Source organism: Vibrio sp. 16, from assembly GCF_963681195.1.
In the GTDB taxonomy this organism is placed as follows: Bacteria; Pseudomonadota; Gammaproteobacteria; order Enterobacterales; family Vibrionaceae; genus Vibrio; species Vibrio sinaloensis_D.
On the sequence record NZ_OY808998.1, the window covers coordinates 173,014 to 288,356 of the forward strand.

Sequence of the window (115,343 nt, forward strand, 5' to 3'; positions counted from 1 at the left end):
CCTTATATGGTGGAACCAGTCATGAGTTGGTCAACACGCACGTGGTCTCATCAATCAAACCCTGTGTTATCTTGACCATCGTTTTAGACGGTACGCTCACTTTTGGCTACGACGATCTAGAGTTTAAATTGGATGGTGCGCGATGCGCTGAAGTCGTCATGGTCAACCTAACACATCCAGTAAGCTTTCATCGCAGTATTGAAAAAGACAATCAACTCACCAAAGTGAATATCGTTATCTCACCCTCTTGGCTTAAGTCTCGTCTTAATCAAAATGGGAGCCCAAGCCAATTTGTTCAAACTCATCTCAATTACCTAAGACAACCCATTAATGGCGATACGCTCAATCTCATTAATCGGATTCTCAGTTGCGAGCAACCTACCGAATTATTGGGCAGTCTAAAGCTTGAATCGCTATCTTTGCAGCTAATTCAAAAAATGTTTACGCTGGTTGATCAAAGCGAGTCAAGACACATTGCGTCAAAAGAGGCACCACAATCTGAACGCATTAAACGGATTCTACATTTTATTGAAACCCACCTCGAAGCGCCGATGAGCTTAGATGTCTTGGCTGCACGTTTCTCAATGAGTACATCCAACTTGCAGCGCGTTTTTAAAGATGAGTTAGGCGTTACCGTGAAAAGCTACATTCGCCAAAGACGGCTTCACGTCGCCAAAACTGGATTAGAACGCGGTGTGCTGACGGTGACAGAAGCCGCATACGAGGCAGGCTACAACCACCCTGCGAACTTTACCAATGCGTTTAAAAAAGAGTTTGGCGTTCCACCAGCAAAAGTAGTAAAACATCTTTAACGACAAACGGAGATAACACTCAGATATTAGGAGTGAGGAAAACATGAACATAGGTGCGGTCGCTAAACTGACAAATTTGTCGAGCAAATCTATTCGCTTATACGAGGAAAAAGGCTTAATCACGCCGCCTTGTCGCAGCGATGCAGGATACCGAGAGTACAGCGATCAGCATGTTCAAGAGCTAAACCTAATCTCGCGGGCTAAGAACGCCGGATTTTCCCTAATCGAATGCAAAGAGTTTGTCGAACTCGCGCAAAATCCAAACAGAAAGAGCCGCGAAGTCAAAGCGAAAGCACAAGAAAAACTCCTTGAAGTTGAAATCAAACTTCGCGAACTCAAAGAGATTGAAAAGCAATTGAAGCAATGGGTGTCAACTTGCCCAGGTGATGAAGGGAGCAAATGCCCTATCATCGAGGATCTCACAAAGTAAACGCTGTAGTGAGTGAAGCCATCCAGTGGGGCTTCACTCAATTCTGGATGCTAGTAGTAGGTACACATGCGCTTTCCATCCACTTCAACGATGTTAAACGGCGTTTCGTAGATACTCTCAAGAATATCCGCTTGAATCACTGCTTCAACACTGCCTTGCGCGACCACTTTTCCCTTTTTCAACGCGATGATCTTATCCGAATAACAAGCCGCGAAGTTGATGTCATGGATAACAACCACAACAGCTTTGTTCATTTCATGGGCGAGCTTGCCGACATTTCGCATAATCTGTAACGAGTGTTTGATGTCTAGATTGTTCAATGGCTCGTCTAAAAAAACGTAGTCGGTATCTTGTGCCATCACCATCGCAATAAAAGCAAGTTGACGCTGTCCGCCGCTCAATTCATCCAGGTATTTGTGTTGAATAGAGTCGAGATCCAAATAGCGGATCGCCTTATCGATCACCGATTGGTCGTTGTCATCTAGGTTGCCCTGTGAATAAGGGAAGCGACCAAATGAGACCATTTCACGCACGGTAAAACGCATCGTAATGGTGTTAGCTTGGCGAAGCACTGCAAGTCGTTTAGCTAACTCTTTGTTATCCCAATCAGAAAGCTCTTTGCAATCAATGTAGACTTCCCCTGAGTCACGAGAAACTAGGCGGCTTGCCATAGAAAGAAGCGTACTCTTCCCCGCTCCATTTGGCCCAATGATTGCGGTCACTTTGCCTTTCTCAAACTCGGCGCTCGCATTATCAACAACCGCAGATTGGCCAAATACCTTGTTAAGGCTTTTTAAAGTAATCATATTCAACCTAAATAATCTTATTGCGCAGCAGCATCGACAAGAAGTACATACCACCGACAAAGTTAATCACGACACTGAGCGTCGTCGTAAAACCAAACAGATTCTCAACAATCCATTGCCCAGCGAGCAGCGAAGCAATAGATAACAGCGACACCGCACCAAACAGAACTTTGTGGCGATAACTGGTAAACATTTCTCTGGTTAAGTTCGTCACGAGCAAGCCAAAGAATAGCAAAGGCCCGATCAATGCCGTCGAGATCGAGATCAAAACCGCAGACAGCAGCAAGATCTGCAAGGTCACGCTCTTCACATCGACCCCTAAGCTGATGGCGTTGTCTTTATCAAGCCAGAAGACGTCCAGCAGTCGATGAAGAGTGTAAAGTCGCCACGAAATGAAACACAGTAACGGCGCGCTCAAATAGACCAAATCAACATTGATGTTGTTGAAGCTCGCAAACATGTTTGCCTGAACGGTCGCAAAGTCGTTCGGGTCCATGAGCATAATCAAAAATGATGAACCACTATCAAAAACCTGCCCCAAGATGACGCCGAGCAACAACAGCACAAGCAAGTTTTGTCGCGCGCCACGGAAGTAGAAGCCAAACAGCAGCACAGAAAAGCCCAACATAGCCGTCACTGACACAGCAAAGTTGAAGTAGCTGTTCATCGCAATACCGCTTAACCCACCAAACATCACCACCATCAGAACCTTGGTGAACAAGTAGAGCGAGTCAAAGCCCATGATACTTGGTGTTAATATCCGGTTGTGGGTAATGGTCTGGAATGAAAGCGAAGACAAACCAATCGCGACGCCCGCTATAACCATCGCAAGAACTTTTGGTACGCGGCGAGACAAGAAGTACTCGTAGTTATCCGCGTTAAGCCCAATACCGATGAAGAGACCAGCAAAGACGACAGACACCAACGCCAAACAAAACAACTTATGACGATCGTGCATTTTTCTCACCTTGTAGAATGAAGTAAATGAACACTGCACCACCCAGTAAGCTGATGATGTTTGAAATCGGCAGCTCATACGGGAAGATAATTAAACGTCCTGCCAGGTCGCAGACTAAAACGATGAGCGCCCCAAGAAGCGCGGTAAGGGGGATGTTGCGCCTTAAGTTGTCGCCATAAAAACGACTCACGAGGTTAGGAACAATCAATCCTAAAAAAGGGAGCTTACCAACAATCATCACAACAGATGCTGACATGACCGAAACCAGCAACACCCCAACAACCAACACTTGCTGGTAGTTTAAGCCCAAGTTGACCGCAAAATCTTTTCCCAATCCCACGGCTGAAATACGTGTTGCGTACAATAAGCTGAAAATGGCAAACGGAATCGCGACATAGAGCAGTTCGTAATCGCCTTGCAACAAGTTAGCGAAATTGGCCACAGCCCAGCTCGACAAGTTTTGGATTGCATCGTATTTGTAAGCGAAGAACGTCGCGACCGATTGCACCACATTGCCAAAAATGATCCCAACCAGAGGGACAAACACCGCGTTTTTAAACTGAATACGATTGATAAACTGAACGAACGCCAGCGTGCCTAGCATAGAAACTGAAAATATCAGCCAAAGTTGGTTGCCGTTGCCAAACAAAACCAAACTCAAAACGTAGCCTAACATCGCGCACTCAATCGTTCCCGATGTCGATGGAGAAGCAAATCGGTTTTGGCTGATTTGCTGCATGATAAGACCAGCGATACTAAGGCCTGCTCCTGCTAAGAGCACGGCCGCTAAACGGGGAATTCGACTGGTAAACAACAGATCCCAACTTTGCGGATCGCCAGCCAACAGTTGTGCGACATTAAGCTGACCAATACCAACAAATAGAGACAAGACACTCAAGACCAAGAGCGTCCAAGATAACATCTTCAAAAGTCTATAACCTCTTGAACCTAAAAAACCTCAAGCGTGAACTTGAGGTTCTTCATACTTACTCAATAATTAGTTAAGGCCTGTAGCCGACTTAACGTCACTCAACATTTGTTCAGTCGCACGCATGCCCGCGATAGACAGGTACCAAGCGTTGATGTCTAAATAGGCCATTTTTTTATTTTGGTAAGCACTGGTCGCCTTCACCAAATCGTTCTCAAAATCGCGCTGAACCGTGCTGCCTTTGCCTTTATTGATCAAGATATCTTTATCAACGATCAGCAAGGTTGATGGGTTATGTTCGCGAATAAACTCATAAGAAATTAGATCACCATGTCGACTCTCTTTGATGCCTTTCACCGTTTCGGAGAACCCGAAATCTTTGTAAATTGAGCCAAAACGTGACTTGGCACCAAACGTTGTAATGTTGCCACCGGCACTCATCACTGTCAGCGCATCAACATTGTTTGTTTGGTTGTAGCTTTGAACTTGTTTGAAGTCTTTATCTACCTGCGCGATTTTCTCTTCAACAAAATCTTGCTTCTCGAATACTTCGCCTAACTTGCGCCACTCCTCCTGAGTCGCTTCCCAGTACCCTTTGCTCTTATCTAGCGCATATACAATGGTTGGAGCAATTTCTGAAAGCTCTTTGTATTTCTCGGCGCCACGAGGGCCTACGATGATCAAATCAGGTTTTTGGCTGTAGATAGTCTCAAAATCTGGTTCAAATAAGCTGCCTGCAGAGACAAATTCACCGCTTCGGTATTGTGACAGATAGTCAGGGAACATACTTACTGTCGAGACTGCAACCGGCTCAATGCCAAGCGCCTTAACGGTATCCAAAGGCCCCAATCCAATGACCACAACACGCTCGGGCTTGCTCTCTAACGCTGTTTTCCCTTGTGCATGTTCAATTTCGATGATTTTTGCATTCGCATTAAGAGCGGTCATCGCCAGTGCTAGTGCCACAACTTTACGTTTCATTTTGTCCATCCTTAATATTTTAATGCAACGCATTATCATTTAGATTTGTATTATTGTCACTATTCAAATCATAGAAATGTGGCTAAGTGATGGTCTTGTAATCAGTTGAAGCGGAGGAAGTTGGCGTTTGTATTAAGAGGATAGGAAGAAAAGTGAGAAGAGAAAAAGAGCGCTGGGACCATAGCCCCAGCTTTTAGTTAGAAGAAATCGATAGAAGATCGGCCGTTGTTTTTTTTGCCTTGCGATGGTTTAGATTCCTTACCCTTCGCTTCACTACTCTTTTTCGACTTGCCCTTTTTAGACGACGAAGAACGCTTGTCGCGCTTAGGTTGCTTGGCGTTTGAGCGCTCTTTGGCCTTTGATTTTACCGCTTTCTCTTCTAGCTCTGTCACTGGCGCATCACAAACGACAACGTAATATTCCTGATTGAACTCAAAAAAGTCACCATCATACATTTTGCGACGTTTTCGTGTTTCCAATTCACCGTTAACAGCGACATATCCTTCGGCAATGAGGTGTTTTGCTTCTCCACCACCGCCAACCAAGTTAGCGATTTTGAATACCTTATATAACTCAATGGGATGAGAAGACACTTCGATACCAATCGCTTCAATCTCGATCTCTTCGCCTTCTTGGTACTCTTCAGTCATAACGAACTCTGTAGTGTGTTTTGTCAATTCGGAGAGTCTAATGCCAATAAGTATAGAAATAAACTAAAGTTACTAATAAGTGTTCTAACTCCAAAGGTATCAATGTGTTTCGATGGCTAATCGCCGCTATTGCCCTATGGTCAAGCTATGCCAATGCATACGAGCCACCTACACCTGTCACTGTGTATGCGGACGACTCCTACCCGCCATACAGCTACGCGATCAATGGAGAAGCAAAGGGCATCTACACCGAAATACTCCAAACCATTTTCGCCCAAATGGAGGCTTACGACGTCAAAATCAAACCTCTCCCTTGGAAGCGGGGGTTAAAAATGTTGGAATTAGGCAAAGGCTTTGCGCTTTATCCGCCCTATTACTACGCTAATCAAAGATTCTATATATCGCCCTACTCAGAGCCGATTCTCGATGAGCAAGTCGTCGTGTTTTGCCGCCCTGATAAGGTGGCGGATCGTCAACTTACTAACTGGCCTGACGATTATCTGGGGTTAACGATTGGTATTAACGAGGGTTTTGCATTGGGTGGGCAAGCATTCTGGGATGCGGTGTCTCAAGAGAAGTTGACACTGCGGCCGTCGAAAGGAAATGAAGCCAGCTTGCTAAATCTGTACAAACGACGCACCGATTGTTACATCAATGACCGAATCTCTATTCGATGGTACATCAATCAAATGATCAAAGATGGCCAGATTGACCGAGATTGGCAATTAAAACTCGGCTCTGTCGTGAGTACCGAGCAAGGTTACTTAGGGTTTACCAACCAACAGCCTGAGCTCTACCCCTATAAGCAAGACTTCATTACGCAGTTCAACCGACATTTAAAACGGTTAAAGCAAGATGGCACGATTGACAGACTTGTTGTCGACTATTTAGACGCTTACAAATAACATGCGCGAAACAACGAACGTCCAAAATTAACAAATAACAATTCATTTTGTTAGCATAACACCCAGTAAAGTAAGCATTTCATTTTCTCAGGCTTCCTAACTGTGGTTAAGAATTGGGTCAGACGTTTGATAGCCCTCCAACTATTGATCACCGTTTAACGACAAACCTCACAATAAGCATTAATTACGTTTGAAATGTCCGACGTAATTTCGTTTAGTAGTTGGCAGCACATTAACAAGCAGCACGAATTGTCGTAATAATTGAGATGAATAATAGACCTACCGATTGTTGTTAAGGTATGTCCCAATCTTATGTCGCAAACTATTAAAAGTATCGTCCCTCGCCCTAAAATCACTTTGGTCTCAGAGTGTGGTGTAGCGGTCGAATCAGTATCGCAAGACCTTACTCACTCTCTGACTGGCGCAGAGTTAGATGAGCTCATGGATGACCATTTTAAGCATATGATCGATGTGCTTAACGATGGCATTTTTTATATGTCTGATACAGAGCATGTTTGCTTCTACAACCCGAGCTTTTATCAAAGATTCGGCATCCAATCCGGTCATACCTGTCTAGAAACATGGCTTGATCTCGTTCACCCGATGGATCGTTTTATGCTGCAAAGCAAAGTAGACGAGCATATCGCGGAAGACGATTTCAAAATGGCGACTCAATATCGTGTACGTTGCACTAATGGACAATATGTTTGGCTAGAAGGAACGGCGATAACCAAAACTGTTAACGGTAAACGGTTTATGATTGGTTGCCACAAAGATATTTCCGACAAAAAGCTGATGGAGGCGTTTGTACAGCAAACCTCTTTCAAAGATGGGGCGTCTGGGCTTTCCAATGAGCACAGATTAGTCATGGATATTGACAACATTGACCCACTTCGTGAACCGCATAGCTTGCTTTACATCCAAGTCGCGAATATTCGTTCCTACTTATCACTCTATGGTCCTCAAATCATGCGTGATGTGCTTAATCACATCATTCAAGCGCTTAATCATTTCCCGGAAGACTTGGTTGACTTCTATCGTATTCGCTCAGATGACTTCGCTATCTTGGTTAAAGGGGATTACAGTGACGAGCAACTGACGCAACTTGGTGAGCGCATCTCCGAGAAGTATAACGAAGCGGTAAAAACGTTCGGCTACCTGTATGGCACCGAAATCAGTATCGGTATCTACCCTTCGATTCCAGCAGAGCTTGATGCCGAAGAAGCGATCAAAATCGCTAGCCGTACCAGCCAGTTTGCCAGCGAGCAAAAAGATTGCCATATCAGCGTTTATGCCAGTAAAACCAAATCACGCGTAGACCGACATTTTTATATCGAACGCGAGTTGGGCAATGCCATTAAACAAGGTCTACTCTCGATCAAGTTTCAGCCGATTATTTGCACCAAACTAAACGCCATTGCGAGCTTTGAAGCGCTGGTACGCTGGAAGTGCAAAGACATGGGGGAAATATTCCCGGACGAGTTTATCTCTGTTGCGGAAAAGAAAGGACTTATTGTTGATTTAGGTTATCTGGTGCTATCCAAAGCATGTCATTTTATCCAGCAGTATCAAGCCACGCATAACAACTCGGTTCGCGTTAACGTCAATGTATCTGTGCTGCAACTGCTCAATCACTCCTTTCCAGAACGAGTGAAAAAGGTCGCGGACGAATACCTAATTGATCCAAAACACATCGTACTCGAGCTAACCGAAACCATGATTTTGGATGGCAATAAGAACGCGGCCGACCAACTTAACAAGCTCAGCGCGCTCGGTTTTCAGCTTTCTTTGGATGACTTTGGCGCGGGTTACAGCTCGTTAAACAGCTTTTTTGATTTTCCGCTACAACAAATTAAAATCGACAAATCCATCGCTTGGCGATCTTTCACCAATCCAGCAACCTTTGAGTACCTCTCTTTCGTGATTAAGTTATGCCAAGCCTACGATGTTGATATTGTCATCGAAGGCATTGAAAACGCGCAAATGGCTCAAGCATTCACTGACCTCGGAGCCTCCTATTTACAAGGGTATTGGTTCTCTAAACCCCTTTCATTCGCAAGTGCTAGCCACTATACTGCGATCTAACCCTCTCAAAAATAAGACATATTTAACATATAAATATTTAGTGATTGACTATGTCACTTAAGTTGTAGAAAATTTGCACGATTTTTGAGGCATGACACGCATTCAAAATGTCTCGTCCAAGGTCTCAAAATAACGCAATCAAGGATTCGATTCGTTATCGCCTGTCAGATCACACACCGTCATCAACAGAGCTTAGAACAAGGAAAGTCATAATAAACTTGTTTTAGGAGAACTTTGTGTCTAAACCATTACGTCAAATCGTCACTGCAACCCTTTCAGCGAGCTTACTGCTTTCCCCTTTTTTCTCCCTATCAGTAAGTGCAGAACAAAATCAATTTAACTGGTTTGAACAAAGCGACATCACGCTACCTAAAGGCACGAAAGCAGGTAAAATTGGTAATGCCATGCGCTACGTGTTGTTACCGACTAGCCGCAATACACAAGCGCTTTCTATCCGCGTTCGTTTAACTGATCTTCCAATTAAATATGCGTCTGTCGCTCAGACGTTAACGCAAGACTATGGTTGGGAGTTGGTCGAATTTAATGGCAAAAGTGTGCTCAAACGCGACTTCGCTGACAATAAAGAAGAGACCTTAGCAGAGGCAATCTCGCAGCTCGCAGCGCTATTTAAGAGCGAAGAAGCCAAAGGGGTTTTCTTGCCGTCACAAACCGATTTGGTTATTGCTGGTAACTTTAAAAACCGTACTGCGGCAGAGTTAATTAGCGACAATCTTTCTGACTGGAAATCAAGCGAAGCGTTTTCTGCACCTGCTGAGCTAAGCCTAATGCCGAAAAGTGTTTCTGACGCTCCTAAACAGGAAAAGCCAACTGTGGCATACACGGCCCATACCTCACTTGACGATACGGCAAACAGTAAGCAACAACGAAAAAAGCTACTTACTGTGACCATCGCAAACAAAATTCTAGAGAAACGCTTGGAAGAAGCGTTTGCTAATCAAGATGTTAAAGTCGAGGTTTCAAACCAGATTTTGGCGCAATCTAGCTTGGTTTCTCAAGTTTCACTTACCAGTGAAGACAGCGAGCAGGCGAAAGCCGCACAGCAGATCATCGAAAAAGAGATCAACCGTGCGCGTGCAAGCGGGTTTAACCAAGTAGAGTACGAAATGGTGGTGTCGCAACTTCGCAAAAAGCTTGAGGGGCAAACTCGCCCACATGATGAAGCATACACCGCTCACCAAGCTGATCAGTTGATTAAAGCGATCGATGAAGGCCGAGTCTACACCTCTCCTTCTTACGACTTAGATCTGATGAACTTCCATGTCGCTCATATGAACGAGTACGACATCAGCAATGAGTTTGAGAGCGTGTGGAAAAGCCCTATGGAGCTGATCATCATCCCAAACAGCTAATTGGCATTGATTGAATCGATAACGCCGTCTACTTAGACGGCGTTTCTTTTTCTATAAACTCGACAGTGTGACAAGCTCTTTGGTATAGGGGTGCCGAGGATGAGTAAACAGCTCTTTCGTTTCGCCTTGCTCCACAATTTCTCCTTGCTTGAGCACAATGGTGTAGTGACACAAAGACTTAACGACATTCAGGTCATGGCTAATGAATAGATAACTTAGCCCGTACTTCTGTTGCAGCGATTTAAGCAAATCGAGCACTTGCGCTTGAACCGTTCGATCCAAGGATGAGGTTGGCTCATCGAGTAATATGAACTCAGGCTTTAGGATAAGTGCCCGTGCAATCGCGATACGTTGTCTCTGACCTCCGGAGAACTCATTTGGATAGCGATGGCGGGAGTCCGGATCTAAGTCCACTTCTCGCATCACTTTAACAATCATATCATCGATCTCTTCATCGCTAAGCTGCTCATGAACACGCAATCCCTCCCCTATCACTTGCGCAACGGACATCCTAGGGTTAAGTGCTGAAAACGGGTCTTGAAACACCACTTGCATGCGACGCCTATATGGCAGCATCGCCGTGCGGTCAAGCCCTTGAAGTTCATTCCCTTGATAGCGAATAGACCCTTCGGAGTTGACCAACTTGAGAATCGCCATACCTGTTGTCGACTTACCAGAACCACTTTCTCCGACTAACCCGATAGATTGACCACGAGACAAACTGATTTGCATATCGGTGACCGCTTTAATGTGCGAAACCACCCGTTTGAACACGCCGCCAGTGATTGGAAACCAAACCCTAAGTTGCTCAACATCCAGTATTGGTTCGCTCGGTTCACTGACAACAACCGGCGTCCCCCTAGGGTCTGAATTAATGAGTAACTGGGTATAAGCGTGATTAGGTGACTGGAAGACTTGTTGACACTCACCCACTTCAACAAGATGCCCCTCTTGCATTACGGCAACGCGATCAGCGATTCGGCGGACAATGCTTAAGTCATGGGTAATAAACAGCATTGCCATACCGAGCTCTTGCTGCAATTGTTTGAGCAAGTCGAGGATTTGCGCCTGAACTGACACATCGAGCGCTGTTGTTGGTTCATCGGCAATCAGAAGCTCTGGTTCATTAATCAACGCCATCGCAATCATTACGCGCTGCCGCTCGCCTCCTGACAACTCGTGAGGATAGGCGTTGATTTTGACGCTTGGGTGGCGAATACCTACTTTTTCCAACCATTCGATGGCGATGGTTTCCGCTTTGCTTTGTCTAACGCCACGGTGAATGGAGAGAGTTTCCACCAGCTGCTTACCAATTTTATGCAGCGGGTTTAGAGAGACCATGGGCTCTTGGAAGATCATTCCGATTCTTCCCCCTCTGATGCCTCTCAGCTGCCGCTCAGAACATTGAAGTATGTCGATATCATCAAATGTAATTTTACCTTCCAAGTAGTGCGCGGAGCCTTTGGGTAATAGCTTTAGAATCGAGTTTGCAGTCACCGACTTTCCAGAGCCACTCTCGCCGACAAGCGCTAGTGTTTCCCCCTTACAAATCGACAACGAGACCTGATGGGTCACCTGTTCTATGTTCGCCTGTCGGCCAAAGCCAACAGACAGATTTTCCATGGTTAGTATCGGATGAGTCATGGCTATCTCCCTTGATGATGCGGGTCGAAAGCATCGCGCACGGCTTCACCGATAAACACGAGCAGTGTCAGCATAAGTGACAAGACAATAAATGCCGAAAACCCTAGCCACGGCGCCTGTAAGTTTGCTTTTCCTTGTGCCAAGAGTTCACCTAACGACGGTGAACCCGCGGGTAGACCAAAGCCAAGAAAGTCCAATGAGGTTAAGGTCGTCACCGAACCTGACAAGATAAACGGCATCATGGTAAGTGACGCTACCATCGCATTGGGCAACATGTGCCTTAACATAATGCGATTGTCACTGACGCCCATTGCCAGAGCGGCTCGTACGTAATCGAAGTTACGGCAACGAAGAAACTCAGCGCGAACAACCCCCACCAGGCTCATCCAGCTAAATGCGACCATAATACCCAGTAGCCACCAGAAATTGGGCTCAACGAAGCTGGAAAGGATAATCAACAAAAACAAGGTAGGCATGCCAGACCACACTTCGATAAAACGCTGACCAAGCAGATCAAGCCAACCTCCGTAGTAGCCCTGTGTCGCCCCCACAACCACGCCAATGACGCTTGAGATAATGGTCAATACAAAACCAAACAACACCGAAATTCTAAAGCCGTAAATAATTCGCGCCAAGACGTCTCTTCCTTTGTCGTCTGTGCCGAGCCAGTTCACCGCATCAGGCGCCGATGGAACCGAGCCCTGAATATCAAAGTTAATCGTGTCGTAACTAAACGGAATAAGCGGCCAAACAATGCTCCCTTTTTCTTCGATAAGCTCAACCACAAACGGGTCTTTGTAATCGGCTTCTGTTTCAAACTCTCCGCCAAACTCGGTTTCTGCATACTGCGAAACGATTGGGAAATACCATTGACTGTCGTACGTTATCCATAACGGTTTGTCGTTGGCGATCAGCTCTGCAAATAGGCTGACGAAGAAGAGCAAAGCAAAGACCCAAAGCGACCAAAAGCCGCGGCGATTGGCTTTAAATCGTAACCAACGAGCTTCATTGAGTGGGTTGCGTCTTTTTTCAATCACAGTTAACGAGCCTCAAAATCAATGCGTGGATCCACCCAGGTGTAGGTCAAGTCGGAGATGATACTGAGCAGCAATCCAAGTAAAGTCATGATGTACAACGAACTGAATACGACAGGGTAATCACGCTGGATGGTCGACTCAAAGCCGAGCAGCCCAATCCCTTCGAGTGAGAACATCACTTCGATGAGCATTGACCCGGTAAAAAAGATACTGATAAAAGCGGCGGGAAAGCCTGCGATTATAATCAACATGGCGTTGCGAAACACATGCTTGTAGAGAATGCTGCGCTCATCGAGCCCTTTCGCTCTTGCGGTCACCACATACTGTTTGTTGATCTCATCCAGAAAGGAGTTTTTGGTCAGCATGCTTAAGGTCGCAAACCCACCAATCACCATCGCCAATATCGGCAAGGTTAAATGCCAAAAGTAGTCCATCACCTGTTCATACCAGACCAACTGCTCAAAGTTACTCGACACCAAACCTCTTAGCGGAAACCAACTGAAATAGTTACCACTGGCGAATAGAATGATCAAAATGATGGCGAAGAGAAACCCTGGTATGGCGTACCCCACGATCACGACCGCACTCGACCAGACATCAAATCGAGAGCCATGATGGATTGCTTTTAAAATGCCAAGAGGGATGGAGATCAAATAGATAATCAGTGTACTCCACAAGCCAAGGGAGATGGAGACTGGGAGGCGCTCAACGATCAAGTCAATGACATTGCCGCCTTTGAACAAGCTTTCACCAAAATTGAATGTAGCGTAATTTTTGAGCATCTCCACATAGCGCTCAAGCAGTGGCTTATCAAAACCAAACTGCTTTTTTATCGCCTCAACCACTTCTGGGTCCAAACCTCTCGAGCCTTTATAGCCAGCGGCACTATTTTGGTCGTCCGCGAGTTCAACTTCGGCACCACCCCCAGTAAAACGCTCCATAATGCCAGAGGTGTGCCCCTCCATCTGGGCGATCGCTTGCTCTACCGGTCCACCGGGCGCAATCTGAATGATAAAGAAGTTGATGGTGATAATCGCCCACAAGGTGGGAATCACCAAAAGTAGTCGGCGAAATATATAGGCAGCCATGTTTCCCTCTGCGTATTTCAGAGCCGCGAATCAATGCGCTCTGGTCTCTTAGCGATTACTACTGTAACGCGTCACCTTCTGATTCGCATCTTGTGATAGCGCTACAGCATAGTAGCCATGTGAACTAGACAATCACTATTGACGTTTCTCAGGCAGTTTTTGCGCTTTCTCTTTAGAAACCCACCAAGTGTCTTGGCCAAGGTCATACTTCGGCATAATCGCCGGGCGCTCAAACTTATCCCACATCGCGACGCGGTATTTGCTTAAGTGCCACTGTGGAATCACGTAGTAGTTCCATTGCAATACACGGTCAAGCGCTTTACCAAGCGTAAGCAGTTTGTCTGGATTCTGTTGGCTTTTCGCGATTTGATCAGTCAATTCATCGACAATCGGATCCATCACCCCTGCCGTGTTGTAGGTCGAATCGATGTAATTGGAGTTCCAAACGATCAACAAGTTTGGTCCTGGGTATGGATTCGCGCCATAGGATGAAGAGACCATATCAAAATCACGATCGCGGAGACGTTTGATGTATTGAGTCGTATCCACCGTTCGGATCTTCATCTCAATACCCATTCGCTTTAAGTTTTTCTGTACGGGTATCGCAATCCGCTCTGTGGTCGGGCTATAAATCAGCAGCTCAAAGCTAAACGGTTCACCGGTTGCGGTGTTGGTCATCACCTTGTCTTTTAGCTCCCACCCCGCTTCTTTGAGCAGTTTGAACGCACTTCTCATCTGACTGCGAATACGACCCGAGCCATCGGTAACTGGCGGCTGGAACTCTTCAGTAAATAAGCGTGGAGGCAGTTGATCTTTGTACTTAGTCAGTAGGGCAAGTTCGTCGCCTTGTGGCGTGCCTTTGGCCTCATATTCCGTGTTCTGGAAATAGCTCCGAGTACGGGTATATTGGTTGTAGAACAGGTTGTTGTTCATCCACTCGAAGTCCATCGCGTAGTTTAGCGCCTGACGAACTTTTGGGTCTTTAAAAATAGCTTTTTGAGTATTAAACACAAACGCTTGTGCATTAGCTGGACGCTCGTGAGCGATCTCTTCTTTGACGATGAATCCTTTGTCAAAATTGACGCCTGTGTAGGAGTTGGCCCAAAACTTGGCTACGTTTTCAATCCGAAAATCAAACTCGCCCGCTTTGAACGCTTCAAGCATGACGGTTTCGTCTCGATAGTAATCGTAGGTGATGGTTTTGAAATTATCCCGCCCTACATTCACCGGGAGATCTTTGGCCCAATAATCGTCAACAAGTTGGTAAGTGACGCTTTGCCCAGACTTATAATCCACCACTTTGTAGGCCGCGCTTCCCACTGGCGGAGTCGATAGCGGCTCTGCGAGGTTTTTATCTTGCCAATAGTGCTTGGGTAAAACTTGAGTGTTCTGCGCAAAGCGGAACATTTTCTCTCGGTTCGGCTTAACCATGTCTACGCGAACCGTACGATCATTTTTAGCCGTGACGGCTTTTATATCTTGATAATAGACTTTGTACTGCGGGACACCTTCTTTGACAAACTTGTCGAAAGTGAACGCGACATCGTGCGCGGTAATAGGTTTACCATCATGGAACTTGGCTTTAGGATTGATATCGATTTCAATCCACTGATAGTCGTCTGAGTAGCGGACTCGCTCCGCGATAAGGGGATAGTAAGCGTCTATTTCGTCACTTGGGGAAAACATTAAGGTATCGTAGATTTCACCAATGCCTGCCGCAGAAACACCTCGAGACCCAAATCGGTTGAAGCTGTCATAGGTTCCAACCTGACCAAAGGTCACCGAGCCGTATTTTGGTGCATCTGGATTAACGTAATCAAAGTGCGCGAAATCCGACGCGTATTTTGCCTCGCCAAACCCGACAAGAACTCGCGTTTCAATCACATCAGCGAAACTCATTTGAGCAGACAACAGCAGTGAGCAACCCACCGCGAAATGACGTACTTTCCCCATATACTCATCCTTTAATAATCTGGTTTATACGCTCTACAGTACGAATAATTAATATTAATAATTCAATTACTTGGATCAGTATAGAAGCGGAACAATGTTTATGTAAACGATTTCGTTAGGACTGGGGGATCATTGTGAAGAAAAACCGTTCTTGAAGGAAAGTGCACGCGGAGCCGCTGAAAGTGTTCCTAGAACAAGTGGAGTTGGGATAAAAAAGAGTCCGCATTTTGCGGACTCACTGTTAGAGCATTTCTTTGGCGACTAAATGGAGCAAAAAGGTTTCTCGCTCTATGCTCATGCCTTTTTTAGGGCTCTCTGCCATTGTTTTTTCATTATGAGCAATCGCGTCATGGATATTCATCCATACGGCTTTCATGCCGTTTTTTATCTCATAATCCTCGTATGAGGTTTCACCCAACTGGCGGTCAATTTTACAGGTATAGCAATAAGAGATCATATGGACAATGTCTGCATCGTCTTTGTACCAAGGGCGAAACTCTTCATAGATTCCGTAAGGCTTGATAGAGTGAATGTTCTGCGCTCCGGTCTCTTCCTCTAGCTCTCTAACCATACCTGCGATGACGTCTTCACCATCATCCAAGCCGCCACCTGGAATCGTGTAGTCGTGATAGCGCTCCGTGTAGAGCAGTAAGATGTCTTCTCCATCAACCACAATGGCACGAGCCGCGTTTCGTTTATAGATGACTTTATCGTCTAGATGGTCGATGTCAGGGTGAACGGTGGTGTTTAAATGTCTCATTTACAGCTCAGCAAAAAAATTTGCGCCGATTCTACCACATCACCCTGTCTCCTCAAGTTACGCCAATTTGAAGCGATTGATCATCGACATCAGATTTTCCGACACATTGCGCAGCTCTTTACTGGCGCTCGCCATCTGTGCTGATTCCTCGGAAACACTCGATGCCATGTCATTTAAGCTCACCACATTTCGATTGATGTCGTTGACCGTGACCGTTTGTTCCTCAGCGGCGGTCGCGATGTGTTGATTCATCTCTTCAATCGTGTGAACTTCTTTGTTGATGCGGGTTAATGCCTCACCGGCTTGCGAAGACAAACTCGACGCATTGACGGCTTTGGCAGCGCCCTGCTCCATAACCGTAACGATATTGCCAGCGCCATTTTGCAGCTTTTCAACAATATTTTGAATTTCCAGCGTCGATTCGTGAGTGCGTAACGACAGGCTTCTCACTTCATCAGCCACCACCGCGAATCCACGTCCTTGCTCACCCGCCCGTGCCGCTTCAATGGCAGCGTTTAGTGCGAGTAAGTTAGTTTGCTCTGCTACCCCGCGAATCACTTCCAGTACAGTGTCGACATTTTTTGCGTCACTCGCCAACTGCTCAACCACATGACTGGCCGAATCCATTTGCTGCGCTAGTTGATTCGCTTCATTGACGTTTTGGCTTATGATCTGATGGCTGCTATTGGTTTCACTGGCCGCTAGACGGCTGGCATCATTCGCCTCAACTGTCCGACTCGCCACTTCCTCTACCGTTGCTAGCATTTGTGTCATCGCGGTGGCCAGCATATCCACATCAGACTGCTGCTGATTTAAACTGTCGTCAATATGGTGAACAGACGTCGACAACTGATTTGCCGCGCTTGATACCTGGCTACCCGCATCGCTAATGTTCAGCATAATAGACTGTACAGAAGCGACGAATTGGTTGAAGTAGCGCGCAAGTTGAATCAGCTCAGAGCTGCCCTCTTCGGGTAACCGCTGAGTAAGATCTCCCTCGCCCTTCGACAACGCCTGCATCGCGCGCACAGAGCGTTTTAGAGGGGATGTAATGGTTTTAATGAAGAACGCAATCATCAGAGAGAGAACTGACAAAATTGCCACCGCGTAACCGAGTGACGCCATTTCTGAACGCTCAGTCGCCGCTTGCAACGCAACCATGTTCATTCCTGAACCTATCATCCATTGCCAAGGCTGAAACATCAGCGCATAACTCGTTTTAGGGTCTGTTGTCCCTTTGTCTGGATTGCGCCAAGTATAGTCAACAAACCCTCCTCCATTGCGCGCAGTTTGATAGAGTCTCTGAACAAAGTAATCCCCAGAACTGTCTTGCAATCCCATGATGTTTTTGCCCAACAACGAGCTCACACCCGTCGCGAGTTGGATACCCGTATTGTCACCAACAAAGACGTAGTTATCACCGTCAAAGCGCATAGCGGAAACTGCTTTTAGGGCGCTCGCTTGCGCCTCTTTCTCGCTCATTTCACCGGCACGATAAAGATCGTAATAGTGCTCCACAACACCGTGCGCAGACTCTACTATCGTCATGACGCCACGCTCGTAGTTTTCACGCATGTGCTCACGCGATTTGTCGATATTCAAATAGGTGTTCAACAACAATCCTATTGCGAACAACGCTAATATTGACCACGCCCGTGTCGCAATGGACACCTTCGATAATCTTTCTATATTCATAATTCCGATCCCTAGCTCTAAACATTGTTCAAGCGCCAAGACCTTCTTAAGAAAGCATTCAGCACTTTTATAAATTTGATAGTTTTAATAAATAAAAATGTAGCAGCTAATAGTGACGAACTTTATGAATCTAGGAGAAAAAATCGATGAAATTTCGTTAATAACAAAAAGGTTATTTTAACTTATTGAGTAGATACACAGTGGAGCTTTACCACAGGACTTGCTCAGTTCACAAAACTCACTTTTATTCGTGAGCAGGTACAAAAAAAGGGCGCCGAGCGCCCTTTTAATCAACAAACGTAACCTTAATTTTGGTACTTCTCTGTGCGCATGCCCATTAGCAAGCTGACACACATCAGCAACAAGACGATGGTAAACGGTAGTGCGGTAGAGATAGCACCCGCTTGTAGCGCTTGAATCGCTTCTGTACCACCAATCCAAAGTAGAGCAACCGCAATAGCCCCTTCCATAAACGCCCAGAAAACACGTTGTAGGACAGGTGCATCGACTTTACCACCTGCGGTAATGCTATCGATAACCAGTGAACCTGAATCCGAAGAGGTGATAAAGAACACCAGTACCAATACAACAGCAATAACAGAGAGCAAGGTGCCCATTGGCAGAACATCGAACATTTGGAACATCGCCAGAGAAACGTCAGTCAGACCGTTCGCACCCAGCTCACCAATATTATTAACGACCTGATCAATCGCAATACCGCCAAACACCGACATCCAAAGAAGTGTCACTGCCGTTGGGACTAGCAGTACTGCAGTCATAAATTCTCTGACTGTTCGACCTTTAGACACGCGCGCAATAAACATACCCACGAATGGTGACCAAGAAATCCACCACGCCCAGTAGAACACAGTCCAACCTTGGAACCATGCTTCATCTTCGCGACCGTGCGGGTTACTCAAAGGAATGATGTTTTCAACATATGCCATCAAGGTAGTGCCGATATTGCCAAAAGTCACAGCGTAACCAATCAACGCAACTAGGATCAGCAGAACGAATGCGACCACCATGTTGATGTTACTGATGACCTTAACGCCACCATCAATACCACGAATAACAGAGACTACCGCAAGCAAAGTTACGACCGTAATCACAACCACTTGCAGACCTAAGCCTGCATCGATGCCAAACACATGTTGAATACCACTCGCCGCTTGTTGCGCGCCTAAACCTAGAGACGTCGCAAGACCAAACAGGGTTGCGACCACAGCCAAGATATCAACGATGTGTCCAGCCCAGCCCCAAGCGCGATCGCCTAGTAGCGGATAGAAAATGGAACGGATAGATAAAGGCAAACCTTTGTTGTATGCAAAAAACGCGAGCGATAACGCCACAACACCGTAAATAGCCCAAGGGTGAAGACCCCAGTGGAACATCGTCGCACCCATGGCCAGTTTCGCCGCTTCTGCGGTATTGGCTTCAACGCCGAGCGGAGTCTCATACCAACCAGTAAAGTAAGCGACAGGTTCAGCCACACTCCAGAACATCAAGCCGATACCCATACCGGCAGCAAAAAGCATAGAGAGCCAAGAGATGAATGAGTAATCTGCGGTAGCATCTTGACCGCCAAGGCGAATTTTACCCAAAGGCGATACGATAAGCGCCAAGCAGAAGACAACAAAGATGTTGCCAGACCAGATAAACAGCCAATCGAAGCTTCCAATGATTTGCCACTTCAGGCCATCTAACGCGGATTTAGCCGTTTCCGCATCCATAACTAGAGCGCCAAATAGGAACAGGGCGATAAATAGGAACAGGGCGATAAATCCTGCACTGACGCCAAAGACAGGGTTATGAACATCGAACCCCCACTTTTGTACGTTATCTTGACCGATGGTGTAATCGGTACTGTCGATACTGTACTTATCGATACCTTTCGTCATTTTTCCTCTCTCGATAATTATCTTTCCCTAATCAAAGCCTAAAACTAAAATTCATTAGTGATGAAAGTAATTTTATCTTATTTCAAGACTTGATCGAACCGACATTATTGTACGCCTTCCAGTGTAAGTTGCCAGTCAAACGCGCTTAACCGCTCACAAATCCACCACAAAAAGGCCATTTTGTTTAAACAGTAACTGTGATCTCGCTCAACCCAAACCACCATTAACTTTGAATTCTAAACATTAGATGTGCAATTATTCACCCGTCTTCTAACATAATTAAACAACCCGCATCTCTAAATGAGATTGTTATTGATTTTTGCTCTTCAATTAGGCGTCAATATCATGTATTTTCACGCCTTAAAACGCTTGCTGACTAAGGATGAACATTGGAAAAGCACGAAGAAGTCCTCGTTTCAATTCGCCAAATAATTCGCGCGATCGATTTACACTCCAAACGCTTGAGCAAAGAGTCTGGTTTAACAGGCCCTCAGCTTATTCTAATGCGTTCAATCAAAGAGTTAGGTGAAGTGACCATACGAGAGTTGTCGAATCATACCAATATGAGTCAAGCAACTGCGACCACAATCCTTGACCGCTTAGAAAGAAACGAGCTTGTTAAGCGTGTGCGCAGTAATCAAGACAAACGTAAAGTTCATGCGTACATCACTGATAAAGGTTTAGAGGTACTGAGCCAAGCCCCGATGCCTCTGCAACAGAACTTCATCAATAAGTTTCAAAGGCTCGAAGAGTGGGAACAATCTCTGCTGCTATCGTCGGTGCAACGTATTTCATCGATGATGAACGCTGAAGATATTGAAGTGGCGCCAGTGCTTGAACTGGGCAGCATCACTAAACCGGAATAGCCTTATCTGAATTGAACTATCCGGGCATTGGTCTAAAGTTGTAATAAGTGAAACAACGCGTCTTAGTAGCTTTTCGTCACGCAAAAGCTACTTTGATTAACCAGTGCAAAGGTGTCGGATGGTTAAAAAGACAAGTTTTGAACTCCACGCAGACGATACCATCCTAGACGTCAATCAAAAGAAGCGCGTCCTCAAACTTATCGCCATCATCACGCTGGTTGTTTTCGTTCCACTTGCGGTTAAAAACATCCTCATTGGTGAAACTGTCCTCGCCATCGTCCTACTTGCTTTCGAAATCACCTTACTGCTTGAAGTTGCAGCCATCATTTACAATGAACAACGAGTAATCGGCAATTTGATCCCACTGACATTGCTCGGCGCCTCGATTATTATGGCGATCGACATTTTCGGTACACTCGCAACCTACTGGGTGTTCCCTATCGTGATAGCAATTGTCTTCTTGTTTTCAGAGCGGGTGGCTCTTTTGTCAAACCTGCTCATCATTATCGGTGTGACGGCTGCGATTTACCCTCAGCAAGATCCGGAAGTGACCGCTCGATACACGTTTTCCCTTGTTGCAACCCTTACGATTGTCCATGTGGTGGTCAAGGAAGTGCATAAATTGCAAAGTGAACTAAGGCACCTGCTAGAAAGAGACGCGATGACGGGGGCATTGAATCGCCATCAACTGCATAGTTACCTCGACAGGGCCATTGAGCAGTATGGCTACTCAACCATTGTGATGATCGATGTGGATAATTTTAAGACCATTAATGACAACTATGGCCATGACACGGGCGACACGGTTCTTAAACAAGCGGTTGCAACCATCAACAGCAATACCAGAGCGAATGACTTGCTCTTTAGAGTCGGAGGAGACGAGTTTTTGTTGCTGTTTCACGGTGTCGATAAGTATGCGGTAGAAACCATCATGAATCTGATCGGAAGGAATATCTCAGAGCAAACCTACCCGCATGATGTCAAAGTCACACTCAGTTGTGGCGTCGCTGAATCGGTACCCTTTGAAACCAGCCAAGCTTGGATAAAGCGCGCCGATTTAGCCTTGTATCAAGCCAAATCTCTTGGTCGAAATCGGGTTTCTGTCTACTGCGACTCGACGCTTTCTCAATATGAAGATGTTGATTATCAACAGGAGTCTGGCAAACAAACCGTTAAGTGAAAACAGGCAGCTCACTCGACTCTTTCACTTGACGGATTGCAAGGTGGGTATGAATGTCTTTGACATTATCCAACCTCTGTAACTTTCGCGTAAACGATTCATATCCCGTGAGATCTTGGCTGACAACCTCCAACAAGTAGTCATAGGCACCTGATACAACGTGGCAGTTTGTCACCTCGCCCATTTCCAAAATCGCCTGCTCAAATGCATCAATAGACGCCGCTTGGTGGTTATTTAAACTCACTTCAACAAAAACCGTCATCCCGACTCCAATCGCAGGTTTGCTCAATTTGGCTTGGTATCCTGCGATCACACCTTCTTCTTCCAGTTTTTTGATTCGCCGCGCGCACGGTGAAGCCGAAAGTCCAACCCTATCCGCAATGTCCGCAGTGGATAACCTTGCATCCTTCTGCAGTAGCGACAGAATATGCTTATCAATTCTATCCATACTCATCCTTAACTGCTTCTACCAATTATTACGACAAATTTGATGTTTTCCATCAAGTAATGAGAAAAACTTAGCGAAGTTTGCCATATAACGCCAACGGTTACGACTCATAATTAACGCAAACAAATACAACTTGATAACATCATTATGATTTCAGGATATTTGGCAATGATTGCCACGTTACTGCTCTGGTCTGGTTTTTTTCTATCGCTGAGAAGCGGTGCGCATTCCGATCTCACCACCGCGGATATCGCGTTGACACGCTTTGTCATCCCGTGTCTGATTTTACTTCCACTCGTGATTCGTTCTCGGCTGAGCATTAAAGCAGTACCGCCACGCTATTTACTTGGCATGTTCATTGGCTGCGGTCTGCCTTATTTGCTGGTTGCAGGCTCAGGGATGCAGTTTGCACCGGTCTCTGATGGTAGCGCCTTGATACCAGGCACCCTGCCCCTGTTTGTCTCTGGGATTGCTGTTTTACTGTTTAAGCAGCCGTTAAGCCAGCACCGGATTGCAGGTTTGGTATTGGTCATCATTGGTATTGCCGCTTTTATGTCGCACAACTTGATGGAGCTCAACGGTGAGCGTATGCAAGGGCACCTGCTGTTTCTAACGGGAAGTATCATGTGGGCAATGTTCACCATCTGTGCTCGCGTATCGAGCCTAAATCCGTTGGTAACGGCGGGCTTTATATCACTCCTCTCGACATTCACACTCGCACTTTCGATTCATCTTGGCTGGTTGCCTAGTCACTTAGCCACCACAGCGGTAAATGAATGGCCATGGAAAGAACTAATTGGTCACATCATGCTACAAGGGATTGGTGCAGGCGTGATTGCCGCCTTTACTTATCTACATGCTATTTCCGTTCTGGGCGCAGAAAGAACAGCAGCATTTGGCGCAGCAACGCCAGCAATTGCGACATTTTTAGCCATCCCAATCTTCAATGAGCAGCCTTCACTTCTTGGTTGGGTGGCTCTGTCGCTGATTTGTATTGGTAGCCTAATCGCGAGCAATATTTTTATGAAGCAAGATAGCTCCATGCTCTACCAACCACCAAAGTTCAAATAAATCAGTAGAGAACTGGCAACGATAGCAGCGCGGAATAGTGGTTTTGCATAAGGCTTGCATTTAATGATGAAGGGAGCCAACACAAAAAGTGCGATAAGTAACGAGACCGCACCGTGTGAAAGCCATGTTTCGAGCACAACTAACCAGATAAGCCATAAGAGCAGTTCAACGTTTTGTAAATGGATCTTCTTACCCAACGCGGCAATAAAGACTCCGGCAGCAAGAGAAGGAATCATTGTAAACATTATTTTTTTATTCAACTGCAAATTATATTAATGATAATGATTGTCATTTGCAATTAATGGCAAGAAATTTGTGTGTTTTCTTTACTATGGTGGTTCTCTGCTAAAACCTTTATAGTCATCTGCCCTAAATCATTCTTGGAATAAGTTTGTGAAAACACCGTGTATCGCTGCATGTAAAAATGAAGGTGGAATCTGCCTTGGGTGTCATCGCACTGTTGAAGAGATCGCAACGTGGCGAATGATGACCGATGAGCAAAGAGAGTCTGTAATGGACCGTTTACGTGGCAAAACATCAAGCCATCAGTGTCCTCAATGCGGTAAACCAGCAAGCTGCGATCTTAGTGAAGGCAAGGCCACATGTTGGTGTTTTAGTTTGGAAAGACGCGATACAAGCTCACTACAGAGTAACGATTCTTGCCTATGCCGTTCTTGCCTAACAAACTTACCCATCGCATAAAAATTCTTGTTTTCATGGATTGAATTTTGGATTAGTTTTTCTAATCCAAATCATAGATTTTTATCTTGCTTGAGATCACACTTTTTCGTTGCTCGCTTTTCTAACTCGCTCTAATATCTCGCGCCTGAAAGTTCCCTTTCTCGTTATTTAAATTAGCTTAGCTACGGCAAAGCTAGTGGTTTCTTGCGTTTTGAATTTAGGTAAAATAGGAAATGTCCGCGTCTTCACAAGTTATTAAACTCACGTTTTTGATTGCGATTTTGACCGCTGTTGGCCAAATGACTCAAACCATGTACGTACCGTCAATCGGTCACATGGCGAATGAGTTCTTAGTCTCACCGGCAGCATTGCAGGCGGTCATGGCTTGTTACTTAATCCCCTATGGTTTTTCTCAATTCATTTATGGGCCTCTTTCCGATCGCTTAGGACGTAAACCCATCATCATTGTTGGATTGGTGATTTATATCCTAGGCACAATCATGGCGTTGTTTGCCCATCAATATGAATGGTTCTTAGCGGGAAGCTTTATTCAAGGTCTTGGTATAGGCTGTGGTGGCGCTATGTCACGCACCTTAACGAGAGACGTGTTCTCGGGCGCAGAGCTCCATAAGGTAAATAGCTTAATCAGCATGTGTGTGATTTTTTCGCCTCTTATCGCACCTGTTTTAGGAGGCTATCTCACAGAAGTGTTCGGTTGGCGTTCTAGCTACATGTTTCTCGCGCTATTTGGTATCGCAGTCGTTATTACCATGATGACAAGCTTTATGGAAACACTGCCAAAAGAGAAACGTCGCTATGAGAAAGTCACCGACAGCTATCGCTACGTATTATCGGACCGACGCTTCCAAGGCTACCTAATTTGCTTGGTGGCAACGTTTTCTGGTGTCGCTATTTTTGAAGCGGCGGCAGGTGTGCTGCTCGGTGGGGTGTTACAACTTCCTGCAACCACCGTCAGTTTACTTTTTGTAATGCCGATTCCGGGTTACCTAGTCGGTGCCGCACTTTCAAGCATTATTGCTGCGAAGAAGAACGAAAAAAGTGCGCTGATGTTCGGTTTATTTGCCATTATGGCTGGCTCTTTGATTGTATTGATTCCTGGCTTGATGGGGCAAACTACAGCGTTGACATTAGTCGGCGGAGCAACCATTTATTTCTTGGGTGCGGGCATTCTTTTCCCTGCGGCCACGACAGGTGCGCTCTCTCCACTGCCCTATCATGCAGGGACTGGCGGTGCGGTTCTTGGGGGCATGCAAAACCTCGGTGCTGGCTTAGCAACCTTAGGAGCATCCATGATTCCAACCACTAATCAGATGCCTTTAGGTGCATTGATGTTGATCATGTCATTACTCGCGCTGATTGGTCTTATTCGCGTTTACCGTAAACACGACCAATCTAATGATCAAATGCCATTGGCTATCTAAAAAAGGAGCTCATTGAGCTCTTTTTCTTTATTTTTCCACTACCATTTTTTCATGATTCGTCCCATCAGGTTGGGATGATAAGACCAGCAGTGATCGAACATTGTCATTAACTCAGGATTGCCATATTTAGACAGGCTGATGGCATGAAAGCGGTTTTTATGCTCTTTCAGTTCATCAACCTTGGCGATCATCTCTTCTGACTGTTTAGGCGCAATAAAGTCCGAGATCACCACCATATCCGCGTTTCGGTATTTGTCTCCGGTCATTAAGTCGATTGACTTCATAAGCACGGGCTCTAAATCTGTACCACCGTGGAAGCTGTAGGTGAGAAAATCACTCGCTTCTCTTAAGCCATCTTGCTTCGTCAGCTCATAGGTAATTTGCTCTGAAGAAAAGAGAATGACATAACAATCACGATCTTCAGCCAGCGCAATTTGCATCAGCGCATACGCCATCGCTTTGGCACACTGCTCAGGAAAGCCACTCATTGAGCCAGAAGCATCAACACAAATGATAAATGGCCCTTTCTCTACATCAACTTGGGCATTGTCTGGTTTTTGCGCGCGTACTTTGCGCAAAGTGCGGGACTTACCTTGCATTTTGTAGTTCATGAGACGCTTATCAACTAGGTGCTTGTAGAACACTACTTCTAGCTCAGGGTAAGCCAAGAACATGGTTTCGTTGGGTAACAGCTTATTGAGATCGTCACCTTCATGAATACCAACGATATCGTCGGTGGCTTTGTCAGATTTCTCTTCAACAATTTGAGGCTCTTCCAAAGGCGCTTTGTTCAAATCAGGATCGTCAACTTGACTCGCCATTCGACCAAGCTTCTCTGCGATCTCTTGAAGGCCTTGGTTCTTTTTCAAAAACTCTGCATGACGCTTCATCACGGTAAGATCAGTTTTGCTCAATCGAGCCGACGCCATGTCCCACAGACGGCCAACACTGCCTTCATCACCCTCTTCCGTCACTTTATCCATGTTCTTCATGGTTTCCATGCGTTGGTAAAGATCTTTGAGCACTTTCTCTTTGTTGGCTTCAAGCTCGGTCAATTGCGCTTGTCGAATGGCGTCGGAAAGGCTCTCATACCATTGATCACAGAAATAGTGCGGGAACATTGGGTTGTTTACCCCTTTGTTCTTCTCCATTAAGCGACGGGCCTGCAAGTAAAACGCAGAGTGCCATTCTAGCTTTTTGATGACTTCTGGTATCTGTTCAAAAAACTGCGCTTCATCCCAATAGATCACCTCTTGGTAGAGCGCAAGTTCTTGTTGAAAACGTTCCGTCTCACACACCTTAGTTATGCGCTTCTTAACGCTTCCACGCCATTTCAATAGATGGTTTTTTACCGAGGACTTAACGCCGCGGTTTTCCGCTACCGCCATCATTTGAGAGCGAGCCATTAAGTCGTTCACGGCCGTGTCTATGATGCCAGAATCGGCAATCATCAGTGCGAGGTTTAATCCATCTGCGCCTAACATTCATTTCTCCTATTCAAAGAATTGATTTAAGGTCTTGAAACGGAAAACCGTACGTTCACACTCGGTTTTGGTCGATTCCAGTACTTGTTGAAGGTGTTGTAAGCTCGCTTCCATTGCCCTTGGGATTTCTTGTTCGACAAAGCTATGTGGCAAGGCTCCGTGGAAATTCGAACGCACTCGTAGCAAGTGGTGTTCAGCATGTTCTAGCTGCGCCATTGCTTTCTCAGCTTTGGCAAACCACTCTTGGTAAAGTGTTTGATCTAAGCCTTTGTTGGTCACGATGGAAACTAAGACGGCACGATTAGCGATGTCTTTAATCACCAAGTTGTTCGCGCCATCGACATCAAAACGCAATCTAACCAGATTTGTATTGGTATTCACGTATCCATAAACGTCACCGTGACCTTCTTTGATCACTCGCTCTAGTTCGTTCTTAGGGACGTAAACCCAGCGACTGTCACCTTTTTCAGACTCAGTGACTGACATGTTACTTTGGAGTAAGACCAATTTAACGAGGTCGTAAGCGCTGCCCACCTGATAGCTTTTCGCATCGGAGATGTCGTAGCTGTGGATCTGCTTCTTGAGTAGACCCGTTGTTGATTCCATTGAAAGCATCACGCCAAACTCAGATTCGAGTTCTTCTTGAATCTCTGCAAGTTCTTCACGGCACAAGGTAATTTGCTGCTCAACGTCTTGCTGATCAAACGCTCGCATCAAGGCAAACTCTTTGATGACCTTACGAACCACCTCACGTGAATCTGGACTGTTCCACAAACAGTCTTGTAGCAGTAACAGATCGAGCGGATTGATTTCATCACGGCCATTGAAAAATGCGCTCGCTTTTAGCAATCGGACGGCTTTCTTCCAGCGACGGTCAGAGACATACATGTCGGTATCAGCAATGTCGACGCCCGTCGACTCTTGCGCTGCGTTTTCCAACATGGTTTTGAGTTCGTAGAGTTTTTCAAACACAGAATCAGACAGCTCAAGCGTATCTAGCTCCGATTGCCACTGGTGATACTCTTCATCCGTAATGGCTAAACCCTCAGGGAGTTTTGCTTCTTGTGGCGTTCCCACCGTGAGCATAGACTTAAAGTTCTGCTTGTTTTGAATACGATTGACGAACACACGAACCAACATTCGGTCATAGAGCGCTTCCAAGCCGCTGTCTTCATCTGGCAACTCATTAGATGCAGAAACCAACAAGCGCATCGGGACGCGCTCAATTTCATTACCGTTCTTAAAGGTTTTTTCATTCACCACAGTGAGAAGCGTGTTGAGTATCGCAGGTCCAGCCTTCCAAATTTCATCGAGGAAGACGACTTGTGCTGTTGGCAAATACCCTTCTGTTAGACGGACGTAGCGGCCGTTATCTTTCAGTTCTTGGATACTAAGCGGACCAAACACTTCTTCAGGTGTTGAGAAGCGAGTCATCAGGTATTCGAAATAAGAGGAATTGTCAAATGCCTGGATCAGGCGCTTGGCGATTAAACTTTTTGCAATACCAGGAGGGCCAAGTAGAAAAACGCTCTCTCCAGACAGGGCGGCTAGCAGGCAAAGTTTAATAGTTTCTTCTCGCTCGTAAACCCCGTCAGATAAGGCTTGAGCGAGCTTATTGATCCTTTCAGAGAGTAATGCTTTTTGTGAGTGGGAGGCTCTTGTTGGGTTTATCATGCTTACCTCTGATTATGAGCAGACTTATGTATAAGTTTATACATTTGTTATCACTTTGTTACAAGTGCATTTTGTAGATAGGGCAAATCTTTATATCAAATCAGGGTTGTCTGTAAGCCATTGAAATCAATGTTTGCATTAATGTAGCTTGAGTCGCAAAAATGCTTCAGCGAGACGCAAACGATAACAGGTTAATTCTTTCATTCGCGAGAAGAAGCGGATAAGGTAACGTCAGCGTTAGTTGTAAAGAAAATAATCATGATACCTTCCGATACAAGTAAAACCCTCCATAGCTGGAAACGAATCTCTTTGGTCGAAGAGTCCGTCACCCTCCCAAATGGCAAAAATATTCAACACACAACGATTGTTCACCCCGGAGCGACGGTGATCTTACCGATAACTCAAGATGGTCATATCATTCTTATCAATCAGTTTCGTCCTTCACTAAAGAAGTGGTTATTAGAGCTTCCAGCAGGCACCATTGAAAACGCGGAAGAGATCGAAGAATGTGCCAGAAGAGAGTTAGAAGAAGAGACGGGATACAGCGCAAAACAAATGATCTCGCTCGGCCAAGTGACGCCTTTAGCTGGATTTTGTGATGAAATACAGTACCTGTTTGTCGCAAAAGAGTTGGACAAAACCTGCCGATACGAATGTGACGACGATGAAGTGATCGAAGTCATTACCCTAACCATTGAAGAATTAGAACAAAAGATCATTCGTGGCGAAGTGAGCGATGCGAAAACCATAGCGTGTCTTAGCAAAGCGAAATTATGTGGATACCTTTAGGAGATAATCAAATGGATTTTCGTTCAGATACCGTGACTAAACCAACTCCCGCGATGCGAAAAGCGATGGCGGAAGCCCCTGTGGGAGATGACGTCTACGGTGATGACCCGACCGTCAATGACCTTGAGCAATGGGTCGCACAACGCCATGGTTTTGAGGCGGCACTGTTTACCACATCAGGAACGCAAGCCAATTTGCTGGGGCTAATGGCCCATTGCCAGCGCGGAGATGAGTACTTATGCGGTCAGCAAGCCCACAACTATAAATATGAAGCCGGTGGCGCTGCGGTTTTGGGCTCGATTCAACCTCAGCCTATCGAAAACAATCCAGACGGTACACTCGATTTCGCCAAACTTAAGGCTGCTATTAAGCCAGATGATTCACACTTTGCCAGAACGAAACTGCTGAGCTTGGAAAACACCATCAATGGCAAAGTGCTACCGATGGCGTATCTTAAGCAAGCTCGTGAGTTTGTTGACCAAAACGGTCTGCTACTGCACCTTGATGGCGCCCGTGTCTACAACGCAGCGGTGGCACTTGAGATTGACGTCAAAGAGATCGCTCAATACTTTGACTCGATGACAATTTGTTTGTCAAAAGGGCTCGCAGCCCCTATTGGCTCTTTACTCCTTGGTGACCAAGCCTTTATCGACAGAGCGCGTCGTCTGCGTAAAATGGTTGGCGGTGGTATGCGTCAGGCCGGGATTCTTGCTGCTGCTGGCAAACTGGCACTAACAGAGCAAGTAGAACAATTGAAAGTCGACCACCAAAACGCGAAGCATCTGGCTGAAAAGTTGAATAAGTTAGATGGATTTACTGTGGCCACAGAATTTGTACAGACCAATATCGTATTCGCGAAATTGGATGAGAGCGTTGATATTCATGGTATTGCCAAGCAACTCGCTCAAGACGGCATTACGATTACGCCCGGAAATCCGATTCGCTTCGTGACACACAAAGATATCACCAAGCAAGATATCGATACTTTGATCGAGAAAATCAACGCGTATCTGTAACGCCTCACGATTTGTTGATCTGAACCATTGAGCTTCCCCTTAGGGGAAGCTTTATTCTTTAGGCTAATTTCAACAACTCAAATCCACGCGATGAAGCCAATACTTACCTTATTTGCCCTGCTTTTTGCCTCACACTTACATGCGACCCAGTTTGGCGATGCCGAACTGGGTAAGATCAAATCACCAAGCTGTGTGTTTTGCCATGGTGCAACCGGCGTTGCGGTCAATAAGAGCTATCCCAACCTCAACGGCCAAAACGCACAATATCTGTATCAATCGATGCTGGATTACAAAAGTGGTAATCGCTCTGGTCCACTTGCTGAAATGATGGCCGCGCAGCTATCTCGACTCAATGAGCAAGATTTAAAAGATGTTGCCGCATACTACGCTCAGCAAAACACGCAAGCTCATTAAAAGAACACCTTATGGGCTAGGTACGGTACAGTACTTTCACAACGTGCCAACCAAACTTGGTTTTTACGAGATGTGGTACGAGGGTCTCGCCAGAGAAACAGACCTTGTCAAACTGAGGCACCATTTGACCACGACGGAATTCACCTAAATCACCGCCCTTTTTACCCGAAGGGCACGTCGAATATTTCTTCGCTAACGTTTGGAATTTCGCCCCTTTCTTGAGCTGTTTAATAATGTCTTCTGCTTGCTCTTTATGCTTAACCAAAATGTGCAGAGCAGCTGCGGTGTTTGCCATAGTGTGAACCTCAAAACCTGAATTTGACGGGATTGTAGCCGAAACACCCTCATTGTTCATCCCAGCAATTGATCTAATCGATATTGACTGACGATTATCTAGGCTATTAACGGTAGATTTGGACTATCCTAATTGAACAACACGCTAATTTCGTTACTATAAAAATAACCCTTAAGTTTATGTGCAGTTGGATACCCCATGGCAAAAATCGCAAGCAAAGCTAATCAATCGCAAGGCATGTTGATGTTTACGTTAACAGCAAAGCAACAGCTGTTTGCTATCGGAACCTTAAAAGTTCGCGAAATCGTACCCTTCATGCCCACCACCCAGATTCCCTATTCGCATCATCACGTCGTAGGTACGGTGACGATACGAAATATGACCATACCCGTAATCAACATGCCGGCCGCGATTGGCTTTAGACCAATCCAGCCAGAAGAGTACGACTCTTGCTACTTGATCGTGACAGACTGCTTGAGAACGGTTGTCGCCTTTATGGTGCGTTCGATAGAGAAAATCATCGAGTGTGACTGGAAAGCGATCGAATCGGCGCCTCGTTCCGCGGGCAACAATGTGTTTGTAACGGGCATTACTCGCTTCCAAGACAAAATTGTGCAAATGCTGGATGTAGAATTGCTGCTATCTAAGATTTATCCGCAATACGAATCTACAAACATCCCAATGCTGACCGACATCGAACGGGAAAAGCTTAAGGCACTGAACATTCTCTTGGTTGACGATTCGTCCATCGCTCGTAAACAACTCTCTGACGCATTAGACAGCATCAACATCCCCTATCAGATTCGCAACAATGGGCTCGATGCCTTACAAGCGATGCGAGAGCAAGCCGATAACAATACGCCTATTGACTTGCTAGTGAGTGACATCGAGATGCCCGGTCTAGACGGCTATGAGCTCGCTTTTGAAACTCAAAGTGACAGTCGATTGAGCAACGCCTACATCATTTTGCATACCTCCTTATCGAGTGAGATATGTGTAGACCGTGCGCAGCAAGTCGGTGCCCATGAAGCACTCGAAAAATTCAACGCTGGTGACCTAATCAAAGCAATGTTGAGGGGAGCAAGTAAACTTGAAGAAGGTACGAATATCACAGAGCGAATAGAAGTTGATGTTTAGCTTAAAGCAGACTCAAAACAATACGGAGTCACCGGTTACAAGCCTAAACTTTAGACTTAGTATGAATAATTGCTACTTAATTGTTCAATTAATCGCTTAAGCACATAATAATCATCAATAATTCGTATTTAATTGATATTAACTCAAGCATCTCGTTAGCAAATCCGCTAATCTTAAGTTAATTGGTAAGTACATTAAGATCCTAATAACGAATGACCGACGACGATTACAAAAGATCGACGGCAAATTTAAAAAAAGCCGTCCCTCTAATGATGAAAAATCACGTAGCGGCCACACCTGCAAACTATGCGCTATGGTACACCTACGTTGATAACGCGATCCCGCAGCTTAATAGGGAGCTCGACACTGTGCTGGAAAGCTATGGTGTCTGTCCACCAGCTTCGGGAGAGCAGTTGTATAAAAACTACGTTGCCTCACGCGCAGAAACCAACATCAGCGATCTTCGAGCAAACATCGAACTGTTGGTTGGCCAAGTTGCTGCATCGGTTACCGATACGCTCGCCGATACCTCCACTTTCTCAAGCATGATTGACAAGAGCTTCTCTAGTTTAGAGAAAGTAAAAGACGACAACATGTCGTTGGAAGAGGTGATGACAGTTGTGCGCCAGCTTGTCGACGAATCAAAAGAAATTCGCCATTCCACCAAGTTCTTAAACAACCAGTTGGAATCCGCGAGTGAAGAAATTCAGCGCCTAAAAACTGAGCTCGCTGAAGTTCAACAAGACGCGCTGTTTGATAGCCTGACCAGTTTGTATAACCGCCGATCTTTCGACAACGATATTAAAACGCTCTGCCAAACAGGACAAAAAATCTGCCTAGTATTGGCAGACATTGATCACTTCAAGAGCTACAACGATAACTATGGCCACCTATTTGGTGATGCAGTTATCAAAGGGATTGCCAAACGACTCCATATTAACGCACGTGATGGCGTTCATGCTTACCGTTTTGGTGGAGAAGAATTTGCCCTAATCGTACCAAACAAGCAGTTACGAATTGCTCGCCAGTACGCTGATAGCTTGCGTCGTTCTATTGAGAAACTGTCGATAAAAGATAAACGTTCTGGAAGCTTGGTCGCAAATATTACGGCGTCATTTGGAGTGGCTGAGCTTGAAGAAAATGAAAGTGCAGAATCTTTGATCGAGAGAGCAGATAAACTGCTCTACGAAGCCAAGCAACTCGGCAGAAATAGAGTTATGCCGTTATAGCGCTCATTCGATCTAAAAAGCCCTAGCACAAAATGCTAGGGCTTTTACTTTGAATATAATGCCATCGCTTATTAGCCATCAGCTGTAATGGTTGCAATAAGCTCCTGCTGTACTTGCTCTGCTTTGTCATTATCAATTTGACAGGTTCCAGCAGCTTTGTGGCCACCACCACCGTACTTGAGCATCAGTTCACCAACGTTCGTTTTAGAGCTACGGTCAAAAATGGATTTGCCGGTTGCAAATACAGTGTTCTGTTTTTGGAAACCCCACATCTTATGAATAGAGATGTTGCATTGAGGGAACAACGCATAAATCATAAAACGGTTGCCCGCATAAATGGTTTCTTCGTTGGTTAAATCGAGCAGTACCAGATTACCATGAACCGTTGCACAACGTTGAATCTGGTCTTTGAACAACACTTCATGCTCTCGGTATAAATCGATGCGTTCTTTGACGTCATCAAGCTGAAGGATTTCATCGATTGTGTGGTTTTTGCAGTACTCAATCAAATCCATCATTAAGTTGTAGTTCGAAATGCGGAAGTTACGGAAACGCCCCAACCCAGTGCGCGCGTCCATCAAGAAGTTCAGCAAGTTCCAACCGTCAGAATCCAATACTTCATCACGGGTGAACTGCGCTGAATCTCCCTTATCCACCGCTTCCATCATATCAAGCCATTGAGATGGGAACGTCGCTTCACCACCATAATGCTCCCAAACGACGCGTGCAGCTGATGGTGCATTCGGATCGATGATATGATTCTCACGATCGCCTTCATTGCGAATCGTCTCTGAAAGGTGGTGGTCAAATACAAGATGCGCATCCGCCACATAAGGAAGGTTGGTGACAATATCTCTAGAAGTAATCTCGACAACACCATCTTGCATGTCTTTCGGGTGAACAAACTTAATGTCATCAATAAGGTTTAGTTGTTTGAGTAACACGGCACAAACGAGGCCATCAAAATCACTGCGGGTTACAAGTCGATGTTTTTGCTCCGACATCTTGCACGTCCTATGCTAATACACGTTTGGTTATACTGATTACCCTACCATAACCAGTACTAATCATTCATCAATAAAACAATCGGTAAGTATGATCGGTCTCTTATTATTTTAGTATTAGTCTTTGTTTTAACAAACTTAAGACAATGTTTTTTCACGCTTATCCTATACTCCAAATCGAGTTGTTGTTCCCATTGGAGAATTAGAATGAATAAAACACCACTCTTATGCGCAATCGCAGGTTCGTTATTGTTGGCTGGTTGTGCAAGTGAACCTGATGAATATGAAGTAAAAGAGTACACGTCGTTGGCGAATCCAGCAGCGGTGTATTGCGTTCAACAAGGCGGAGAGCTAGAAACCGTCAGTGAAAATGATCAACGCGTGACCTACTGTCTACTTCCAAACAAGGATCGCGTCGAACAGTGGGAGTACTATCGCAACAACCACACTAATGAGAGCGATTCATAGTCGCTATTGAGGGCTCTCAGGATCGTACTTTCGATTCAAACCCGTCAATATTTGATGAAACCGAGCAAGTTGAGTGCGTACAGTTTCCACTGGGCATTGCTCGGTCGTCGAGTCCACAATTTCAGATAGCTCGTTGACCAGCGCTAGGTCATGTTTGCATTCGAGTGATTGTGCCAGCTTTTCAAGCGCACGTTTCGCAATGCAATAAGGCTCGGCTCTTACCTCTGCTAACGAACGATTAAACGCGCCCTGCACTACCCCCTCTAAGTAGACTCTGTAAACCGTGAGCTCATCAATCGCCAGAAACCGCATTCCGGCATCATTCTTATGAGGGTATGGCACTAAGCCGTGCTTAAACAGATCTGGCGAAATATTTAAACATAGCCCAGCCTTTAGACAGCGATCGCGCAACACCTTTAGTAGCCCCTGCTCATCCATCAATGTTTGGATTTGGAAAATTCGCTCTAGGTGATAATCATTGCTCACGAAAAAGACCTTTAAGCACTCGTCAAGGTTGAATCTATTCGAATCAATCATTTTCAGTGCGGCGTTCTCAACGTTTTCTACCGTGTTCGTTGAATCAGGCTCGAGCATCACCAAAGCAGGCTTTGCGTCTATCGGGAGCTGCTGAAATCGCGTGTACATTGCTTTGGCTTCAGCATCCGTTTGCCCGCTCGTTACTCCACCACAAAAAATCAATGCCGTTTGCGCCAATTCGAAACGCTGTAAGTAATCGGCGAGATAATCGACTCGGCTTTGTCCTTCTAAAGTCAACTGATTACATACCAATCTTTTACCAAGGACAATGATCACACTATGAATGCTCTTACTTTGCCGAGTTATCACTTATTAACCTCTATTTAAACTGTGTCTGTACAAAACTAAATTTTGTCGGTAACTTACCAAGTTAAAATTATGTTAACTATTATTAAAAAGCCTGATTAACAGGTTCAGTCAGCAATTCTCTATACAGGAATCAAGTTTATGCTGTCGATTTTCGATATCTTTAAAGTGGGTGTGGGCCCTTCAAGCTCACACACAAATGGGCCGATGCTCGCAGGTTACCACTTTACCAGACAACTCGCTCACTCGATCACGAAAACTCACCGTGTTCAGGTCGACTTATTTGGTTCATTGTCTCTAACAGGCAAAGGACACCACACCGACCGGGCGGTCATTCTGGGATTGCTTGGCAATAAACCTGACACCATCAAAATGACCAGCGCAAAAACGGCACTCTCGCAAGCCATTGAGGGCGGTAAACTGTCGCTTGCGTCAGCCCATACCATCAGTTTTAGCTATGAGAGTGATATTTTGTTTCATAGTGACAACTTACCACTCCACGAAAACGGTATGTCGATCACTGCCTATGATGCGCTTGGCGCTCAATTGTTCACTGAAACCTACTATTCCATTGGTGGAGGGTTTATCGCCACCGCCGATGAGATGCAAAATGGAAAGCAGCAAGACGACGTAGAGGTTCGCTACCCCTTCTCGAGCGCCGATGAAATGCTCAAGCAGGCCGAGCAAAATGGTCTCAGCTTAGGAGGAATGATTTTGCGCAATGAGCAGAGTTTTTGGTCAGAAGAAGAGATTGACCGCAAAGCAGAGCAGATCTGGAAAGTGATGTCCTTGTGTATGCAGCGCGGATTCGAAACCGAAGGGATTCTAGAAGGCGGACTGAATGTGACCCGACGCGCGCCTAACCTACTTAAAAAACTCGAAGCCAATGCCGCGATTGAAAACGATCCGATGGAAATCATGGATTGGATCAATCTGTTCGCGTTTGCCGTCAGTGAGGAAAATGCCGCGGGCGGTCAAGTTGTCACCTCTCCGACCAATGGTGCGGCAGGGGTAATTCCCGCTGTGCTTATGTATTACCATCGCTTTATCAAAGAGCTCGATTTAAAGCAGATTAAGGACTTTATCGCCGTCGCAGGCGCTATAGGTATCTTGTATAAAACCAATGCGTCTATTTCAGGCGCAGAGGTAGGCTGTCAGGGTGAAGTTGGCGTCTCATCTTCGATGGCAGCAGCAGGGCTTACCGCACTGCGCGGAGGAAGTAACGAGCAAATTTGCATAGCGGCTGAGATCGCGATGGAGCATTCATTAGGCATGACCTGCGATCCAATCGGCGGGTTAGTTCAAGTCCCATGTATTGAACGTAACGCCATGGGCGCAATGAAAGCGATCAATGCCTCTCGTATGGCGCTCAAGCGCACCAGTAAGTGTCTTATCTCGCTCGACAAAGTCATCGCTACCATGTATCAAACCGGCAAAGACATGAACCGGAAATACAGGGAAACGTCATTAGGAGGACTGGCCGTCATCCATATGGCTCCGCCTTGCGAATAATGATTAAAAAACCCAGCGACATCGCTGGGTTTTTCTTATCATTTCGACGTTAGATTTTATCCGATACCGCCCATACTGCAGCTAAAGTATCATGACCAAACTTAATGCTTCGCTCTGGTGACCAGCCATACAGTGGGTCCGGATAATCGTTGTTATCTTTAAATGGCATCTCTACCGTGTAAGAGAGACACTTAAACTGCTCCCCCACCCAGTTTGAGCCAACCGTCAAGTTGGCTTTGCCCGGCTCATCTTTGTCGTAACCGTGCTCATCTTGAAACTCAGGTGTCACGGCGTGCAATGCGTGTTTAAATGCCAATTCTAAGCCCGCTAGACGCTCATCGTAAGATGGAATGCCTTCAGATCCCGCAACAAAGTTATAAGGGATCGCCTCATCACCATGAATATCTAGGAACATATCAACGCCTGTTTCGAGCATCTTCTCGCGCACTAAGAATACCTCAGGGCTGCGCTCCATTGACGGCGTTTGCCATTCACGATTCAAGTTCACGCCAATCGCATTGCAACGAAGATGGCCTCGAATCGCGCCATCTGGGTTCATGTTTGGAACCACGTAAAGAACGGCTTTTTCAAGCAATGCGCGCGCTGTCGTGTCATCTTCATCCAGTAAACGCTGTACTAGCCCTTCCATAAACCATTCAGCCATCGTCTCGCCTGGATGTTGACGAGCAATCAACCAAATCTTTTTCTTACCTTCTTCTGGTTCACCAAAGGTAAGCAAGCTCATGTCATTGCCATCAAGGGTTTGACCAAGCGTTTCCAACTGGCAATGGTGCGCACTTTGCGCCATATGCAGTAAATCTAAATGACGGTCATAGCTGTATGGGGCAAAGTAAGCAAAATAAAGTGAGCCGCGCTCTGGGTAGATAGAGAACGTGAGTGTATCACCATCAAACTCAGCAGGAACTCTAAACCACTCTTCTCGATCATAAGATGCGACCACATCGTAACCTTGCCATCCTTCAGGGTAAGCCGAGCCTTTTAAGTCAAGCAGTTTGATGGTGTGTTTTTGCTCAGCTTCCGTTTCTAAACGAAAATGGAACCACTGATAAAACTCAGACTGGTTATCATTAGGAATTTTAAGTTGAATGTCTTCCTTATTCTCTAGGCTAACGATTTCGATGCTACCACTATCGAAGTTGCTGAAGATCTTCATAAAGTTACGTTCCTTTTACATTTGAGGTCAACACGGGCAGGCTATCACAAAGCTCATCAACAAAACATTGAATTCCCATGCCGTTAACCAGCCCAACTGAATAACAAATATCCAACGCAAACGATTTGGATCAATTTCATTATAAAAATTTATGCGAAATAGACAAAAAATCGTGCATCAATAGGGTTTTCTGCGATAATTGTTTCAATTTATAACATACCACGGAATTATAACATTACAGTTGTTAACTCTGTGTCATACCAATTAAAAGAGAATATTATGTGGAATAAATTGAACAAATCAATGATGTTCTGCCAAGCTATGTTTGGCTTATCATTCTACGGTGTCATGGTGATTCTAACTCGCTTTTTCCTAGAGGATTTAGGATACAGCGAGGCAGATACAATGATGGTAGTTGGTGCGTTTTCGTCGATAGGTCCACTGTTCGCCATCGCGGGCGGTTTTATAGCAGATAAATTCCTTGGCGCATACCGTTCGTTGACGATTGCTTATGGCACATTTGCGACCGGATACACCTTGCTCGTCCTTGGTGCGTCAGCAACTAATGTTCCGCTGGCCTTGGTGGGCATTGCACTGGCAAGCTACGCTCGAGGTTTGATGTCTCCTTCTTACCCAAGTCTTTACAAACGTACCTTTGCTTCAGAAGAAGACTTTGAAAACGGCTACCCAGTCAACTACTCCGTAAACAACGTTGGTGCGCTGCTGGGCCAATACCTGTTCCCAATGTTTGTCTTGGTGATCGGCTTCCACGGCAGTTTCACTCTATCTGCGGTAATGGCTGCATTTGCGTTTGCGGTACTCATCATCTTCAATAAGCAGCTAGTGAACGTTGCCGCCGACATCGACCAAAAACCTGTCAGCACCAAAAACTGGATTGCCTTTCTTGGCCTTTCAGCAGCAATGGTTGGCTTAGTATTCTTCATGTTCTCGAACATGGATATCGGCCAAAACATTGTCTACGCTATCGGCGCAGCCGCGATTTTGTATTTCATCTCGCTGATGTTTAAGTCTGGCAAGTCCGACGCGTTGAAAATGGGCACGATTCTAATCATGACGGTGCTGACGACCTGTTTCTTTGTTTACTATGGCCAAATGATGACCTCAATGACCATGGTAACGATAAACACTATGCGCGGTGATCTGTTCAATATTATTCCAATTGCTCCAGAAGCCTCGATGGCAATGAACCCATTGTGGTGTATTGTTGCGGGTCCAGTTATCTCAATGACCTTTTCAAGCCTTGAGAAAAAAGGCATCACTTTTTCTACCGCCACTAAGATCGGTTTTGCGTTCATCTTCACAGCTATCGCGTTTGGTATTTTAACGATGGCGGTTATGAACATTGGCGAAGATGTGATCATTCGCCCTGAAGTGTTCCTAGCCATTCACTTCTTCCAAGCGTTTGCAGAGGTGATTGTAGGTAGCTTAGTTGTTGCGTTTATTCTCTCTGTTGCGCCAAAACACATCGAAGGCTTCTCAGTGTCGCTGTTTTCGGTAGCAATGGCGTTGAGTGGTATTGTCGGTGCAGTTTTCTCTACGTCTATTGCGCTAGAGAAGGGGCAAGAGATCACCCAAGAAATCGTTCAAAACGTCTATGGCGATTACTTCCAACTACTTACTGTTTTAGCTGTTGTGATGGTCGCGATCGCTCTGATCTGTTCATTCGTGATTCGCAAGATGCTTGTCGTCGCACGCGCAGAGCAACAACCAGAACTCGTTGAAGCAGAGCAGTAATCTGCGCTAAAACCAATAAGCCCCTGAATCAATCAGGGGCTTCGTCAACCTACATCCACTGCCACTCAGCGGGTAATCGTACTCTCTATACTGACCGCATCATGACGCCAATACTCAATTGACGTATCCACTATCCTTCCCTGCTCATCGTAGTTAGTACACTCAATCATCAGTGCTGGTGTCCCTACCGTCGCGTTTAGAGCATGGGCAATGTCACCTTGCAGGCCTGTGGTCGTAATGCGTTGCTGCGTCTTTCCATAAGAGAGGCCGTAGGTTTCGCGATAAACCTGAGTCAACGACATTGAAAAATCCACTTCAAGCAGGTTTGGGACAATTGCAGGCTGAACGTAATGGACGACATAGCAAACAGGGCGCCCTTCGAGATAACGTACTCGTTCAATCTGATAGATATCAGAAAACGGCGCTAGTGCCATCATTGCTGATGCGTACTTGTTCGCTAACGTCGATTTCGACACTAAGACTTGAGTTTTACCTTGACGGTTTTGCTGGTTCGTAAGTTCTCGAAAACTAATCGATACTGAAGGATCAAGCTTTAACGTCGGCCGAGAGATAAACCAACCTCTACGATCCTCACGATAAATGCGCCCTTCTGATTCTAGTAATGACAAGGCTTCACGCAAAGTAACGCGCGTCGTATCAAACGCTTCTGCGAGTTTTCTCTCTGACGGTAGCTTCTCGCCTGCTGCGAGCATTCCGGTTTCGATTTGCTCAACAATCGCGTCTTTAATTTTTACGTATTGCACAGTCTGCCCTTTGGTTAACCATTACTTTGTTTGGCAAGCAATTATACACGCAAAATAGAGCAATGAGTGGCAGGAAGTTGCTTCACGTGCAAGTGGATTTATGTGGCTCACCTAACCAAGAGACGGCCATCTTTGTGTAGGCGACATCGCCTTTGTAAAAGCACTCCCCTTCAGGTTGTAAGCCAAACTTCGCGTAGATGCCAGTAGCACTGATGCGCGCGTCGCACCAAAAGTGCTCAACACCACTAGCTTTAAGATCGGACATTATGCGAGTCAACATGGCTTTACCGATACCTTGCCCTTGAAACTCGGAGCGAGTTGCAAACTTTCGTAACCGACTCACCTTACCCGACGTAAAAATTGAAGCCACTGACACCAACTCGCCGTGTAGATAAGCACCATAGTGAAGACCTTTATCGTCATCGCTCACGCGGCAAAAATTGATACTTTTGGTCGGCCACAGCACAGCATGCCGAATTGGCAAGGTCTCTTCAGCAGAAATAAGACGTATATCCAACGCATCCTCCTTCGTTAATTCGTCCCTAGTTTTGCTACAGGTTAGGGAAGATGTAAAGGGAAAGAGCAACGCATCTACTATTGAGACGAGGGAAAAGTATTGAGGCGAGGGAAAAAGCGGCCCTAACATAAGGCCACTTTCAGATCAGAAAGACGCAATAAAGACTTGGAGTTGGCTAATTATGCTTGCCAGAGCCATGCTCCCTTCATAGGTCAGCGTCCAACAATAAAAACCGATGTTGAGCGTTATCGACGCCCAAAATAGAAAACGAAACTCCACATTGGTGTATTTGTGGTGCAAGATCGACTGAGCAAGCAGAGCACCGGGCCAGCCACCAAACAGGTTAAGTAAATAGAAGACCATATCCGGTACTTGGCTGCCACCAGTGTGCTGCGCTTGTTTATCGACGGAATAGATGAGGTAGGTGACCGTTGAGAGGGCAATCGCACCAACAAGAACAACGGGGGGGAAGTTGAGTAAAAACACGCTCGCAACCATGGTCGAAACAAACCAAATCGCGACTGCCAACGGGAAACTGAAGACAAATTGCCGCTCAACATGAACCGCTTTTAAGGCTCCTTGCTCATCTTCGGCAAGACGAAACTGTACTCTGTCTCTTAACCGAGGTGGGTGCCCGAATGCTTCAAAATCAAATAAGTCAAACCTTACTTGTGCCTCTTGATCATCAACTGAGATATAGCCGTAACCCTTGTGATGATTCCACTCACTGATCGTTCCTTGAATAGCCATTGTCATTTACCCTATCGCGCCACACGCATCACCATGCAGCACTGTTGCCTAACGTAACGTTTAATTGATTTATATGTATGCGCGTTAAATATAGACAAGTAAGAAACAATAGGCATAGCAGCCATCACAGTTTCATAACGAAATAGTTATATAACAATCAATAGGTGGATAGAGCCGTGTAAAAGACGGTTGAAGAGAACAAACTATTATCTCGTTTAATAAGCAAAGGCGCTGTAGGTAGCGCCTTGAAGATTCATAAATAATAGGGAGATTATCGAACAGGCATAATGTGCAAAGCCAATGCGCACCCGTTCATATCGCGCTCAGCGTCGAAAGCCACGCGTTCAGAAATGTACGGTGGTTGAGCCCCTAAATCCATGTCACGTACATGAAAGAACAGCGTCTCGTCTGACATATCTGCTCTAATGAGGCCAATTCCATGTTTTGAGTCCCAGTTTACAACTCTACCTACCATCGCCATTGTTGAATCTCCTTTGCGTTCTTACCCCTTGTACTGAGCAAAAGAAAAGAACGATCACTTGGCATCACGCGAGTAGAATACTTTTTAACTCATGCAGCGATTCAACCTGATAGTTTGGCCCAATCCCCGGAATATTGGCTGCTCCAGAATGGTTTAACCAGCACGTCTCAATGCCAAAATTGATCCCGCCCAGAATGTCTGAGTGAGGGTTGTCACCCACCATGAGTATTTTTGATTTGCATGGTGAGCCTATTTTCTCATGCGCATACTGGAAGATACCCACATCAGGTTTAGCCACTCCAACCTCTTCAGAGATGATCACGTGATCGAAATAGTGCGTCATCCCCGTACGCTCAAGACGAACAGCCTGGAGTTCGGTAAATCCGTTTGTAATGATGCCAAGCCTTGCTTTACCGTGCAGAGATTCAATCAATTCTTGCGCGCCCGGTAGCATGGTACAAATATCGGCCATTGCATCAAGAAATGCGCTGTTTAGCTCGCTGGTCGTCGTACCTAGTTTGTTTGCCCACTCGTTAAAGCGGGTATGTTTTAGCTCATCCGCGGTAATCTTTCCATCTTGGTAGTCAACCCATAGAGGCTTGTTAACCGTTTGATAGTGCGCAAAGTCTTGCTCTGTAAAATCAACCCCTTTGCGAGAAAACATCAATTGCATTCCCTTAAACGCATCAAAGTGGAATAAGGTTTCATCGGCATCGAACAGAATCCAATCGTACTTCATTTGTCTCTCCTAACGTTAAGCAACCAGTTTAATCCTTTTCAATCCAGTTGGAAACGAAGGGATGCAGTGATTAGCGACCGTTTTTCCTGTCACCTTCACTCACATATGCGAGCATGACGATGTGATGCATAGCCCAGAACGTAAGATTGACGTGATTAGTCAGCCAACAAGTGACGCAAAGCAAATTCATCCGCAACCAGAAAATGCACTATTGGCTTAAGAAAGAAAACCATTGGAGTCTGATATGAAACGTTTTTTCCCATCCAGTGTAATGCTTACTCCCTTTGTCGTTAAATACTATTCAGACGACGAACGAGACGACGATGAACTTGACCCCGTAGAAGACGTCGAGCAACCGCCCACAAGCGATGAATAGCCCGCTTTTATCGAGTAAACAATCATCCCCATCTAAACTCTTCATTTCATCGGGCTTGCCATTTATGAAACCCAAGCAAGCCCTGTCTACGACTTATCTATGAAACTGCGAGCTCGTTATTAGCGCACTCGCCTAAATTCAACTAGCCTAATGACGACAAATAGATAAGGAAAATCCCATGAAAAATGTTGCGGTCATACTCAGTGGCTCAGGTGTCTTTGACGGAGCGGAAATCCACGAAGCGGTGTTGGTGCTTTATGCGATTGAAAAAGAAGGGGCAAGCTGGCATTGCTTTGCTCCAAATATCGAACAGCTTCATGTCATCAACCACAAAACAGGCGAAGAAATGAGCGAAAGCCGAAACGTACTGGTTGAATCTGCGCGCATCGCACGGGGTAAAATCGAAGATGTCGCAAAACTCAACGTCGACGACTTTGATGCGCTTTTGTTGCCCGGCGGATTTGGAGCCGCGAAAAACCTCACCGATTTTGCCGTTAAAGGTGCAGAATGCAGTATCAATACTCATGTCGCCTCAGCATGTCGCGCCTTTGCCAACGCAGGTAAACCTGCCGGATATTTATGTATTGCTCCCGTTATCATACCGATGATTTATAAAGACCAAGTAAAAGGCACGATTGGAGCAGATGAAGCAACGGGTGTCGCGTTCAGCGCATTAGGTGGAGAACACATTGAATGTGCGGTGAATGACTATGTCTATGACCATGAGCGCAAGGTGCTTTCTACCCCCGCCTACATGTTGGCAGAAAACATTTCTCAAGCCGCGTCTGGGATTGAAAAGCTGGTCAGCAAGCTGGTAGAAATCGCATAAAACCACGTCAAATTATAAACGCCCATTAAGGTCACAATCTTAATGGGCGTTTTTTCGCTCAATTCACAACCAATTGTAATTATTGATAAAAATAGCAAATCTGTTGGTAAAACGATTGCATCAACGCACGAAATTTTAACAATATTATCAACGATAAATATGCAACAAGAGTTACATCACAGTTTTAGTCTCAAGCTACCACTTTTGGGTGAGAGATTTGCTCAAGATCAATTCTGCATCGTGAAATTTTATGCGAATCTAACTGCAACTCTTAAATCCTATAATAATGGAGTCATCCAATGACAAGTGCATTTTTCATCCCTACAGTAAACCTAATGGGTGCTGGTTGCCTAAAAGACGCAACTGACAGCATTCAATCTCAAGGCTTCAAAAAAGGTCTTATCGTTACAGACAAAATCTTGAACCAAATCGGTGTGGTAAAACAGGTGCAAGATCTACTAACTGAGCGAGCAGTTGAGACTGTAGTATTTGATGGCACACAACCAAACCCTACTATCGGCAACGTTAATGCTGGTTTGGCACTTCTAAAAGAACATCAATGTGATTTTGTTATTTCTCTTGGCGGTGGTTCTCCACACGATTGTGCGAAAGGCATTGCGCTTGTTGCCTCTAACGGCGGACAAATCGCAGATTACGAAGGCGTTGACCAATCAGCAAAACCAATGCTGCCACTTATCGCTATCAATACGACAGCGGGTACCGCTTCTGAAATGACACGTTTCTGCATCATCACAGATGAAGAGCGTCACATTAAGATGGCGATCGTAGACAAACACACAACACCATTGATTTCGGTAAACGATCCAGAATTAATGCTTGCAAAACCAGCGTCATTAACCGCTGCAACAGGTATGGACGCTCTAACTCACGCTGTGGAAGCGTACGTTTCTATTGCTGCGACACCAATCACTGATGCGGTTGCGATTAAAGCAATTGAGCTGATTCAAGCCCACCTACGTACAGCGGTTGAAAACGGCGATGACATCGAAGCTCGCGAGCAAATGGCTTACGCTCAGTTCATGGCAGGTATGGCATTCAACAATGCGTCACTGGGTTATGTTCACGCAATGGCGCACCAATTGGGTGGCTTCTACGACCTTCCACACGGCGTTTGTAACGCGATTCTTCTGCCTCATGTACAGCGCTACAATGCGCAAGTTTGCCCAGAACGTCTACGTGATGTCGCAAAAGCGATGGGTGTTGAAGTTGAAGGCATGACCGCTGAGCAAGGTGCAGAAGCCGCGATTGATGCGATTGTTGCTCTTGCGAAAGACGTGGGTATTCCTGCTGGTATCCAAGAGCTAGGTGCAAAAGCGGAAGACATCCCAACGCTTGCTGATAACGCGCTAAAAGACGCATGTGGCTTTACTAACCCTAAACAAGCGACTCACGAAGAAATCTCTGCCATCTTTACTGCAGCGATGTAACGCACTCTTTCTTTCCTTTACTCCAGTTCAACCTCCCTTCGGGGAGGTTTTTTTGTACTATCGTCTCCTTTAAACCGTACTACACTTTCTGAAACCACAGGAGGTGACCGATGAAACAACTGATTTTCCTTTTCTTTACGCTTATCAGCGCGGCAAGCATTGCTGGCGAAAATAAAATTTACAATGTAAATGGCAACGATTACGAAGGCTACTGGATGAAAGCTGGGGATGATGCCCCGTTGGTTTTGCTTGTTCACGACTGGGACGGACTCACTGACTACGAGATGAAACGGGCGAAAATGCTTTCCGATATGGGCTACAACGTATTCGCGGCTGATCTTTTCGGTAAAGGTGTGAGACCTACTGAAGTAAAAGACAAAAGACAACACACTGGCGAACTCTATAAAGATAGAGAGAAGCTCAGGGCTCTCATGCAAGGCAGTTTGGATTACGCGGCGTCTTTAGGTGGGAATGCTGATAATGTGGTTGTTATGGGGTACTGCTTCGGTGGAGCCGCTGTTTTAGAGTCTGCTCGCGCGGGGATGAAGGCTAAAGGCTTTGTCACCTTTCATGGCGGTTTAAGCACACCGGAAGGACAAAATTACCAATCAACTACCGCCCCTATCTTAGTTCTTCACGGTACTGCGGACTCAGCGATTCCAATGTCGCAATTTGCTCAGCTCGCGACCGAATTGGAAACACAAAAAATCGCCCATGAAATGATCACTTACAGTGGCGCCCCTCATGCCTTTACCGTGTTTGGTAGCGATCGCTATCGTGCCGATGCGGATAAGAAATCTTGGCAGCGATTTGGTGAGTTTTTACAGCAAAACACCCAATAAAAAAGAAGGCTAGAGATCGCTCTCTAGCCTTTGGTTAGTGCAATTTACCCTTTTTTAACGCCCACCTAAGGCGCAGAATCTACTTCAACCGGAAGATAATGTTTTGGCTCCAGTTTTAGCCATTCTGGCAGCACAGTACCAATTGAAATGGAAGACCACGTACCCGAAAGAATACCAATAAACATCGCCACAGCGAACCCTTCCAACGCATTGCCGCCCATTAACCACAATGCAGAGACCGTCATCAAGGTCGTGCCTGACGTCACCATAGTTCGGGAAAAGGTGGCGATAACCGCTTGATCATTGATGGTCTCGGTTGGCGTTGACTGTTTCGCTACCAGCAGCTCGCGAATTCGGTCAGCGATGATGATCGAGTCATTCAGTGAGTAGCCTAAAATCGCGAGTATGGCGGCGAACACCGTCAAGTTAAACTCCATTTGAGTCGCAGCGAAGAAGCCTAACACCAAAACCACATCATGAATCAACGCCAAGAGTGAACCACTCGCCAATCGCCATTCAAAGCGGAAGCAGAGATAGCCCAAGATACACATCATCGAGATAAGCAGCGCAAGTCCACCTTGATCAACAAGATCATCACCAACTTGAGAGCCAACCATACTGCTGCTGACCACCGACACGTGATGTGATACTTTACTCAGCACCTGATTAATATCAGGGATAGTTTGCCCCGCTTCTGGGATTGGATAGCGGATAACCCAGCGCCCTGCGTCATCAGAGTGGGTCACTGACGTAAATTCTCCGAGCTCTGGTTTGAGCGTGTTCAACAAATCATGGCTTGTTAAGCTCTTGTCCACTTGGACTTCTGTCACCATGCCGCCTGTGAAATCCAACCCCATATTGAGACCACGTGCGCCCAATGCGACAAGCGATACGATCATCAAGGCGACAGACACAATACTGGTGACGTAACGAATCTTACGGATGTTTTGTTTTAGAAATTCGACCATGATTAAACCCTCACATCGCGACGACTGTCACGTCCCCAAACTAAGTTGATAATTGCGCGAGATGCGAACACACCGCTAAACATACTGGTCAACAGACCTAGCCCCAAAGTCAGCGCAAAGCCTTGAATTGGACCATTACCAATTGAATAAAGCACGACTGCGGTAATCATGGTGGTGATATTGGCATCTAAGATGGTGCTTAACGCACTACCAAATCCCAAGTCTATGGATTGGGCAAATGTACGCCCTTCTGCGAGCTTGTCTTTGATTCGCTCAAAGATCAAAACGTTGGTGTCTACCGCCATACCTACTGTCAATACCAAGCCAGCGATACCAGGCAAGGTCAGTACTGCGCCAGGTAGCAGAGCGATAAGGCCGAGTAGACTCACCATATTGATCAACAGCGCGACGTTTGCCACCCAGCCTAGACGGCGATACCAAAGCGCCATAAAGGTTAAAGTCATCGCAAGGCCGAGCCCTAGAGCAGCAAAACCATTTTGAATGTTTTCTGCACCCAATGATGCGCCGATGGTTCTTTCCTCAACAATCGTGACTGGCGCAGTCAATGAACCCGCACGAAGTAGCAGAGCAAGATTCTGTGCATCTTCCATCGAGCCGGCGCCGGTAATTCGGAATTGGCTGCCTAGCTGCGATTGAATCGTCGCAACACTGATAACACGTTCACTGCGCTCGGTCTCACCTTTCGCATTGGTCGTGTACTCGCTGTAGACGGTCGCCATCGGTTTACCAATATGGCTACCAGAGAAATCACTCATGATCTTGCCACCAGCATGATCCAATGAGATGTTAACTTCTGAAAAACCCATCTTATCGATACCAGCACGCGCGTTCACAATGTGTTCACCCGTTAAGACGGCACGCTTGGCAAGCACCACATCGCGGCCATCATTATCTTGCAGCACAATGTCTCCGTAGCTCACCCCTTCCGATGGCGATTTTGCTTCGTGAAACGCCAAGGTCGCCGTGGCACCAATCACGTTCTTCGCTTGAGACGGGTCTTGAACGCCGGGTAGCTCAATTCGAATGCTGTGTTCACCTTGACGCTGCACCGCAGCTTCTGTGATACCCAACTCCTCTATACGATCACGCATGATTTTTAGGTTTTGCGTAATGGTAATGGTTTGGAATTCTGTCTTGTTCTGCTGGGTTGGTTTTACCGCCAGATAGTCGGAATGGCGTTTAACATCCCAGCCTGGATAATTCTGCTTGAGATAAGTTGCCACGCGAGAGAGTGACTCTCCAGCTTCACTCTTGACATCAAAACCGTCGACGCCAACCTGAGCAAATTTCACACCGCGAATACGCTCTTGACGAAGCATGTCTCGCATTTCGTCCATCAAAACGTTGCGCTGCTCTTCAAACGCTTTGTCGATATCAACATTCAGCAGAAATTGCACACCACCGCGCAAATCCAAACCCAGTTTGATCGGACTAAAGCCAAGCTCTCCCAACCACTCTGGTGCCACCGAAACGTAGGAGAAAGAGATCGAATCTTCTTTTCCAATCAAGGTATTTAGCACTTCACGTGCATGAGTTTGCTGAGTTTCATCTTCAAACACCAAGGTCGTGCTGTTGCCCTGCTGCACAATGCGATCGGCTTTGATATTGTGCTGATCTAAATAACGGTTTAGCTCCGCAGGGTTGTTGAGCACACCACCATCTTGTGACGTTGTCACCTGAATTGAGGGCTGTTCGCCATACCACGTAGGTATAGCACTCAGTGCTAACAGTACAATCGTGACGACAAGCACCACATATTTCCACGCAGAGTAACGATTCATCACTCGCGCACTTTTCGCCTTATTGGCCATATTTCGCTTCATAATTTTTCTTAGTATGTGTTCGCCCCTCCAACTTGCGTAAAGGGCGAAAATCGGCAATAGGTCGCCATTGACTTCTGCGTGAGAACGTCACGGAAGCATCAAAAACGACAAACTTGGAATGTCGCTAATAACATTAACGACTGGCTAGAATGGATTAAGCGAATTGGCTGTTTAGCGCGACGTAGAGGGCGTTAGACTCTTTCCAACCAGAAATGCGATGGCTGGATGTCAAGGCATCATCAACCCAGTACTCATTGGCTGGTAACGGGTGACAATAGGGTTTATAAGGGGAAGATGGATTGAGGTCAGCGAGACTAGACTCTGCTTGATTTGAGTCCGATTCGTCAGCAATGCGGCCAGACATCCCCCATCGGTTGAGGTTGATGATGGCAACAACATCAATCGTACCTTCCGACTGAGAAACAGGACTAGAACTGGAGTCTTGTGCTTTTCGAGATGCGTCAAAAAGAGCCTGAGCATCATTTTTTGATAGCGGTGCAAATTGGCTTGAAGAAGGGTCAAGTCGGGCGCCGATATCACTTTCAGTTTGGCTTAAATATGCCACTGCATGCGCTGGTAAAACCATCGCAAACAAAGCAAGCCAAAGAAGTGTTATCACCCGTTGGTACATTCACGTAACCTATCAAATCAATTACGTGGATAGTAGGCCCTCGAAAGCGCCGCGACAACTAAAATTATCTAAAACTTAAGCTTTCAGTTTTGATATAGCCTGCTAGCGGTAGAAAATCTCACCACTGCGTATGTCCAAGTAAATCTTATTTGCTTGTTTTAGACCTCCGCAATAAACGAAGTAAACATCACGCTCGTTAAAGGTGAGTGAGCGCATCCAGCCTTTAGTTTCTTCGAAGTCTTCTGGTGTGCACGTTTTGTCTTTGAGTAACTGATCGGTTTTCTTCACAAACATTTCAAAATGCGCTTTGAAATCATCGGAGTCTTCAATGTAACTGCTAACTGTTTCTCTGCGCTCGTCTTTGGTGATGGTAGGTGCTACCTCTAGTAGTTCGTCCATTGGAACCCACTCAGCCACTTCTGGACCGCCCTCTTCATACACATAGTACGCTGAGATTCTTCCCCAACCATCTTTCTTTTCAAGCACATGCAGTTTGTCACCACGGTAAACGACACTCTCAACAAACGCGCTATGGTCTGGCGACTCGCGCACACCTAACCTTTCGGGACTAACGTAGTAATCGGTAACAGGCGGCTTTGGCGGTTGAGGTTTTTCTTTGACGATGTTGAGCGGCTTTGTTGGCTCCTCGGCAGTTTCCATCTGACTTGCCAGTTCCGCATCTTGCTTGGGTTTAAGATAGAAAATGTAATATCCCCCTCCCGCACACGCAATACCGACCAGCAGCAAAACAACCATAATTATCTTTTTCATAGTGATGCCGATTCTTTTCCTATACTTATTACATCCTAACTTACGCTCACATTCAGATGAAATGGCTCTCGTTTACTTCTACTATAACGGCAGCTTGGCTCTGCACTTTACCCTTTCATGGCACTGCGGCACACTGCGATGCAAAGGCGTGGGATCAACTTGTCAAAATACAGCAGAAGATTGACGCCAGTTACAACCAACATGCCGAGAGATTTAACCGCCTTCTCCAATACCATCAACAGCAGCCCTTTTTGCACCAAGCATTCTCTTCACAAGAGCTCAATACACTTTGGGTCACAGGAACGCCAAGTGCAAAACAGAAATTTGAGCTGCAAATGGATTCTTCTCGACATCTAATTCAGGCGATCGACGAAGAGAGCCAACTCATATCTAGACTGGAGCAAAACGTGAAAGAGACGCGAACTCAATGGCGCGAACTTGGTGCCCACTGCCATGATGCACGCTACGCCACAAACAGCGTTATTAGTGATAACTACGTTAAAAGCAATGACGCCCTACTCGCAAGTTTAAGCGAATTACTGTCCAAATTAGCCACCATCCAGCATCGATACCGTCTAGAACTCTCTACGTTGACGGCGGTTTCTAAGCCACCACCCAACCGTTAGATACGCAGGAAAGTTTGTAACTTTCTGTGTCTTTTTTGATAAAAAACCACGCTTCCGACAAACCATCTCTATTTATTGTCATTTTCATCAATAGTTTATAAAAAATTCACATGATATTAATTATCATTTGCATAAATGTCATTTATCATTACCATTTATGGCACACCAACCATCCATATCTATCGCTTTGAAATTATCACTGTCTATTAAACACGTTGCCTTCATCTGGCTAGCTGGCATCTTACTTGCCATCACAAGTGTCGCGACCGTTTACTATTACGAATCCAAACAGATGGAAGCACAACTCGAACGACGCTTAGAGACGAAGATTCATGCTCTTGGCCAAACACTCGATTCGACGCGACATTTGATGTTTCTGACTCGTGCTTTTCTAGAAAACAGTAATCAGGCATCGCAACGGCAGTTTGAACAATTTCTCAGTGGTCAAACAGGAACAGATCGCGGTGTTCACTCGATTGTTTGGGCGCCTAAAACGGCCATCGAAGAGATTCCTCAGTTAGAAAAAGCCGCCGCAACGCATGGATTTCTTGGTTATCGAGTCGAGCCACCGATTGATCCGCAAACCCACTTGCCGACGTTTTTGCAAGGTTCTACCCTCCCTATCTACTACGTCTCGTCGATATTCGAAGCCAGCGATGACTTGGGAATGCGGCTCGAAAGCCGAACAGAGAACCTCTATGCAATCACACAATCGTTTAACCACAACAGAATTGGCGTGGCTCACTATGAACACGACAACCAGACAGGCATTCGACTGTTTCTACCGCTGTATACGGCCAACCAACAACTCAAAGGATGTTTGGTTGCCAATATCGTCCTACACGAACTCTTAGGCCTAACCTGGAAAGAGGACATTAATTCAGCCGACAGCCACATTTCGGTCTATTCAGAAGCCGCAGATAAAGTCATTTTCCAATCACATATCAATACGTCACTCAGTGATAAGAAGCTGTCCGAACGTACCGTCACACTTGAAAAGCCTTACTACAATGCGCTTTTTGACCAGCACTGGATAGTGTCCGTGTCAATGGTCGATAGGACGGGAAGTACCGCCATGTATGGCGCCACTCTGGTTGCACTGATTCTTGCTCTAACAGTAAGCGCGACACTGTCCGCCAACTTTTATGCGACGCGCCTAAAAGTCTCTGATCGCGTCATCGCAGAAAAAACCCAGTCACTCGCCATTCAAGCGGTTAAGGATAGCTTGACCGGTTTATCCAACCGAAGTGCCCTCGCGCAAGAGGTGGAACTGCGGCTAGCTCAACTCAAATTAGGACAAACCAAAGGATTTTCTATCCTGTTTATCGACCTAGATCGTTTTAAAGTCATCAATGACTCGATGGGCCACCTGCATGGCGATAGGTTGCTTCAACTTGTCGCCCAACGCTTAACCGCAAATTGTCGTAACCACGATGTAAGTTTTCGATTTGGCGGGGATGAATTTGTGATCTGTTTACCTGAGCTAACCGATAAGCAGAGAGTGAGTCAGATTTGCAAACGCTACGCCCAACTGCTCAGCCAACCATACATATTGGACGGTCAACGCTGTTACATAGGTGCCAGTATCGGCATTTCGATCGTTACTGATTACAATCGAAGCCTAACGGAGATTCTGCGCGAAGCCGATACCGCAATGTATCAAGCAAAGAGCTCCAGTCATGACAAAGTGGTTTTCTTTCACGAAACCATGTTTCAAAAAGCCAAGCAGAGATTCACGCTCGAACAAGAGCTGACCAACGCGCTGGCCTTGAAGCAGCTCTCGCTGGTTTACCAGCCTATCTACGAAACACAATCGGATGACATTGTTGGTTTTGAATCACTGCTCCGTTGGAATCATCCTAAGTTTGGCCACGTATCACCTGATGAGTTTATCCCGATCGCCGAAGAGACAGGGCTCATCATCTCGATTGGGGACTGGGTAGCGAAGGAATGCTGTAAAACTCTGCAACGCTTGTGGCACGACCCAGCCATTAAAGTGATGCCACGGATTAACATCAATGTCTCCGCCAAGCAGTTTGAGTCAGAACACATCTATAAAACGCTATCACGCTTATTAAATCATTGTGACTTTCCTGCTCACTTCATTGGCGTTGAGATCACAGAATCCATGCTTTTGAGTGACGACTGCAGCGCACAGCAACTGCAGCGAATCAAGGATCTTGGGATCACCCTCTATCTCGATGATTTCGGTACGGGTTATTCGTCACTTTCAGTCATCAATGACTATCCAGTAGACGTGATCAAGGTTGACCGCAGTTTTGTCAGCCGCATCGCACTTGGCCAAACCAACGCAGATAGCCTTTGCCAAGCCATCATCAACCTCGCCCATACCATAGATTTAAAAGTGGTCGCAGAAGGGGTCGAGACGCCACAACAACTGGCTATCTTGACTCAATATCAGTGTCACTATGTGCAGGGCTACCTAAAATCTAAACCAGTGAGCGTCTGTAAGCTTGAACAATGCTTAAATCAACAAAATCGACAAAGCGCATAAAAAAACCTGCATGAAGCAGGCTTTGGAAAGGGTAATCCGTGACTTAACCTAAGCGGTCACATTTGGCTGCACAGATAAAATCATTTTGGTGTAAGCCTTTAATCGAGTGACTCCACCAAGTTACCGTGACTTTGCCCCACTCAAGTAAAATGGATGGGTGATGGAACTCCTCTTCTGCCAGCTCAGACACTAAGTTCGCAAATGCCCACGCCAACTTGTAGTTCTTAAAGGTATAGACTTTTTCGAGTTGTGGAATGCCATCGCGTTCTAGCATCGTCCAGCCATCGAGTTCCGTTAAGAGCAGTCGTCGTTCTTCTTCACCTAATGCTACTGCACTGCTTGTGCACGCTTCGCATCGTAATTCATTAAGCATGTGTCACTTCCTTTGGTTCAAATAGTGGCGGCAAAAGCCCTGCCTTCATCGCTTGTTTAACATGGAACATCAAATCCATTTTGCTGAGTTTGTATAACTGTTCAATATCGTCGAGTACAAAGTATTCTGGCTGCATAATATCGATTCGATATGGCGTTCTTAACACCGTGTGTATATCAAATGATTCTCGCAGCGGCTTAGAATCTCTCAGGGCGTAATTAGTTTCTCCCGGAGAAGAAAGGATGCCCCCGCCATAAATCTTAAGTTGACCATTTTCACGCACCAAACCAAACTCGACCGTAAACCAATACAAGCGAGCGAGATAGACTCTCTCCTTTGCACTGGCCTCTTTGCCCAACATGCCGTAAGTCTGAGTAAACTCAGCAAACTGCGGATTGGTTAACATGGCACAGTGACCGAAGATTTCATGAAAAAAATCCGGCTCTTGTAAGTAGTCGAACTCTTCTCGGCTTCGCAAAAACGTCGCAACAGGAAATTTGCGATCCGCGAGTAACGCAAAAAAGCGGTCAAAGTTGATCAGTGCAGGCACAGGTTCGACTTGCCAACCTGTCTCCCTCAAAAGCACTTGGTTAATTTCTGGCAGCTGAGGAACACGCTCGATCGGTAAATCAAGCATTTGCAATCCATCCAAATACGCTTTACACGCGCTCTGTTCTATTAACGCCAGTTGCCGCGTAACGAGGTCATGCCAAATGGTATCTTCTTCTTGCGTCCATTCAACAAATCCTTGCTCATTCACTGGCTTAGATACGTACTGCGTCATTGCTATTTCCTTTAACAATTTCGTTACATAAAGCCTATCGCGATGAGTGATTGGTGACAATTTAACCCCCTACATCTGGGTCAAATTGCGTGTAACAATAATTTTACATTTGACATTTTTTCTCTTATTTATCAGCACTCTGAATATGGTCCATTTGTTTGACTTTGTATAAATTTCCAACAAGACTTAAACAACAACAAGGAAATCATCGACGAGGATGTCATGTCGCAGTGTGAAGTCAGTAACAACGAGCCGATCTGGGCTCCAAGCCCACAAAGAATTGAGTCTTCTAATCTTCAACAATTCATCAACCACGTTAAGATTCAAGGCCACAACATCAATAATTACAGAGATTTACATCAGTGGTCGGTCAAACAAAAGAAAGATTTTTGGTTGGAAATTTGGCAGTTTTGCGATGTCATTGGTTTTAAAGGCGACTGCATTCATGGCGAAGGATTGGCCCGCTGGGGGGAGTTTCAACCCAGCCGCGATACCATTTGGTTTCCTCAAGCGCAGCTAAACTACGCCGAAAATTTACTTGCTCAGGCCTTCCAAGCGCCTGACGATATCGCCATCTGGTTTAAGAACGAACGGGGCGAATCGCAAAAAACCACGTGGCAAGAACTGTGCGATCAAGTGTCGATTTTACAGCAATGGCTTATTCACAATGGCGTTGGCCAAGGCGATGTGGTTGCGGGTTACCTGCCGCACATGACGGAAACAGTTATCGCTATGTTGGCAACCACCAGCCTTGGGGCGATATGGACCTCTACCTCACCCGATTTTGGCGTCGAAAGTGTGACAGAACGTTTTGGTCAAGTGCAACCCAAGGTTCTGTTTTGCTGCAATGGCTATCAGTTCAACGGTAAAACCTTCAATATGGAGCACAAAAACCGAGAAATTGTCGCCTCATTGCCAAGCATCACCAATACCTGCCAAATTGATTACCTTCGTCAAGGCTTCACCGATTCCATGAGTAACGAAACGTTTTCTGATTGGGAAGCGATATTGGCAAGCTTTCTCCCTCGTGGCACCCATTATCAACGCATCGGGTTTAACGACCCTCTGTTTGTGCTCTACTCTTCGGGCACAACAGGGAAACCCAAATGTATCGTCCACTCTGTAGGCGGTACCATACTCAACCACTTAAAAGAGCATCAACTCCACTGCGATATTCAGCCAAAGGATAGGGTTTTCTATTACACCACCTGTGGATGGATGATGTGGAATTGGCATGTCTCTGCGTTGGCGAGTGGCGCAACCCTAGTGATCTTTGATGGCAGCCCGATGTACCCCAACCCAGATGTGCTTTGGCAACTGGCGGATGAAGCTAAAGTCAGCTTGTTTGGTACTTCTGCAAAATACTTAGAAGCATTAGAAAAAACAGCATTTAGACCCGCAGAGAGCTATGATCTATCGGCCCTTAAAACCCTCTGCTCCACCGGCTCGGTGCTTTACCCAAATCAATATGATTTCGTCTACTCCGACATCAAAGTCGACGTGCATTTGGCGTCTATCTCTGGCGGAACCGACATCTGCGGATGTTTTGTTTTGGGTAACCCCATTTCGCCCGTCTACCGTGGTGAGTGCCAAGGTCCGGGCTTAGGTATGGACGTCGCTGTCTACGATGAACACGGTATCGAAATTACGGGTAAACGAGGAGAGTTAGTCTGTAGAAACAGCTTCCCAAATCAGCCACTCGGTTTTTGGGGTGATACCGGAGAACGTTACCATGACGCGTACTGGAACAAGTTCGACAATACATGGCATCACGGGGATGACGTGGCACTGACCCAAAGCGGTGGCATGGTGTTTTACGGTCGAAGTGACACCACCCTAAACCCCGGCGGTGTGCGGATCGGGACGGCGGAAATCTATCAGCAAGTGAATGGACTCACCGAAATTAAAGATTCAATTGCCGTGTCACGACATGTGGATGGCGATGAAAAGATCGTGTTATTTGTTCAAATGGAGCCATCCCACGTTTTTGATGACGCTTTGCTTGAGCAGATATGTACCACGCTAAAGCAAAAATGCTCGCCAAGACATGTACCCAGTGAGATTTATCCGCTGAGCGAGATCCCTAAAACGAAATCTGGGAAGCTGGTGGAACTTGCCGTCAAGCAAGTACTGCATGGTCAAGAGGTTAAGAACAAAGGCGCGATCGCCAACCCAGCCGTACTGGAGGAAATCATTCAATACGCCAATTGATCAAAAAGCCCGGCTGAAAACGCCGGGCTTTGTGAGTAAATGCTGGTTTATTTTTTGGCAACAGCCATCAACACCTTGAGTGTACCTTGCGGAGTCTCTATCTCAAATGGGGTCGTTACGGTGACTTCTTCGAAGCCGACACTGGTCAGCACTTGCTCGACGTGTTCGTAAGTCATGCCGCCCACTTCATCTTGCTCTGACAACCAATCCCAATGCACAAAGTGATTTCCTTGGTCCAACAAGCTATAGATGATATCCGCAACGTCTGCGTAGTTAGGAAGAAAGCTACACACCGAAGACGCCACCACAAGGTCAAACTGATCACGAAACGCAGGGTGCATTGCAACCAGTCCACGGCTAAGAATATCCACCACTGGCTCGACGTTTTCTAGCTCTTTCCTATCGAGCTGCTCGATCATCGCTTCTGAGCTATCAAGCGCGACAATCTCTTTAGCCAATGGTGATAACTTTTGGCAAAGCAATCCCGTCCCACAACCAAAATCCAGAACGCGAGCGCCTTGAATATTAATGATATCTGACAACGATTCGAACGCTTTATTTGCGTATTCGCCGGTCGATTTTTCTTTGTCCCAATCTGCCGCGATATCATCCCAACTAGTAGCCATCATGATCTCCCTATAACTTCATTCATTTGGCATCGCCCAAGAGTATCAAAACTGCATGAAATTCCTAGCGTTTCGTTCCGCAAAACGGACAATCTGCGATTATTGTTATACTATCTGGCAAAAGATCTTTCATATCGACTAAACAATGAACTTATCTCAAATCGAAGCATTTTGTAGCGTCGCGGACACAGGTTCCGTATCGGAAGCCGCTCGTCAACTTGAGTGCAATCGCACCAAGCTCAGTATGGCAATCAAAGCGTTAGAGAAAGATTTGAGCATTGAACTGTTCGTCCGTAGCGGTAATCACTTGGCGCTGTCCGAAGCAGGAAAAGCAATCTACAAAGACTGTCAGAATCTACTGGTTACCGCGGCACGTATTCGCCAAACTTGCGCTCAAGTGTCCGGGGAGTTCAACGCCGAAGTATGGATAGCGCGTGATGATTCCCTACCTGACGAAATGTGGCATGAGCTCTCTCATAAACTTAATAACCGCTTTCCGGCAACCGCATTCAACATTGTGCTTGCATCCAGTGGTGACCTTGCCAACCTTGTTGCCACCCAACAGGTCGACTTTGCATTCGGAGTCGATTATGAACGAATCGATGATCCCCACATCACCTATCAGCCACTAGGGAAAATCCGCATGATGTCGGTGTGTCGCGCCGATCACCCCCTAAGTAAAATGCGCCGCGTGTCCGATGACGAGCTGCGTAACGCCATGCAAGCTGTCATGGTTTACCTAAATGAAAAAGACAACCCAGAACTTCAGCCGTTTTCTCTCAGACACATTGGGTTTTCCAGCTTTGATTACATGCTCAACACTATCTTGGAAGAAGAAGCATGGGGCGTGTTACCTGAGCCTTTGATTCGTCATTTGTTGAGAAAACAAAAGTTAGCGGTGATCAAACACACCTACGGTTTAACCCAAGAAGACTACTGCATGTTTACCGCGGCAGGCATGACTGAACACCCGGGTATGAGCTGGCTTGCGGACAAATTGAACGAATATTTGTTCGATTTCTAAACGGTCATTCTTCATTTTAAAAATATTTTGACGGTCAAAATCACTGACCGCCAAAATATTTGACACCAAATAAAACGCTTAACTCATTGAAACGTAAACACTTAGTTGAAACCACCTTTATCAATAACGAGCACTCATACCGATTGGGTTTGTTAAATGGTCAGAAATTCAGAAAACTATAGAGGTACTTTCCATTGAGATAATTTTATGTGTGCTAGGACAAGCTTAAACGAAAAACGAATACTGACCTTTTCAGCCCTTTTGGCCTCTGGCTTCGCGGGTGGTGGCTTGGTGCTTGGTTTGCTTGTCGGCTCGCTAGTGATTGTTTTTGATGGCGTCTATTCCTTAGTGAGTTTGCTGTTAACTTTATTGTCACTCGCTGTTTCTCGCTACATTGAGCGTCCATCCCTTAGCCAGTTTCCGTTTGGTAAAGCCATTCTTGAACCAGTGGTGATCGCCATTAAAGGCAGCGTGATTCTGTTGGTTGTGGGTTACTCACTTTACTCGGCTATTCAGTCCATGTTTACAGGCGGCCGTGAAGTCGACACCTCAATCGCGACCCTCTTTGGTTTGGTCAATGTCATCGGCTGTGGTTACGGTTGGTACTACATTGCCAACAAATCAAAACGTTTCTCTTCAGGATTGATTGAAGCAGAAGCAACCCAGTGGCAAATGGATACGCTCTTGAGTGTTGCGGTTACATTAGGCTTTATCGCAGCATGGCTCGTCTCGTTGTCATCGTACGCAGAATACGCCGTATATGCAGACCCAATGATGATGATTTTGATGTCTTTCTACTTCATTAAGGTGCCGTTTGATATGCTCAGAGAAGCGATGCGTGAGCTGCTGATGATGAAACCCAGTGACGATATCATTACCACTGTCGACGCCGAAGTCTCAGCATTAGACCAACAGGTTGAGCAACATCTGGAAGTCGCGGCTGTGACCAAAGTAGGACGAGAGCTTCGTGTCAATCTTGATGTTCACGCCAAAGGCTCACAAGTACCTGTGGCGGAGCTTGAGAAAACCCGCCGAGTGCTGAAAGACAAACTGTCTAAGCTCTCTTTGGATCTAAATCTGACGATGAACATTGCTAGTTAAGCCGCTTTATGCGGCTTTACTCTTTTAGGTTAAGAGCCATCGATAGAAACGCTTCGTCTTGCTCCACCACTTGATAACCCAATTTTTGATAAAGCGACGTCGCGCCACTGTTGATTACAAAGCTCGATAAGGTCACTTTCTCGCGGCCAGCACCTTTCGCCATTTGTTCGATCTGTGCCATGACTTGCTGACCAATGCATTTTCGTTGCTTATCAGGAAACACAATCAAAAAGTGTAAGTGAACCGCGTTTTCGTATGGCTTAAAACAGACCAAAGCGACTTGTTCTTCGTCTTTGACTACCCAATGAAACCAAGATGATTGGTAGTTGTTTTTCAATCGTTCGCGCTGAAAATCATCATCCCAGCCGAAGACCTTATCAACGTGAGTAAACAACCCTTGTTTCACTACATCAAACAGTCGCTCAAATTCATTCGTTTCGACCGTAACAAACTCTAACTTCATCCAAGTTCCTTCTTGTCTGCCCAAGATTAAGAAAACTTAATGTTTCATAAATCCTACCTCAATGGCAAGGAGCAGATAATAAAAGCCTCTAATATTATTAGAGTTTTTCGGTTTACCCCCTAGACCGTTATGGCTCGCATTAGTCACGCGAGCCTTCTTTTTATTCCCCCCAATCGCTGGCGAATCGGATATGATATGACACGCGTAAACAAGGAGTGAATGTGAAACTGCTGATTATAGAAGATGACCAAACAACGCGAGAATTTGTTGCTAAGGGACTGCAAGAGCATGGCTACACGGTTGATCAAGCAGAAGATGGCAACAGTGGGCTGATGATGGCACTAAGTGGCGAGTATGACTTGGTGGTATTGGACAGAATGTTGCCCTATTTGGACGGCATGAAAGTCCTATCTGCAATCAAGGCGACTTTAGAGCATTTGCCCGTCCTTATTCTGAGCGCCATGGACAGCGTCGAAGACCGCGTCGATGGGCTTCAAGCAGGCAGCGACGATTACCTCATCAAACCCTTCGCGTTGGCAGAACTTATTGCCCGTGTTGATATCATCATTCACCGTAACCAACGTCAAACTAAGCCGCATTCTACTCTCAGCTATGACTGCTTAACGGTCGATCTCCGTGCGCATCGGGTCACCTGCAACAATACCGAGTTGCAACTTCAGCCCAAAGAGTTCCAGTTGATTCAGCACTTTATTGAGCACAGTGAACAGGTTGTCTCACGAATGCGTTTATTTGAGAGTATCTGGAGCTATCACTTTGATCCAAAAACCAATGTCATTGATGTTCACGTAGCCAACCTGCGCCGTAAACTTGAAGAAGCGGGATGTCGTGATCTACTGCACACGGTTCGGGGAGCGGGTTATGTCCTTCGTAGATGATTATACCCTCACACGATCATCTGTTTTTAAAACCTTAATCGGGCTTTTTCTGGTTATCACTATCATCAACATCATGGTTGTGCGGCAAGTCTACATCGACTCTGACAGCTTTCATCGCGAGCAACTCACCAAACAACTGAATGACGAAATCATGGAATTCAGTTACCTCGCTGAACAGAGTCGGGAAGAGGTTGAAAAACTACTCCAAGCGAAGAAAGCGTCCAATACCCCTTTCTATTATCGCTTAATTGAACACATAGAGCCGACTTACACTACTCAGTTCTATCCGATTAGCTCACTGCCCAATGACACGACCAATATTGCGATTGGAGATAACGTTAAACTCGAAATTGGCGTCAATCCCCAAGTAGTCGAAGCGTATCGAAACGCGCTGGTGCCCATCGTCCTTTCTAGTATTGTGTTACCCATTGCGGTTATGTTGGTCGCGGCTCTGTTTTTCACCATTTTGATCTTGCGCCGACTCGAAAACGTCAACAAAGCGATGAACCGAGTCCTGTGCGGCGAGCGCGATGTGAAGTTAGAGGTATCACAACAAGACGATGAGTTCGACATTCTCGCCATACACCTCAATTACATGATTGAACAAATGGCGAAAAAAGAGCAAACATTGAAATCTCTCACGGTTGGCATGGCCCACGATATGCGAACACCCATGGCGCGCCTTAAGCTGAGGCTGGAAGATGTTTTGTCACATCAGCAGTTGAGCCCAGCTCAGCAAGCTCAAATTTCTGCGTGTCATGACGAGTTGGAGCTCATCTTATCGTTGTTTAATAGCATGCTAGAAATTGCGAAAATCAACAGTGGTCAAGTTACCTTACAGGCCGAGCCCGTTGATTTAGCCAAAATCAGCCAAGATGCAATCGAATTTATCTCGCCTATTGCCGAACAAAAACAGCTTTCGCTCACCTTTCGGCAAGACCAAACCTGCCAAGTCAAAGGTGATCCGTCGCTTCTGTTCCGAGCGATTTTTAATCTGGTTGAAAACGCCGTTAAGTACACCCCAGAAAATGGTCAAATCAATGTGGTTGTTGATAGGTTAGGTGTTGTGGTTGCCGACAGTGGAATCGGCATTGCTGATAAAGACAAACCCAACGTGTGCCGACCGATGTATCGCGCTGACAAAAGTCGCAGTGAGCATGGCAATGGCTTAGGGCTCTCGTTGGTTGATGCGGTCGTTCATCAGCACGGCGCTGAGTTAATTTTCAAAGATAATCACCCAGGTTTGCGCGCGCGCATTTTATTCACCTAAACCCTAAAAATTAAGTGGAAATTTCACCTCCTAGCGTCAAGACTTGAAGTAAAAGGAGGTGACTATGCAACAATTCAACAACATACTCTTTCTCAGTCAAGGAGTGATGGACAATCGAGAGTCCCTTGCACAATCAATTCGTTTAGCATGGCGGAATAAAGCCAAACTAAAAGGGCTTGTTGTTTGCCCTCACCTACCCAACGACATGAATGACTATGAGGATCAGTACGAGACTTGGCTAATGGAGTCAATGCAAAGTCTTGTACAAGAAAGCCTCGTCGAACAAGACATGTCGCGCGAAGACCTGCAGTTTCCTGTTGAACTGATTGTCGCAGATAAGCCGACGGTCCAAGCCATTCGGTATGTTCAAGATCACGGGATCGACTTGGTGATTAAAGATGCGGAGCCAAATCAATCTCGCAGCCGCGGTCTACGTGCTATTGATATGAGCCTGCTAAGAAAATGCCCCTGCCCTGTTTGGCTAAATCGTCCGTCAGACAAACCACGAAGCAAACAACGTGTTGCGGTAGCGGTTAATCCAAATGCCACCACAGACGAAGAGAAAACGCTCTCTATCCAGCTCCTTCAGCTTGGTCGTTCTATTGCCGATAGCTGTGACAGCCGCCTTCACATCATCTCTTGTTGGGAATATGTGCTCGAACATTATCTAGACGATCATATTTGGATAAAAGTGTCGCAAGACGAGCTCCAGCAACAGATTGAACTGGCGAAACAGCAACACTACGAAGCCCTTCAAACGTTGGTCGAAGCCTCTGAAATAGGGGGCGATTTAGTGATGCATCGCTTACATGGCACGCCCGACGCAGAAATCCCTCACTGTGTAGAGGAAACCGACATTGATGTGTTGGTGATGGGGACACTCGCTCGAACTGGCATCCCTGGCGTGGTGATCGGCAACACTGCTGAGAACATCGTTCAGAGCGTCAACTGTTCTTTGGTTGCCCTTAAATCCAAGCAGTTTCGCTCTCCCATCAAATAGAGAAAGACCGAGTCACAGTGACTCGGTCTTTTCGTCTTACTCCCGCTCTACTATGAGCTCATAGAAGGCGTAAGGGATTGCGACTCTGAAACTTGCCTCATTGCGTGAGCGATGTCTTCCGCTTCGGTACCTACAATCACCTGAAGATTATTGTTGCCCATTTTCACCACACCAAGCGCACCAATCGATTTCAACGTCTCTTCGTTCACGACTGACATATCATTGAGTGTTAATCGTAAACGAGTGATACAAGAATCGATCGTTGCCAGATTCGCTAGTCCGCCTAGCGCTTTGACGTATTGCAACGCTTTTTCATTGCTGGTTGCTTCATTGCCTTGCTCGACCTGCACATCTTCACGACCCGGTGTTTTGAGGTCAAATTTTAAGATGGCAAAACGGAACACAAAGTAATACATCGCACCGAAACAAAGACCTTGCAAAATCAACATGTAAGGTTTGTTGGCCAACGGCAAATTGAACGACAACACAAAGTCAATTAAGCCGCCGCTGAAGGTGAAGCCCGCGATCCACTGCATACTTGCAGCAATGTAGAGTGATAGCGCCGCTAAAAGAGCGTGGATGACGTACAAAACAGGCGCAACGAACATAAACGCAAACTCAATCGGCTCTGTGACACCGGTCAGAATCGCAGTTAGTGCAGATGCGCCCAAAATGCCGCCAACTTTCTTTTTGTTTTCAGGCTTCGCGCAGTGATACATCGCCAAACATGCAGCTGGCAGACCGTAGCCCATCACAGGGAAAAAGCCACCTTGATAGATGCCCGTTACACCGAGTTCACCGGTACCCGACCAGAATTTACTGATGTCATTGATCCCCACTAAGTCAAAAATGAAGACTTGGTTAAGGGCATGATGCAAGCCAATCGGAATCAAGAGTCGGTTAAAGAAACCATACAAACCAGCCCCTGTCGCGCCAAGCTCGGAAATCGCGATACCGAAGTCCACCAGTGCGCCGTAGACAACAGGCCATACATAAACCATGACAAGACTTATGGTGATCGCAGTAAGAGAGGTAACAATAGGGACGAATCGTCGACCACCAAAGAAGCCAAGTGCAGCTGGAAGCTTGATTGTATGAAAACGGTTATACAGCGTCGCAGCCACGATACCCATCATGATCCCAGTAAAGGCACTCACCGCCGCTTTCGATGCAATGACCTCGGATGAAGACATCTGATCGACAGGTACGCCCGTTATCTGTGATATCACGGCAACATTGCCTACAATCATCTCGATAATCAGTAACCCAAGCAATCCCGACAAAGCAGCCGCACCATTGTTATCCTTGGCAAGCCCGTATGCGACACCAACCGCAAACAACCAAGCTTGGTTGTCCATAATGCCCTTACCGCCGTATACGAGTATTGTTGCGAGCGCACTGTTCGCCCCCCAGCCCGCTGGGTCTATCGCGTAGCCCAAACCCAGCATTAAGCCACCCGCAGGTAGCACGGCAATTGGCACCATCAACGCCTTGCCGATTTTTTGTAAGTAACCGAGTATATTCACCTTTTGTCCTCTTGGTTAATTGTTATGAATCTAGAATAACCAAGTGAGGATTAAGCCTCGATTGAGGGAAGATTAAGGTTTGTTAATGTAGTTTAAACTTCTGAATTTGATGATGAATTAAAAGAGAACATCCTAACTTCATCACGGGGCTGCCACCCTTGGGATTGATAAAATGCCTGCGCCTTTGGGTTGTCATTGGCGACAAATAAATGGGTTTTCGCAATCCCTATCTGTGCAAGCGCGTTAATGGATAACGAAACCAGATGTTTACCGATACCGCTGCCCCTTTCTTCATTGCTCACCGCGAGGTGTTGCAAGTAACCTCGTCGACCATCAGTACCCACAAGCACGCAGCCAACGATAACTTTGTCTTTTTGGGCGATGTAACTTAGCCCCGGATTTCGAACTAGGTACTGTGAAATACTCTGCTTTGAGTCAGCGCCTCGGAGTAGCATGTGCTCGGTTTCACGCCATAGCGCTGCGACTTGGGCGTAATCGGAAATATCCATTTCTCGGTAGGTGATCATAGTGTTCCTTGTCTTTTAATGACTCTCTGTAACGTGTTGTTTTCTCAATCGATTAGACGTGTGTTTGAAAGAATACAACGAGAGAAAAGAAGAGAACAGTATGTTGGCATCAGGAATACTTTGCCAGCCCCTAGAGCAGGGGCTGGTTTAGGAAGATTAAGACTCTAGGTTACCTTAGTTTAAAATTGGCAACTTGACGCTTCAAATCATCATTGGTGTCATTGAGCCGCTCAGCCGCTTGAACCGTTTGCTGACCACTGCTGACTAAGGCTTCAACGATATCTCGAATCGACAGCATGTTACGGCTTAGCTCTTCTGCCACCGTACTTTGCTCTTCGGTTGCTGCCGCTATTTGAGTGCTGACATCATCGATCTCATTGACCGAGTTACTCATCACTTTCAGGCTTTGAGAGACTTCTGAGGTTTTATCCGCCGTCTCTTGGCATTGATTCTTGGTCGCCGTCATCGCCGTCACCACCGTTTCTGTCCCGCTCAATAGTTGGCTCAGCATATCGGAGATTTCCATGGTGCTGTTTTGCGTTCTTCCTGCCAGTGCTCGTACTTCATCCGCAACAACAGCGAAACCGCGCCCCTGCTCTCCCGCTCGCGCTGCTTCAATCGCCGCATTGAGCGCAAGCAAGTTTGTTTGCTCAGAAATTTCGCCAATCACACTAAGAACGTTACTGATCTTATTCGCATCTTGATTCATGGTCATAATGCTGTTGGACATCTCTTCAACTTCAGTGACTAGCGCACTCACCGTATCTACCGCATTGTTGACGATAGCCAATGATGATTGTGCCTCTTTGCTCGCTTCCTCGGTAATACGGTTCGATTGAGTCACGTTTTCAGCAACGTTGCGCGCACTTTCGCTCATTTCAGTAATTGCGGTGACCACTTGCTCTGTTTCCTGAGAATGAGATAACAACTTCGCTTCGTTGTCGCGTGCCGTTGATCCAAGCTGACTCACACTCACCGAAATATTTTGACTCGCATCGGAGATGTGCAACATCATCTCTTGCAGGTTGGCAACAAACTGGTTAAACCCAGCACTCATTTGCGCCAAATCATCATCCCCTTCAACCGCGAGTCGTTGGGTTAGGTCGCCATTACCCTGAGAAAGGTCCAATACAGCGCGTTTCAGCTTGAGTAAAGGACGATAAGCGTAACGCAAAATAAAGAAGATAGCGCCGCAACTCGCGAGTAGCAGTATAAATCCTGTCGTAAATGACTCGTACATCGCGCTGTAAACTGGGGTCAGTGCTGTGGCCTGATCCACAAACACCATCAACGTCCAATACATGCCCGGCGCTAAGTTGACCCGCTCGAAGTAACCATCAAATTGAATACCTAAATAAGGGAACGTCATATGACCCGATTCTTGTGAAAAGAACATGCGTTCCATTTCTTGAAAGTTAGGGCTGATTTGTGACGGTGTTCTGCCTATATCCGATGGGTCGTCACTGGCAAAGAAGACCGCATTTCTATCCGTGAGGGTTGCCGCCCCACCAGCAAAACGCAGATTGCTCACGGCGGTAATGATCTCTCCCAGTTGGATGTCGCCAAGCAATACCCCGACAAACTGACCGCCATCCATGACTGGCATCGTAACGCTGATCACTTTCTGATTGGTAACCTGATCTTGATAAATATCAGTGAGCGTCACTCCACCTTTGGCACGAGCCGCTTTGTACCAATCTCGCGTCCTGAAATCGTACTTAGTGCCGTCGATAGACATATAAGCTCGGCCATCTTCGTACGTCATGATCACATTCGACAATTGACTGCTTTGCGCCAAAATAGTCACCAACCTTTGATTGGCTTCATCACTCAACTGCGAATTAAAACTGTCTGCTCCATTTTCTATCGCCGTGATCTTTTGCTTCATCATTTGCTCAAGTTCTGCGACATGAAAACTCAGTTTGTCCGACGTTTTAGCTACCAAACCTGTGACCATTTTGTCGCGCATTGCTAAAATATTGAGCGTTCCAAGAACAATCAATGACACAGCCAGCAAACTACCTACACCTAGGTATATTCTTGATTTAAAGCCTAAATTCATAGCCAACTCCACTCACCTCATGAGCCGTTTCAGAGTTAGGTACGATTGCCAGTCATTTTAATTAGTACCGTGCAGTACACGCTGTATACCGGTCAACCTTCCCTAGCCAACACTGAGCCACCAAACAAATTACGCAACCCAATGCCTATAACTACGTTTAGTGTCCATCTGGCAAATATTCAACATTCAATCGATAATTTGGCGAAATAATTCTCACTACTAACTTTAAACTCATTTAAATAGCGAATAATTGCGCGCAGCGACACGATTTAACATCTTACCAATTTGGAATCCAGATCACTGTCTATAGTCACCTATACACGACATATCGTGTTGGCTAGGTGGCGAAAAATGGCTCTCGCCACTTGTTCCTGAGACAAAAATAGAATCAATCTTGGAGCAAAAATATGAGTGACAACAAAGAAATAGAGTACGGACCTAAGCGAATCCCTTGGGAGCATCAAGTCCCTGACTTCGCCAAAGAGAGGATCTCGCCTCCATCGGCGGATCCCATTCAAGTTTACGCAGAGCGAAATTACGATTTTCACTACACCGAGCAAGCCATCAATGGATTTGATGTCGAGCTCCCCCCCTCTGGCCAAAGCTGCCAAGAACAAAACAGTGTTTACGAACAAATCCTTGCGTACGTTGACTCACAAAAAGAGCGCTTTTTAGGCTATCAAACCGAAGAGAATATCAGCTATAAAACTCGACTCGCCCCCTTTCTTAACGTAAGCCTAAACAATGTTGGCGATCCCTTTGTTAACGGTAACTACACCATCAACTCTAAGTGTGTCGAACGCTCAGTGCTCGACTATTACGCATCACTTTGGAATGCTACTTGGCCCTCACAAGGTCCTTACATCGACGAAAATGGAAACTTTCAAAAAGGGGTTGGAGACAGCTATTGGGGTTATGTACTCACAATGGGAAGCACCGAAGGAAACCTGTATGGAATGCTCAACGCTCGAGACTATCTAAGCGGCGTGATGTTACTTGAAGAAGAAATCCGCGCAGAGACAGACAAAGGCGAAACCATCTGCAACAATCAGGTCTACGCTCACTACCCTAAAACCCCACAACACAAACCCAACGCCTATACACCCGTGGCGTTTTTCTCAGAAGATACCCACTACTCGATCGTAAAAGCGATGGCGGTCGAGAAGATCGAAACATTTGGCGATCTTGGCAATCGACTCTACCCCGATGACAACCCTGTTAACCCTGGTCAACCTTGGCCCATGGAAGTGGAATCTGAAGGACCAACCGAGACACTACCTGCGGGCTCTGGTGCAATCGATGTGGATAAACTCATCGCGTACGTCTCATTTTTCGCTTCCAAAGGCTATCCTATTTTGATTGTTCTTAACTGCGGAACCACATTTAAGGGCGCTTACGATGATGTAGACACCATTACCCAACGGCTAGAGCCCATCTTGAAAGAACACGACCTGTGGGAGCGCGAGGTGCTTGTTGACCCTGACGATCCAACCAGCGGATATGAAAAACGAACAGGTTACTGGCTGCACATCGATGGCGCACTAGGCGGAAGCTACGTACCCTTTATTAAAATGGCAAAAGAGAGTGGCCGTTACCGAACCTTCTTTGGTGGAAATAACGGCTACACAGGTCCAAACTTCGACTTTTCTAACCCTATGGTGCACTCAATTGTTACCAGCGGACACAAATGGCCAGGCGCGCCTTGGCCAACCGGTGTCTATATGACCAAGCAAAAATACATGGTCTCACCGCCGGATGATCCAGAGTACATTGGCTCTCCAGACACAACATTTGCTGGGTCACGAAATGGGCTTTCGCCGCTGGTTCTATGGGAATACTTCGCGAGAAACAGCTTTACCGACCAAATGAAAATGACGATGCGAGCCCAAGAGATGGCGCTTTATGCCCATAGTAAGCTCACTGAAGTTGCCAAGTACTGGGACGAAAAGTTCAAGGATGATGAAAACGTCTCTTTTCCGAAGAAACTTTGGTTACAAAGAACGCCACTGTCATTGTCGCTGATTTTCTGTCAACCCAACGAAGAGATCATCTTCAGATACTCGCTGGCGAAAGAAAGCACCACGGTAAAAGTGGAGAGAGATGGCAAGCTCGAAGATGAAGTGCGTCATTACGTCCACCTCTTTACGATGTGGGATGTTGATGAGCAACTGATTGATAATCTTTGTCAGGATTTGATGCAAGATGATGCGTTCAACCCCGACCTATTCCCTAAGGTAACCAGTCAGAAGTTGCACAAAGCGCGTGTTAAGAATTCACTTCGTCAGGTGCGTTTGCCTCTCAAAGGACGTTCTTTCCGCTAAGTGACAACACAGACCTCTTGTCGCCTTACAACAAGAGGTCTTTGCCCATCTTCAAATTGATTTAGATCAACAGAAAGTCAATTATTGATCACATCAATAGAATGCGTCATTTCGAGAGAAGCTGGGTTTATCGTTTGAAGATTAGAGAGTTATCCAACTGAGTGTGCAGTCCAATGGACTAAACGAAAGTTTAGGTGGTTTTTTTGCACATAGATAAACTGGCTATCACTGTCTAAGCTTTACCTCAATGTTTACCAAAGTTGGAGGGACTCCTTTTGGATAAGTTACTCACATCTGCATTTCATGCAAAACGTCGCACGGAAGTGACAAGCTTGTTTGCAAGTGAAGGTTATAAGATTGCCATGACAGATTTTGATGATGTCATTTTCGAAAGAGCCAGCGTTCAAGTGCACTGCCACTTTGATCGCTCTGCATCGATAGAGACCATCTCGATTACTGACGAGGTTCATCACGAATCACACAGTATCCTAGATGATCTCACCGCAGCCTAACGGATAAGATTCTCCGCCGCACTTGAGTAATAACTAAAAAGCCATCGTATTAACCGGCTGCTTCAAACCAGTTAGGGGACGATGGCTCTTACTTATTCAGCAACACATTTATGTCAAATACAATATAGTTCGATATTTTTAAGAAAGCCGTCTAACACTCAGTAGTGACCTTCATCTCAGCCACCAGCGCATTGCTTTCTTACTATTCCCACTATCTATCGCTCACACCCAGCCTATTTAGCGTGCAAACACCGCCACCGTTAGTGCTGTTTCGTTATTTGGAATAGCATACAAACATTCAAATTTCACTGGATTCCTTGCAATAAAACACTGTATTATTAGAACAACGTTTGCGAGGACACCCTATGAAAATCATCATATTGCATGGACTCTATATGCATGGAATGGTCATGCAGCCTCTGAGTCGAAAGCTACGCAGTTATGGCTATAGAACAAAAGTCCTGACCTACAATAGCGTTGCGATCAATCAACACCGTTTGTTTAGTATGATCGACAATGCGCTCAGTCCAACAATGCCAAATATACTTGTCGGACACAGTCTGGGCGGTTTGGTGATCAAACAATACCTGCAATCTCGCCATCCAAGCACCACCAAAATTTCACACGTAGTGACCATAGGATCGCCGCTTAGAGGCGCCTCGATTGTGACTCGCTTACAAGAACTTGGCATGGGCACATTACTAGGCAATTCCCCTCACTTTGGACTCAGCGAGCATCATGACGAATGGTCTTATCCGCAAAAGCTCGGCAGCATTGCTGGTACCTTGCCTATTGGTGCTCGAGCCCTACTGTTGATGGACAGACGGCTTCCTTCAGACGGTACGGTCACGGTTGAAGAAACTAAGATCCGCGGAATGACGGATCACATAGAGACGCCAAAAAGCCACACTAGCTTGATTTACAGTACTTTCGTACCCGACCAAATACACCACTTTATTGAAAACGACGTGTTTCAGCACTAACGCGTTGAAATCGCTTCAGATTAGATGTCGGCTGTCGACATGATTGAAATTCAACAGTATTAAAAATGGTAAAATTATTTATGCGTAAAGACGTTGTCATCGGGTTGTTGTGTATGGCGATGAGTTTGCTTGGTGTCATTTTCGTGCTCGCAGGTGATTCACAAACTCCTGTCTCGCACTGGCCACTAGAAGCATTTGAAGGGCTGGTATTTTCTCTCGCGTGGGGGCTAGGTCTGTCTGACCTCAATGCTATTGTGTTAAGCCTCATGTTTATAAACCTGTTTGCCTTTATCGCCTTTGTGGTTGGGCGTCAGCTTTCAAGAAAACTATAAATAAAAACAGCCGCTTTGAGCGGCTGTTTTTGATTCACACTACTTTGTCTCCGGCGTTAACGTGTATTTGGTCTTTACACTATCGCTGCCAAACGCTTCGGCGATGCGATGCTTAAAGTCCGCTAATGAGATCGAATCAATCATGGCATCCACGTCTTTTATCGCTTTAACCCCATAACCGTGAATTGAGTAGCGAGCGTAAAACCAAGTACGATCAACTGGCTCATTTTTCAAAGGATGAAGAGCGGTTGAAAGTTGCTTGGCGACCAGTTGAAAGTCTTGCTCACTCACGTTGGTTACAAGCTCGCTAACCACTTTATCGACGGCGACTTCAATTTTACCGATATCATTAGGGGCCACTTGCGCCTCAATAAACCAATCCGTGCTTGGTTCTTGGTCTGCTGCAACCGAATAAGCGTCAGGCGCGTAGTCTAATCCTAGTTCTTCACGAACGTAGCTCGTGAGCCGTTTAGACAATAAGCGCTGAATCATATCATCCATAAACGCGGTTTTGGCGCTGCTTACCTGTGCGTTAGGGTTGACCACACGAAGCAAGTAAATGCCGTTCTGTTCATTGTGGATAGCCAAGTCGACACGAGGCGCCCAATCCTGATTGTAGTGTGCCTGATAGCTAGGTGCCGGCACCTTTTCTAATGGGATAGAGGCAATAAAATGCTTCAGCAGCGGAGTCACCTCTTCTGGCTTCATGTTTGCCACGATCACAAGCTGAAAACCGCGATCTTTCGCAAACAGCTCATGGTGAAGTTGGCGAATTTGCGCTTCATCAATCGCAGCATAAGCAGGCGCCGTCAGGAAGTAGTGGCTACTTGTCGGTTGGTAGCTGTTGCGGTTAATGGCACGCTCCCATTGACCATATGGCGTCGCTAGATAACGCTCCTGATTGTCATACGTCTCCTGCTGGAGAACACGAATTTGCCTTGGATCCACATTGATGTTGGTCGAGATGTTATAAATCACTTTCAGCGCATCAGCGAGTTTATCTTTCGCCGCTCCCATCTCGATACCGTGATGGGTGAAATTAATAAACGGATAAACCTCTAAGTTGTTCTTGGTTAGAAATGCATCAAACTGAATGCCAGTAAACTCCCCAACTCCACTTCTCACCACAACAGGGATTGCAAGCTGAGCAGCAGCAAATAAATCAGGGTTTAGCGCGGCTTTCCCCCCTTGACTCGCATAGACAATGTTAACGGTTTCTAGCGTCGTAGGATCATTCTCGAGCCTAACTTGAATGCCGTTAGAGAGCGTCCAAAGGTAATCGCCAAACTCATCTACTCCTTGTGATAAAATCGAGCCCGTTTGCGAAGGTTCCGCCAGTTCCTTTGCCGTAGGCAGCAGCGCAACGGGTGCAGTGCCTGGCTGTTTAATCGCTTTACGAAGTAAGGGAATTTGCTCTGCAAGTTGATCCACAGACTCTGCTTCATCCGCGCCAAGAATCACAAAGTATTTGCTTGTTAACAGTGACTGAACCTGTTTGTTGACTCGCTCTAAGCTAGCCAGAGCAACAAGCGCTTGTAAGCTTTCTTGGTAATCTTGCTTAGACTGACTGCTTTGCTGGGTAGAAATTCCCCACACGCGATCTTCAGCAAAGGTAATCGCATCCCGCTTACTCCAGTTGTAATCGAGATCATCGACCAATTGCTGATAGTAAGCCAAGGAAGTATCTAGCTCTTCCTGAGTCACACCGAAGTCCCGCAGTGAGGCAAGCGTTGCAACGAACTTATCTTGCACCTGCTGACGAAGCTCCATATTAAAGGCGACAGAAAATAACGCATTGCGTTGATAGTTCATGTAGTAGGGAGTGATCGCCATACTCTGAAGTGGGATGGCCGCTTCTTGATATACCGAGGTCATGCGTTGTTGCATGATTTGTAGGGCAATCTCATCCAGCCATGACGCAAGCAACTCTTCTCGCGTTTCTACTTTGGCTGGCGCTCGATTCATAACCAAGCTTAAACTCGGTGCCTCAAACTCGCCTACCGTGTCGGTATAGTCAGTAAATGCGAGTGTTGTTACCTCGATGTGGTTGTCACTTACCGATGCTTTTTTTTCCCACGTAGAGAAGTGTTTATCAAGTAACTGCTTAGCCTGCTCGACCGTTACATCGCCTGTAATAACAACTTCAGTAAACTGGGGCTGATACCATTTGCTATAGAAAGCGCGGATTGACTCAGCCGTCGCTTCATCGACTGACGACTGATTACCCACAGGGTCAAGGTTTTCTAGACTCGTCCCTGCAATCAAATGATCGTAGTACTTTTCCGCTAAACTTTTGTGTTCAGGGCGGGTTCGACGAATTTCTCCTTGAATCACCCCCTTCTCTTTGCCGATTTCCGTTGCTGACAAGGTTAACCCGTCGGCAATGTCGCGAAGCCACAATACGCCTTCATCAAGCTGATTCTTGTTCGGCAAATCAAGCTTATAGACTGTTTCGTAATAACTGGTGTACGCATTGATGTCAGCACCAAAAGTTAAGCCCGCTTTTTCAAACAAGTTAATCACGTCGTTGGAGCTGAAGTTCTTACTGCCGTTAAACGCCATGTGCTCTAGAAAGTGGGCGTATCCGCGTTGCTCTGCAGTTTCATGCGCCGAGCCGACATTAACGTACATTCGCAAAGAAACAGGTTCACTGGTGGTTGGATAAATGTGGAACTTTAGCCCGTTGCCAAGCTCTCCTTTCGTCCAATTGGTGTCAGGTTGGATCGGTGTCGTCATTTCGGGTTGAGAGCAACCGACCAAGATCAATGAGAAGAACAATAGAATAATTCGCATAGCCATACTTCTGTTGGTGATTTGCTTTGAAATATAACCCAAACAACTGTTTTTTTATAAAATTCAGATCATTTATAGAACATTACCCGCAATTGCAGCAAATGATGTTTGGTGATAATATCAATCGCAATTCGACGATAGACTATCTATATTATGTCCCGACAATGTAATCTCACCAATCAACAGGCGCTCGCATCAACACAAGCGCAACTCGAACAAGAAGCACAGTTCGCTATGCAAGCAAAGGCGTTGTCGCACCCTGCTCGCGTTCGAATCCTAAAAATACTGTGTACACTCGAAAAACTCGGTGGTTGCCTCAATAGTGATTTGGTTTCTGAACTTGGCTTAGCTCAATCAACGGTCTCCGAACACCTTCGAATTCTCAAGCAAGCCAACTTTATTCATGCACAGCCCAACCCACCCAAGGTGTGCTATCGCGTGAATCGAGAAACGATCAGCCAGTTCAACCACTTGTTCGACGCTATTTTTAATTAATCTGACATCTCCTTGGCGTATAACGGTTTTCATCAAAGCAGAATGAAAATATCGCCATTCGACGATAAACGAAACAAGGCAAGATTATGACCACACAAGCATTAACCGAGAATGCCGCAAACAATATGAGTTTTTTGGATCGTTACCTAACCGTCTGGATTTTCGTCGCTATGGCGTTAGGCGTTGCGATTGGCGTCTTTTTCCCTGCAGTGGCGCAGTTAAATGAAACGCTATCAGTAGGCAGTACCAATATACCGCTGGCGATTGGACTCATCCTGATGATGTACCCGCCACTTGCAAAAGTGGATTACTCATTGCTAGGGAAAGTAAAGCAAGATAAGCAATCCATCGCGCTTTCTCTTATCATGAACTGGATTGTCGGCCCTATCTTGATGTTTATTCTGGCGATTACGTTTTTGGGTGATCACCCAGGTTACATGGTCGGGATTATTTTGATTGGCTTGGCGCGCTGCATCGCCATGGTTTTGGTTTGGAATGATATCGGAGGTGGCAACAAAGAGTATGGCGCAGCGCTAGTCGCGATTAACAGCGCTTTCCAAATTGTGACTTACAGTTTTATGGCATGGCTATTCATCACGGTATTGCCTCCTCTTTTGGGGTACCAAGGGTTCGCTGTCGATATTTCTATGGTCGACATCGCGCAAAGTGTGTTGATTTATCTTGGCATTCCTTTTATCGCTGGTTTTTTGAGCCGTAAGATTCTGGTCAGTCGCAAAGGCGAACAGTGGTACAACGAGGTGTTTATTCCGCGAATTTCGCCAATCACTCTTATCGCGCTTCTTGCGACTATCGTTCTGATGTTCAGTTTAAAAGGCGATATGATCGTTGAACTTCCGGTGGACGTCCTGCGTGTTGCTTTACCACTGGCGATCTACTTTGTTGTGATGTTCTTCGCCAGCTTCTACATCGGTAAGAAACTGGGTATCGACTACGACAAAAACGCCTCTATTGCGTTCACCGCAACAGGAAATAATTTTGAACTGGCCATCGCCGTGTCGATTGCGGTATTTGGCATCAATTCCGACCAAGCGTTCGCAGGGGTGATTGGTCCACTAATTGAAGTGCCTGTGTTGATTGCGCTGGTAAATATCGCCTTAAGATTGAAAGCCAAGTACCACCAATAAAAAGCGAATGTAAGAAGAGGAGCTCAGTGCTCCTCTTTAACAACTTGATGATACATTAGCATTGATGGCCGTCACACGAATCCATCAGTTCGCACACCTCTTCTAACGGCATCGGTTTGTAAAAGTAGTAACCTTGAATCAAAGAAATACCTTGCTGAGTCACGAAGTCTAACTCTTGCTCTGTTTCGACGCCTTCAACAACCGTTTTTGCCCCCGTTGCTCGAACCAACTCTGTGGTTAAGCGAAACAGCTCTCGGCCTTTCTCCTGCGTCAAGTTCACAACCAAAGATCGGTCAATCTTGACCTTATCAAACTCGTACTTACACAGATAACCGATCGACGAATACCCCGAGCCAAAATCGTCCAGCGCGATTTGAATACCAAGCTCACGAAGTGATTTCAACACACTACTCGTTGCTAACTCATCTTGGATCAATAGCTCTTCGGTGATTTCAAACTCCACCTGAGTAAAATCAACATCGCTCTGTTCGATAAGTTTACTCACACTCGCAGCAAATCCGTTGACTAAAAACGTTTCAGGAGAAACGTTAATGGATACTTTAAAGTTAGGGTTGCTCGCAAGATCGCACACTTCATAGAGCGCTTGCTTGATCACCCACAAATCCAGTTCAGACGTCAGCCCTAACTTGTTAAAGTAAGACAAAAAGGTTGGCGGAGTAATCACCCCATCGTAACTGCGGTGCCTTACCAAGACTTCCATCGAGCAAACACACGAGTTTTTAATGTCGTACTGAGGTTGATAGTAAAGTACAAAATCGCCATTTTGCTGCAAATCTCTGATTGCCTTTTGCGCCACAAGATTACTGCTGACGTGCGGGAACAGGCCATTCACACTGCGTCCACTTCCGACCTCCTCATAGTTGAAAAAGTCATCACAGGTCTCTTTCGAAAACAACTTGTTTGAGCCAGCCACTTGATCCATCTGCTTAAAAAACGGCAAGTAGATTGCCATACCAATCACTATGATCACGACTTGAAGAATGCTCGCGGCAATATCGCCACTTGTCGCAAGATACCCACTCATCAGTGGAGGCGTCATCCAACTAATAAATTCAGAAACCGGCGCCACCCAACCCATTGAAATCGCAAAATACGCGAGTAAGATTCCCGTGATCGGCGCGAGCATGAATGGAACAAGCAGCACCGGGTTAAAGATGACGGGTAAGCCGAACAGCACAGGTTCATTAATGTTAAACACACTCAAAACCAGTGCTGCCAAAGCCAGTGCGCGATACCCTCTATTTTTGGCAAAGAACAACATGCAAAATACCAAACTGAGCGTATTGCCCGCCCCGCCGATACCCGCGTAAATGTCGTAAAAATTACTGGTGAGAATGGGCAACGGCGTACCAAACTGCGCATTCATCTCAAAACTTGATTGAGTTAATGCATACAGCTCAGATTTGTATGGTGAGAAAATAATGTGCCCATTGATGCCAATCGACCAGAACAGATTCCTTAGGAACTCATACCAAATCGCGTCAAACAACGAGTGAGTATCAAGAGATGGCAACAAGCTTTGTATATACGAGTTGGTTTCTAGCCAGTAGCCAACCGCATAGCCCGCGCAAACATATAAAGTGACCAGCAACAATGTGCCCAATACAAGGTTGAGTGACTGATCGACAACATTTGGCAACTCCGAACGGATGATCCAATTCTTAGAGATTAATCCCCTCACGCTAAACGCTATTAATGCAGGAGTGATGATCGCCAAAGGATAGTTGGATGGCAGTACAGAGCCCGCATGCAGCAATCCCCACTCGTTACACAAGATGATGTAAATAAGCAAAGACGGAGTAATGACGGTGGTGCGGGACAGACGATGAAGACGCGCCAAAAAGTCTGAAAAATAGACAAGCAGCAAGATCGGAAACATTTTCCAAACTAAGGTGCTCACGAACAGAACATGGCTGCCGATTTTTTCAAACCCGATGACGTTTAACCCATTGCCAATCAACATACTGAATGCAGAAAGCAAGGAGACTGGCAGCAACATTACAAATACATTACACAAGCCATTTAAGTACGCGTTTTCTGATACTCGCACGAAAAACGCATACATGGGCTTGTTATCAAACAGGAACTTCATTGACTAAGCCTAAGGTCAAATCACAGTTTACGACATGCTCCCGTCTATGAGTTGCCCTACCAAATCGGTCTTAACTGCCCATTTTGATAGCTCACCCACGGGTGCGTTTCTGCCCTCTAATCAAGAGCAAGGCTTATATAAGTAGCGAGTCCTTAATTGTAATTTTTCCTGAGCACTGCACGAAGTGAGCGCTGCGCAAATATCAGATATAAGCAACCAGGCGCACCATACTCGCTTTCAATCATCAGATCGAATCACAGTTTCTATCGTAACAACAAAACTCACCTTTGCTGAATCGATATAGCTAGCGGTCAGCGGGATGATTAACCCCATCGTGAGTGACGACGTCACCAATATCGAACGGGTTAACACCCTCAAGGCACCCTAGGTTATAACCGAATTCATCGGGTGCCGAGCGTCTTTGATGATGGGTATAAATACCGCAGTGTTTGCAGAAGTAATGCTTAGCAGTATGAGTATTGAATTGATATAGCTTAAGCGCCTCTTCTCCTTTGAGAATTTTGATCCCGTCAAGCTTAACCGACGCAACAATAGCCCCTCGACGTCGGCACATAGAGCAATCACAACGCCTTGGTTTCTCGACACCATTAGGCAATGTCAGCTCAAGCTCCACACTGCCACAATGACATGTGAGCAAATGCTTCTCTTTGATTTCCGTTGGACCAATTTTCTTGAACATCCTTGTTCTCCTTAGCCAGTCTTATTATTCGTCGGTTTCTTTGGGAAACCTTTCTTCATAAAGCGCCATAAAATCAGCACGAATGTCCTGCTCTAGATGGGTCGCTTTGTCGGTTGGACAAAACAGCATGAAATGCACAATCTGCTCACCCGTTGCACCACTAGTAATGTGGATATGTGGCTCTGAGCCTGGCAAGTCAACGCCTGCATGCTTTTCGATCACCGTGTTGTACCTTTTCGCTACGTCGCTGAAATAGCTGATGTGCCCGTCGATTTTCTCCATGATGTCAGGAATCATTGGGTATAGATTGACAAAAGACGGCACAATAATCGAAAAATCATGGTAGACATAACGCTTCATGAAATTGAGATTTTTGACTGGGTAGGTGAAGAACATGCTGTTTGGCAGCGTTGCCGTTTTTCCGGTGTAATGGTAATGACCGTGGTATAAGTCGATTTCTTGGATCACCGTCGCCATCATATTATGTTCAATCACTTCACCACATATTTTCCCCACTTCAATCCAGTCGCCAATTCGGAATGAACGAGAGCTGGCTCTTTGAATCGAGCCCGTAAAACAGAGAATGATCTCTTTCGATGCGACAACAATAGCAACGGCAATGGCCGTCACCGATAAGGCAAATTCATTAATCTCAGATTGCCAAAGGACAAATAACAGTAAAACGGTGAGGACAAACGAACCATTCTTCGTTCTCGACATCCAATGACGCTGCTTTTCAGAAACAAAAGCGACATCGCCTCTGATTTTCCATAATATGGTTCGGCGAACCAATACTACCAACACCACAATCAGTGCGGTAAAGACCAATTTATGAGTGAGAAGAAAATCAATAACGACCTGTACTTTCTCCATACTCGCTCCCTCTCTAATTATGATTAAAGGGGCACATAGCCCCTTTAAATTATTCGTATTTCAGAAAGGTAACTTCCCACACATCCCCACTCGGGTCTAGTGCAATATGCCAATATTGTCGAGTGGTTAGCGCACTTTCACTCCCAATGATGTACTAGGTAGTGTCTAACAAGCCAAACGGAATAGCGGCTTAATCATTTATAGCGGGCAGAGGTAATAAACTGACCAAACGTTTCACACCATACAATGACCGTGTTGTAGTTGGCCGTTTCTACACTTTCAGGGATCGGTAACGAAAAACGATCGAAGGTTTTAACATCGCCAATTTGCACCATGGTGGATTTGTTTTGCAAGAAAGCCTGTTCCGTTTCAATGAACAGTGGTGAGAGGTAGAGCTTGTAATCAGGGCCAGGGGCAAGTTTGCCCACAAAGCCAATATGGTCATCACTGATGGAGACGGATCCTTCTCCCCAATGCAAAAAATCGCTGTCTTGTCTGTCGCGTTGAAACGTTCCAGTGTACAACGCGTTGTTCGTTACGCTTTGTACTTCATGCATCGCGGGGGACTGAGGTTGGGTAAGGATAGGCAGCGCGTAAATACCAAGAGCAAAGCCTATCCCACCAACAAGTAGGTGGCTGGCAACAAGTAAGATCCGTTTCATCATTATCGTGTTCATTTCCAATGGGCCTAAATTTAATGTACACGATAATCAACAAGATATCAGTGTTGCACCAAGTAATTATTGATAGCGCAACGCGGTTTTCTCTGCCAATGTGACGATCACTTGCACCGCTTGCTCCATCCCTTCAATACTGATGAATTCATGAATGCCGTGGAAGTTGTACCCGCCAGTGAAAATGTTCGGGCATGGTAGCCCCATAAATGAAAGTCGAGCGCCATCGGTGCCGCCACGAATAGGCTTAATTTGAGGCTGAATATCACAGGCAATCATCGCCTCTTTAGCGAGCTCAATAATGTGCGGGTGAGGCTCAACCATCTCCTTCATGTTGAAATAACTGTCAGTAAGCCGAAGTTCCACACGTCCTTTGTCTAGCTTTTCGTTAAGTTCTGCGACCTTTTGCTCCATGAACGCCTTGCGCTTTTCTAAGCCATCTCGTTCAAAATCACGAATGATGTAACCCAGTTCACTGCGAGCAACGGACATTTCTGCAGATTTTAGGTGATAAAAGCCCTCGTACCCTTGGGTTGTTTCTGGAGTTTCATCGGCGGGCATCATAAGTTGAAACTGGGCCGCGATATTCATAGCGTTGACCATTTTATCTTTCGCGGTTCCAGGGTGAACATTGGTGCCGTAGCAGATCACATCCGCGCTGGTCGCATTGAAGTTTTCAAACTCCAACTCACCAACAGGTCCACCATCAATGGTATAAGCCCACTGCGCACCAAACTTTTCAACATCAAACAAGTTAGCACCGCGGCCAATTTCTTCATCTGGAGTGAAACCGATGCAAATGTCACCGTGAGGAATATCCGGATGAGCGATCAACTCTGCGATCGCAGAGATAATTTCCGCGATACCCGCTTTGTTGTCTGCGCCCAGTAGCGTCGAACCATCTGTCGTGATCAAATTGTGCCCATGTAACTTGTGCAGTTCTGGATACTGAATCGGTGAGAGCACCTCATCGCCCTTTCCTAGCGCGATATCGCCCCCTTGATAATCTTCGATAAACTGAGGGTTCACATTCTCACCCGAAGCGTCAGGGGCGGTATCCATATGAGCGACAAAGCCAATTGCAGGCACCTCGTAAGCTACATTACTAGGTAGTTTTGCCATTAGGTAGCCGTTTGAGTCGAGCGAAACATCCGCCAGACCTAACTCAATGAGCTCCTGCTTTAAGAACTCTGCAAACGTGTATTGGCCTGGGCTGCTTGGGCATTCTAGATTGTTCGGGTTCGATTGAGTGTTAAACGTGACGTAGCGTAAAAAGCGTTGAACAAGTTCATTCATAGCAATATCTCTAACTTTTATGGTTTTAGTTCGTAATCTGGCCCCCATCCTACGCCTAATGTTTTAGAAAATTTTGCTATAAATCAGGTTTTAAGCGATCAGCGCAATACCGTGCATAACCACAACGCCCGATGTTAAACGGATTCGAAGCGTTTCATAGCCATTTGGTCCACGCTCTTGTTCTGAGTTCCTTAAGGCAAGCTCTGCGAGCAACACTAGCCCATAACTGACCGCGAGCAATATGAGCGCTAACCCCACATTGCTCCGCGCTAAAAGTAAGACGCCCCACGAAAGAATGGCAAACAAGTTACTGAGCAGCAAAGCGTTGCGGCTCATTCGATGTTTCGAATGATCAATAGCGTTCCCCCATAAAACGCCAGAGAGGAAACTCAGAATTACAACACTGTAAAACACAAACATTTCCAGTCCGCCTACGCCGAACACACTAATGCTGTTAAGTTGCAAAACCAACCCTACGGCAAAAGGAACTAAGCCAAGGTAACCCAAACTCAGCATCGTTGAGCGTGGTTGTTGCGTGCTTTTCACATTCATATCAATCTCCTTATTCGTCGCCTTTTATACGTAAAAAAGCCCAAGAAGTTTCCTACTTGGGCTTTCAATGCATCATTTAGTTAGTACTTAGAGAAGGATAAAAATACCCGCTAAACACGCACTCATTAGGTTGGCTAATGTACCCGCTGATACCGAGGTTAGCAACTTAACCCACGAGGTTTGATAAACGATTAAAGCGATGAACTTAGTCACCAAAGTGATAACGAAGGTTTGCACTAAACGTTGTTACGTCATTCACATCGATAAAGTATCTTGTGATCTGCCAACCAGCACTCCAGCGTTCAGCAAACTGATAATCCAGCCCCAAACCAACATAAGGGTCAATGCCATCGTCACTGCTCTTAATCGTTTCTCCCTGATACTCGCTCTTGTAGTCAACCTCCCAAGCAAAGCCACCCACAATCGCATTAACGCTAGCATTGTTTTCATGAAAAAGTTTGTATTGGATATCTAATGCAAACCCTTTTGCCAGTACTGGTGTCACTTTCGCGACACGAGCATGATATTCTGATGGAGGAAGACTCACATCGTGATCCAGAGTTGCACTGCCTTCGCCAAGGTCAAGGTAACGACCCGATATAGCCCAGCGATCGGCAAACTGGTAACCCAAACCAAAAGACCACATTATATCGGTACTGTCCTGACTCTGCAGAAATTCATCGTACGCCGATGATCGACCGTCCGCCAGACTCATACCTACATCACCATTGACAAACCAGCTAGCCTGACTAGTGAAACAGATCAAAGAGAGAAAGCCCCCTAAAAACACTCGACCACAATGTCGCATCATACTCAACATGCCTAACAACAACACGACTGTAACTCCTAAACTACCGCCACCGGCACTGTTACTGACTTTACTACCCGCTGTTGGGGTAACGTTCACTGTTACATCTGCATACGCGGTACCGCCATTCCCATCGCTCACGCCATAGCGAATTGTATCGGTACCATAAAAGCCTTGCGCAGCACGATAAACAACTTGGTTTTGTTCAATTGACACGCTGCCGAAGGTCGCCGTAGCACTTACTACCGATAAAGTGTCGTTATCTGCGTCGCCATCATTACTTAGTACATCAACGGTTACTGAACTATTCAACGCTACATACACATTGTCATTCACTGCATTAGGGAGTGTATTGCTCGATGTTGTTGCCACACCGCCTGGATCAACAATCGTCCCATTTTCAATTCCATCATCATCGTTCGGGCCCCCATCTTGCACCGTTAACTGTACGCACCAATGACCCTCTGTGAGTCCTCTGCTCCAACTTTCATCTCCTGGAGGAGGGCAGTAACCCGCTTCCCCTTGTGTCGATGAAACAAAGTTTTCACTGTTCGTAACAAAGTCAATCCAACCAAGGTTATCTCGATACTTGCGATATATTGCACTCGCAGGAATAGGTAGGCGTTGTGGGAAGACGATTTGATATGTCTGTCCCGGAGTCGGTAACCCGTACGCAACGAAATCGAAGATACCGCCAATATTACGAGCTTCTAAGTCATCACTCAGCTCGTTATTCAGAAGTAGTAGTCCCCCCGTTTCGTTGCTCGCAAGAGTAATACCTTTGCGCAAACAAACGCCCGGTTCTCCTTCCACCAAGTAGTGGTGAGATTCCAAAGCCTGCTCTTGTACTACGTTACACTCGCTAATGGCATCTTGGTAATCAGGAATACCATCATTATCGCTGTCACCTAACCCCTCTTCGACATCAGGAATAAGGTCACCGTCACTGTCTTGACCGCTGACTAAAGTTTCAAGCTGTTCCACGACTTCGATATACACATCACGGGTAACAACTGCCGATGCACTGTCGGTCACTTCAACTTGAATTCGATAGATACCGGCTTCTAGTGATTCAGGGCTAAACACGAACTGCGTTGCATCATTACTGATGTTTGCGAGCTGCGCATTATCGTTGATCCAGCGGTAGCTGTGACTGTCTCCCTGGTTTGCGTCTGTGACTGTTGTCGTAACAGTTACCACTTGGTCACTGTTCTCGATGATTGAACGAGTCTGATCATTTTGGCTGACCGATACGCTCACCTCTGGAGCAATATTACTCTCAGATATGGTCAGTGTGTAGCTCGACTTACTACCAAGGTTCATACTGTCAACTAAACTGATCACCAAGGTTTCAATCCCTTCGTTCACACTGTCATCATTCACCGCAAACTCTATATAGCCTTCTGTTCCATGGCTTATCACTACCTGTCCATTAGTGAGGCTATGGTCTGAAGCGTCTGCACTACCACTGACGGTATAGTCGACGCTCACCGGATAGCTCGGCGCTTCACCATTAAGATAGACACCTACACGATGAGTCGAGCCTTCTGTAGTAATGTCATCTTTACCTATTGTGATTAATGGATTCACCGTTACCAGTTGACTGTCTCGCCCTTCGTTACCCTCAGCATCAGTCGCACGCCAGTAAACAGTATGCAACCCTGGTTCAAAAAAGCTGTCGCTGTCAATCAAAGATACAGGTAGCGCATTACCCTGGCTGTCAATAGCAGTGGCAACACCTAGGTTGACTTTGGTAAATAGCCCCGTCGCGTTCACCGTGATATCCGCAGCCGCTGTTACCACAGGCGCTTTAGTACTCGATGGTTCAATGATGACTATCGCTTCACCTGTTGCACTGCCACCATTTCCATCAACGATGCCATAACGTAGGTTTACCAAACCGATATGTGTCGTCGTCAGCGTGATTGCACCTTCACTGATACTTGTGCTTCCTTGATCAGTGGATACCCAGCTCAGTGCCATGACATCCCCATCATCCACGTCGATGTCGTTCTGCAATACATCTAAGGTGTAAATCCCATTCTCCGTAACAGGGAAAGTAAAGCGATCATTTTCGGCCACAGGCCCATCATTCACGTTCGTCACGACCAGACTAAACGCAGGTAAGCTCGAGGTTATCTGGCCATCCGACACGCTGATAACAATACCTGCCGTCGTGCCCACATGCGCATTCTTTGGTGTACCGCTTAACTCACCCGTCACTGTATCAAAGCTTGCCCAAGATGGTTTATTGGTGATGCTGAATGACAGTGTATCGATTTCAATATCATTCGCTAATGGCGTAAATCGATACGCACTGTCTTCCTCGACTGTTGTAGTTGGTGTACCACTTATCGTTGGAGCGTCATTAACGCTACCCACTACCACCACAGAAGTCGCAGTGCTACCATCGTCTGTATCGCTTGGGGTTACCATCAGAACCACATTCCCGTTACTGTTAGCTGCCGAGGTATAATGAATCTGATTTGTTCCATCTAACCAAAGGTTAATATCCTCTGCTGCGCCAGTTAGCATGACACTGGCTGTACCTGAACCACTCACGGTGACACCATTAGTGACTCCGTTACCACCGGCAACAGTCAAGCGACCACTGGATACCTGGAATACCAATGTGACCTCGTCACCTTCGGCATCGCTAACGACAATAGCACTTAAATCAATGTTGCTGATCTCATCTTCTATTGCAGCAAAGCTAGGCACCAACCCAGTGATCACTGGTACATCATTTATCTCGGCCACCGCCACTGTAGATGACACCGATAGCGCTGCCGTATTGATGTTGTCACCGCTACTCTCACCACTGTCGGTCAACGCCACCAATGTTACTACTCTGGGCTTGTCCACACTTGGGTGATCGCTGCTATGGAAATAAGTGATCCCATTAACCAGAGCCTGCAGTTGCACTTGAGTCAAACTCATACCCGATAACGTGATGGTCGATGTTTGCTCCGTATTCACCACGCTATATGCCAAATTACGGGTAGAGGTCATACCGTTAGCGTTACTGCCTAACTCCAGTAACGTACCATCAATAGTCAACACCTCTTCACTAGCATCAATTACATTGCTGACAGTCAATACCAGTCCTGTAAAAGTCTGCCCATTTTCTATTGTGCTAGCTGCCGCCTGGTTGAACAGTAACACTGCCTCTGCGTTTTCTGTGTAAGTTGAGTTGAGCGCTGATGCCTTGAGGGTTGGTGCATCATTGATAGCCACCAAAGTTACGTTCGACGCTAGGGCCAAGGTCGCTGTTGCATTTTCACTACCACTGTCTGTGACCGCTGCAATAGTGACCACGCGACGAATATCAACGCTAGGATCCTCACTGCCGTTTAGGTAGCGAATACCATTGACTAAGTCCTGGAATGCTTCTTCAGTTAAAGTGGCTCCGTTAAAGGAGACTGTCGCTATGTTATCGACTAGTGATACTACAAAATCAAACTCACCCACAGAGCCCGTTTGCCCATGGTTCAATGCAACAGAGTGACCAGATACCATTAAGGCTTCTTCACTTGTATCGCTGACATTGCTAACAGTCAGAACGAATCCAACTAAAGACTGATCACTTTCCACGGTGCTGACGTCACTCCCTTGATACAGAGCTACCGCTTCACCACCTTCGATAAAGGTTGGGTTTGTGACGGTCACGGTAAGGGTTGGTGCATCATTGCGACCTGTTACGGTAGTGGTCACCTCATTCGTGCCGGTACTGTTGTCTTCCCCATCGTTAAAGGTAAAGCTGAGTACAATCGAACTTGCGGGCTCATTCGCCTCATTCTGGTACGTGATATTTTGAAGTACGCCATTAACCATTGCGGTGGTCGCATTGCTGTTGAAGGTCAGTACTAGTGTCCCACTAGAGTTACGAGTGACTGTTCCCACAATAGTTCCATTGTAGGTTAGCGCTCCTCCTTCAGTCAGCACTCCTAAATTGCCATGATTCGCAAATAGGTCGTTAGCATTAGCGCCACCTTTACGTTCAATGGTCAATGTCGCACCGTCGTAATTGCCAGCACCACCGCTAAGAGCATCCAACTCTGCATCACTGACGGAGGCATCACTGTCAATCACGACTGGTGAACCGTCTTCAGTAAACTCCGGTGTCGCATCTAGGTTCGAGAAAACAGGCGGTGTATTCACTTTACCTGTCATGTCTTCGCTAATAGCCAACGTTAGCTCGCCAGAGGTGGCTTTTAAATTAAAGACCTCACTAATTAAGCCCGAAGCGGTATAGGTCAGTTGCAGAGCAGTAAACGTCGCGACACCATTGTCAGGAGCAATCGTGACCGTCGCGCTACTCGCATCGGTGTCTCCGGTGACCGTCATGATCGCAGACCCTGCCCCATTCACTTCTGAAAGCGTAATGCCTGTCACATAGTCACTGTCCACCACATTGAGGGCATCTCTCGCCGAGATCACTGGGACCGTGGTCAAACTGGTCGCTTCGGCCGTTTTCACGGAAAGCGGCGCCGGTTGTGTCTCAAAGACCAACTGAGTCGCCACCACATCCGCGATCACGGCATTCGCCGCCACCGAGGCCAAATCACTGCCGACGCCATCTTGATCGTTGGCCGTGACCGTAAAGCTTTGCTGATCAGCCGTTGCGCTGTAGGTCAGCGCCGTGAACGTGGCCACCCCATTGACCGCGGCCACCGAGTCGCCCGACAGCGTGCCGTCGCTGGCTTCGGTAAGAGTGACGGTCTCCGTAAAGTCCACGTCAGTGTTACCGAACGCATCTTGCGCCCGCACAATCGGCTGAGTGGTTAACGCTGAGCCCGAGACCGAGCCAGCCGGTTGCGTGGTAAAGGCCAGCGCTGTCGCCGTCACCTCCAGCGTGGTGCCACTGCCGTTGTTGACGGCGGTTGTCGCCCCAAATTGGGTGTTGCTGCCGCTGACCGTCACATCAGTGTCACCATCCAGGCTGAGCAGAAGCGTATTGCCCTCGGTGATGCCGGTGTTGTCATGGTAGTAAGCGTTTAAGGTGTACACCTCCGACGCCCCATCGGCCACCGAAATCGACAAGCCTGAGAAGGTAAGCGTATCGGCGCTGGCGTTATACACGCCCGTCACGTTGGTCGCGTCCGGACCACTTAAGCGGTAAGAGATCTTCGCTCGCTGCGCATCCGAAGCCGTCCCTGCCACATTGACGACAATCTGTGACACTTCAAGAGGGAAGCCGTCCGCGGTGCCCCCATCGGTTAACGTGAAATCAAACAGGTCAACCGCTTCACCGGTTGTATCGGCGGTGGTTGGCAGCCCCACAGGCTCACTGACGCCCGATGCGGCGGTTAAGCTGGCGTCGTTGTCGGCAACGATCGCCGTGAGTGGGCTACTGTCCACTGAGGTTAAGCCGCCTGAGCTGGCCCGTATGTTGAAAGATTCACTGCTTCCACCTGAAGCGGTATAGGTCAGTTGCAGGGCAGTAAACGTCGCGACACCATTGTCAGGAGTAACCGTGACCGTCGCATTACTCGCATCGGTGTCTCCTGTGACCGTCATGATCGCAGACCCTGCCCCATTCACTTCTGAAAGCGTAATGCCTGTCACATAGTCACTGTCCACCACATTGAGGGCATCTCTCGCCGAGATCACTGGGACCGTCGTCAAACTGGTCGCTTCGGCCGTTTTCACGGAAAGCGGCGCCGGTTGTGTCTCAAAGACCAACTGAGTCGCCACCACATCCGCGATCACGGCATTCGCCGCCACCGAGGCCAAATCACTGCCGACGCCATCTTGATCGTTGGCCGTGACCGTAAAGCTTTGCTGATCGGCCGTTGCGCTGTAGGTCAGCGCCGTGAACGTGGCCACCCCATTGACCGCGGCCACCGAGTCGCCCGACAGCGTGCCGTCGCTGGCTTCGGTAAGAGTGACGGTCTCCGTAAAGTCCACGTCAGTGTTGCCGAACGCATCTTGCGCCCGCACGATCGGCTGAGTGGTTAACGCTGAGCCCGAGACCGAGCCAGCCGGTTGCGTGGTAAAGGCCAGCGCTGTCGCCGTCACCTCCAGCGTGGTGCCACTGCCGTTGTTGACGGCGGTTGTCGCCCCAAATTGGGTGTTGCTGCCGCTGACCGTCACATCGGTGTCACCATCCAGGCTGAGCAGAAGCGTGTTGCCCTCGGTGATGCCGGTGTTGTCATGGTAGTAAGCGTTTAAGGTGTACACCTCCGACGCCCCATCGGCCACCGAAATCGACAAGCCTGAGAAGGTAAGCGTATCGGCGCTGGCGTTATACACACCCGTCACGTTGGTCGCGTCCGGACCACTTAAGCGGTAAGTGATCTTCGCTCGCTGCGCATCCGAAGCCGTCCCTGCCACATTGACGACAATCTGTGACACTTCAAGAGGGAAACCGTCCGCGGTGCCCCCATCGGTTAACGTGAAATCAAACAGGTCAACCGCTTCACCGGTTGTATCGACGGTGGTTGGCAGCCCCACAGGCTCACTGACGCCCGACGCGGCGGTTAAGCTGGCGTCGTTGTCGGCAACGACCGCCGTGAGTGGGCTACTGTCCACTGAGGTTAAGCCGCCAGAGCTGGCCCGTATGTTGAAGGATTCACTGCTTCCACCTGAAGCGGTATAGGTGGCCTGTAACCCCGTATAGGTGGCCACCCCAAAGGCCGGCGTAATCGATACTGTGGCGGCGCTGCCATCCGTATCTCCGGTCCCCGTCATCACGATAGTGCCCGCTCCATTCACTTCTGAAAGCGTAATATCCGTTGTATAGCCCGTGTCTACAACGCCGACGCTATCTTGCGCAGATACGACGGGCACGGTGGTAAAACTGGTCGCTTCGGCCGTTTTCACGGAAAGCGGCGCCGGTTGTGTCTCAAAGACCAACTGAGTCGCCACCACATCCGCGATCACGGCATTCGCCGCCACCGAAGCCAAATCACTGCCGACGCCATCTTGATCGTTGGCCGTGACCGTAAAGCTTTGCTGATCAGCCGTTGCGCTGTAGGTCAGCGCCGTGAACGTGGCCACCCCATTGACCGCGGCCACCGAGTCGCCCGACAGCGTGCCGTCGCTGGCTTCGGTAAGAGTGACAGTCTCCGTAAAGTCCACGTCAGTGTTACCGAACGCATCTTGCGCCCGCACAATCGGCTGAGTGGTTAACGCTGAGCCCGAGACCGAGCCAGCCGGTTGCGTGGTAAAGGCCAGCGCTGTCGCCGTCACCTCCAGCGTGGTGCCACTGCCGTTGTTGACGGCGGTTGTCGCCCCAAATTGGGTGTTGCTGCCGCTGACCGTCACATCGGTGTCACCATCCAGGCTGAGCAGAAGCGTGGTGCCCTCGGTGATGCCGGTGTTGTCATGGTAGTAAGCGTTTAAGGTGTACACCTCCGACGCCCCATCGGCCACCGAAATCGACAAGCCTGAGAAGGTGAGCGTATCGGCGCTGGCGTTATACACGCCCGTCACGTTGGTCGCGTCCGGACCACTTAAGCGGTAAGAGATCTTCGCTCGCTGCGCATCCGAAGCCGTCCCTGCCACATTGACGACAATCTGTGACACTTCAAGAGGGAAGCCGTCCGCGGTGCCCCCATCGGTTAACGTGAAATCAAACAGGTCAACCGCTTCACCGGTTGTATCGACGGTGGTTGGCAGCCCCACAGGCTCACTGACGCCCGACGCGGCGGTTAAGCTGGCGTCGTTGTCGGCAACGACCGCCGTGAGTGGGCTACTGTCCACTGAGGTTAAGCCGCCAGAGCTGGCCCGTATGTTGAAGGATTCACTGCTTCCACCTGAAGCGGTATAGGTGGCCTGTAACCCCGTATAGGTGGCCACCCCAAAGGCCGGCGTAATCGATACTGTAGCGGCGCTGCCATCCGTATCTCCGGTCCCCGTCATCACGATAGTGCCCGCTCCATTCACTTCTGAAAGCGTAATATCCGTTGTATAGCCCGTGTCTACAACGCCGACGCTATCTTGCGCAGATACGACGGGCACGGTGGTAAAACTGGTCGCTTCGGCCGAGTTTACTGAAAGCGGTGCAGGTTGTGTCTCAAAGACCAACTGAGTCGCCACCACATCCGCGATCACGGCATTCGCCGCCACCGAGGCCAAATCACTGCCGACGCCATCTTGATCGTTGGCCGTGACCGTAAAGCTTTGCTGATCAGCCGTTGCGCTGTAGGTCAGCGCCGTGAACGTGGCCACCCCATTGACCGCGGCCACCGAGTCGCCCGACAGCGTGCCGTCGCTGGCTTCGGTAAGAGTGACGGTCTCCGTAAAGTCCACGTCAGTGTTACCGAACGCATCTTGCGCCCGCACAATCGGCTGAGTGGTTAACGCTGAGCCCGAGACCGAGCCAGCCGGTTGCGTGGTAAAGGCCAGCGCTGTCGCCGTCACCTCCAGCGTGGTGCCACTGCCGTTGTTGACGGCGGTTGTCGCCCCAAATTGGGTGTTGCTGCCGCTGACCGTCACATCGGTGTCACCATCCAGGCTGAGCAGAAGCGTGTTGCCCTCGGTGATGCCGGTGTTGTCATGGTAGTAAGCGTTTAAGGTGTACACCTCCGACGCCCCATCGGCCACCGAAATCGACAAGCCTGAGAAGGTAAGCGTATCGGCGCTGGCGTTATACACACCCGTCACGTTGGTCGCGTCCGGACCACTTAAGCGGTAAGAGATCTTCGCTCGCTGCGCATCCGAAGCCGTCCCTGCCACATTGACGACAATCTGTGACACTTCAAGAGGGAAGCCGTCCGCGGTGCCCCCATCGGTTAACGTGAAATCAATCAGGTCAACCGCTTCACCGGTTGTATCGGCGTTGGTTGGCAGCCCCACAGGCTCACTGACGCCCGATGCGGCGGTTAAGCTGGCGTCGTTGTCGGCAACGATCGCCGTGAGTGGGCTACTGTCCACTGAGGTTAAGCCGCCAGAGCTGGCCCGTATGTTGAAGGATTCACTGCTTCCACCTGAAGCGGTATAGGTGGCCTGTAACCCCGTATAGGTGGCCACCCCAAAGGCCGGCGTAATCGATACTGTGGCGGCGCTGCCATCCGTATCTCCGGTCCCCGTCATCACGATAGTGCCCGCTCCATTCACTTCTGAAAGCGTAATATCCGTTGTATAGCCCGTGTCTACAACGCCGACGCTATCTTGCGCAGATACGACGGGCACGGTGGTAAAACTGGTCGCTTCGGCCGTTTTCACGGAAAGCGGCGCCGGTTGTGTCTCAAAGACCAACTGAGTCGCCACCACATCCGCGATCACGGCATTCGCCGCCACCGAAGCCAAATCACTGCCGACGCCATCTTGATCGTTGGCCGTGACCGTAAAGCTTTGCTGATCAGCCGTTGCGCTGTAGGTCAGCGCCGTGAACGTGGCCACCCCATTGACCGCGGCCACCGAGTCGCCCGACAGCGTGCCGTCGCTGGCTTCGGTAAGAGTGACAGTCTCCGTAAAGTCCACGTCAGTGTTACCGAACGCATCTTGCGCCCGCACAATCGGCTGAGTGGTTAACGCTGAGCCCGAGACCGAGCCAGCCGGTTGCGTGGTAAAGGCCAGCGCTGTCGCCGTCACCTCCAGCGTGGTGCCACTGCCGTTGTTGACGGCGGTTGTCGCCCCAAATTGGGTGTTGCTGCCGCTGACCGTCACATCGGTGTCACCATCCAGGCTGAGCAGAAGCGTGTTGCCCTCGGTGATGCCGGTGTTGTCATGGTAGTAAGCGTTTAAGGTGTACACCTCCGACGCCCCATCGGCCACCGAAATCGACAAGCCTGAGAAGGTGAGCGTATCGGCGCTGGCGTTATACACACCCGTCACGTTGGTCGCGTCCGGACCACTTAAGCGGTAAGAGATCTTCGCTCGCTGCGCATCCGAAGCCGTCCCTGCCACATTGACGACAATCTGTGAAACATCTAGCGGCAGCCCATCGCCAGAGCCGCCATCAGTTAAGGTAAAATCAAACAAATTAATGGCTTCACCGCTACTATCCACCGTCGTTGCAAGGCTGACCGGTTCAGAAACACCATTAGCTGCAGTCAAAGCTCCATCTGAGTCAGCGCTTGGCGCTGAGGCAACCAAGTTATCAAATCCAAGCTGCGCGTTAAAATGCATCCCAGAGGTCGTTACAGTAAAGCTTGTTACTCCCGACCAGTTTAAGTTAACCGTTTTTGAATAGAACCCTGGGCCTATGGTTGACGAGCTGGATGAATCAAACGAAGCACTCGTTACACTGACACTACTATTTGAGCTGCTAGGTGTCGTATCTGTAAATATATATGAACTACCCGTTCTCTTTTGTAACTCAAGAACCGCAATACTGGTGATATCTAGTGCCGAGTTAAAAGTAAAGGTATAGGTAGAGGTATCATTGGCAGTAAAAACGAGATTTCCATTTAGGTTTCCTGATGGAGAGTCAGTACCATAGTTAAACGTGGAGCCACCATGCCAATTTGACGGGCTCGTTATAGTGTAAGAGATGGAATCTACAGAGCTGTTGACTGTCGAACCTGTAACAGATGCTGAGTCCATGGTGTCGGTCGCTGAGAGAGCGGAAAAACTGACCATACTCAACATGACCATTGATAGCTGCGCTAGAAATATATTTGATTTATCCATAATCGATTGACTCAAACATGCACTATGCTCGTTTTTTAGCCCTAGTGATGCTAGATACTGTTAAGTCCATTTATATTCAAGTGGGGGAAATTTATGAAGGAAGAGTACGAGTTGCAATTGGTCCGCCTCATCCTGATACATCCATATATTCATTATGATGCATTATATTCTGGACAATTTTATATTCTCACCATCAATGATGATGTGATCTTCTTTCCATTTTTATGAACTAAAATGCCAAAAGTGCAAAGTCAACCCCTCATACTTTTCGTTTAATCTGATCCAGCTAGACTCAACGCTTCGTTCATCATCAACTTCATTAGCTACCATACTCAACGTCAAATCAGTGATTTCCTTAGAGGTCTATACAGATTCATCGCAAGGTATCGTCAAGTAATGTTCCAGAGTTTTTTGAACTTTATGTCTATAGTAAATGTGGCGCTATCCACAACCACATTTACCATTTAAATGCCATAATATTTAACCATTCGCACCACCCATAATAAAAATTGAACTCATTAAAGAGGACTTTACTATGTTCAGTACTAATCAGTTGGTTTCAAAAAAACAACTCCTGCTCGCCGGGGTCATGCTCTCGGTATCCAATAATGTATATGCCTCATGCGTGCCAGAACCTTATATAGGGTCAACCTGCACCACTGCGGCTAATTTCTGTCCAAGAGGTTATCTCCAGGCCAACGGAAGTCTGTTGGCAATATCAGACCACACCGCTCTCTATTCCTTACTAGGAACCCGCTACGGTGGCAACGGCACAACTAATTTTCAACTACCAGATCTAAGAGGTAGGTCTGCTATCGGTAGTGGAAATAGCCCTGGCCTGAATGAAGCCATATTGGCACGTAAATATGGGTCAGAGACACAAACACTTACGGCTTTGAACTTACCTGCGCACACGCATGCAGCTAGCGCTTCGGGTGGCGGTGTTACTGTTCAGTTAATAGCCTATTCTGGTAAGGGAACAAGCCCCGAACCAACAGATACAGATTACTTTCTGCAAGGTGTCGCACAAAATAGCTTTAGCTACAACCCGGAAGCGATGTTGTACGGCAAGGGTGAAGGAGATGCGATACCCTTGGAGGGAATCTCTACGAATTATGCCCCACCCTCAATCTATATCCATCCTACTGGTTACAACCACCCATTTAGTATTCGCAGTCCATCGCTAGCGCTCACTTACTGCATCGCTGTAGATGGCCTGTACCCTCCTCGAGGTTAGTGGACTCAATGGGTTTACCGATTGGTCATCGCGACTTTAGCGGTGGCCAATTTTATGTGCTTTTCCCACGGCAATTTTAAAGCGCGCAAACCTATAAGCAGCTCTTAATTCGCTATAGTTGCTACATACTTTCAATTGCTTTAGCGAAAAGTGTTCTCACCTTGATTTGCTTCTCAACATCTAGGGTGGGTCGTGCTAGCCGCTCCTCATCTCAGTAATCTAACTGATACTCAAAGAAGAATAAAAATACCCGCTAAACACGCACTCATTAGGTTGGCTAACGTACCCGCAAGTACAGCTTTGATACCGAGGTTTGCAACTTCAGCACGACGCTCAGGAGCAATCACGCCAATCGAGCCAAGTTGGATTGCAATCGAACCAATGTTTGCAAATCCACACAGCGCAAAAGTAATGATGACTTGAGTATGTTCAGACAAGGTCGCTTTATGCTGGACAAAGTCAATGAATGCCACAAACTCGTTCATCACAATCTTTTGACCAATGTAAGAGCCTGCCATCAACACTTCATTTGAAGGAACACCAATCACCCATGCCAAAGGCGAGAACAAGTAACCAAATAACGCTTGTAGGGTAATACCGCTAAATCCAGCAGCTTCACCAAGGCTTTCTAAGCCAGTGTTGACCATCGCGATAACACTCACGAATGCGATTAGCATGGTACCCACCGCAACCGCTACTTTCATACCGTTCATTGCGCCGCTTGCAAGTGCATCAATAACATTGCTCTCTTGCGCTTTATCCATCTCAATATCAGATTGATTGATTGGTGTATCGCGCTCAGGAACGATGATTTTCGCCATCATCAAACTACCCGGAGCAGCCATGAAACTCGCGGCGATAAGGTATTTGAGCTCAACGCCAAGACCGGCATAACCACCCAAAACAGAGCCCGCTACCGAAGCCATGCCACCAGCCATAACAGCAAACAGTTCAGAACGAGTCATACGAGATAGGAATGGACGAACAAGAAGTGGCGACTCGCCTTGAGAAAGGAAAATGTTGCCGGTTGCAACCAGTGATTCAGCTTTACTTGTACCCAAAAACTTTTGGATACCGCCACCAATAAACTCGATGACTTTTTGCATAATGCCAAGATAGTAGAGAGCGGAGATTAGAGCACTGAAGAATATAATAATAGGAAGGACACGAACAGCGAAGATAAATCCAGTATTGGCCAAATCACCAAATAGGAAGCTGATACCTTCATCAGCAAACCCCAAAAGACTAGAAACACCACTACTCAAACTGGTGAGTGCCGCTTGTCCCCATGGGAAATACAAAACAAGAGCAGCAAATCCAACCTGGAGCATAAGTGCACGAGACACTGTTTTCCAATTGATCGATTTACGACTCTCAGACAGCAGTACTGCGCACAACAATAGAACGACAACACCGATTAAACCGAATAAAACATTCATTAAAGATCACCTCTACAAGCATTCAATAGGTAGCTGGTCCGGTCCGTGGGGTCATTCACCTTTCCGTGTGACGGCTTGTATTGGCAGAGCACTCGCTCTTAACCGGGCGGAAAGTATAGCGAAGGATATGAGATATTCATCACATTTTTTAACGCAAACGTTCAAGCGTTCATTCTGTAAACGATTACACCGACTATTTCGAAGATTTGAGAAAATTCCAGCAAGGGAAGACAAAGGGAATACGCACTTAATTGCATTTATTTTCTGGAGCAAGATCACAACGCTTACTATGTAATCGTTATCATTTCAAAATAAATTTGGGCAAATATCATTTCGCCATCTAGTTTTATAGATGTGTCAACTAACGTACTAGTGAACATAATCTATTTCCTAACAACGTCAGCGGCTTAGACAAACACAACAAATTTTGCCCCACTTCAACGTGGGGCTTTTTTATATCGATACTTGCACTGTGCTGCATGCTCATTACAATGCGGGAAAAACACAACAGTGAGCCATTATGGAACGAGATTACACATACGCCTCGCTCTCGCAATTACCGCGAGAAGAGCTGGAAGAACTGAGTATGCGCTTGATACAGCGCTTGATTCCTGAAGACTCAATGACGGAGCTGTTTACGTTTGACGCAGAAGAAACGGAGTCAGAAGATAAACTGATGGAAGCGCGCTTTGATGCCATGTTACGAATGAGCGCCATCGCACTGAGTCAACTGCCTGAACTGTTCAGTGAATCAGAAAACAAAGAGCAAAACACGCTTCGTATGCAAAGACTGCTCCTTTGGCACTTTTATGCTTCTTCGTTCCAGTTAGATCGCGCCATTCCTTTAGAAACACATTGCAACCACGCTGAGGTGATTCTTAAACAGAGCCCGAACAGCGCCCTTGAGTGGGTCACGACTCTTACAGACTTACTGCGCCAATACGCGCAAATTGCTCAGAAATAAGTAAAACGCCAGTATTGCGCTGGCGTTCTTTTTATTGAGTTTGAGTGATGAGTCGGGCATTGAGCTTTTGCAGCGGGCGATTGTTGTTACCCATAATCTTATTGAATAACGCAGCTTGCTTAGCAGAGACCGTCTGAGGTGTTTTCAACACTAGCCATCTTACGCCCTCGGAACACGGCGGAGTGGTCAACGAACCACTAAAGCGATAGTAATCATTGGTATCGCTTAACAAAGCGCTCGCATTAAAGGGAACATCTATCGGTGAGTCAGCGCCTTTCTCTGGGATATTATCAAGCAACTTCGCGAGCTCACTATTGTCTTCCCCCAGTTCGAAAAAGACGGCAACGACCGCCAAATGACCGGCTTTATCTGCATGCACAAAATGCGCTTCCAATGGGTACTCTTTGCCGTCTACGTGATTTTCAGATGGGGTGTGAAAATGAAATTGCTTAAGCGTAAACGACTTTCCATCTATCGCTAAAGTGTTAATCCCTTCAAGTTGGGTTTGCAACGTATGACTATTATTAAGTAGCGATACAACCTGCCCCTGATAGTCAAACGACAGTTTTTCCAGTTTGGCCTCTGTTGCTGACTCTATATTAATCGGGCTTTGGTTTACCCCGTTTGCACACTCGGACGCAAATTCTCCCCAGTGTGATGGACCATGTTGCCCTTCGTAACCCCATTGCGCTGCGTTTGCGTTGCTCATAAATGCGGTGCAAAGCCCTAGTGCGAGTAGTGTCCTTTTCATACTTGTTCCTTTTATTTGCCAACAGTGAGTCACGCATCATAAAACGGGCAGAGGCCAGAAAAGTAGTCAGTAATCTATGTTTGCAGTTTACTTTGGAGCCAGATGCTAACTCGCTGAAATTAATTTGATTATCAACGGATTTATCTGTGCTACAGGATTGATTACGCGTCAATCTTCTTGGAAACATTTCATTGCTACTTTGCTTTAGCAAACAGAACCAGTTGAAAAATGAGCAATATGCGCTAATATTTAAGCATATTGCCAAGAGGTACAAATTTATGTCTACAGCAATGGAAATGGCAGCAAACGCCAACCTCAATGCTTGGTTTGGTTGGTCGATTGACAATGAGTTGGATCTGTCAAACCTAGTTCGTGATGGTGTGGATCCGTCGGTAATCAATACCTTGATGGAACATGGGTTCAATAAACAAGAACTCAATTGGGTGATACCGAGCCGAACGCTATCTCATCGCGTTAGTAAAGCCGAGAAACTGACCCGTGATGAAAGTGCCAAAATCATCCGAGCAGCACGCTTAACAGCGCAAGCGGTCGCGGTTTTTGGCAATGAGCAAAAAGCCAACAACTGGCTCAGCAAGCCAAAGAAAAAGCTCGAAGGTCGTACGCCCAAAGAGGCAATGCAAGATGAGTTTGGTGCAAGCATTGTCGAGCAACTGCTGCTAAGAATCGAATCTGGGTATTTTTAATGGCAATCCTTTGGCGTATATCTGACTTCGAAGACCTTCACGGCATCGGAGGGCTAAAAGCAAGCGGGCGTTGGCACCCACAAGGGCACTTAATCGTCTATTTGGCAGAGCACCCTGCCCTCGCGCTTCTTGAAGTAATGGCTGGATTAGATATTGATCTCGAAGACCTACCCGACCGATTTAAACTGCTCAAAGTCGAAGTCGATGACGCAGAACTCAGCCAATGTCATGTTCCAACCTTACACAATGACTGGGTGAAGAATGAGAGAGGCACACAGAGTGAAGGCAATAACTGGCTAAAAGCCAACCAAACCTTACTTGCCAAAGTGCCTAGTGCCATTCTTCCCGAATCGACGAATTACTTGTTTAACGCCAGTCACCCCAACGCGAAACACGCAAAAATCATCGACGTAATACACTTCCCATTCGACGAACGCCTGGTTTCCTAATGAATACAAATAGCCCCGAGTCCGACTCGGGCTTTGCCCTTCCCAACCAAGGATGGCTTTCTCTCGCGCTAAAATACGTAACACTTTTGCACTCGGCCATCTGAACTAAGAATAAGACGTCAATCGCAAGCTCCGCTAGCGTTCTCAAATCCGTAACAACCTATTGATTGGAAATTGAACAGACGCTTGAAAAGCGGCATCATATACACACGATTGGCGAGTGTTAGTCGCCTAATTTGCTTTGTATACTTCAAGAATTCATAGGTTAGGTGTGATGTGAAACTATTTAAAATAGTTGGATTGTTTTTAATAACAGCTCTAACCCTAAACCTTTTTATTTCAACATTTTCGATCTTCCAGTTATCACGTTATTTAGATCTGCAAAATAGTAATAGGCAGAATGGTATCCATTATTACATTGAGGCAAGGCATAGCGAACAGATTTCAGCCAAAGACCGAACTGCAGTAACCAAGCTTCTAGCTAAAGAACTCTTTATTTTGGGGCATGAGAACACCTATTATGTCGATAGCGATGGCAATGAAAAGATGTTTGAGCCCAGCGAAGAGGATCGAAATACAAGGCTGCTAAATTTTGAGACGCAGCAAGTGTCGATTACATATATACACGAACAACTTTGTCTGAATGCACTTTATATTACGATGCTTTTGGTTATCGTATTCATAAAAGGCAAGCTTAAAAAACGCATAGAGGAACGCGTTTAGGGGGAAACTCCTCACGCACGGTAGTTGCGTTTTGGTAGGTTCACAATACCAGGAACGGACAAAATGGACTTGAATAATCTCTTAACTTTTATGGCGGTTGCTACATTGCTCGTTATCTCTCCGGGACCTAATGGATTTCTAATAGCGAAAACGGTACCCATTTCAGGACGAAAAGCAGGATTTGCTAACATCTGGGGATTTGTCGTTGCATTTTATGTGCATGGTACCTTATCAATTTTGGGTATCTCGGTGATCCTGTCTAAATCATCTCAGGCGTTTTTCATTTTTAAAATGTTAGGCGCCACTTATTTGGTTTGGATTGGTTTGAAAGCGATAGCAAGTGCTTTTCAAGGAAGTTCAATAGAACCCGATGTTAAACCGAACAGTAATAAAGCATCTTCCCTACGTGTATCCTTCTTGGAAGGACTCATGACAAACGTATTGAATCCGAAAGTGTCTATGTTCTATTTGGCAGCCTTTCCTCAGTTTATTCCCAATACCGAAAGCCCAATGAGTGCATACGTTCTAGTAACGGCACATTCTATGGTCAATTTTGTATGGTTCGCCATCATGGTTATGATCCTTGCAAGAGTTAAGACGGTGACCAATAGTGCGAGGTTTAAAACGTGGTTAAACTCAATAACCGGTTTGGTATTTATAGCTTTCGGTACAAAATTGGCCTTGATGAAAAATGACTAGCAAAGCGTTCATGACGGATTCACTGTGCTTGGAGCAAAAATGCAATATATCGAAGTAGAAAGTAGCCAGATTCCTATTGATTTACTGCTTGAAGCTGATCCTTCTGAAACGAGTATTTCTTCATACTTATCCGATTCTTGGTGCTTTGCTGCACTAGACAATGGGCGTGTTTTAGCCGCCTGCATAGTAAAGCCACAAACTGATAGCATTGCTGAGATATTCAATATTTCTGTATATCCAAACTCACAAGGTCAAGGTATTGGTTCGGCGTTGCTTAAGTCCGTTCTATCGCAATTATCAAGTAAAGGAATCAAACGAGTTGAGTTGGGTACGGGGACCTTTGGCTATCAGCTAACTTATTATCAACGCCTCGGCTTTCGGGTTGATTCAATCCTCAAAGATCACTTCTTGCTGAATTATCCAGAGCCAATCTATGAAAATGGAATTCAACACAAAGACATGCTGAGATTGTACTTACCGCTTTAGTTCTACATAGCCAGCATTTAAAGCGGGTATGTAACGTTTGACGACTTTGGGTTCATTTAAGGAGATACTTTGGAATCCTCCACTTTATACATATTTTCAGGGCTTCCGGCTTCTGGGAAATCAACTCTGGCTAAATTGCTTTCACATCGGATTGGAGCAACATACGTTCGTATCGATACGGTAGAGCAAGGAATTCGAGACCTGTGTAATTTCCAGGTTGAAGGCGAGGGTTACAGGCTTAGCTATAGAATTATCAGAGACAACCTAGCACTTGGGCTAAGTGCAGTGTCTGACTCATGCAACCCAATCGAACTGACACGAAATGAATGGCAAGAAGTCGCAGAAAGTGTGGGGGCTAGGTTCGTCAATATTGAAATTCGGTGTTCAGATGCCAAAGAGCATGAGCGTCGAGTAAACTCTCGAAAAAGTGAAGTGGAAAACCTTAACCTACCCAACTGGAAACAAGTTCAAAGTCGATACTACGAACCGTGGAGTGATAGCGTGATTACAATCGACACGGCAGGCCAAACAATAGAAGAGTCTTTCGCTGAACTGGTCGACAAGCTAGGCATTAACAGGCCAACCGATAAGTGATACAAGTTCAGCGATTTGAAGAAACATTGCTCTGTGCCGATATCAGCATTATCATGCATTACGCACACTTCGCACCTGATCATCTCTCAGAAGCCAATCACTAGTCTGTAGTTTGTCGTCACTTGTTGATTTTTTAGACAAAAAAAGAGCCGCTAAATGCGGCTCTTAATAATTCGTAACTTCCGAAGTATTGGATTATTTCTCTTTACCGAATACGTTGTTCTCTTGCTCTTGTACGCGGATGAAAGTCGTACGCTTCGTTAGCTCTTTAAGCTTTGCTGCGCCTACATAGGTACACGTTGAGCGTACACCACCAAGGATGTCGGAGATAGTGCCGTGAACGCTGCCTCGGAATGGCAATAGTACGGTTTTTCCTTCAGCTGCGCGGTACTTAGCTACGCCACCTGAGTGCTTATCCATTGCCGACTGAGAAGACATGCCATAGAACTTCATGAAAGTTTCACCGTCTTTTTGAATGATTTCACCGCCTGACTCTTCGTGACCTGCAAGCATACCGCCTAGCATGACAAAATCCGCGCCGCCACCGAAGGCTTTAGCCACATCTCCTGCACATGAACAGCCACCGTCACCGATGATCATGCCGCCAAGGCCGTGTGCTGCATCACCACATTCGATGATTGCTGAAAGCTGAGGGTAACCCACACCAGTTTTTACACGTGTAGTACATACTGATCCTGGGCCAATGCCCACTTTAACAATGTCAGCACCTGCTAGAATTAGCTCTTCACACATGTCACCCGTTACAACGTTACCCGCAGAAATAACTTTGTTTGGAAATGCAGCGCGTACCTTCTCAACGTACTCTACTAAATGCTCTGAGTAACCGTTCGCGATATCGATACAGATAAAGATAAGCTCTTCTGACAGTGCCATGATTTCTTTAGTTTTTTCGAAATCCGCATCCGAAGTACCAGTAGAAACAAACACGTTATTTAGTGTGTTTTGGTCCGCAGATTCTACAAACTCAGCCCATTGCTCTACTGTGTAGTGCTTGTGAATTGCCGTCATTACACCGTGCTCAGCCAGAGCTTTAGCCATTTCAAAGCTACCTACTGAGTCCATATTCGCCGCGATAACGGGTGTACCAGACCATTGACGGCCGCTATGCTTGAATGTAAACTCGCGGGTTAACTCAACTTGAGAACGACTTTTAAGAGTAGAACGCTTCGGGCGGAATAGTACATCTTTAAAGCCTAACTTAAGTTCTTGTTCGATACGCATGATAAATTTTCCTGTAAGCAAATTTACGTGTCGTGCGTTTTCGGTAAACGTTGGCAGACGTTTTACTGAGTTTCGGACACAAAAAAACCGGAGCGTTGGCAGACGCTCCGGTTTTCAGCATTATAGGTCGCGATTTAATTCCCGCAAGACTGATATTTTCAATTTTTTTATGATACAGTTCGGTTAAGTTGCATACCTAAGCACACTTCCCTCCTCACCAAACCTTCAAAAATATCACAAAAACAAACACTTAAAGAGCCACCAACTAAACGTTTGCGCAATCCTTTTCTTACCATCGGTGAGTACTATTCAAGCATTCGGTTGCAGGATCATTATGTTCAGTTCACAAACCGGTGTTTTTAGCCGATTAAACAACCTCTGCTTTTGAGTGCTAACTGATGATTTCACACTCACAAAACGCAAAAAAGCAGAAAACGCCGGAGCGCCTTCTGCTTTCATTTCGAACGATGGCTGAATAGATTAGAGCTTAAAGAACGCCAGTTGCGCTTTTTGCTTCTCTGCTAGTGAAGATAACTCTTCGCTTGCACTCGCACTCTGGCAAATGCCAGACACATTTTGATTCACCAGTTCAGACATGTTCACCACGTTGCGGTTAATGTCTTGGGTTACTTGTGACTGCTGCTCTGCTGCGGTTGCAACCTGTGTATTTGCGTCGTTAATGTTGGTCACGGACTCAGTGATACCCTGCAGCGCACTGTTTGCTTGTTGTGCCAGTTCATTGTTCTTGGCCAACATTTCCAAACTAAGCTGCATGCTGTCATTCGCCATACCCGATTGCTTTTGTAGCTCTTCGATGATGGTTTGGATTTCACCAGTTGACTCTTGAGTGCGCGCCGCAAGCATACGTACCTCGTCTGCCACAACCGCGAAGCCACGACCAGATTCGCCCGCACGTGCCGCTTCAATAGCCGCATTCAACGCCAATAGGTTCGTTTGCTCAGATACACCGCGAATCACTTCAATCACATCGCTGATTTGCTCCGACTGCTCTTTTAGCGACAGAACCACTTGAGCCGCATCGTTAAGCGCATCGCCCATTTGAGCACTTGCCTGATTGCTCTCTTCGAAGATTTCCATGCCTGATGCAGCCAGTTGATTTGCTTCACGCGCTGTAGAATCAGCCACTTGCGCGTTGTCACTCACATTATCGGCGGTACTTGAAAGCTCATTTACGGCAGAAGCAACTTGCTCAATTTCCGCCAACTCTTGCTGGGCATTCGCTTGAGATTGCGTCATTACAGCAGCAAGTTCTGTTGATGCTGAAGCCACCTCTTCGCTGATACGCATCAGTTGATCAACGGTTGTATGGAGCTGCTCTGCTGTCGTATTCACATCTTTGCTAAGCTGAGAGATTTCGTTTTCACCATCGGCATTGGCGCGAATCGATAGATTACCCTGCGCAAGCTCTCGCATCACTTCTTGCAGTTTTTGAACTGGCGTAACAATCATTCCAGATAGGACCCACGCAACCAACAATGAGATGGCTAGCACACTAAGTACAAGGAACATCGCCAAGTTTTTGACTTTGGTGTTTTGTTCAACACTTTGGTCCATAGCTAGCGTCGCTGCCTCATTGACCTTTTTAGACAGCGTATTGATTGATTGCACCATTTCATTGCCAGCAATACGATATTGGCTAATAAAGTTGCTGTACTCAAGTTCAGTCGCTAGCCCTTGGTCTTTTCGGTTGAACAAAGTCACGCCTTGGGTCGAGAATTGAACATAGTTTTCGATTGAAGCGCGCACGGTAACGATGTCATCACGGAACGTTTTACGCTCACGTATTAGGTCAAGATCTTGGTCGATTTCTCGCATTGCATTTTTCAGTTCGCTAAGGAACGTGTCACGACGTGACGCATCATAAATAGCATACACCGCACTAATACGAAGCGGGTAAACTTGGTCGTCAATCTTAGCCAGTGTGTCTTTGTAGAACACTAGAGCGTCGGTATTCGCGTCCATCAACTCTTGCTCAGCTTCCAAATTGTTTTTGGTCACCCAAAGGGCGATAAACAAAGCAACGGTTGTGAATAGCACAGGTAACAACACCTGTGTACGAATAGACAAATTTTTTAAGGATAATTGCATTATTGTTCTCAATCAGATCGGTTGAGTCGTCCGTGAACTGGGAATATTCCCATAAGAATTGTGGGGAGAAGTCTAACATAATATGTGATCAATGCCACAAAACATTGTTGGATAATTCATCAGTTAGGTGGTGACTTTTGTAAATATGCATTAACAGACACATGCAACAAAGTTATAAAATCAAATCAAAGCCAATACATTGATTAAAAACAAAGAGGATTGAGATCGCTGATAACGCCGAAAATCTCTTGCTAGCGCTCATCTTTCGGCGAGTCCATCACCACCATAGTCGTAATAGATTGAACTTGAGCACACTCACCAAGTACATCCGCATGAAATTTTTTATAACTGGTTAGATCCTGCGTCTCTACTCGTAGCAAGTACTCGTTAGCACCAGTAATGTTGTGGCATTCCACTACTTCGTCAACAAACCGAACGTGCTCCTCAAATTCTAATTGCGCTTGCTTGCGGTGGCTTGCCAATCCAATAGACACATAGGCAACAAAGCCAACCCCTCGTTGAGCTCGGTCAAGAACCGCTCGATAACCTTTGATTACACCGCGCTTTTCCAAATCTTGAACGCGACGCAGCGTCGCCGATGGAGACAAACCAATCCGATGAGCAAGATCGACATTTGATAATCGTCCATCGAGCTTTAGCTCATGCAATATTCTTTCTTCATACCTATCCATTACACACCTTTATTGCAAACAAACACCTAATCACTCGAATAAAAACACATAATTGCGCTTCAATCTACTTAAACTGTTTCTTGACCGGTCAAACACATCCATTCATCTGATGTAAACGTTGAGGAGACACTATGGAATTACAACAACTCAGTGCGTTGGCGATGTTTGCCTTTGTTTCTACTTTTACCCCTGGGCCAAACAACCTCATGTTGATGACTTCTGGCGCCAATGTTGGCTACCAGAGAACCCTGCCGCATATGCTGGGGATTACCTTAGGGTTCGGGTTTATGGTGCTGCTAGTAGGATTGGGGTTAATCGGCGTCTTCAATGCCTACCCTGTCTCTCATACCGTTTTAAAGTGGCTGAGTCTTGCCTACTTAGCTTACCTCGCGCTAAAAATCGCCCGTTCTGGGAAAGCGGAAAACCGTGACGACTACAAACCCATGACCTTCCTTGGCGCTGCGTCTTTCCAATGGGTTAACCCGAAAGGCTGGTCGATGGCACTCAGTTCTGTAGCGATCTACAGCAGCTCTGGGAATTGGCATGAACTGTTGATCATTTCCGCCATGTTTATGCTGGTGAATATGCCGTCATGCAGCTTTTGGGTACTTGCAGGGCGTGAGTTACAGCGATGGTTGACCTCCACCAAACGCGTACGAGTGTTTAATCTCACCATGGCGGCACTGCTAATTGGTTCGACGGTACCGATGTTGTAACCGCCTGCGCGAATGTAAATTTAATTAAAGAGGCTTCGGAACTGTTTTTTTAACTGTTACTCTAAATGAGAATAAGAATAACTATTGAGTAGAAAAATGAAAAAACCTTCAGCCAAGATTGTCACCGTTACCGATACTTTTTCCGTCACCCCAAATATGCAGCGCATCACTCTACAAGGTGAAGCGCTGGCTGATTTTCCTCTCGACTGCGAAGGAGGCTACATCAAGCTGCTGTTCAATCAAGTGGGTGGAACCGATCTGTCCCAGCAAACAGAAGATAGCCTCCCTGTCATGCGTACTTATACGATTCGGCGCTTTGATCCGAATAAGTCGCAAATCGAAGTCGATTTCGTAAAACACATCACCGAAGATCAGCAGTGTGGCTTTGCCGCACGTTGGGCAATGGCAGCAAAGCAGGGGGATACGATTCATATCGCCGGCCCTGGGATCATTCAAAACATGAACCTTGATGCCGACTGGTACTTTATGACTGCCGACATGACCTCTTTACCCGCCCTATCAGCGAAGATTCAACGCTTACCGCAAGATGCTCAAGGGTATGCTGTGATCAAGGTTCAGACCGAAGATGATATACAAACGCTAGAAGCACCAGTAGGTATAAAGATCGAATGGGTGACCCAAGACTCGTTAGAAGATGCAGCTAAACGCAAGCCTTGGCTCAACGGTCAAGTCTCGGTCTGGTGTGCTTGTGAGTTTGACTCGATGCGTGCGCTGCGTCAGTACTTCCGTAATGAACACAACGTAGATCGTGAATACATATACATCAGCAGCTACTGGAAACAAGGGGTATCTGAAGATGGCCACAAAGTACTCAAACGCGAAGATGCCGAACGCCAACCTAATTGAGGCTTGAAAACTCCACCAGACGAGCTTGAAGTGAACAACTTCAGGCTCAATCTTTCAACTTTTCGGCTAAAAAATCAATCAGTAAGCGTACTTTAGGAGATAAGTTCCGGTTTTGCGGATAAAGAGCCCATATCCCTTCTCGCTCATCCCGATAATCGCTCAAGACTTCAATCAAGCTGCCTGTATCCAACGCCGATTGGACATAATAATCAGGCAATTGAACCAAGCCTAAACCGCGTATCGCAGCGTCAAGCAGTGAATAACCCGAATTGCAGTGAATGCGCCCAGAAACGCGGATTGACTTTTCACCTTTACTGTCTTTAAAGCGCCAGTAATCAACCGAACCCACCAAGCATTGGTGATTTGAGAGTTCAGACAATGTATGAGGCTCACCAAAACGGTCGAGATACTCTTTACTTGCGCATACATAAAGTTGACGGCTCGACAAACGCTTTGCGACCAAACTCGAATCTTGCAATCTTCCTAGTCGAATCGCGACATCAACGCCCATCTCAATCAGATCGAGCTTTTGATTCGTCAGATTCAAATCCAAATCTACTTGTGGGTACTTTTCCAAAAACTGATGCAGCAAAGGAGCGAGCTGCTGCTCTCCATAGGTGACCGGGGCCGTCACTTTTAACAACCCTTTTGGCGTTGATTGCATTTGAGTAACGGCTAACTCTGCAAGCTCCAACCCTTCGACTAACTGCTTACACTGCTGATAGTAAAGTTGCCCCGCTTCAGTGAGCGAGACTCGCCGCGTGGTTCGATTAAACAACTTCACCGCCAAACGCTCTTCCAACGACGAGACCCTGCGGCTAACCTGAGCGACAGAAGTATCGAGCTTTTTCGCTGCTGCGGTGAAAGATTGCGTCTCTGCCACGCCAACAAACTCGCTGACACCTTCCCAATTTGCCATTACATTTATCCATCAAATACATGCTTAACTACGTCTTATTGTTACACTGAGGTAATAATAAACGCAACACGCTTATCGCTGTAAAATGGCGCGCTTGTGGTAAACTTTTTCCTTTATTGGTTATTGAATTAAATCCATGTCTAAATTGAAACTGTCTTTGCTCGGCGCTCTAGTGGCCATAGCGGCGCTACTTGCTTACGTGTTTATCCCAACGCATGTGCGCTTGGGTAGCGAAATAACGAATCAACAAGTGGGCGAAAACTATCGTCTAGTCGGTTACAAGGCAATCTCAACCAAACCGCAAGACGGTAAGCTGAACCATTACTTCCTGATCGCGAAAGACGCCACGATTGAAGATGCCGAACCTTTCTTAATCAGCTCTGACCCATTCTTAACCGTCGATAGTGTCGTCGACAACAAACTGAGCTTGAGTATTAAAGGTCGCGTAAAACACTTTGATAATGACCTCTGGGTCGAAAACGGCGATGGCAAGGTTGAACACTGGTACATCAGCGCCAACATCAACTACGTGCGCTAGACTAGCAATCCGACCACAAACAGGTAAAATCACGCCCCTGTGATTTTGCCTGTAGTGAACCCGTCCATGCACCAACCGGAACAACTCTTTACCCGTTTTGACACCCCAATCGACGGAATAACGCTTCCAGAAAAGTTTACCTTCCCGTTCTACTATCAGCCTCATCCGCTGTGTGTTCTTGCGGCCGAGCAATTGCAAACGCATTTGACTCACCAAACTGACTGGCAGCACGATTTTGGTCTGACGGGGAATCAAGATGGCATTGGCAAGATGTTTGGCGTGCTTTTGGTGCACTCCCCAGACGGAGAACTTGGCTACTTTTCAGCTTTCTCTGGAAAAATCGCCGATCAAAACCTGCTACCCGGCTTTGTGCCGCCAGTGTTCGATATGTTGGCAGAAGAGAGCTTTTTCCGATCAGATTTAGCTAAGATCACCGAACTTAACAAACAAGTAAAACAGCGACAAGCCAATCCAGAGCTCCATGCGCTTCAACAACAGTTAGCGCAGTATCAAGATGACTATCAGCAAGCGGAGCAAACCCAGCGCGAACTGATGATTCAAGGCCGCGCGGCGCGCAAGAAGCAGCGAAAACTTGCAGAGCAAACGCTGGCTGGCGATGCGTTAACACTGGCGCTCGATGATCTGGCTAGGCAAAGCGTGGCAGAAAAGAATGTGCTTAAGTACCTCAAACTGGAATGGGAAGAGAAAATCAATCAAGTTTCCATTCAGTTGAATGAGCTAACCGAGCAGATCGATGCGATCAAGCAGCAGCGCAAACAACGCTCCAATCAACTGCAAAACAAGTTGTTCGAGCAGTATCGCTTTTACAACATCCGTAAAGATGAAAAATCTCTTAAAGCGATTTTTGCCCCAACGACAAGCCCAACCCCACCAGCGGGCGCGGGAGAATGCGCAGCACCCAAGCTGCTTCATTTTGCGTTTAAACACGGCTACACACCGCTCGCTCTGGCCGAATTTTGGTGGGGCGTGTCGCCAAAGTCGGAGATTCGCAAACACAAAAGCTACTACCCGTCTTGCAACAGTAAATGCCAACCGATTTTGGGCCATATGCTAGAAGGTATGCGTATTGACGACAATCCGCTAGAGAAGAGTTGGGCAGAAGACAAAGAGCTAGAGATCGTATATGAAGATGACGCCATGGTGATCGTCAACAAGCCGTCCGGTCTGCTTTCTGTCCCGGGTAAGACTATTACCGACTCCGCCTACACAAGATTGCAAAAGCGCTACCCAGATGCTGAGGGGCCATTTGTTATTCATCGACTCGATATGGCCACGTCAGGAATCTTGGTATTCGCTCTAACCCGACGCGCTAATAAAAACCTGCAGAAACAATTTATCTCCCGCTCTGTGCAAAAACGCTACATCGCACAGATTGAAGGTGAAGTCCAAGTGCAAAATGGCACCATCAACTTACCTATGCGAGGCGATCCAGATGACCGTCCGCGTCAGCTTGTCTGTTACGAGCACGGAAAACCCGCTGAGACGTACTGGGAACTGATCGAGACATCCAACGGGCAATCAAAGCTCTATATGCATCCCAAGACAGGAAGAACGCATCAACTCCGTGTCCATTGTGCTCATCACCTTGGTCTCAATATGCCCATCGTTGGTGATGCGCTATACGGAACGAAAAGTGATCGCTTGCATCTGCATGCTCAACGCCTTGAACTACACCATCCGTACAACCATGAGCCAATGACTTTCAGTGCAAAGTGTGAGTTTTGATGACAACAACTTGTTGCTTAATGATTAGTAATGGTTTTATAAATAACCCTGATTCATCCTGTGGTTCAGTTGATATTTTTGTTACAAGCACTCATTTGACGCAACCTTTGTTTAAAAACTCATACAGCACGGTATATACTATAGCGCTACTCAAGGGAGGCTCAATGAACAATCAAGCTCGGGATGAAATACAAACCATCTATTCTCAATTTCAACGCTATCCCGGTATTGATGGCGCAATCGTCATGGAACAACAGGTGTACGCGATCTGTGCGAAACATGACCTTGAGTTGCCTCTCGCTCAGTTTCATTTTATTGAAGGATTAAAATGTAACCGAACAGATCGTATTGCAGAAGCGATTGATCACTACCTGAAGTGCCTTGAGCTTGTCACTGGGGAGGATGAAATTCTCGCCCTTCACGCCAACATATTGCTGGCGACCCTCTATACTGAGCAAGAGAATTACTACTCCGCCTATTTGATGTATAAGCGCGTGATCGACAACAGTGAAAAGCTCGATGACAACTACATGTCACTCGCTTACTGTAATGTCAGCAACTTATTACTTCAATTGCAGCAATATGACATGACCGTCGATTTCGCGAGTAAAGCGGTCGCTAGCGCGCGAAAAGTGGCGAACAAGTCAATTGAGTCAATTAGTTACCTAAACAAAGCATTGGCCCTTGCGCTTGCAGAGCAAATCCATCAGGCGATCGAGTGTGCCAATCACGCTTTGATGATCGCTTTGCAGATTGATAACCCGCGCACCATCGCCTATGCTTACGGCTACCTTGCGCGTATCCAGTCGATGTCTGATGATTACTCGATAAACGAGGTAAAAAGACATTTTCAACTCGCCAACAAGTACAGTGTTGTTCTCAAAGATAAGTACATCCAAATGGAGAACGACACCTATTACGCGCAATTTCTGGAAAAGCATGACATCGACTCGGAAGCGATCCAGTTGTGTCGACAACTAGAAAAGCTCATCGACCCGACCTGCAACATCAAGTTTCATCTGCTCTACTGCCAAGTGGCGATTAATCTGGCGAAAAAACACAATCAAGCTGAACTGGTTTCCCTACAAGCGACATACATAGAAGCCGCCAACCGAGCGCTCGCAGATACCCGCCAAAAGGAATACGCTTCCATCATCAGTAAAGTGAAGCAAGCCGCGGATGACCAAGAGCGCCGTCTACAGCAAAAAATCAAAGAGCACATTGAAGCCATTACAGAAATTGGCCAAGAGTTAGCGACCTGCCAAGACATCTCGGTTCATTTACCCTCTATTTTTAGCAAGATCACCAACATCATTCCGAGCGAAGAGTTCGGTATTGCACTTTATGATGAACAACAAGGCATTCTCGATTATCGCTACTTTTACAACACTAAAGGTCCAATTGAGCGCTTCTATGTCGACTGCAACAAACAAACCAGCATCGGCTCTTATGTGGTCAAAACTAAATCCATGGTCCACCTAAACAACGCGGATGCCACCAGCGTCAGGGCAGCGATTGGCTTAAGCGTCGATAGTGACAATGCGGCCATTCATCGAAAAGCGGACACTCCTTCGAGTCAATCACTGATGTTTACCCCCATCCTGTTGGGGAACAAAGTGCTGGGTATTATGTCTACGCAACATACGGAATCTGGGCAGTATCAACCCCACCACTGCCAGCTGTTTGAACAACTCGCCAGTTTTATTGCCATCGCACTCGAAAATCATGTCCAGCGTCATAAGCTGCAACAAGCCAACAACTTGTTAGACAACTTATCGAAAACCGATCCATTGACCAAGCTCTACAATCGCTATCAACTGGATACGATTGCCCCGACGTTGATTCAAAAAGCAATCAATCAAGGCACGCAAATCGCCATCGTGATCATCGATATCGACTTCTATAAAGGCTACAACGATCAGTTTGGTCATCAAGCCGGTGATGAGGCGCTGAAGATCGTCGCCGCCAACATCAGCAACGCGTTTTCAGATACATCCATCGACCATATCTTTCGCTATGGCGGAGATGAGTTTCTGGTGCTGTGCGATGGTCAAACCGACGAGCAGGTCATCCGCAAAATCCATCAGTTGCAAAGCGCTATTTTGTCATTAAAAATTGCGCATCCACGTTCTTATGCCAGTGATTACCTCACGCTCTCGATCGGCGTGTCCAATCATCGTCTTTACAAAGAGCAACCATTAGATTTCAACGACCTGTTCAATGTTGCAGATAGCGCACTCTACACTGCAAAAGAACAAGGAAGAAATCAGTTCCATTTGAGAAGTGATGATAGTTAACAAAGGGTTAGGTGCAACATTGTGCGAGTTCCTATCCCGGCTGTGAGCCAGCTCTGCCTTTCTGACCGATAGACAAAACTTCTATCGAAGTCCTAGCAATGACGCGTTACCATCAACAGCCACCACATCAGTTTGGAGTATGGTAGCTGTGTCCGATTATTCAGCCACGATTCGCTGGCAGCGTCAGCAAAATGAACCTTTTAGCGACAATCAGTACAGCCGAGGGCATCTGTGGGAGTTCGACGGCGGTGTCAGTGTCCCAGCCTCGTCATCGCCTCATGTGGTTCCGCTCCCCTACTCGGTCGCAGAAAACGTTGACCCCGAAGAAGCCTTCATTGCTGCTATTTCCAGTTGCCATATGCTGACATTTCTCGGCATCGCCGCAAAACAGCGGTATGTTGTGGATTCCTACGTTGATAACGCGATAGGTGTCATGGCCGAAGATGAAAACGGCTATACCTCTGTTACCGAGGTGACACTCTCTCCTACTATTTGTTTTTCCGGCGACAAGAAACCATCCTTTCAGCAAATTGAGAAAATGCACCATTTAGCGCACCGACACTGCTTTATCGCCAACTCGGTCAAAACCGACATTCGATTAAATCTCCCCCACGAGGCAGAGTCATGAAAAACAAAGCGTTATTAGCCACTTTCATCGCTTTCGGCGTCTTCATTTTAGTCGGCCAGCAAGCCAACTTATTCGGCTCAAACAAACCGGAATCTTTCCCTAAATTGCCGGACTCTCCCCAATTTGCGGTTTCAACCCAGCACGATGGCGTCTGGCTAGGGCGTCGTGTCGATGTGACAGGCAACAATATGTGTGAGCGCACCACCATCACAGGCAAGGTTGTCGATGGATTTGCAACGCTCAACCTAACATACAATGGAACCTCTCTAAAAGGATGGATAAACGCGGACGAAAGCGAGCTCACTCTCTACGCTTCTAACCGTCAATGGGATTACCGCTTCACTGGAAGTGTTGGAAAAGACAAAATTCAAGGCAAGTGGTACCTGACCAATGGTCCATGTAAAGGAACCTGGTATCTCGAAAAACAAGTCTAATCACACTCACCAGTTCATGGTACACTCTGCGTCAATTCAGGGGGATTTAATTCCTCAAGACTATTAACACAGAGTGTCACCCATGCCGTTCGCAAAACTAGGCCTAAGCCAACCGTTAACTCAAGCCATTCAATCTCTCGGTTACAGCAAACCCACAACTATCCAAACCAAAGCAATCCCAGCTATTTTACAAGGGGATGACCTTATCGCGGCCGCTCAAACCGGCACAGGAAAAACCGCGAGTTTTGTCTTGCCTATTCTGGAGAAGTTGGCGAAGGGTGAAACTCAGCGAAAAAAACGAGTACGTGCGCTAATTCTTACGCCGACTCGCGAACTGGCTCAACAAATTGAACAGAAAGTGCGCGACTACGGTCAAAACTTATCACTTACGTCTCTCGCTATGTATGGTGGCGTGGATGAAAAGCCACAAAAGCAAGCCCTTATCGAGGGTGTCGACATTCTTATCGCAACACCAGGTCGAT

Annotated in this window: 102 protein-coding genes (2 of these 102 only partly in view); 52 read left to right on the forward strand and 50 right to left on the reverse strand. The window is 46.6% G+C overall.

The window, feature by feature from the left end; all coding sequences use genetic code 11:
- Both U9J37_RS15015 and cueR read left to right on the forward strand, forming a co-directional pair.
- Positions 1-812, forward strand: the 3' portion of a protein-coding gene (locus tag U9J37_RS15015; RefSeq protein WP_043886786.1) for an AraC family transcriptional regulator. The gene continues 160 nt to the left of window position 1, outside the view; the window shows 812 of its 972 coding nt (coding positions 161-972); its start codon lies off the left edge, out of view; its stop codon occupies positions 810-812.
- A gap of 43 nt (positions 813-855) precedes the next feature.
- A complete protein-coding gene (gene cueR, locus U9J37_RS15020; protein WP_005471406.1) occupies positions 856-1,242 on the forward strand; it encodes a Cu(I)-responsive transcriptional regulator in 387 nt (128 codons plus the stop codon).
- Between the two features lie 50 nt (positions 1,243-1,292).
- On the opposite strand, the gene vctC is transcribed toward cueR, so the two are convergent.
- From vctC to U9J37_RS15045, 5 genes are all read right to left on the reverse strand, one after another.
- Positions 1,293-2,048 carry an iron chelate ABC transporter ATP-binding protein VctC gene (gene vctC, locus U9J37_RS15025; protein WP_039474354.1) on the reverse strand — a complete coding sequence of 252 codons (756 nt, stop codon included), beginning with the start codon at positions 2,046-2,048 and terminating at the stop codon, positions 1,293-1,295.
- Positions 2,049-2,055: 7 nt separating this feature from the next.
- The gene (vctG, locus tag U9J37_RS15030; protein ID WP_005476674.1) at positions 2,056-3,006 is read right to left on the reverse strand and encodes an iron chelate uptake ABC transporter permease subunit VctG; all 951 of its coding nucleotides are present in this window, start codon (positions 3,004-3,006) and stop codon (positions 2,056-2,058) included.
- The gene (gene vctD, locus U9J37_RS15035; protein ID WP_039474356.1) at positions 2,990-3,934 is read right to left on the reverse strand and encodes an iron chelate uptake ABC transporter permease subunit VctD; all 945 of its coding nucleotides are present in this window, start codon (positions 3,932-3,934) and stop codon (positions 2,990-2,992) included. The genes vctG and vctD overlap by 17 nt, the downstream gene beginning before the upstream one ends.
- A gap of 69 nt (positions 3,935-4,003) precedes the next feature.
- On the reverse strand, positions 4,004-4,915 hold the full coding sequence (locus tag U9J37_RS15040; protein WP_038137209.1) for a siderophore ABC transporter substrate-binding protein: 912 nt from the start codon (positions 4,913-4,915) through the stop codon (positions 4,004-4,006).
- Positions 4,916-5,112: 197 nt separating this feature from the next.
- Positions 5,113-5,565, reverse strand: a complete 453-nt coding sequence (locus tag U9J37_RS15045; protein ID WP_005476669.1) for an RNA-binding S4 domain-containing protein — start codon at positions 5,563-5,565, stop codon at positions 5,113-5,115.
- A 104-nt stretch (positions 5,566-5,669) separates the two neighbouring features.
- Here U9J37_RS15045 and U9J37_RS15050 point away from each other — a divergent pair, with 104 nt between their 5' ends.
- The 3 genes from U9J37_RS15050 to U9J37_RS15060 all read left to right on the forward strand — a co-directional run bounded on the left by U9J37_RS15050 (position 5,670) and on the right by U9J37_RS15060 (position 9,925).
- Positions 5,670-6,470 carry a substrate-binding periplasmic protein gene (locus U9J37_RS15050; protein WP_322414194.1) on the forward strand — a complete coding sequence of 267 codons (801 nt, stop codon included), beginning with the start codon at positions 5,670-5,672 and terminating at the stop codon, positions 6,468-6,470.
- Positions 6,471-6,782: 312 nt separating this feature from the next.
- The gene (locus U9J37_RS15055; protein WP_322414195.1) at positions 6,783-8,555 is read left to right on the forward strand and encodes an EAL domain-containing protein; all 1,773 of its coding nucleotides are present in this window, start codon (positions 6,783-6,785) and stop codon (positions 8,553-8,555) included.
- 236 nt (positions 8,556-8,791) lie between these two features.
- A complete protein-coding gene (locus U9J37_RS15060) occupies positions 8,792-9,925 on the forward strand; it encodes a peptidase M16 family protein (RefSeq protein ID WP_322414196.1) in 1,134 nt (377 codons plus the stop codon).
- 51 nt (positions 9,926-9,976) lie between these two features.
- Here the strand turns inward: U9J37_RS15060 and U9J37_RS15065 are convergent, their stop codons facing one another.
- From U9J37_RS15065 to U9J37_RS15095, 7 genes are all read right to left on the reverse strand, one after another.
- Positions 9,977-11,569 carry an ABC transporter ATP-binding protein gene (locus tag U9J37_RS15065; RefSeq protein WP_043887517.1) on the reverse strand — a complete coding sequence of 531 codons (1,593 nt, stop codon included), beginning with the start codon at positions 11,567-11,569 and terminating at the stop codon, positions 9,977-9,979.
- Between the two features lie 2 nt (positions 11,570-11,571).
- Positions 11,572-12,606 carry an ABC transporter permease gene (locus tag U9J37_RS15070; protein ID WP_005476684.1) on the reverse strand — a complete coding sequence of 345 codons (1,035 nt, stop codon included), beginning with the start codon at positions 12,604-12,606 and terminating at the stop codon, positions 11,572-11,574.
- A gap of 2 nt (positions 12,607-12,608) precedes the next feature.
- Entirely contained in the window at positions 12,609-13,694 is a 1,086-nt protein-coding gene (locus U9J37_RS15075) for a microcin C ABC transporter permease YejB (protein ID WP_005476665.1), read from the reverse strand.
- A 135-nt stretch (positions 13,695-13,829) separates the two neighbouring features.
- Complete coding sequence (locus U9J37_RS15080) at positions 13,830-15,593, reverse strand: extracellular solute-binding protein (RefSeq protein ID WP_232280850.1); 1,764 nt, start codon at positions 15,591-15,593, stop codon at positions 13,830-13,832.
- A gap of 295 nt (positions 15,594-15,888) precedes the next feature.
- Positions 15,889-16,407: an NUDIX hydrolase gene (locus tag U9J37_RS15085; protein WP_005476644.1), complete on the reverse strand. Its 519-nt coding sequence runs from the start codon at positions 16,405-16,407 to the stop codon at positions 15,889-15,891.
- A 57-nt stretch (positions 16,408-16,464) separates the two neighbouring features.
- Positions 16,465-18,102, reverse strand: coding sequence for a methyl-accepting chemotaxis protein (locus U9J37_RS15090; protein WP_043887515.1), 1,638 nt, complete (start codon positions 18,100-18,102; stop codon positions 16,465-16,467).
- A 305-nt stretch (positions 18,103-18,407) separates the two neighbouring features.
- Complete coding sequence (locus U9J37_RS15095) at positions 18,408-20,003, reverse strand: BCCT family transporter (protein WP_322414197.1); 1,596 nt, start codon at positions 20,001-20,003, stop codon at positions 18,408-18,410.
- Positions 20,004-20,392: 389 nt separating this feature from the next.
- Here U9J37_RS15095 and U9J37_RS15100 point away from each other — a divergent pair, with 389 nt between their 5' ends.
- The gene (locus U9J37_RS15100; protein WP_038137240.1) at positions 20,393-20,869 is read left to right on the forward strand and encodes a MarR family winged helix-turn-helix transcriptional regulator; all 477 of its coding nucleotides are present in this window, start codon (positions 20,393-20,395) and stop codon (positions 20,867-20,869) included.
- A 118-nt stretch (positions 20,870-20,987) separates the two neighbouring features.
- Positions 20,988-22,049, forward strand: a complete 1,062-nt coding sequence (locus tag U9J37_RS15105) for a GGDEF domain-containing protein (protein WP_322414198.1) — start codon at positions 20,988-20,990, stop codon at positions 22,047-22,049.
- Here the strand turns inward: U9J37_RS15105 and U9J37_RS15110 are convergent.
- Complete coding sequence (locus U9J37_RS15110; protein ID WP_038137243.1) at positions 22,042-22,497, reverse strand: Lrp/AsnC family transcriptional regulator; 456 nt, start codon at positions 22,495-22,497, stop codon at positions 22,042-22,044. The two genes, U9J37_RS15105 and U9J37_RS15110, sit on opposite strands and share 8 nt — an antisense overlap.
- A gap of 147 nt (positions 22,498-22,644) precedes the next feature.
- On the opposite strand from U9J37_RS15110, the gene U9J37_RS15115 reads away from it, so the two are divergent.
- On the forward strand, positions 22,645-23,568 hold the full coding sequence (locus U9J37_RS15115) for a DMT family transporter (RefSeq protein WP_005472271.1): 924 nt from the start codon (positions 22,645-22,647) through the stop codon (positions 23,566-23,568).
- Here U9J37_RS15115 and U9J37_RS15120 read toward each other — a convergent pair.
- A complete protein-coding gene (locus U9J37_RS15120; protein WP_039474393.1) occupies positions 23,544-23,813 on the reverse strand; it encodes a hypothetical protein in 270 nt (89 codons plus the stop codon). The two genes, U9J37_RS15115 and U9J37_RS15120, sit on opposite strands and share 25 nt — an antisense overlap.
- Before the next feature lie 148 nt (positions 23,814-23,961).
- Here U9J37_RS15120 and U9J37_RS15125 point away from each other — a divergent pair, with 148 nt between their 5' ends.
- Both U9J37_RS15125 and emrD read left to right on the forward strand, forming a co-directional pair.
- Positions 23,962-24,270, forward strand: coding sequence for a cysteine-rich CWC family protein (locus U9J37_RS15125; RefSeq protein ID WP_072039081.1), 309 nt, complete (start codon positions 23,962-23,964; stop codon positions 24,268-24,270).
- A gap of 212 nt (positions 24,271-24,482) precedes the next feature.
- A complete protein-coding gene (gene emrD / locus U9J37_RS15130) occupies positions 24,483-25,691 on the forward strand; it encodes a multidrug efflux MFS transporter EmrD (RefSeq protein ID WP_005472324.1) in 1,209 nt (402 codons plus the stop codon).
- A gap of 38 nt (positions 25,692-25,729) precedes the next feature.
- Here the strand turns inward: emrD and viaA are convergent, their stop codons facing one another.
- Together viaA and U9J37_RS15140 are read right to left on the reverse strand one after the other, a co-directional pair.
- Positions 25,730-27,175: an ATPase RavA stimulator ViaA gene (gene viaA, locus U9J37_RS15135; RefSeq protein ID WP_005472173.1), complete on the reverse strand. Its 1,446-nt coding sequence runs from the start codon at positions 27,173-27,175 to the stop codon at positions 25,730-25,732.
- A 9-nt stretch (positions 27,176-27,184) separates the two neighbouring features.
- Complete coding sequence (locus tag U9J37_RS15140; protein ID WP_038137257.1) at positions 27,185-28,849, reverse strand: ATPase RavA domain-containing protein; 1,665 nt, start codon at positions 28,847-28,849, stop codon at positions 27,185-27,187.
- Between the two features lie 258 nt (positions 28,850-29,107).
- Here U9J37_RS15140 and U9J37_RS15145 point away from each other — a divergent pair, with 258 nt between their 5' ends.
- The 3 genes from U9J37_RS15145 (at position 29,108) to U9J37_RS15155 (ending at position 31,068) form a co-directional block, all read left to right on the forward strand.
- Complete coding sequence (locus U9J37_RS15145) at positions 29,108-29,638, forward strand: NUDIX hydrolase (RefSeq protein WP_005472214.1); 531 nt, start codon at positions 29,108-29,110, stop codon at positions 29,636-29,638.
- Between the two features lie 11 nt (positions 29,639-29,649).
- The gene (gene ltaE / locus U9J37_RS15150; protein ID WP_005472373.1) at positions 29,650-30,654 is read left to right on the forward strand and encodes a low-specificity L-threonine aldolase; all 1,005 of its coding nucleotides are present in this window, start codon (positions 29,650-29,652) and stop codon (positions 30,652-30,654) included.
- 90 nt (positions 30,655-30,744) lie between these two features.
- Positions 30,745-31,068, forward strand: coding sequence for a c-type cytochrome (locus tag U9J37_RS15155; RefSeq protein WP_005472265.1), 324 nt, complete (start codon positions 30,745-30,747; stop codon positions 31,066-31,068).
- Between the two features lie 16 nt (positions 31,069-31,084).
- Here U9J37_RS15155 and ppiC read toward each other — a convergent pair whose 3' ends face one another.
- On the reverse strand, positions 31,085-31,363 hold the full coding sequence (ppiC, locus tag U9J37_RS15160) for a peptidylprolyl isomerase PpiC (protein ID WP_005472248.1): 279 nt from the start codon (positions 31,361-31,363) through the stop codon (positions 31,085-31,087).
- Positions 31,364-31,561: 198 nt separating this feature from the next.
- Here ppiC and U9J37_RS15165 point away from each other — a divergent pair, with 198 nt between their 5' ends.
- Both U9J37_RS15165 and U9J37_RS15170 read left to right on the forward strand, forming a co-directional pair.
- Positions 31,562-32,500 (forward strand): chemotaxis protein, encoded by a 939-nt coding sequence (locus U9J37_RS15165; protein WP_005472307.1) that lies wholly within the window; start codon positions 31,562-31,564, stop codon positions 32,498-32,500.
- 212 nt (positions 32,501-32,712) lie between these two features.
- On the forward strand, positions 32,713-33,729 hold the full coding sequence (locus U9J37_RS15170) for a GGDEF domain-containing protein (RefSeq protein ID WP_005472367.1): 1,017 nt from the start codon (positions 32,713-32,715) through the stop codon (positions 33,727-33,729).
- A gap of 71 nt (positions 33,730-33,800) precedes the next feature.
- Here U9J37_RS15170 and U9J37_RS15175 read toward each other — a convergent pair whose 3' ends face one another.
- Positions 33,801-34,733, reverse strand: coding sequence for a DHH family phosphoesterase (locus tag U9J37_RS15175; RefSeq protein ID WP_005472342.1), 933 nt, complete (start codon positions 34,731-34,733; stop codon positions 33,801-33,803).
- A gap of 207 nt (positions 34,734-34,940) precedes the next feature.
- Between U9J37_RS15175 and U9J37_RS15180 the strand changes: the two genes are divergently transcribed.
- On the forward strand, positions 34,941-35,201 hold the full coding sequence (locus tag U9J37_RS15180) for a putative hemolysin (RefSeq protein ID WP_005472358.1): 261 nt from the start codon (positions 34,941-34,943) through the stop codon (positions 35,199-35,201).
- 3 nt (positions 35,202-35,204) lie between these two features.
- Here U9J37_RS15180 and U9J37_RS15185 read toward each other — a convergent pair whose 3' ends face one another.
- The gene (locus U9J37_RS15185) at positions 35,205-36,047 is read right to left on the reverse strand and encodes a YdcF family protein (RefSeq protein ID WP_232280822.1); all 843 of its coding nucleotides are present in this window, start codon (positions 36,045-36,047) and stop codon (positions 35,205-35,207) included.
- A gap of 138 nt (positions 36,048-36,185) precedes the next feature.
- Here U9J37_RS15185 and U9J37_RS15190 point away from each other — a divergent pair, with 138 nt between their 5' ends.
- Entirely contained in the window at positions 36,186-37,556 is a 1,371-nt protein-coding gene (locus U9J37_RS15190; protein ID WP_005472273.1) for an L-serine ammonia-lyase, read from the forward strand.
- 49 nt (positions 37,557-37,605) lie between these two features.
- On the opposite strand, the gene U9J37_RS15195 is transcribed toward U9J37_RS15190, so the two are convergent.
- Complete coding sequence (locus U9J37_RS15195; protein ID WP_005472218.1) at positions 37,606-38,730, reverse strand: M14 family metallopeptidase; 1,125 nt, start codon at positions 38,728-38,730, stop codon at positions 37,606-37,608.
- 279 nt (positions 38,731-39,009) lie between these two features.
- On the opposite strand from U9J37_RS15195, the gene U9J37_RS15200 reads away from it, so the two are divergent.
- Entirely contained in the window at positions 39,010-40,485 is a 1,476-nt protein-coding gene (locus U9J37_RS15200) for a peptide MFS transporter (RefSeq protein WP_005472225.1), read from the forward strand.
- 65 nt (positions 40,486-40,550) lie between these two features.
- On the opposite strand, the gene phnR is transcribed toward U9J37_RS15200, so the two are convergent.
- From phnR to yjjG, 5 genes are all read right to left on the reverse strand, one after another.
- Positions 40,551-41,249 carry a phosphonate utilization transcriptional regulator PhnR gene (gene phnR / locus U9J37_RS15205; protein WP_322414199.1) on the reverse strand — a complete coding sequence of 233 codons (699 nt, stop codon included), beginning with the start codon at positions 41,247-41,249 and terminating at the stop codon, positions 40,551-40,553.
- Between the two features lie 82 nt (positions 41,250-41,331).
- Complete coding sequence (locus U9J37_RS15210) at positions 41,332-41,766, reverse strand: GNAT family N-acetyltransferase (RefSeq protein ID WP_038137287.1); 435 nt, start codon at positions 41,764-41,766, stop codon at positions 41,332-41,334.
- Positions 41,767-41,910: 144 nt separating this feature from the next.
- Entirely contained in the window at positions 41,911-42,516 is a 606-nt protein-coding gene (locus U9J37_RS15215; RefSeq protein ID WP_038137289.1) for a DUF1294 domain-containing protein, read from the reverse strand.
- A 271-nt stretch (positions 42,517-42,787) separates the two neighbouring features.
- Entirely contained in the window at positions 42,788-42,997 is a 210-nt protein-coding gene (locus tag U9J37_RS15220; RefSeq protein ID WP_039474429.1) for a hypothetical protein, read from the reverse strand.
- A 64-nt stretch (positions 42,998-43,061) separates the two neighbouring features.
- The gene (yjjG, locus tag U9J37_RS15225) at positions 43,062-43,736 is read right to left on the reverse strand and encodes a pyrimidine 5'-nucleotidase (RefSeq protein ID WP_005472289.1); all 675 of its coding nucleotides are present in this window, start codon (positions 43,734-43,736) and stop codon (positions 43,062-43,064) included.
- Between the two features lie 244 nt (positions 43,737-43,980).
- On the opposite strand from yjjG, the gene U9J37_RS15230 reads away from it, so the two are divergent.
- The 4 genes from U9J37_RS15230 (at position 43,981) to U9J37_RS15245 (ending at position 47,231) form a co-directional block, all read left to right on the forward strand.
- A complete protein-coding gene (locus U9J37_RS15230; RefSeq protein WP_263280379.1) occupies positions 43,981-44,112 on the forward strand; it encodes a hypothetical protein in 132 nt (43 codons plus the stop codon).
- 178 nt (positions 44,113-44,290) lie between these two features.
- Positions 44,291-44,941, forward strand: coding sequence for an isoprenoid biosynthesis glyoxalase ElbB (gene elbB / locus U9J37_RS15235; RefSeq protein ID WP_005472333.1), 651 nt, complete (start codon positions 44,291-44,293; stop codon positions 44,939-44,941).
- A 299-nt stretch (positions 44,942-45,240) separates the two neighbouring features.
- A complete protein-coding gene (gene yiaY, locus U9J37_RS15240) occupies positions 45,241-46,389 on the forward strand; it encodes an L-threonine dehydrogenase (protein ID WP_005472429.1) in 1,149 nt (382 codons plus the stop codon).
- A 110-nt stretch (positions 46,390-46,499) separates the two neighbouring features.
- On the forward strand, positions 46,500-47,231 hold the full coding sequence (locus U9J37_RS15245; protein WP_005472433.1) for a dienelactone hydrolase family protein: 732 nt from the start codon (positions 46,500-46,502) through the stop codon (positions 47,229-47,231).
- A gap of 65 nt (positions 47,232-47,296) precedes the next feature.
- Here the strand turns inward: U9J37_RS15245 and secF are convergent, their stop codons facing one another.
- The 4 genes from secF to U9J37_RS15265 all read right to left on the reverse strand — a co-directional run bounded on the left by secF (position 47,297) and on the right by U9J37_RS15265 (position 51,445).
- Entirely contained in the window at positions 47,297-48,199 is a 903-nt protein-coding gene (gene secF, locus U9J37_RS15250; protein ID WP_005472394.1) for a protein translocase subunit SecF, read from the reverse strand.
- Positions 48,200-48,201: 2 nt separating this feature from the next.
- Positions 48,202-50,031 carry a protein translocase subunit SecD gene (gene secD / locus U9J37_RS15255; protein ID WP_005472381.1) on the reverse strand — a complete coding sequence of 610 codons (1,830 nt, stop codon included), beginning with the start codon at positions 50,029-50,031 and terminating at the stop codon, positions 48,202-48,204.
- 166 nt (positions 50,032-50,197) lie between these two features.
- Positions 50,198-50,674 (reverse strand): hypothetical protein, encoded by a 477-nt coding sequence (locus U9J37_RS15260; protein WP_005472267.1) that lies wholly within the window; start codon positions 50,672-50,674, stop codon positions 50,198-50,200.
- Between the two features lie 102 nt (positions 50,675-50,776).
- Positions 50,777-51,445 carry a hypothetical protein gene (locus U9J37_RS15265; RefSeq protein ID WP_198135493.1) on the reverse strand — a complete coding sequence of 223 codons (669 nt, stop codon included), beginning with the start codon at positions 51,443-51,445 and terminating at the stop codon, positions 50,777-50,779.
- Positions 51,446-51,501: 56 nt separating this feature from the next.
- Between U9J37_RS15265 and U9J37_RS15270 the strand changes: the two genes are divergently transcribed.
- Positions 51,502-52,071: a hypothetical protein gene (locus U9J37_RS15270; protein ID WP_005472210.1), complete on the forward strand. Its 570-nt coding sequence runs from the start codon at positions 51,502-51,504 to the stop codon at positions 52,069-52,071.
- Between the two features lie 157 nt (positions 52,072-52,228).
- Positions 52,229-54,586, forward strand: a complete 2,358-nt coding sequence (locus tag U9J37_RS15275; RefSeq protein ID WP_005472407.1) for a bifunctional diguanylate cyclase/phosphodiesterase — start codon at positions 52,229-52,231, stop codon at positions 54,584-54,586.
- 43 nt (positions 54,587-54,629) lie between these two features.
- On the opposite strand, the gene U9J37_RS15280 is transcribed toward U9J37_RS15275, so the two are convergent.
- Positions 54,630-54,959, reverse strand: a complete 330-nt coding sequence (locus U9J37_RS15280; protein WP_005472312.1) for a 4a-hydroxytetrahydrobiopterin dehydratase — start codon at positions 54,957-54,959, stop codon at positions 54,630-54,632.
- Positions 54,952-55,743, reverse strand: a complete 792-nt coding sequence (gene phhA / locus U9J37_RS15285; protein WP_005472362.1) for a phenylalanine 4-monooxygenase — start codon at positions 55,741-55,743, stop codon at positions 54,952-54,954. Before phhA ends, U9J37_RS15280 begins: the two co-directional genes overlap by 8 nt.
- 222 nt (positions 55,744-55,965) lie before the next feature.
- Between phhA and U9J37_RS15290 the strand changes: the two genes are divergently transcribed.
- Positions 55,966-57,954 (forward strand): acetoacetate--CoA ligase, encoded by a 1,989-nt coding sequence (locus U9J37_RS15290; protein WP_005472290.1) that lies wholly within the window; start codon positions 55,966-55,968, stop codon positions 57,952-57,954.
- A gap of 47 nt (positions 57,955-58,001) precedes the next feature.
- On the opposite strand, the gene U9J37_RS15295 is transcribed toward U9J37_RS15290, so the two are convergent.
- On the reverse strand, positions 58,002-58,580 hold the full coding sequence (locus U9J37_RS15295; protein ID WP_038141138.1) for a class I SAM-dependent DNA methyltransferase: 579 nt from the start codon (positions 58,578-58,580) through the stop codon (positions 58,002-58,004).
- Between the two features lie 145 nt (positions 58,581-58,725).
- Between U9J37_RS15295 and U9J37_RS15300 the strand changes: the two genes are divergently transcribed.
- Positions 58,726-59,604, forward strand: coding sequence for a LysR family transcriptional regulator (locus tag U9J37_RS15300; RefSeq protein ID WP_005472238.1), 879 nt, complete (start codon positions 58,726-58,728; stop codon positions 59,602-59,604).
- Positions 59,605-59,811: 207 nt separating this feature from the next.
- Positions 59,812-60,705 (forward strand): cation diffusion facilitator family transporter, encoded by an 894-nt coding sequence (locus tag U9J37_RS15305; protein ID WP_005472246.1) that lies wholly within the window; start codon positions 59,812-59,814, stop codon positions 60,703-60,705.
- 16 nt (positions 60,706-60,721) lie between these two features.
- On the opposite strand, the gene U9J37_RS15310 is transcribed toward U9J37_RS15305, so the two are convergent.
- Positions 60,722-61,168 (reverse strand): GNAT family N-acetyltransferase, encoded by a 447-nt coding sequence (locus tag U9J37_RS15310; protein WP_005472391.1) that lies wholly within the window; start codon positions 61,166-61,168, stop codon positions 60,722-60,724.
- Positions 61,169-61,389: 221 nt separating this feature from the next.
- On the opposite strand from U9J37_RS15310, the gene U9J37_RS15315 reads away from it, so the two are divergent.
- The 3 genes from U9J37_RS15315 to U9J37_RS15325 all read left to right on the forward strand — a co-directional run bounded on the left by U9J37_RS15315 (position 61,390) and on the right by U9J37_RS15325 (position 64,334).
- On the forward strand, positions 61,390-62,064 hold the full coding sequence (locus U9J37_RS15315; RefSeq protein ID WP_005472294.1) for a response regulator transcription factor: 675 nt from the start codon (positions 61,390-61,392) through the stop codon (positions 62,062-62,064).
- The gene (locus U9J37_RS15320) at positions 62,048-63,334 is read left to right on the forward strand and encodes a sensor histidine kinase (RefSeq protein WP_043886921.1); all 1,287 of its coding nucleotides are present in this window, start codon (positions 62,048-62,050) and stop codon (positions 63,332-63,334) included. Before U9J37_RS15315 ends, U9J37_RS15320 begins: the two co-directional genes overlap by 17 nt.
- 64 nt (positions 63,335-63,398) lie before the next feature.
- Entirely contained in the window at positions 63,399-64,334 is a 936-nt protein-coding gene (locus U9J37_RS15325) for a universal stress protein (RefSeq protein WP_005472270.1), read from the forward strand.
- Between the two features lie 50 nt (positions 64,335-64,384).
- On the opposite strand, the gene nagE is transcribed toward U9J37_RS15325, so the two are convergent.
- The 3 genes from nagE to U9J37_RS15340 form a co-directional block, all read right to left on the reverse strand.
- Positions 64,385-65,860, reverse strand: coding sequence for an N-acetylglucosamine-specific PTS transporter subunit IIBC (gene nagE / locus U9J37_RS15330; RefSeq protein WP_005472379.1), 1,476 nt, complete (start codon positions 65,858-65,860; stop codon positions 64,385-64,387).
- Between the two features lie 92 nt (positions 65,861-65,952).
- Positions 65,953-66,387, reverse strand: coding sequence for a GNAT family N-acetyltransferase (locus U9J37_RS15335; RefSeq protein ID WP_005472295.1), 435 nt, complete (start codon positions 66,385-66,387; stop codon positions 65,953-65,955).
- Positions 66,388-66,556: 169 nt separating this feature from the next.
- Entirely contained in the window at positions 66,557-68,449 is a 1,893-nt protein-coding gene (locus tag U9J37_RS15340; RefSeq protein WP_005472272.1) for a methyl-accepting chemotaxis protein, read from the reverse strand.
- 407 nt (positions 68,450-68,856) lie between these two features.
- Between U9J37_RS15340 and U9J37_RS15345 the strand changes: the two genes are divergently transcribed.
- From U9J37_RS15345 to U9J37_RS15360, 4 genes are all read left to right on the forward strand, one after another.
- Positions 68,857-70,770, forward strand: coding sequence for a PLP-dependent aminotransferase family protein (locus U9J37_RS15345; protein ID WP_005472280.1), 1,914 nt, complete (start codon positions 68,857-68,859; stop codon positions 70,768-70,770).
- A gap of 275 nt (positions 70,771-71,045) precedes the next feature.
- The gene (locus tag U9J37_RS15350; RefSeq protein WP_005472369.1) at positions 71,046-71,282 is read left to right on the forward strand and encodes a hypothetical protein; all 237 of its coding nucleotides are present in this window, start codon (positions 71,046-71,048) and stop codon (positions 71,280-71,282) included.
- A gap of 365 nt (positions 71,283-71,647) precedes the next feature.
- Positions 71,648-72,265: a PGAP1-like alpha/beta domain-containing protein gene (locus U9J37_RS15355; protein WP_005472388.1), complete on the forward strand. Its 618-nt coding sequence runs from the start codon at positions 71,648-71,650 to the stop codon at positions 72,263-72,265.
- A gap of 65 nt (positions 72,266-72,330) precedes the next feature.
- On the forward strand, positions 72,331-72,597 hold the full coding sequence (locus U9J37_RS15360) for a hypothetical protein (protein WP_157607834.1): 267 nt from the start codon (positions 72,331-72,333) through the stop codon (positions 72,595-72,597).
- Positions 72,598-72,636: 39 nt separating this feature from the next.
- Here the strand turns inward: U9J37_RS15360 and U9J37_RS15365 are convergent, their stop codons facing one another.
- A complete protein-coding gene (locus tag U9J37_RS15365) occupies positions 72,637-75,390 on the reverse strand; it encodes a M16 family metallopeptidase (protein ID WP_005472297.1) in 2,754 nt (917 codons plus the stop codon).
- Between the two features lie 153 nt (positions 75,391-75,543).
- Here U9J37_RS15365 and U9J37_RS15370 point away from each other — a divergent pair, with 153 nt between their 5' ends.
- Positions 75,544-75,885 carry an ArsR/SmtB family transcription factor gene (locus U9J37_RS15370; protein ID WP_005472224.1) on the forward strand — a complete coding sequence of 114 codons (342 nt, stop codon included), beginning with the start codon at positions 75,544-75,546 and terminating at the stop codon, positions 75,883-75,885.
- 86 nt (positions 75,886-75,971) lie between these two features.
- Positions 75,972-77,030: an ACR3 family arsenite efflux transporter gene (gene arsB, locus U9J37_RS15375; RefSeq protein WP_005472196.1), complete on the forward strand. Its 1,059-nt coding sequence runs from the start codon at positions 75,972-75,974 to the stop codon at positions 77,028-77,030.
- 55 nt (positions 77,031-77,085) lie between these two features.
- On the opposite strand, the gene U9J37_RS15380 is transcribed toward arsB, so the two are convergent.
- From U9J37_RS15380 to U9J37_RS15410, 7 genes are all read right to left on the reverse strand, one after another.
- Complete coding sequence (locus U9J37_RS15380; RefSeq protein WP_005472334.1) at positions 77,086-79,143, reverse strand: EAL domain-containing protein; 2,058 nt, start codon at positions 79,141-79,143, stop codon at positions 77,086-77,088.
- 304 nt (positions 79,144-79,447) lie between these two features.
- Positions 79,448-79,843, reverse strand: a complete 396-nt coding sequence (locus tag U9J37_RS15385; RefSeq protein WP_005472202.1) for a GFA family protein — start codon at positions 79,841-79,843, stop codon at positions 79,448-79,450.
- Between the two features lie 24 nt (positions 79,844-79,867).
- Positions 79,868-80,716 carry a mechanosensitive ion channel family protein gene (locus U9J37_RS15390; RefSeq protein ID WP_005472427.1) on the reverse strand — a complete coding sequence of 283 codons (849 nt, stop codon included), beginning with the start codon at positions 80,714-80,716 and terminating at the stop codon, positions 79,868-79,870.
- A gap of 194 nt (positions 80,717-80,910) precedes the next feature.
- On the reverse strand, positions 80,911-81,378 hold the full coding sequence (locus U9J37_RS15395) for a DM13 domain-containing protein (protein ID WP_039481642.1): 468 nt from the start codon (positions 81,376-81,378) through the stop codon (positions 80,911-80,913).
- Positions 81,379-81,456: 78 nt separating this feature from the next.
- A complete protein-coding gene (gene pepT / locus U9J37_RS15400; RefSeq protein ID WP_005472206.1) occupies positions 81,457-82,686 on the reverse strand; it encodes a peptidase T in 1,230 nt (409 codons plus the stop codon).
- A 90-nt stretch (positions 82,687-82,776) separates the two neighbouring features.
- Positions 82,777-83,238, reverse strand: a complete 462-nt coding sequence (locus U9J37_RS15405; RefSeq protein ID WP_005472416.1) for a DUF3429 domain-containing protein — start codon at positions 83,236-83,238, stop codon at positions 82,777-82,779.
- A gap of 205 nt (positions 83,239-83,443) precedes the next feature.
- Positions 83,444-94,627, reverse strand: coding sequence for an Ig-like domain-containing protein (locus U9J37_RS15410; protein ID WP_322414200.1), 11,184 nt, complete (start codon positions 94,625-94,627; stop codon positions 83,444-83,446).
- 535 nt (positions 94,628-95,162) lie between these two features.
- Here U9J37_RS15410 and U9J37_RS15415 point away from each other — a divergent pair.
- Positions 95,163-95,864 carry a phage tail protein gene (locus U9J37_RS15415; RefSeq protein WP_005472419.1) on the forward strand — a complete coding sequence of 234 codons (702 nt, stop codon included), beginning with the start codon at positions 95,163-95,165 and terminating at the stop codon, positions 95,862-95,864.
- A 230-nt stretch (positions 95,865-96,094) separates the two neighbouring features.
- Here the strand turns inward: U9J37_RS15415 and U9J37_RS15420 are convergent, their stop codons facing one another.
- A complete protein-coding gene (locus U9J37_RS15420; protein ID WP_005472186.1) occupies positions 96,095-97,303 on the reverse strand; it encodes a NupC/NupG family nucleoside CNT transporter in 1,209 nt (402 codons plus the stop codon).
- Positions 97,304-97,823: 520 nt separating this feature from the next.
- Here U9J37_RS15420 and U9J37_RS15425 point away from each other — a divergent pair.
- Positions 97,824-98,267, forward strand: coding sequence for a hypothetical protein (locus U9J37_RS15425; protein ID WP_005472356.1), 444 nt, complete (start codon positions 97,824-97,826; stop codon positions 98,265-98,267).
- 31 nt (positions 98,268-98,298) lie between these two features.
- On the opposite strand, the gene U9J37_RS15430 is transcribed toward U9J37_RS15425, so the two are convergent.
- Positions 98,299-99,018 carry a carbonic anhydrase gene (locus U9J37_RS15430; protein WP_043886927.1) on the reverse strand — a complete coding sequence of 240 codons (720 nt, stop codon included), beginning with the start codon at positions 99,016-99,018 and terminating at the stop codon, positions 98,299-98,301.
- 278 nt (positions 99,019-99,296) lie between these two features.
- On the opposite strand from U9J37_RS15430, the gene U9J37_RS15435 reads away from it, so the two are divergent.
- From U9J37_RS15435 to U9J37_RS15460, 6 genes are all read left to right on the forward strand, one after another.
- Positions 99,297-99,722 (forward strand): Xre family toxin-antitoxin system antitoxin, encoded by a 426-nt coding sequence (locus U9J37_RS15435; RefSeq protein WP_005472201.1) that lies wholly within the window; start codon positions 99,297-99,299, stop codon positions 99,720-99,722.
- Entirely contained in the window at positions 99,722-100,171 is a 450-nt protein-coding gene (locus U9J37_RS15440; protein WP_005472321.1) for an RES family NAD+ phosphorylase, read from the forward strand. The genes U9J37_RS15435 and U9J37_RS15440 overlap by 1 nt, the downstream gene beginning before the upstream one ends.
- Positions 100,172-100,447: 276 nt before the next feature.
- Positions 100,448-100,894, forward strand: coding sequence for a hypothetical protein (locus U9J37_RS15445; RefSeq protein ID WP_043886929.1), 447 nt, complete (start codon positions 100,448-100,450; stop codon positions 100,892-100,894).
- Between the two features lie 63 nt (positions 100,895-100,957).
- A complete protein-coding gene (locus U9J37_RS15450; RefSeq protein ID WP_005472413.1) occupies positions 100,958-101,593 on the forward strand; it encodes a LysE family translocator in 636 nt (211 codons plus the stop codon).
- Positions 101,594-101,632: 39 nt separating this feature from the next.
- Positions 101,633-102,079: a GNAT family N-acetyltransferase gene (locus U9J37_RS15455; RefSeq protein WP_005472229.1), complete on the forward strand. Its 447-nt coding sequence runs from the start codon at positions 101,633-101,635 to the stop codon at positions 102,077-102,079.
- A gap of 69 nt (positions 102,080-102,148) precedes the next feature.
- Positions 102,149-102,673 (forward strand): P-loop nucleotide/nucleoside kinase family protein, encoded by a 525-nt coding sequence (locus U9J37_RS15460; protein WP_043886931.1) that lies wholly within the window; start codon positions 102,149-102,151, stop codon positions 102,671-102,673.
- A 195-nt stretch (positions 102,674-102,868) separates the two neighbouring features.
- Here U9J37_RS15460 and U9J37_RS15465 read toward each other — a convergent pair whose 3' ends face one another.
- The 3 genes from U9J37_RS15465 to U9J37_RS15475 form a co-directional block, all read right to left on the reverse strand.
- Positions 102,869-103,915 carry a GMP reductase gene (locus tag U9J37_RS15465; protein WP_005472330.1) on the reverse strand — a complete coding sequence of 349 codons (1,047 nt, stop codon included), beginning with the start codon at positions 103,913-103,915 and terminating at the stop codon, positions 102,869-102,871.
- Between the two features lie 480 nt (positions 103,916-104,395).
- On the reverse strand, positions 104,396-106,024 hold the full coding sequence (locus U9J37_RS15470) for a methyl-accepting chemotaxis protein (protein ID WP_043886933.1): 1,629 nt from the start codon (positions 106,022-106,024) through the stop codon (positions 104,396-104,398).
- A gap of 251 nt (positions 106,025-106,275) precedes the next feature.
- Complete coding sequence (locus U9J37_RS15475; protein WP_005472299.1) at positions 106,276-106,716, reverse strand: Lrp/AsnC family transcriptional regulator; 441 nt, start codon at positions 106,714-106,716, stop codon at positions 106,276-106,278.
- Positions 106,717-106,847: 131 nt separating this feature from the next.
- On the opposite strand from U9J37_RS15475, the gene U9J37_RS15480 reads away from it, so the two are divergent.
- Positions 106,848-107,432 (forward strand): LysE family translocator, encoded by a 585-nt coding sequence (locus tag U9J37_RS15480; RefSeq protein WP_005472364.1) that lies wholly within the window; start codon positions 106,848-106,850, stop codon positions 107,430-107,432.
- A gap of 96 nt (positions 107,433-107,528) precedes the next feature.
- Positions 107,529-108,299, forward strand: a complete 771-nt coding sequence (locus tag U9J37_RS15485; protein ID WP_005472308.1) for a siderophore-interacting protein — start codon at positions 107,529-107,531, stop codon at positions 108,297-108,299.
- A gap of 46 nt (positions 108,300-108,345) precedes the next feature.
- On the opposite strand, the gene U9J37_RS15490 is transcribed toward U9J37_RS15485, so the two are convergent.
- Positions 108,346-109,218 (reverse strand): LysR family transcriptional regulator, encoded by an 873-nt coding sequence (locus U9J37_RS15490; protein WP_005472351.1) that lies wholly within the window; start codon positions 109,216-109,218, stop codon positions 108,346-108,348.
- 136 nt (positions 109,219-109,354) lie between these two features.
- On the opposite strand from U9J37_RS15490, the gene U9J37_RS15495 reads away from it, so the two are divergent.
- The 6 genes from U9J37_RS15495 to U9J37_RS15520 all read left to right on the forward strand — a co-directional run.
- Positions 109,355-109,756 (forward strand): hypothetical protein, encoded by a 402-nt coding sequence (locus U9J37_RS15495; RefSeq protein ID WP_005472383.1) that lies wholly within the window; start codon positions 109,355-109,357, stop codon positions 109,754-109,756.
- Between the two features lie 66 nt (positions 109,757-109,822).
- A complete protein-coding gene (locus U9J37_RS15500) occupies positions 109,823-111,502 on the forward strand; it encodes an RluA family pseudouridine synthase (protein WP_005472398.1) in 1,680 nt (559 codons plus the stop codon).
- 164 nt (positions 111,503-111,666) lie between these two features.
- Positions 111,667-113,799, forward strand: coding sequence for a diguanylate cyclase (locus U9J37_RS15505; RefSeq protein WP_005472439.1), 2,133 nt, complete (start codon positions 111,667-111,669; stop codon positions 113,797-113,799).
- Positions 113,800-113,947: 148 nt separating this feature from the next.
- Complete coding sequence (locus tag U9J37_RS15510) at positions 113,948-114,427, forward strand: OsmC family protein (RefSeq protein ID WP_043886973.1); 480 nt, start codon at positions 113,948-113,950, stop codon at positions 114,425-114,427.
- Complete coding sequence (locus tag U9J37_RS15515; RefSeq protein WP_005472269.1) at positions 114,424-114,861, forward strand: hypothetical protein; 438 nt, start codon at positions 114,424-114,426, stop codon at positions 114,859-114,861. Before U9J37_RS15510 ends, U9J37_RS15515 begins: the two co-directional genes overlap by 4 nt.
- 82 nt (positions 114,862-114,943) lie before the next feature.
- Positions 114,944-115,343, forward strand: partial view of a DEAD/DEAH box helicase gene (locus U9J37_RS15520; protein ID WP_005472311.1) — the start only. It continues 767 nt past the right edge of the window; the window shows 400 of its 1,167 coding nt (coding positions 1-400); it begins with the start codon at positions 114,944-114,946; its stop codon lies off the right edge, out of view.

What these genes read in the sequence shown, in the direction of transcription:
- U9J37_RS15345 (WP_005472280.1), top strand. Translation starts at nt 68,857, where the DNA reads ATGAGTGACAACAAAGAAATAGAGTACGGACCTAAGCGAATCCCTTGG.
- U9J37_RS15280 (WP_005472312.1), bottom strand. Translation starts at nt 54,959, where the DNA reads ATGCTTAATGAATTACGATGCGAAGCGTGCACAAGCAGTGCAGTAGCA.
- secD (WP_005472381.1), bottom strand. Translation starts at nt 50,031, where the DNA reads ATGGCCAATAAGGCGAAAAGTGCGCGAGTGATGAATCGTTACTCTGCG.
- U9J37_RS15435 (WP_005472201.1), top strand. Translation starts at nt 99,297, where the DNA reads ATGTCTACAGCAATGGAAATGGCAGCAAACGCCAACCTCAATGCTTGG.
- U9J37_RS15265 (WP_198135493.1), bottom strand. Translation starts at nt 51,445, where the DNA reads ATGAAAAAGATAATTATGGTTGTTTTGCTGCTGGTCGGTATTGCGTGT.
- U9J37_RS15300 (WP_005472238.1), top strand. Translation starts at nt 58,726, where the DNA reads ATGAACTTATCTCAAATCGAAGCATTTTGTAGCGTCGCGGACACAGGT.
- vctG (WP_005476674.1), bottom strand. Translation starts at nt 3,006, where the DNA reads ATGCACGATCGTCATAAGTTGTTTTGTTTGGCGTTGGTGTCTGTCGTC.
- U9J37_RS15430 (WP_043886927.1), bottom strand. Translation starts at nt 99,018, where the DNA reads ATGAAAAGGACACTACTCGCACTAGGGCTTTGCACCGCATTTATGAGC.
- secF (WP_005472394.1), bottom strand. Translation starts at nt 48,199, where the DNA reads ATGGTCGAATTTCTAAAACAAAACATCCGTAAGATTCGTTACGTCACC.
- U9J37_RS15410 (WP_322414200.1), bottom strand. Translation starts at nt 94,627, where the DNA reads ATGGATAAATCAAATATATTTCTAGCGCAGCTATCAATGGTCATGTTG.
- emrD (WP_005472324.1), top strand. Translation starts at nt 24,483, where the DNA reads ATGTCCGCGTCTTCACAAGTTATTAAACTCACGTTTTTGATTGCGATT.
- pepT (WP_005472206.1), bottom strand. Translation starts at nt 82,686, where the DNA reads ATGAATGAACTTGTTCAACGCTTTTTACGCTACGTCACGTTTAACACT.
- U9J37_RS15490 (WP_005472351.1), bottom strand. Translation starts at nt 109,218, where the DNA reads ATGGCAAATTGGGAAGGTGTCAGCGAGTTTGTTGGCGTGGCAGAGACG.
- U9J37_RS15515 (WP_005472269.1), top strand. Translation starts at nt 114,424, where the DNA reads ATGAAAAACAAAGCGTTATTAGCCACTTTCATCGCTTTCGGCGTCTTC.
- U9J37_RS15310 (WP_005472391.1), bottom strand. Translation starts at nt 61,168, where the DNA reads ATGAAGTTAGAGTTTGTTACGGTCGAAACGAATGAATTTGAGCGACTG.
- U9J37_RS15190 (WP_005472273.1), top strand. Translation starts at nt 36,186, where the DNA reads ATGCTGTCGATTTTCGATATCTTTAAAGTGGGTGTGGGCCCTTCAAGC.
- U9J37_RS15220 (WP_039474429.1), bottom strand. Translation starts at nt 42,997, where the DNA reads ATGGCGATGGTAGGTAGAGTTGTAAACTGGGACTCAAAACATGGAATT.
- phhA (WP_005472362.1), bottom strand. Translation starts at nt 55,743, where the DNA reads ATGACGCAGTACGTATCTAAGCCAGTGAATGAGCAAGGATTTGTTGAA.
- U9J37_RS15495 (WP_005472383.1), top strand. Translation starts at nt 109,355, where the DNA reads ATGTCTAAATTGAAACTGTCTTTGCTCGGCGCTCTAGTGGCCATAGCG.
- U9J37_RS15290 (WP_005472290.1), top strand. Translation starts at nt 55,966, where the DNA reads ATGTCGCAGTGTGAAGTCAGTAACAACGAGCCGATCTGGGCTCCAAGC.
- U9J37_RS15335 (WP_005472295.1), bottom strand. Translation starts at nt 66,387, where the DNA reads ATGATCACCTACCGAGAAATGGATATTTCCGATTACGCCCAAGTCGCA.
- vctC (WP_039474354.1), bottom strand. Translation starts at nt 2,048, where the DNA reads ATGATTACTTTAAAAAGCCTTAACAAGGTATTTGGCCAATCTGCGGTT.
- U9J37_RS15380 (WP_005472334.1), bottom strand. Translation starts at nt 79,143, where the DNA reads ATGAAGTTCCTGTTTGATAACAAGCCCATGTATGCGTTTTTCGTGCGA.
- U9J37_RS15105 (WP_322414198.1), top strand. Translation starts at nt 20,988, where the DNA reads ATGGTTAAAAAGACAAGTTTTGAACTCCACGCAGACGATACCATCCTA.
- U9J37_RS15485 (WP_005472308.1), top strand. Translation starts at nt 107,529, where the DNA reads ATGAAAAAACCTTCAGCCAAGATTGTCACCGTTACCGATACTTTTTCC.
- U9J37_RS15465 (WP_005472330.1), bottom strand. Translation starts at nt 103,915, where the DNA reads ATGCGTATCGAACAAGAACTTAAGTTAGGCTTTAAAGATGTACTATTC.
- U9J37_RS15500 (WP_005472398.1), top strand. Translation starts at nt 109,823, where the DNA reads ATGCACCAACCGGAACAACTCTTTACCCGTTTTGACACCCCAATCGAC.
- U9J37_RS15090 (WP_043887515.1), bottom strand. Translation starts at nt 18,102, where the DNA reads ATGAATATAGAAAGATTATCGAAGGTGTCCATTGCGACACGGGCGTGG.
- U9J37_RS15120 (WP_039474393.1), bottom strand. Translation starts at nt 23,813, where the DNA reads ATGTTTACAATGATTCCTTCTCTTGCTGCCGGAGTCTTTATTGCCGCG.
- U9J37_RS15175 (WP_005472342.1), bottom strand. Translation starts at nt 34,733, where the DNA reads ATGTCGGAGCAAAAACATCGACTTGTAACCCGCAGTGATTTTGATGGC.
- U9J37_RS15425 (WP_005472356.1), top strand. Translation starts at nt 97,824, where the DNA reads ATGGAACGAGATTACACATACGCCTCGCTCTCGCAATTACCGCGAGAA.
- U9J37_RS15045 (WP_005476669.1), bottom strand. Translation starts at nt 5,565, where the DNA reads ATGACTGAAGAGTACCAAGAAGGCGAAGAGATCGAGATTGAAGCGATT.
- U9J37_RS15095 (WP_322414197.1), bottom strand. Translation starts at nt 20,003, where the DNA reads ATGACGAAAGGTATCGATAAGTACAGTATCGACAGTACCGATTACACC.
- U9J37_RS15420 (WP_005472186.1), bottom strand. Translation starts at nt 97,303, where the DNA reads ATGAATGTTTTATTCGGTTTAATCGGTGTTGTCGTTCTATTGTTGTGC.
- cueR (WP_005471406.1), top strand. Translation starts at nt 856, where the DNA reads ATGAACATAGGTGCGGTCGCTAAACTGACAAATTTGTCGAGCAAATCT.
- U9J37_RS15270 (WP_005472210.1), top strand. Translation starts at nt 51,502, where the DNA reads ATGAAATGGCTCTCGTTTACTTCTACTATAACGGCAGCTTGGCTCTGC.
- U9J37_RS15305 (WP_005472246.1), top strand. Translation starts at nt 59,812, where the DNA reads ATGTGTGCTAGGACAAGCTTAAACGAAAAACGAATACTGACCTTTTCA.
- U9J37_RS15075 (WP_005476665.1), bottom strand. Translation starts at nt 13,694, where the DNA reads ATGGCTGCCTATATATTTCGCCGACTACTTTTGGTGATTCCCACCTTG.
- ppiC (WP_005472248.1), bottom strand. Translation starts at nt 31,363, where the DNA reads ATGGCAAACACCGCAGCTGCTCTGCACATTTTGGTTAAGCATAAAGAG.
- U9J37_RS15325 (WP_005472270.1), top strand. Translation starts at nt 63,399, where the DNA reads ATGCAACAATTCAACAACATACTCTTTCTCAGTCAAGGAGTGATGGAC.
- U9J37_RS15080 (WP_232280850.1), bottom strand. Translation starts at nt 15,593, where the DNA reads ATGAGTTTCGCTGATGTGATTGAAACGCGAGTTCTTGTCGGGTTTGGC.
- U9J37_RS15145 (WP_005472214.1), top strand. Translation starts at nt 29,108, where the DNA reads ATGATACCTTCCGATACAAGTAAAACCCTCCATAGCTGGAAACGAATC.
- U9J37_RS15385 (WP_005472202.1), bottom strand. Translation starts at nt 79,843, where the DNA reads ATGTTCAAGAAAATTGGTCCAACGGAAATCAAAGAGAAGCATTTGCTC.
- U9J37_RS15245 (WP_005472433.1), top strand. Translation starts at nt 46,500, where the DNA reads ATGAAACAACTGATTTTCCTTTTCTTTACGCTTATCAGCGCGGCAAGC.
- U9J37_RS15505 (WP_005472439.1), top strand. Translation starts at nt 111,667, where the DNA reads ATGAACAATCAAGCTCGGGATGAAATACAAACCATCTATTCTCAATTT.
- U9J37_RS15115 (WP_005472271.1), top strand. Translation starts at nt 22,645, where the DNA reads ATGATTTCAGGATATTTGGCAATGATTGCCACGTTACTGCTCTGGTCT.
- U9J37_RS15275 (WP_005472407.1), top strand. Translation starts at nt 52,229, where the DNA reads ATGGCACACCAACCATCCATATCTATCGCTTTGAAATTATCACTGTCT.
- U9J37_RS15470 (WP_043886933.1), bottom strand. Translation starts at nt 106,024, where the DNA reads ATGCAATTATCCTTAAAAAATTTGTCTATTCGTACACAGGTGTTGTTA.
- U9J37_RS15180 (WP_005472358.1), top strand. Translation starts at nt 34,941, where the DNA reads ATGAATAAAACACCACTCTTATGCGCAATCGCAGGTTCGTTATTGTTG.
- U9J37_RS15165 (WP_005472307.1), top strand. Translation starts at nt 31,562, where the DNA reads ATGGCAAAAATCGCAAGCAAAGCTAATCAATCGCAAGGCATGTTGATG.
- U9J37_RS15260 (WP_005472267.1), bottom strand. Translation starts at nt 50,674, where the DNA reads ATGTACCAACGGGTGATAACACTTCTTTGGCTTGCTTTGTTTGCGATG.
- arsB (WP_005472196.1), top strand. Translation starts at nt 75,972, where the DNA reads ATGACCACACAAGCATTAACCGAGAATGCCGCAAACAATATGAGTTTT.
- U9J37_RS15390 (WP_005472427.1), bottom strand. Translation starts at nt 80,716, where the DNA reads ATGGAGAAAGTACAGGTCGTTATTGATTTTCTTCTCACTCATAAATTG.
- U9J37_RS15440 (WP_005472321.1), top strand. Translation starts at nt 99,722, where the DNA reads ATGGCAATCCTTTGGCGTATATCTGACTTCGAAGACCTTCACGGCATC.
- U9J37_RS15450 (WP_005472413.1), top strand. Translation starts at nt 100,958, where the DNA reads ATGGACTTGAATAATCTCTTAACTTTTATGGCGGTTGCTACATTGCTC.
- yiaY (WP_005472429.1), top strand. Translation starts at nt 45,241, where the DNA reads ATGACAAGTGCATTTTTCATCCCTACAGTAAACCTAATGGGTGCTGGT.
- U9J37_RS15215 (WP_038137289.1), bottom strand. Translation starts at nt 42,516, where the DNA reads ATGGCTATTCAAGGAACGATCAGTGAGTGGAATCATCACAAGGGTTAC.
- U9J37_RS15340 (WP_005472272.1), bottom strand. Translation starts at nt 68,449, where the DNA reads ATGAATTTAGGCTTTAAATCAAGAATATACCTAGGTGTAGGTAGTTTG.
- U9J37_RS15170 (WP_005472367.1), top strand. Translation starts at nt 32,713, where the DNA reads ATGACCGACGACGATTACAAAAGATCGACGGCAAATTTAAAAAAAGCC.
- U9J37_RS15140 (WP_038137257.1), bottom strand. Translation starts at nt 28,849, where the DNA reads ATGATAAACCCAACAAGAGCCTCCCACTCACAAAAAGCATTACTCTCT.
- U9J37_RS15155 (WP_005472265.1), top strand. Translation starts at nt 30,745, where the DNA reads ATGAAGCCAATACTTACCTTATTTGCCCTGCTTTTTGCCTCACACTTA.
- U9J37_RS15295 (WP_038141138.1), bottom strand. Translation starts at nt 58,580, where the DNA reads ATGGCTACTAGTTGGGATGATATCGCGGCAGATTGGGACAAAGAAAAA.
- U9J37_RS15480 (WP_005472364.1), top strand. Translation starts at nt 106,848, where the DNA reads ATGGAATTACAACAACTCAGTGCGTTGGCGATGTTTGCCTTTGTTTCT.
- viaA (WP_005472173.1), bottom strand. Translation starts at nt 27,175, where the DNA reads ATGTTAGGCGCAGATGGATTAAACCTCGCACTGATGATTGCCGATTCT.
- U9J37_RS15110 (WP_038137243.1), bottom strand. Translation starts at nt 22,497, where the DNA reads ATGGATAGAATTGATAAGCATATTCTGTCGCTACTGCAGAAGGATGCA.
- U9J37_RS15200 (WP_005472225.1), top strand. Translation starts at nt 39,010, where the DNA reads ATGTGGAATAAATTGAACAAATCAATGATGTTCTGCCAAGCTATGTTT.
- yjjG (WP_005472289.1), bottom strand. Translation starts at nt 43,736, where the DNA reads ATGAAGTACGATTGGATTCTGTTCGATGCCGATGAAACCTTATTCCAC.
- U9J37_RS15395 (WP_039481642.1), bottom strand. Translation starts at nt 81,378, where the DNA reads ATGAAACGGATCTTACTTGTTGCCAGCCACCTACTTGTTGGTGGGATA.
- U9J37_RS15405 (WP_005472416.1), bottom strand. Translation starts at nt 83,238, where the DNA reads ATGAATGTGAAAAGCACGCAACAACCACGCTCAACGATGCTGAGTTTG.
- U9J37_RS15415 (WP_005472419.1), top strand. Translation starts at nt 95,163, where the DNA reads ATGTTCAGTACTAATCAGTTGGTTTCAAAAAAACAACTCCTGCTCGCC.
- U9J37_RS15455 (WP_005472229.1), top strand. Translation starts at nt 101,633, where the DNA reads ATGCAATATATCGAAGTAGAAAGTAGCCAGATTCCTATTGATTTACTG.
- U9J37_RS15320 (WP_043886921.1), top strand. Translation starts at nt 62,048, where the DNA reads ATGTCCTTCGTAGATGATTATACCCTCACACGATCATCTGTTTTTAAA.
- U9J37_RS15195 (WP_005472218.1), bottom strand. Translation starts at nt 38,730, where the DNA reads ATGAAGATCTTCAGCAACTTCGATAGTGGTAGCATCGAAATCGTTAGC.
- U9J37_RS15370 (WP_005472224.1), top strand. Translation starts at nt 75,544, where the DNA reads ATGTCCCGACAATGTAATCTCACCAATCAACAGGCGCTCGCATCAACA.
- U9J37_RS15355 (WP_005472388.1), top strand. Translation starts at nt 71,648, where the DNA reads ATGAAAATCATCATATTGCATGGACTCTATATGCATGGAATGGTCATG.
- U9J37_RS15360 (WP_157607834.1), top strand. Translation starts at nt 72,331, where the DNA reads ATGGTAAAATTATTTATGCGTAAAGACGTTGTCATCGGGTTGTTGTGT.
- U9J37_RS15040 (WP_038137209.1), bottom strand. Translation starts at nt 4,915, where the DNA reads ATGAAACGTAAAGTTGTGGCACTAGCACTGGCGATGACCGCTCTTAAT.
- U9J37_RS15055 (WP_322414195.1), top strand. Translation starts at nt 6,783, where the DNA reads ATGTCGCAAACTATTAAAAGTATCGTCCCTCGCCCTAAAATCACTTTG.
- U9J37_RS15365 (WP_005472297.1), bottom strand. Translation starts at nt 75,390, where the DNA reads ATGCGAATTATTCTATTGTTCTTCTCATTGATCTTGGTCGGTTGCTCT.
- U9J37_RS15475 (WP_005472299.1), bottom strand. Translation starts at nt 106,716, where the DNA reads ATGGATAGGTATGAAGAAAGAATATTGCATGAGCTAAAGCTCGATGGA.
- ltaE (WP_005472373.1), top strand. Translation starts at nt 29,650, where the DNA reads ATGGATTTTCGTTCAGATACCGTGACTAAACCAACTCCCGCGATGCGA.
- U9J37_RS15065 (WP_043887517.1), bottom strand. Translation starts at nt 11,569, where the DNA reads ATGACTCATCCGATACTAACCATGGAAAATCTGTCTGTTGGCTTTGGC.
- U9J37_RS15085 (WP_005476644.1), bottom strand. Translation starts at nt 16,407, where the DNA reads ATGAGACATTTAAACACCACCGTTCACCCTGACATCGACCATCTAGAC.
- elbB (WP_005472333.1), top strand. Translation starts at nt 44,291, where the DNA reads ATGAAAAATGTTGCGGTCATACTCAGTGGCTCAGGTGTCTTTGACGGA.
- U9J37_RS15230 (WP_263280379.1), top strand. Translation starts at nt 43,981, where the DNA reads ATGAAACGTTTTTTCCCATCCAGTGTAATGCTTACTCCCTTTGTCGTT.